The following is a 112,310-nucleotide window of genomic DNA, read 5'->3' as shown; positions in this document are numbered from 1 at the left end:
TCTCCTTGAGTCGCGCCGCGATATCGTCGGTCGAGCCGTCGCGCATGAACCGCGTCTCCTTGACGAACTCGTCGAACTCCGCGGGGAGGCGCGCGAGGCAGTCCTTCATCCCGCCGAGGACCGCGTCGACGACCTCGCCGACGCGCTCGTACGTCGCCTCGTCGCCGGCTTCGAGCCCCTGGAGGATCGACTGTATCTCCGCTTCCGCGGCCTCGACTGCGTCGGCGTCGGCCTCCTCTAAGAAGGCGTTCCCCTTCCGGTAGTAGCGCACGAGGTCGTACTCCGCGCGGTCGCGCGCCGGGTCGTCGTCGAGGTCGGACTCGTCGAACCGCTCGTACGCCCACGTGAACACCGCCATCTGCCGGCCCGCGTCGTTGACGTAGTAGTGGCGGTCGACGTCGTACCCCGCGTACTCCATGAGGTTCGCGACGGCGTCGCCGACGATCGGGTTGCGCGCGCGGCCGACGTGGACCGGGCCGGTCGGGTTCGCGCTGGTGTGTTCGACGACCACGCTCGTGTCGCGGTCGGGGAGCGCGCCGTAGTCGGCGGCGGCGGCGGCCACGTCGAGGGTGTCCGCGAGGTAGCGCTCGTTCGCGTGGAAGTTGACGTACGGCCCCGCGGTGTCGACGCTCGCGACGTAGTCGGCGCCCTCGACCGACACCGCCTCCGCGACGGTCGCCGCGACGTTCGGCGGCGCGTCGCCGACCTCGCCCGCGAGCCGGAAGGCGACGCTGGAGGCGAGCGTCGCGTCCATGTCGTCGGGCGGGCGTTCGATGCCGAGGTCGTCGGTCGGGAGGTCGAGCGAGCCGAGCGCGTCCGCGAGCGCCGCCTCGACCGCCGACCGGAACTGCCTGAACATACCGTCCGTTCGACGGGCGGGTTAAAAGGCCCTTCCGAAGCGGCTCGGGGGGCGAGGCGTGGGATCGAAGGGACGAAATTGAGACACTCTGGACTGCGGTGGCGCGCGCCTGCGAGGCCGCATCGCGGCCGAGCCGCGAGGGACCGGAGGTCCCTCTGGAAGCCGGCGCGAAGCGCCGGCGACAGCACCGCGCGAGGGACGCGGCGAACGCGAGCGGCGAAGCCGCGAGCCGTGAGCCGCGAGGCTGGGGAGGAGTGAGGTGCGGGGCTGTGCGGGGCGGGACTCAAAAGGGCAGCCGGGAGGCGGGCGCAGCGAGCGTGCGCCCGCCTCCCGGCTGGGGCTTTGGAGGCTTTTTCCGTCGATCCGTCAGCAGCGATTTATACGTAAGCGGCTGGGGCTTTGGCGGTGTTCATCGCAGGTCTACAGACGATTATTTGTCGCTGTTGAAATCCTATTCTCCAGACAGATTTTGCCTGAAACGTCTAGTCGCTGAAGAGTGCGAATGGAGCAAGCCCGAATGGGTGAAATAGGGACGAATACCTGTTCGATAACTCTTAGTTCAGCTATAGGTTCTCGTACACATCGAGGAAATGTGTTTCTGAAAAGTCCTGTGGATCTGACCAAGACGATTCGTCGTCGTCTTCGTTCTCAGTCCAGATTTGTATTTCTGGATCATACTTTTCGAGCATCTCAGAGTCTCCTCCGTCGTCTTCTTGCGCAACCTCACCAAATTGGGCAGCTAATATCGTGGTGAAAGCTGCGTCTTCGATGTCTGATAATAAAGCGTCGGGTTTTACCCTAAGTTCACCAACAACATTCCCATTTACTGCTACTTTTTGAAAAGTTTTGTATTCTGGTGGATCATCAGGATCTTGGCTTGGCATAGGTATTACGAATAACAGATTGACTTAAATCTTTATATAGGTCAACTCTTGTTCTGTCGGCTACAACCGGTAGAAACCAAGAACCTCGTAGTTGAGGCCGAACAATCACGTCCGCTATCCGTACCGTACCATCTGTACTGAGCGATTTGTTAGTCCTCTGTATTGACCGCTGGTGGGGCAGAATATATCACTTGTTGAGGGTTTCACCAGAGCCGGTTATTTATAAGCGAGCGGCCGAGGGTTCAGAAGCCTCCCGCAGAACAGCCGATCCCGGAGTCGGATTCTTACGAGACGATCTCGTCGATAAGCTCGCGGGCGCTGCGCCGGACCGCCGCGTCGCTCTCGATCGACGGCTCCCAGCCGAGGTCGGCCAGCTTCGCGATCGACAGGCGCATCTTCGGCACGTCGCCGGTCCAGCCGCGGTCGCCGCCGGTGTAGGCGTACTCGGGGTCGACGCCCAGCTCATCGCTCACGATGTCGGCGATGTCAGTGACGGAGGTCGTCGTCCGCGTGCCGAGGTTGTACACATTGTACGCGTCGTCGGCGCCCTCGACGACGTGCCGGATCGCGTCGACGCACTCGGTGACGTGCATGTACGACTTCTCCTGGCGGCCGTCGCCGAGGATCTCCAGCTCCGTCGGGTCCTCGTCCAGCTTCTCGATGAAGTCGGGGATCACGTTGCCGCGCTGGCGCGGGCCGACGATGTTCGCGAAGCGAAACACCCACGACTGAATCCCGTAGGAGTGGGCGTGCGTGGAGATGAGCCCCTCGTCGGCGAGTTTCGAGGAGCCGTAGATCGAGATGGGTTCGAGCGGGCCGTAGTCCTCGGCCGTCGGCCGCGGCGCCTCGCCGTACACCGTCGACGAGGAGGTGAACGCGAACCGGTCGACGCCGACCTCGCGCATCCGCTCTAAGACGTTGTACGTCATCTCGGTGTTCTCCTCGAAGAGGACGCGGTCGTCGTCGTAGTTCGTGTCGGTGTACGCCGCGAAGTGGAAGACGACGTCGAGGTCCTCGGTGACCGCGCGGGCGACGTCGTCGGGGTCGGTCACGTCGGCCGCGACGAACTCCGCGCCGTCGGGCACCCGGTCGCGGGTCCCCTTCGAGAGGTCGTCGGCGACGCGGACGGCCGCGCCGCGGTCGAGCAGGTCGGCCGCGAGGTGGCTCCCGACGAGGCCGGCGCCCCCGGTGACGAGGACGCGCGAATCGGCGAGGTTCATACCGGACTGTCGGTGGTTGCGGATAAGTAGGTGTGGAATCGGGGCGGGAGTCGAGCGGGACAGGAACAGGGCGGAACGCGACTACAGGTTCTCGAACGCTTCGTCGACGAGTTCGCCGGTATCGGCGACGATGCTCGCCATCTCGTCGTCGTCCGGCGCCATCCCGACGAGCCGAGCGATACGCATGATGGAAACGTGGTAGACGCGCTGTTTGCCGGGGGCCTCTTCCCAAATAACGACGTTACACGCCATCAGCGCGCCGAGCTTGTTGTCGGTCGCGTCGAGCGCGCGGTCGGCGACCTCGGGGTTACACGCGCCCAAGACGTAGTAGGGGTCGCGGCCCGCGTCCACCTTCTCGTTGAGCATCTCCGACGGCGAGAACTCGACGGGGACGCCGAATCCGGCGTCGGTGAACACCTCGCGGACGTGTTCGATCGCCTCCTCGTGGTCCATCTCGAGGGTGGCTTGCTGTTCACCGATGTCGTCCGGATCGATCTGACTCGGGTCGATTGGAAGCGTCATTCGTGTATTGTCTTGGGCCTACGTAACAAAGGCTCTTCGGATAGCACGCGGAGAGAGCGGTGACGCGACCAGTTGGACATCCACGGCACGACGTCCGGCCGCAACAGTATTGTGCTATTTGAGAACAACTTTAACCCGCTCTGCCGCCCTACTGTTCGATATGACGTCCGGTTCAGTGCGCGAGGACCTCGAACGCGACCTGGAGTGTCTCGACCTCTTGGAGTGCGTTCACGGGCTCAACGATCGGGACCAGACGGTTTTTCAAGAGCTACACCAGACGGACGGAGACCTCACCGTGGACGACGTGGCGGACCGACTGGACTGCGAGCGGTCGACGGCGTACCGGTCGATTTCGCGGCTCGTCGACGCCGGTGTCGTCGTTCAGCGACAGGAGAACTACGACCACGGCGGGTACTACTACGCGTACCGACCGCGAACGTCCGAGGAGGCCGCGCGCGAAATGCGACGGCTGCTCAACAGCTGGTACGCGACCGTCAATCAGCTCGTACAGGAGTTCGAGGACCGGTACGGACGCGAGACGGCAGGGCGTGAGGACCGGCCGATTCGACCCGATCCCTGACGCGCGGGCGACCGCACCACCCGCCGACGTACCCACGCGATCCGCCGCCATGGTATTGTGTGAATTATACAAAATAAATAAATCGGTGGGGACCGAAGGTGAACTCATGTCCGAGGAGACGGGAGCGGCCCCGACGACGACCGGCGAAGACGCTCCCGCCGAGTACGTGCGGGCAAACCGCGAGGCGCTGGTCTCGCTGGCCCTCGACCTGCTCGCAGTCGACACGTCGAATCCCCCCGGCGACACGCGGGAGATCGTCGCCGCGATCGAGCGGTTCCTCGACCCCCTCCCGGTCGAGGTCGAGCGGTTCGCCGTCGACCCGGCGAAGCCGAACCTGCTCGTGCGGGTCCCCGGCGGCGCCGACCGCACGCTGCTGTTCAACGGGCACCTCGACACCGTGCCCTTCGACGCCGACGCATGGACGCGCGACCCGCTCGGCGAGCGCGACGACGACCGCGTCTACGGGCGGGGCGCGACCGACATGAAGGGCGCCGTGGCGTCGTTGCTGTTCGCGATCCGAGCCTTCGCAGCCACCGAAACCGACCCGTCCGTCGACCTCCTGTTCGCCTTCGTGAGCGACGAGGAGGTGGGCGGCGACGCCGGGCTCCCGGCGCTGCTCGACGCGGGGGCGCTCGACGCGGACGCCTGCGTGATCGGCGAGCCGACCTGCGAGGAGGGCCGCCGCTCCGTCACGGTCGCGGACCGGGGGAGCATCTGGCTGACGCTCGAGGCGTCGGGCGAGGCGGCGCACGGCTCCCGGCCGACGCTCGGCGTCAACGCCGTCGACCGACTGTACGACGCCGTCGAGACGATGCGCGATCGATTCGGTACCGAGCGGCTGGCGATCGGCGTCGAGATGGAGCCGATCGTCGAGGAATCGGTCGCGTACTACGCCCTGTCGATGGGCGAGGCGGCCGCGCGGGACCTGTTCCGATATCCGTCGATCAACCTCGGCGTCTTCGAGGGCGGCGACGCGGTGAACGCCGTCCCGGACTCGGCGCGCGCCGAGGTCGACGTACGGCTGACGGCCGGCGTCCACACCCCCGACGTGCTCGCGGGGATCCGCGAGTGCGTCGCCGACTGCGAGGGGGTCGCGATCGCCGACGTCTCGTGGAGCGTCGGCACGGCCGAAGACCCCGACGGTCCGCTCGTCGAGGCCGTCGCGTCGACGGCGGCGGGCGTTACCGGTGACCGCGTGTTCAGGCGGAGCGCCACGGGCGGCGGCGACGCCAAGAGGCTTCGGAACGCCGGGATCTCGACCGTCGAGTTCGCGCTCGGGACCGACACGCTCCACGCGCCCGATGAGTACGTCCCGGTCGACGCGCTCGTCGACAACGCGGTCGTCTACGCTCGGCTACCGGCGGCGTGGCGCGCGGAGACGGACCGATAGTCGACGCCCCGCACCCGCCCGGTACACGTCGGTGGGACGGTCGAGGTACCGCGGTCGCGATCGGCCCGTCCGCCCCCCGTCAGAGTGTTTCTAGAATATTGGAATTTACTCACAATACTAATACTACACGCCCGTAACTACCGCGTGTGAGACCGTCATGACCGACATCGAACCCCAAGAGACCGTCGACGCCAGAGGCGCAGCGTGTCCCGGCCCGCTGATGGACCTCATCGGAGCGATTCGGAGCGCCGAGTCGGGGGACGTCGTCCGACTCCTGAGCGACAACGATCAGTCGCTCACCGACGTCCCCGAGTGGGCCGAGGAGGCCGGCAACGAGCTGCTCGCCGTCGAGGAGCGCGACGACCACAACGCGTTCTACGTGGAGAAAGCATGACCGAGCGCGTCGTCATCGTCGGGGGCGGGACCGGCGGCACCGTCCTCGCCAACGACCTCGCAGATCGGCTCGAACCCGAGCTCGACGCCGGCGACGTCGAGGTCACCCTGATCAACGACGACCCCGACCACGTCTACAAGCCGATCTGGCTGTACGTGCCGTTCGGACAGCGCGAACCGGCGGACGGTCGCCGCGCGCTCGACGAACTGGTCGACGACGCGGTCGACCTCCGGATCGATCGGGTGACCGAGATCGATACCGACTCCCGGCGGCTCCGGTTCGACGGCGGCGGGCCGTCGATGGCGTACGATCACCTCGTCTTGGCGACCGGGTCGACGCTGGAGCCCGACCGGGTTCCCGGCCTCGCGGCGGGCGGCCACGACTACTACAGCGAGTCGGGCGCGACCGCCCTGCGCGAGGAGTTGCTGTCGTTCACCGAGGGCGAGCTCGTGTTGAGCGTCGTCGGCACTCCCCACATGTGTCCGGCGGCGCCGCTGGAGTTCGTCTTCATGGCCGACGACTGGTTCCGCGAGCGCGGCCTGCGCGAGGACGTCGACATCACCTACACGTACCCGATCCAGCGCGTCCACGGCAATCCCCACATCGCAGAGTGGGCCCGCCCCATCATGGAGGAACGGGACATCAACGTGGAGACGTTCTTCAACGCCGAGTCGGTCGACCCCGACGCGGAGACGGTCACGTCGATGGAGGGGACCGAGCTCGACTACGGCCTCCTCGTGACGATCCCGCCCCACGGCGGCGTCGACCTGATCGAGGCGGCCGGGCTCGGCGACGACGGCTGGGTCGACGTCGACAAACACACCTTGGAGGCCGAGGCCGCCGAGAACGTCTACGCGCTCGGCGACACCGCCGACACCGGCGTCCCGAACGCGGGCAGCGTGGCGCACTACCAGGCCGGCGTCGTCGGCCGGCGCCTCGCCAGCGAGGTCCGCGGTCGCCCGGCGACGGCGACGTACGACGGCAAGACGCTGTGCTTCGTCGAGACCGGAACCGACGCGGCCTCGTTCGTCGAGTTCGACTACGAGACCCCGCCGTCGCCCGCGCCCCCCTCGGAGAAGCTCCACTGGTCGAAGCTGGCGTACAACGAGTCCTACTGGCTCACCGCGCGGGGGCTGCTCTGACCATGTCCGAGACGGATCCTTCCGAGTCGGCCGAGCTCGAGGCGGCGATCCGAGAAAATCCCGAGGCCGTCGCCGCGTTCGTGGAGCGGCTCGACGCCGTCAACGAGCTGCTGGACGCCCTCTCCTTGGGCGAGAGCGCGCTCTCCGACGAGATGGTCCGCGAGCTCTCGGCAACGGGGTCGACGCTCGCGGAGTCCGCCGACGGGCTGGCGACCGACGAGACCGTCGAGCTGGCCGAGCGGGTCGGCGAGAACGGCGACGAGCTGCGGGCGGCGCTCGACACGCTGCTCGAACTCCAGCGGAGCGGGGCGCTCGACGAGCTGGCCGAGATCGCCGAGGTCGGGTCACTGGCGACCGCGGCCCTCGACGACGAGATGGTGAGGTCGCTGGCCGGCACCGGCGCCGCGCTCGGCGAAGTGGCGCAGACCGCGGCCGACGACGACGCCCGCGACGGCGTCGAGACGCTGCTGAAGGGCGTCGGCGAGGCGGAGCGCGAACCGCCAGAGCGGGTCGGGGCCGTCGGGCTGCTCCGCGGCGTGCGCGACCCGGAGGTCCAGTACGGGCTGGGCTACCTGCTGGCGGTGGCGGGCGCGATCGGCCGCGAGCGCACCGCCGGGGAGTCGTAGCGGGAGAACGGGAGTTCGGGGATCGGAACAGCGGTTCGTTTTTCGGCGGTCAGACGAGCAGCTGGATGTCCGCCTCGGCCATGTCCTGGAGCGCGGTGGCAGCGCCGACGCCCGCGGTGACGCCGTCGTAGAAGTCGTCCTCGTCGTAGTCCATCAGGTCGATGGTCATCTGACAGGCCTGGAACTCCACGCCCATGTCGAGGCTCGTCTCGAGGAGCTCCTCGACCGTGGCGGTGTCGTTGTCCGCGATCCGCTTTTCCATCATCCGCGTCGTCACGCGGTCCATGCCGGGGAGCGCGGCGACGGCGTTGGGGACGGGCATGTTGGGGTTGCCGACGGAGCTGAGCTTGAGGCTCTTCGAGCGCTCCTCGTGGAGGATGTCGAGCCCCCAGAACGTGTGGAAGACGGTCACCTCGTAGCCGAACGCGGCCGCGGTGCTGGCGAGGATGAGCGGCGGGTACGCCATGTCGAGCGTCCCCTTCGTGGCGATGATGCTCATCTTCTTGCCGCCGTCGTCGGCCTCGGCGAGCGCGTCCTCGAGCTCGTCGACGCGCGCGGCCAGCTCCGCGCGGGAGGGGGCGTCGCCGTCGGTCGCCTCGGAGGCGCCGTCGGAGGCGTCGTCTGCCGACGCGTCGGATGTGTCCGTGCCCATCGTTACTCGGTCTTGCGGACGTAGTGTTTGTACACGTCGTCGCCCTCCGTCTGGTCGACGAGCTCGACGCCCGCGGTGCCGTCGGCCCAGCCGTCGATGTCGCTCATGCTGCCGGGGTCGGTCGCCAGCACTTCGAGGACCTCGCCCGCGGCGAGACCGTCGATGGCGGACTTCGTCTTCACCACTGGCATTGGGCACGATGCGCCTTTCACGTCGAGCGTCTCCGCGATGTCGAATTCGGAACTCATTGTGTATCTGCTCCGGCCGCGTGTATTGGAGCCATCGCACAATACCCTCCACCAAGGTAAAAGATTGTTGTTTCTTGTGAAGATCGCCAACTACCATATAACGCGAAACGTATTTAGGCACTCTATAACCCGTATTAGATACTTTAGAGGAATATCTGATGCCCGCGACCGGCAATAGTATTGTCCAAAAAAGGAAATACTATGAAAATTCTTTTGTGCGTCGACCCGGTAGAACCGACCGCGAAATATGAATGCCGACGACTTTCCGACTCCGGACGTCGACGTCGACTCCGTCGACCCGGACTCGCTCAAACGTCGAATCGACGCCGGCGAGGACGTGACGATCCTCGACGCGCGTATGGGGTCTGACTACGAGGAGTGGCGCATCGACGGCGAGAACGTCGCGTCGATCAACGTCCCGTACTTCGAGTTCCTCGACGACGAGATCGACGACGACGTCCTCGATCGGATCCCCGACGACCGCGAGGTGACCGTGCTGTGCGCGAAGGGCGGCGCCAGCGAGTACGTCGCGGGCGCACTCGCGGAGCGCGGCTACGACGTCGACCACCTCGAAGACGGGATGAACGGCTGGGCGAGCGTCTACGAGGCCGTCGAGGTCGAGCGCTACGACGGCGCCGGCACGCTCCTCCAGTACCAGCGTCCGTCCTCGGGCTGCCTCGGCTACCTCCTCTATCACGACGGCGAGGCCGCGATCATCGACCCGCTCCGGGCGTTCACCGACCGCTACCTCGACGACGCGGACGACCTCGGCGTCGACCTGACGTACGCGCTCGACACGCACGTCCACGCCGACCACGTCTCGGGCGTGCGCGACCTCGACGCCGAGGGCGTGGAGGGCGTCATCCCGGCGGCCGCCGTCGACCGCGGCGTCACGTACGCCGACGAGCTGACCACGGCCGAAGACGGCGACACCTTCGAAGTCGGCGGCGCGACGATCGAGGCCATCTACACCCCCGGCCACACGACCGGGATGACCTCCTACCTCGTCGACGAGAGCCTGCTCGCGACCGGCGACGGGCTGTTCGTCGAGAGCGTCGCCCGCCCCGACCTCGAAGAGGGCGACGAGGGCGCCCCCGACGCGGCGCGCATGCTGTACGAGTCGCTACAGGAGCGCGTCCTCTCGCTGCCGGACGACACGCTCGTCGGCGGCGCGCACTTCAGCGACGCCGCGGTCCCGGCCGACGACGGCACCTACACGGCGCCCATCGGCGAGCTCGTCGCGGAGATGGACGCGCTCACGATGGACGAACGGGCGTTCGTCGACCTGATCCTCTCGGACATGCCGCCGCGGCCGGCCAACTACGAGGACATCATCGCGACGAACCTCGGGCGGAACGCCGTCGACGACGAGGAGGCGTTCACCCTAGAGCTCGGGCCGAACAACTGCGCCGCCAGCCAGGACTCCCTCGCGGGTGACTGACGACGCACATGGTCGCTGACCCAGTACTGCTACAGGCTGTCGCCGAGCTGTTCCCCAACGGGATCAGCCGGTACGCCGTCGGCGGACTGCTCGTCGGGCTCGGGACCGTTCTGATCTACGTCGGGACGGGAATCCCGGCCGGAGCGAGTACGTTCTTGGAGTCGACGCTGTCGTACGTCTCCGACCGGTCGCGGTTCCAGCGGTACGTCGGCTCCCGGGACTGGCGGGTCGTGTTCACGGCCGGCATCGTTCTGGGCGGGCTGGCGTTCGCGGCGACGTTCCAGTCCGGACTGGTCACGAGCCCGCTGTACGAGCCCGGAACGACCGGCCAGCTGTACGAGGTCGCCGGCGTGACGCTGTGGACGACGGAGATCCAGCCGTGGCGGCTGTTCGTCGGCGGTGTCCTCGTCGGAATCGGAACTCGGATCGGCAAGGGCTGTACGTCCGGGCACGGCGTCTGCGGCGTCGGCTCGGCGTCGAAGACATCGCTTGTCGGCGTCGCGACGTTCCTGACCGTGGCGATCGGGACCGCGCAGGTCGTCGCCGCGCTGGGGGTGAGTCCGTGATGCGCGAGACGCGAGCGGACCGAGGCGCGAACGGAGTGAGCGACTCGGGGAGCGAACGGCGAACGGACGTGAGCCGTGAGCGGCGAGCGTCTCGAACTGCGCGAACGGGAGCGACCGGAGGGAGCGACACGTGAGCGCGGACAGGCATCCGCTGTTCAAGCCGCTGATCTTCGTCGGCGGTATCATCTTCGGGTTCGGACTCGGGTTCAGCCACATGGCGCGGCCGGAGGTCGTGGTGAACTTCCTCCTGTTCGACGACCTCGGGCTCCCGTTCGTGATGTTCGGGGCCGCGATCGTCTCCGGGATCGCGTTCGCGCTGCTCCCCCGGTTCCGGGACGCCGCGCCCCTCACGGGCGACCCCTACGAGCGCCGGCTGAAACCGTTCGACCGGAACGTCCTCGTCGGCGGCGCCGTCTTCGGCGTCGGCTGGGGGCTCTCGGGGATCTGCCCGGGCGCCGCGTACGCCAGCCTCGGGGTCGGCAACGTCACCATCCTCTGGGCGCTCGGCGGGATGTTCGTCGGGGCGTACGCGCAGGGCTACTGGCGGAGCCGGAGCGGGGCCCGCGACGCCGCCGCGGCGGGCGCGGACTAGCGCACCCTCCGATGGACCCCGCTCTTATCGCGCTCTTCGTCGGCGCGGCGCTCGCCAGCCTGTTCATGGCGTGGGTGATCGGCGCCGGGTCGAGCGGCGCGACGCCGTTCGCGCCCGCCGTCGGCGCGAACGCTATCGGCACGATGCGCGCGGCCCTGCTGGTCGGCGTCTTCGGCTTCGCCGGCGCAATCGCCCAAGGCGGAAAGGTCTCCGAGGCCGTCGGCAGCGGCCTCGTCGGCGGGATCGGCCTGCCAGTCGCCGGGGTCATCCTCGTGCTCGTCCTCGGCGCGGGGCTGATGGCGGTCGGCATCACCACCGGGATCCCGATCGCGACCGCGTTCACCGTGACCGGCGCCGTCATCGGCGTCGGCCTCGCCCTCGGCGGGACGCCGGTCTGGGCGAAGTACCAACAGATCGGCGCCGTCTGGCTGTTGACGCCGTTCGTCGGCGGCGGCATCGCGTTCGGTATCGCCTCCGTCCTCCCGCGGCCCGGCGTTCCCGAGCGGTACAGCGTCCCGCCCCTCGCCGGGCTCGTCGGCGCCGTCCTCGTGAACGTCCGGTTCAGCTTCCTGGGTGACGGGCCCGAATCGGGCATGCTCCGCGGCGTCGCCCAGCACGCGCTGGGGGTCGACGGGCTCGCGCCGGCGGTCGCGATCACGGGCCTCGCGGCGCTGGCCGTCGCGACCGTCGTCCGGTGGGACGTGAGCCGCGACGAGGAGGGCGGACTGCGGCACGTCCTGCTCGCGCTCGGCTCGCTCGTCGCGTTCTCCGCGGGCGGGAGTCAGGTCGGACTGGCGGTCGGCCCGCTGCTGCCGCTGCTCGACGAGGTGGGGATGATCTCGACGACCGCCGTGCTCGTCGGCGGCGGGTTCGGGATGCTGGTCGGCTCGTGGACCGGCGCGCCGCGGATGATCAAGTCGCTGGCGCAGGACTACTCGTCGCTTGGGCCCCGCCGCTCCATCTCGGCGCTCGTCCCGTCGTTTCTGATCGCGCAGCTGGCGGTCCTCCTCGGCGTTCCCGTCTCGTTCAACGAGATCGTCGTGAGCGCCATCATCGGGAGCGGCGCGGCCGTCGGCGGCCGCGACGCGGTGGACGCCGAGAAGATCCTCACGACGGTGGGCGCGTGGGCGGGCTCGTTCGTCATCTCGTTCGCGCTCGCGTACGCCGCCGCGGCGCTCTTTTTATAAACGGACACGCCGCGGCGGCAGTTCTTTTATAAATATCCGAAGCGGTGGCGCGTGCCTCCGAGCGCCCGCAGGGCGCGAGGAGCACGCGCGAGGTCGTCGGGCTTCGCCCGACTGCCAGAGGCGCGTCGCGCCTCGCTGTCGCCGGCGCTACGCGCCGGCTGCCAGAGGGACCGAAGGTCCCTCGCTGGAGTCGGCCGACCGGAGGGAGGCCGACGAGGCTGGGGAGGCGTGAGGTGCTGTGCGGGGCGGTGCGGGGTGGGACTCAAAGGGGCAGTCACCGGCGGCTCCGCCGCCGGTTGCCCGTGGCGCGTAGCGCCACGCTGCCGGGAGGCGAGCGCAGGCGTTCACGAGAGCGCAGCTCTCGTGAGCCAATCAGAACGCGAAGCGTTCTGATGACGACGCAAGCACCGCAGGAACGAGCGCAGCGAGTGACGAGGAGCGTGGTTCGAAACGGCGGAGCCGTTTCGTCATCACGAGACGCCGGAGGCGTCTCGAACGACAGCGAGCGTGCGCCCGCCTCACGGCTGGGGCTTCGGAGGTGTTCGCCGCCGATCCACGGTCAGTTGTTTATAAGCGAACGACTCGGAAGTTAGAGGCGCTTTCCACCGATCCACAGCCAGTTATTTACAACCGAGCGACAGGAGCATCCAGAGTCCGACGAGGGCAACGCCCACCGACGGTCCGCCTGGCCCTCCGCACACGAAAACCTCTCGATAAGTTATCGGTACTCCGGCCGAGGTTACCCGAATATAGTCTTGTACAGTAACCCCAAAACCGTTATAGGCGCGAGGCAGGTAGGGGAGAGCGAGCAGAAATGTACCAGAAGCGAATTTCCGCCTTCGGAAGTCGGAGGGAGAGTCGATGGCAGGACTAGAGATACCCACGTGGGACCCGGAGACGGCCCTGCTTATCGGCGCGATCCTCCTGGAAGCGTTCGTACTGTACGTGGGCTACGGCGGCCTCGAACGGCTCGTCGGTCCCTCTCTGATGCGGCTCGTCGTCGGAGGTGACGCGAGTGCTCGGTAGCCTTCTCAGCGGGGCCGGCTTCCTGGGGACGAGCCCCGAGATGCTCGCCTTGTTCGTCGGGTTCGGCCTCGTCGTCGGCGTCCTGTTCGGGTTCTTCGGCATGGGTGGATCGTTCCTCGTCACGCCGGCCCTGCTCATGTTAGAGTACCCGGCGCCCGTCGCGGTCGGCAGCGGGATGGCGTTCGTCTTCGGAACCGCCGTCATCGCGACGCTGAAACACCACGACCTCGGGCAGGTGGACTACAAGCTCGGCGCGATCATGATCACCGGGACGACGATCGGGATCGAGGTCGGCCGCGCCAGCGTCTACTACCTCGAATCGATGGGGCTCGCCGGCGGCGTCATCAGCGTCGCCTACGTCGTCCTGCTCGGCGGCGTCGGCGCGATGGTCACCCGCGACGCCCTCAAAAGCGACGGCGAGGGCGGAATCGACCACGAGGCGACCGATAGGGACCTCGACGAGTACGAGATCCCCGAGATCGCCGAGAAAATCCAGCGGACCGTTCGCATTCCGCCGATGGTGACGCTCCGCGGCGACGTCCGCGTCTCCGCGTGGGTCATCACGGCCGTCGCCTTCGCGACCGGCGTCCTGTCCGGCTTCCTCGGCGTGGGCGGCGGCTTCATCCGGATGCCCGCGATGATCTACGCGATCGGCGTTCCGGTGCCCGTCGCGGTCGGGACCGACCTCTTCGAGATCGTCTTCTCCGGCGGGCTCGGGAGCTACCTCTACGGACAGGGTGGCGGCGTGAATCTCGGCATCGTCGCCCCGCTGCTGTTCGGGAGCGCACTCGGTGCGCGCGTCGGCTCCGCCGCGACCGCCGTCGTCGACGCCGACGAGATCAAGGTGTACTTCGGCGGGATGCTGCTGGTCGGCTCCGTCGCCGTGGGCATCGGTGAAGTCGGTTCCTACCTCGGCAACGCGACGCTCGAGCTGCTCGGACTGGTGCTCGTCATCGGCGCGGCGGTCGTCGTCGCGTTCGGGGTGTTGTACGCGGCGATCACGTCGCTCCGCGTGACGCGACGGCGACGGACCTCCACCGCGGACTGACCGGTTCCCGCCCGGGCGGTTCGAGGCGGACGGACTCGCGTGCGTCAATCGAGTCCAGCGGTCGGTGGGGCCAGCAGACACCGACCCGGACGACCGACATCGGCCCCGATTCCGACGAACCGCCTCGAAGTCAAGCCCCGAGGCGCTCGCCTCGGTCATCGGTGGAGACGGTGGAAGCGGAGCACCCCCGTCTCATAGCCCCTCCTCGCCGCCCTCCTGCGTGAGGAGGACGACCATCGAGAGCCCGGAGATGAGGAGCAGGATGAGCGTGGGGACGACCGCGTACTGGTAGAACGCGTTCTGCTGCGCGCGCCAGATCTGCGTGACGATCGTGTCGAACCCGGTCGGGCGGAGCACCAGCGTGACGGGCAGTTCCTTCATCGTCGTGAGGAACACGAGCGCGGCGCCGGCGACGATGCCGGATCGCGTGAGGGGGAACGTCACGCGCCTGAACGCGCCGGTCGACGACTCGCCGAGGGTGCGCGCCGCCTCGACGAGCCGCCGGTCGATCTGGAGGATGGAGGTCCGCGTCGACCCGACCGCCTGCGGCAGGAACCGGACGACGTACGCGAAGATCAAGAGCGGGAGCGTCTGGTAGATCCACGGGGCGTACCCCGACCCGAAGTACACCAGCGCGAGCGCCAGCACGATGCCGGGGACCGCGAAGCCGACGTACGTCGCCCGCTCGAAGATCACCGCGAACGGCGAGTCGTGGTTCGCGGCGAAGTAGGCGATCGGGATCGCGGCGAGCGCGGCGGCGACGGCCGCCGCCGCGGAGACCGACACGGAGTTGAGCACCATGATCGGCTCGAACGCCAGCGAGGGGCGGCGCCCGGACTCGGCCCGGAGCAGCCACAGCCCGAGGATCCACAGGGGGACGAGCAGTGCGGTGCCGGACACCGCGGCCGGCAGCAGGGTCGCGGGCCAGCGCAGGCGGCCGAGCGACACCCGGTCGTCCGTCCGCCCCGCGTCGTCGCCGCTCGCGTTCCGGTCCGAGCGGACCGCCCACTCCAAGGCGAGCACGAGGACGACCACGACGAGCAGCTGGAGGGAGAGCAGCGCGGCGTAGTCGCTGCCGAAGGAGTTGTACTCCACGTAGATCTGCCGGGTGAACACCGGGAGCCGCATGATCGAGGGCGTCCCGAAGTCGGAGACGGCGTACAGCGCCGAGAGCAGCGCCCCGGCGGCGATCGCGGGCCGGATCGTCGGGAGCGTCACCCGGCGGAACGCCGCGAGCCGGCCGTGGTTGAGCGTCCGGGCGGCCTCGAGCATCGTCGTGTCGAACGACAGCAGCGCGGCTCGGGTGGTGAGGTAGACGTAGGGGTAGGTGTACAGCGTGATCACGAAGATCGTGCCGGAGAGGCCGTAGATGTTGGGCACCCGCTCGACGCCCAGCGGGGCGAGAATATTGTGGAACGCCCCCTGCGGGCCGAACGCGGAGACGAACGAGAACGCGCCGACGTAGCTCGGCACGACGAGCGGGAGCGCGGCCGCGACGGACCAGAAGCGGGGGAACGGGAGGTCGGTCCGGGCGGTGAGGTACGCGAGCGGCACGCCGATGAGGATCGAGGCGGCGGTGACGCCCGCCATCAGCACGAGGCTGTTGACGAGCACCTCGGCGGTGCCGGCGCTGAACACGAGGTCCATCGCCCGCTGCCGGTCGACGGCGGCCGCCCTGATCACGAGCCACGTCAGGGGGAACACGAGCGTGGCGGCGATCGCCGCACACAGCAGCGTCAGCCCGAGCGGGAGCCTGTCGTCGCCGTCGGTCAGCCGGTCGCGGATCCGGGTTCGCAGGGTCATTGTGCGGGGGAGGGAGTCGCTCTGTCCGAGCGAGGGGCCGCCCCGCGTTAGGGGTTCCGATCGCCCGGCGAGCGCACTCCGACGGATATATGAATTTAGGGCCACCTAAAAAGTTCCATGGAACTGACGCGACGCGACGCGGCGGCCGCGCTGGCCGCGATCGGCGCGACCGGCGGGGTCGCGCTCGGCGTCCGTCGGGCGACCGACGATCGGGGCGGCGGACCCGGAGACGACGAGGCCGACGCGGCGTGGGACGGCGAAGGCCCTCCCGACGACGAAGCGGTCCGCGAGGCGATGACCGCGGTGGCGCGGGTCCTCTACCCCGAAGAGGTCTCCGGGATCGGCGCGTTCGTCGACCGCTTCCTCGACGGGCGCCTCGACGGGTCGGCGCACGCCGAGGGGGTCCGCGCCGCGGTCGCCGAGGTCGAGTCGGCGGCCCGGTCGTGGTACGACGCGCCCGTCGCCGAGCTCTCGGCGGCCGAGCGCGACGACCTGCTGCGCGGGCTCGGCGCCGACACGGCCGAGGAGGACCCCGGGGGGACGGCCGCGGAGCGCGTCCGCTTCTTCGTCGTGAACGAGCTGCTGCTCGCGCTGTACTCGTCGCCGACGGGCGGCGAGCTCGTCGGGATCGAGAACCCGCAGGGGTACGCCGGCGGCGCGGAGAGCTACCAGGAGGGGCCGCGATGAGCGGTGCGGAGAGCGTCGGCGACGAGCGGTCGGAGGCTGAGGGAGGCGCCGACGAGGAGGTCGACCGCACTCCGGTCCCCGACGCCGACGTCTGCGTCGTGGGCGCGGGTCCCGCGGGCGCGCTCGTCGCCGACCGGCTCGCGGGCGACCGCGAGGTGGTGGTGCTCGACGCGGGGCCGCGGTTCGACCCGGCCGACCGCCTCGCGAGACAGGAGCGGGCGATCCGCCCGTTCTACGGCCGGCCGGACGTGTGGGGCGTCGGCGGCGCGCGCGACGCCCACGAGAACGCCGGCGACTGGTTCTACCCGCTCAACCACGCTCGCGTGAAGGGGATCGGCGGGTCGACGCTCCACTGGCAGGGGATGGTGATGCGGCTCCACGAGGACGACTTCAACTCCGGCACGGAGCGCGGCGTCGGCCCGGACTGGCCCGTCGACTACGCCGACCTCCGCCCCTACTACGCCGAGGCGGAGAAGGAGCTGGGCGTCGCGGGCGCCTCCGACAACCCCTACGCGCCGCCGCGCGAGGAGCCGCACCCGATGCCGGCGTTCGAGCCCTCCTACAGCGACTCGCTGTTCGCCGAGGCCTGCGAGGAGCTTGGGATCGACATGCACTCCGTGCCGAACGCGCGCAACTCCGAGCCGTACGACGACCGGTCGCCCTGCGTCGGCTACGGCACCTGCCAGCCGGTCTGCCCGAGCGGCGCGAAGTACGACGCGACGGTCCACGTCGAGCGCGCGGAGGAGAGGGGCGCGACGGTCGTCGACCGCGCCCCGGTCGAGCGGCTCGAACACGACGGCGACGACCGGGTGACGGCCGCCGTCTACGCGACGCCGGACGGGGAGCGGCACCGGCAGGCGGCGGACGCGTTCGTCGTCGCCGCCGGGGGCGTGGAGACGCCGCGGCTCCTCCTTTTGTCCGACTCCGACCGCTACCCCGACGGGCTCGCGAACGGGAGCGGCCACGTCGGCGAGTTCTTCATGGACCACCTGTTCGCGGGCGCGGGCGGCACGCTCGACGAGGAGACGAGACAGAACCACGTCGGCTTCTACACCAGCGCCTGCGACCAGTTCTACGACGAGGCCGACGCCGAGCAGGCGCCGTTCAAGCTGGAGTTCTTCAACTACGCCGGCCCCTCGCCGGTGGAGATGGCCCTGACCGGCGACGACTGGGGCGACCCGCTTCTGGAGCGGCTCCGCGACGGGTACGGGAACCACGTCGCGATGGGCGGGCTCGTCGAGCAGGCGCCACAGGCCGACAGCCGGATCACCCTCGCCGACGACCGCACGGACGACCGCGGCAACCCCGTGCCGCAGATGGAGTGGACCGTCGGCGAGCGCGCGCTCGACACCATCGAGCGGGCGAACGAGATCCAGGTCGAGATCTTAGAGGAGCTCGGCGCCGACGTCGAGTGGGTCGCCGGCCCGGACGCGACGGGCCCCGCCTACCACCACATGGGGACCACGCGGATGAGCGACGACCCCGATTCGGGCGTCGTCGACGCGGACTGCCGGACCCACGACCTCGACAACTGCTGGATCGCCTCCAGCTCCGTCTTCCCCACGAGCGGCGCGATGAACCCGACGCTCACCATCGCCGCGCTCGCGCTCCGCGTCGCCGACGACGTGGAGGCCCGGCTCTCGGGGATGTGAGTCCCGGCCACGGTTGTTTTAGGTGAACCTAAAACTTCAAGTGCGTGCGAACGGAGAGACGGGTAATGAGCGACTCAGCACACGCGACGAACGGCTCCGCGAGCTCGATCGAGACGGATCCGGCCGACGAGACGGGCTCGCACGACGGGACGGACGCGACCGACGGCGCGGACGCGGCCCCGAGCGAGGAGACGGACGCCGCCGTCGGCGCCGCGGGCGGCGACGGGTTCACGTTCGACGACCTCAGCGTCGTGATGGGGACGTACAACGAGGAGGAGGCGATCGGAACCGTCCTCGACGACATCGACGAGGTCACCGACGGGAAGGCCGAGGTCGTCTGCGTCGACGGTTCCGCGGACCGAACGCCGGAGATCGCCCGCGAACACGGCGCGACCGTCGTCGAGCAGGAGCCGCAGGGGTACGGCGTCGCCGTGCGCGAGGCGATCCTGACGCCCGACCGCCCGGTCGTCGTCACGACCGACTGCGACGACACCTACCCGATGGAGGCGCTGCCGGAGTTCCTCGCGGAGGTCAACGACGGCGCCGACGTGGTGAGCGGCGACCGGCTCTACCACGGCGCGGCGGCGATGCCGGCGTTCAACCGCTTCGGTAACCACGCGTTCGCGGCGCTCGCGAGCCTGCTGATGGGCGAGCGCGTCCACGACACCACCACGGGGATGCGCGCCTACCGCCGCGACGTGGTCGAGGAGATCGGTTGGACCGAGAACACCGGCCTCTCCGCCGAACTGCTGATCCGTCCGCTGATGCGCGGCTACGACGTGCGCGAGCGCCCGATCCGCTACGCCGAGCGCCTCGGCGAGACGAAGCTGGACCCGATCGGCGGCGGCGCGGCCATCGCGAAGTCGATCGTCACCGTCTGTCTCGAAGAACAACTGCGGCGCTTCTGAGGGCGCTTCGCCCTCGACGCCGTCGTCGGACGGCGGTCCGGAGGTACACTGTGGGCACAGTGGACCGCCGCCGGCGACGTTTTCTACGACCCCGAGCGACGGCTCCATCCATCGTCATCGACCGCAACTGTGCGGTGGCGCGTGCCTGCGAGCGGCCGGAGCGAAGCGGAGGCCGCGAGGAGCACGCGCGAGGGAGTCGGTCGCCGAGCGAAGCGAGGGCGACCGACGAGGCTGGGGAGGTGTGAGGTGCGGTCGCTGTGCGGTGCGGGGTGGGACTCAAAGGGGCAGTCGCGAGGCCGCAGTAGGCGTTCACGAGAGCGCAGCTCTCGTGAGCCAATCAGAACGCTCCGCGTTCTGATGACGACGTAAGCACCGCAGGGAGCGAACGAAGTGAGCGACCGAGGAGCGTGGTTCGAGAGAGCGAAGCTCTCTCGTCATCCCGAAAATCTCCGATTTTCGGGCGACAACGAGCGTACCGCGGCCTCGCGACTGGGGCTTTGGAGGCGTGCTCCGCTGTTCGAGAACTAGTTATGTACAGCCGAGCGGCTGGGGCTTTGGAGGTGGCCGCCGCAGAAACGTCGATCACGTATTGCCGAGCGGCTGGGGCGTTGGAGCCGGCCGCCGCTGATCCGTAGTCAGCGTATTAGTCGCTCGCGTCAGCCTCCGTCTCGAAAACGACCCACTCGGGGTGAGTCTGGGGCTCGTCGGGGAGGTACGTCCCCTCGTTGCCGCACTCCATGACGAGCCGACAGGTCGAGCGCTCGGGCGGCCAGACGGCCTCGACGCGCTCGCCGCCCGACACCCGCACCGTCACCTCCTGCCGGTAGGTGTACGTCGCGCCCGCGGGGTCGACGAGCGTCACCGTCACGGCGATCACGTCGCCGTCGGGGTCGAACGGGACCGGCTCGCTCGCGTTCCCGGCGGCCGCGCGCTCCGCGCCGGGCAGCCGGGCTCCCGCCGGCGTCACCGCCCAGTCGACCGCGAGCGACTCGCCGGGGTCCGACACGGTGTAGGAGACGTGGTCCGGACCGCCCGGGGCGCCCCGGCGCGGGTCGACGCGGACCTGCGCGCGGGCGACGCGGTCGGGGACGCCGACGGTCGTCTCGGCGTCGATCCGTCCCCCGGACCGCCGGTCTAGCGGCTCCAGCTTGGGGACGACGTGCGCCTCCGGGTTCGGGGTCCAGACGCCGTGGTAGCCGTAGCGGTACAGCGTCCGGTCGGGGTAGGCGTCCAACACGGCGAAGTTCTCCACCGGGTCGCGTTCGAGCGCGTACACGACGTCGCCGTCGAGCCCGGGCCCGTTCCGGAGATACTGGAACGGGTGGCTCTGCCACTCGCCGTACGGCGTGGGGACGAACACCAGCCCGTCCTCGAAGGTCGTCTCGTCGAACGGCGCGTACGCGATCTCGTGTTTCTCGTCGACCGCGGCGTTGCGCTCGATCGGGCCGGAGGCGGCGTCCACGGCGGCGACGCCCGCGACGGCGACCGCGCTCGCGACGACGACGGCGAGCGCGACGCGCGTGACCGCGGGCGAGACGCCGCGGACCGCGAGCCGCTCTCGGCCCGCGGCGAGCGCGCGCCACCCGACGGCGACCCCCAGCCCGCCGAACACCGCCAGCGGGACGAGCAGGTCGAAGTGGTAGAACGGGCCGAACAGCGACGCGAGCCCGTCGGTCGGGTCCGAGAGGTCCGCGAGCGCGTTGTGGGTCCCCCAGAAGTACAGGTTCCCGACGACGACGGAGCCCGCGACGCCGGCGAGCAGCGCGGCCGCGGTCCGACGGAAGGCGGGGGAGTCGGAGGGGGCGGACGCTCCCGACGCCCCCTCGGTCTCGCCGCCGTCTGCGACCCGTGCGACGCCGGCCGACGCCCCGCCGAGGAGGCCGCAGGGGTCGCCGGCCGCGCGCCACCCCCAGAGCGCGGCCGCGACGCCGGCGAGCGCCAGCGCGGTGCCGAGCGGGCCGGCGACGAACCACCGGGTCGCGATCTCTGCGAGCGCGTAGCCGTTCGACTCCAGCGCCAGTTCGAGCGTGTAGTCGACCGAGTGGCCGAGGATGCGCCGCTCGCCGAAGCCGGGGCCGTCCATCGGTGCGAACTCCTGGTACGGGAACACGAGCGGCGAGCCCGTCATCCGGGCGTTGTACGCGAGCGTGACCCCGACGAACAGGGTGCCGAACAGCGCCGTCAGCCCCTGACGACGGATCGGGCCGGGGAGCTCGCGGGAGCCGCCGACCGAGAGCGCGCGGCGGCCGAGGGCCGCGAACGCGCGCGGCGTCGACCGATCCGTCTCGGCGCCGAGGCGGCGGACCGCCGCCCCTACCCGCCACGCCGCGTGGGCGATGAACGGCGCGGCGAACAGCACCGCGGTGTACGGCCGCGAGAAGAACGCGATCCCGATCGCGACGCCAGCGACGCCGGCGGCCGCGAGCGACCGGTCGCGGACGCCTCGGAGGTACGCGACCGCGAAGATCAGGTTGAAGAACGTCGTGGGCGCGTACGGGAGGAACGCCGACGACGTGGCGATCGCCATCGGTGACGCCGCGAACAGGACGCTCGCGGCGAGCCCCGCCCGCCGCCCGAACGTCTGCGAGCCGAGCAGGTACACCAGGGCGGCGTTGCCCGCGGCGACCGCCGCGAGCGTCACGCGCGGCTCGTCGAACAGCCACATCGAGACCGCGAACGTCGCCGCCGGGACGGGATTGTACTTCGGGTAGAGCCGGCCGCCGTCCTCGATGAAGAACCACGGGTGGACGGCGTCCGCGAGCGGACCGGCGTGGAACTCCAGCTGGCCGCCGAGGAGGAGCGCGGCCTGCGTGAGGTAGACGCCCTCGTCGTGGTTCGCGGAGTGGTGTGAGAAGACGGTGACGGCGATCGCGAACGTCAGGGCGCCGGCCGCGGCGGCGACCAGCGCGGCCGCGACCGTCACGCGGTCGGCGCGGGCGAGCCGCTTCCGGAGCCGGGCCGCGAGTCGGCGGGGACGGACGGCGGGTGGGAGAACTGGCACGAACGGTTATGATGTAGGCGCGGTGTGGTGGCGCGAGCGGTGCGGTGGCGGTGAGACGATGCGATCAGCGCGGCGCGGGCGGCCTCAGATCTGGACGCCGGCGTCGCGCATGAGGTCGATCGTCGGTTCGAGGTTCGACAGCTGCGTCAGGTCGATGTCCGGGACGTCGAGCTCGTCGATCGGCGGGAGGTTGCCGATCGGGTCGACCTCGGGGATCAGCGGGTACTCGAAGGTGGAGCGCGCGAAGTAGTCCTGCGCCTCGGCCGACAGCAGGTGGCGGACGAAGTTCGCCGCGAGGTCGGCGTCGGACGCGGTGTCGACGACCGCGGCGCCCGCGACGTTGAACACGGCGCCCGCGTCGCCCTCGGTGAACGAGGTGGCGATCGGCGCCTCCGGGTTCCCGTCGAGCACGCGCTGGATGTAGTAGTGGTTCGTGAACGCGGCGTCGATCTCGCCGTCGGCGATCGCCTGACAGGTGACGAACTCGTCGGGGTACGTCGAGGCGCCGCGCTCGACCATCGCCTCGAGCCAGTCGCGGGTGGCCTCCTCGCCCTCGAGGATGCGCATCGCGGTGATGAACGCCTGCGCGGAGCCGTACGACGGCGCCCAGCCCAGGTCGCCCTCGAACTCCTCGGGGTACGCCATGATGTCGTCGGGCATCTCGCTCTCGGAGTACTCGTCGGTGTTGTACGGGACCGTCCGGGCGCGTCCGGAGGTGCCGACCCACTGCTCGGTCCGGAACTCCTCGCGCACCTTGTCGGTCACCTCGGACGGGAGCGCCTGGGTGCGCCCCTCGTCCGCGAGCGCGCCGAGCGCGCCGGAGTTGACCGAGTAGAACACGTCCGCGGGGGACCCCTCGCCCTCGTTCACGATCTGGTTCACGAGGTCGGTCGAGCCGCCGTACCGCACGGTGAGGTCGAGGCCGTCGTACAGGTCGTCGATGTAGCCGACGAGCTCGCCGACGAGGAACTCGCCGCGGCCGGAGTAGACGGTGAGCTCGCCCTCAAGCGCCGGCATCTCCGCCATCGGCGTCCCGCCCGGGAGCCCGCGCCCCGCTCGGCCGGAGCCGATCTGACCGATCGACGACTGCGCGCCGTCGTCGGTTCCGCCGCCCGTACAGCCCGCGAGTCCGACCGCGCCGACCGCGCCGGCGCTCGCGAGGAACCGTCTGCGATTCACCTTCGTCCCGGTGTGATCGTGGTTCGTCATGTGTTTTAGGCTTACCTAAATACTTTTAGTCGTGTCGGTTCAGTCGTCCGCGACCGCCGGCGTCCGGCGGATCGCGTCGAGACAGTCGAGCCAGTCGCGCATGTGTTCGCCGACGTGCGCGAAGAACGCGCCGTTCCGGTACTCGTCGAACTCCCCGTCCGCGAGCCGGTCGGCCATCGCGTCGTAGACCGCCGCGTAACCGTCGGCGTCGGCGCCGGCGTCGTCGATCAGCTCCCAGAGGTGTTCGTTGAGTTCGAGCCCGGCCACCTCGTTGTGGAGGTCGTCGAACGTCGAGCGCGGGGCCTTGTTGTGTTCACACAGCGGGCCGCCGTTGTAGATCCGCTTGCCGAGCACGTCGCAGGCGCGCTTCAGGAAGACGCCCGACCAGATGTCGTCGAAGCGGCCGACCTCCCACTCGTTGTCGTCCATCGGCAGCTGGTAGAACGCGGGGATCACCTCGCGGCGGAACGCGAGGTTCATCGAGCAGACGGTGAGGTAGTTGCCGCGCGCGGCGACGAAGTCGTCCGCGAAGTCGTCGGCGGTCGTGCGCGTCTGCGCTTGCCCTTCCAGGTCGCCGTCCATCAGGATCCGGACCGCGTCGAGGTCGGGAACGTTCGTCCACAGCCCCTGCGAGGCGACGACCTCGCCGGACTCGACCGCGACGGCGTCCGTCTCGACCGTCTCGTCCATCGCGGAGTAGGGGTACCCCCGGGGGTAGAGCCCGTGTTCGTCGGCGTTCTGATAGAGGACGTTCACCCAGTTCTCGTCGGAACTGACGGACTCGACCTCCCCGTCGAACGCGAGGTTCTCCATGTGACGCCCGAAGTAATCGGCGTCGTCGTGGGGGAGCGTGTCGTCGTCGATGAACAGGCCGTACTCGAAGGCGTCGTCGGCCCACATGTACAGCAGGCCGAAGCTCGTCTCGGCGTGGCTCGCGGCCGGGACGACGTGGCCGTACTCCGCGACCCCGTTGGCCTCGTACCACTCCTCGCGGCGGCTCCCGTCGAACACCTCGCCGGAGACGCCGAGGTCGTCGAGCATGGCGCGCATCTCGTCGGTCTCGCAGAAGTCCTCGGTGACGAGGACGAAGTGGAGCCGCGAGACGTCGAAGCCGTGTTCGCGGGCGTTCTCGACGTAGGCTCGGACGCACTCGTACTCCCGTATCGTCGGAACGATCACGCAGACGTCCGGACCGTCGCGGTCCGAGGCGGTCGGGCTCATACCCGACTGTTTTTAGGCTCACCTAAAAGTTTAGCGGTCCGCCGTCGGCCGCGTCGCCGTCGTGCCCGGTTCGCGTTCCGACTCGTCGGGTGCGTCCGCGAACGAGAGGTCGAACGCGGCCGCGACGAACCCGCCGCCCGCGAGCGTGACGGCGTTTTTCAGCGCGTGGTCGAGCGCGGCCGCGGCGAGCGCGGTCGCGGCCGGAAGCGGCGTGGTCGCGACGACGACTCCGGTGAACGCCGCCTCGTACAGCCCGATTCCGCCCTGCGAGAGCGGCAACACCTTCGCGAGGTTCCCGGCCGAGACGGCGAGGGTGCCGACGACGAGCAGCGTCGCCGGGTCGACGCCGCCCCCGAATCCGCCCGCGAGCGACGCGAGCACGAGGATCGCGGTCAGGGCGTCTACCCCCCACACGACGCCGCTCGCGAGCGACACCCGGACGAGTGCGCCCGCGTCGGCGGCGACGACGCGGACGGCGGCGCCGAACCGGACCGCGGCGTCGACGACCCGAGAGAGTCGGGGGCCGTCGGCGCGGTCGCGGAGCGCCGGACCGAACCGGCGGTCGCTCCGAGCGACCGCGACGGTGACCGCCGAGCCGAGCGCGGCCGCGAGCGCGATCACCCCGGCGGCCGCGACCGCTCGCCCCGACCCGTCCGGCGCCGCGGCCCGCCCGTCGACGAGCAGGGCCGCGAGCGCGGCGCCGCCGAGGACGCCGAGCGCGACCAGGTCGAAGGCGCGCTCGACCGCCAGCGACGCGACGCCGGTGGGATAGGGGACGCCGCGGCGGTCGTTCAGCAGGTACGCGCGCACCCCGTCGCCGGCCCGCGCGGGGACGATCAGGTTCGCCGTCTGACTCGCGAACACCGTCGCCGTGAGGAACGCCGTGCGAGGGCGGTGACCCATCGGCGCGAGCACGTCGCCGTACCGTCGACCGCGGACCGGCCACGAGGCGAGGTAGACGGCGAGCGCCGCGAGGAGGAGCCACGGGTCAGCCGCGACCGCCGTCGCGACGACGGCCTCGACGTCGAGGGTCCGCGTCAGCACCGCGCCGCCGACCGCGAGGACGAGGACCGTCCCCGCGACCGCGAGCGAGCCTCGGGGCAGACGCTCCCGAAGTCGAACGAGGCGCTCGCGGAGCCGAGCGGCGGCGACGCGCGGGTTCATCCATTCGTTTAGGTCGCCCTAAAGAATAAAACGCTGGCGGTTCGCGGAGAAGCGGCGGGGGCTCGTCGACGCGCCGAGCGGCGGCGGCGCGGCCGGGCTCCGAACCGACGCAACACGTTTGTTCGTGGAAATAGAAATACCACGCATGAACGCGAACGAGGCCGTCCCCGGCTCCGCGACCGACGCCGTGCGGATGTGGCTCGTCGAGCGCACCTACTCCGACGACGAGCAAAATATGGTGATCCTCACGTACGCGACGCCGGACGGCGAGCGCTACTTCCGGAAGGAGCGCGCGCTCACCTCCTTCTCTGACGTGCGCGACACCACGGCCGCCGTCGACGCGGCGTCGTCGAACGTCGGGACCGTCGACGACCCCGACGACCGCGAGCGGTACGCCGCCGAGGCGGCCCGGATGGCGAACGCGCACGACCCCGACGACGTGATCTGAGTCGCGCCGGGCTCCCCCGCGCGACCCGCAACGGTCGGCCCCGCACACCCTTTTCACCGCGCGGTTCCAACCCTCGCCCGATGCGCGCCACCCTCGAAACGCTCGGGATCGTCCTCCTCGTCGGCGCCGCACAGGCCCTCCTGAGCCTCGTCGGCCGCTTCGGACTCCTCGCGCTGTCGACGCCCCTCTCCGTCGCCCCGTGGACCCTCGTCACCAGCGTGTACGCGCACGGCTCCGTCGGTCACCTCGTGGCGAACGCCCTCGCGCTGCTGCTCGTCGGTCCCCTCGTCGAGCGCCGGACGACCCGCCCGCGCTTCCACGCGTTCGTGGTCGCCACCGGCGCGCTCGCGGGCGCCGCGCAGGTGACCGTCGGGAGCCTGCTCGGCCCCCCGGCCGCCGTGTTGGGGATCAGCGGCGCCGTCTTCGCGCTCGGCGGCTACCTGCTCGCCGGCAACGTCGTGAGCGCGACGCTGTTCGACCGGCTCCGGCTCTCGCCGCGGGTCCAACTGCTCCTGTTCGGGCTCGTCGCCGTCGTCCTCACCGCGACGACGGCCGCGCCGGGCGTCGCGCTGATCGCGCACGCGACCGGGGCGTTCTGCGGGCTCGTCGCCGGGCGCGTCGGGCTGCTCGACGCGAGCTGAGCGGGGCGGGACCCCGGGCGAGACGCGATCGGCGGCGCCGCCGCTGGACGGGACGAAAAAACGAGAGGGGGAAAGAGAAACGCCCTAGCGCTCAGTCTTCGAGAACGATCTCGATGCTGACGTCGTTCGGCACTTGGACGCGCATGAGCTGGCGGAGCGCGCGCTCGTCGGCGTCAATGTCGATCAGCCGCTTGTGGACGCGCATCTCCCAGTGCTCCCACGTCGCCGTCCCCTCACCGTCCGGGGACTTGCGCGACGGGATCTCGAGCGTCTTCGTCGGCAGCGGGATCGGGCCCGACAGGGCGACTCCCGTCGAGTCCGCGATCTCGCGGACGTCGTCGCAGATGTCGTCGAGGTCCTCGGGGCTCGTGCCGGCGAGGCGGACGCGTGCCTGCTGCATCGATTATCGCTCGTTGACTTCGAGCACCTTGCCGGCCGCGATGGTCTGACCCATGTCGCGGATGGCGAAGCTGCCGAGTTCCGGAATCTCGCCGGACGGCTCGATGCTGAGCGGTTTCTGGGGACGCACGGTGACGACCGCGGCGTCGCCGGACTTGATGAAGTCCGGGTTCTCCTCGGCGACCTCGCCCGACGAGGGGTCGATCTTCTGGTCGATCGACTCGATCGTACAGGCGACCTGCGCCGTGTGGGCGTGGAAGACCGGCGTGTAGCCGGCCGTGATGACCGACGGGTGCTGCATGACGACGACCTGCGCCTTGAACGTCTCGGCGACGCTCGGCGGGTCGTCGGCGGGGCCGACGACGTCGCCGCGGCGGATGTCGTCTTTCCCGATACCGCGGACGTTGAACCCGACGTTGTCGCCGGGGCCGGCCTCGGGCACCTCCTCGTGGTGCATCTCGATCGTCTTCACCTCGCCGCCCACGTCGGACGGCTGGAAGGAGACGTTGTCGCCGGTGTTTAAGATTCCGGTCTCGACGCGTCCCACGGGGACGGTCCCGATGCCGGAGATGGTGTAGACGTCCTGGATGGGGAGACGCAGCGGCGCGTCCGTCGGCGGCTCGGTCTCCGGGAGGTCGTTGAGCGACTCCAGCAGGGTCGGGCCGTCGTACCACGGCGTGTTCTCGGACGCCTCGGCGACGTTGTCGCCCTCGAACGCCGAGATCGGCACGAACGTGGTGTCGTCGGTCGCGAAGCGGACCTGGTTGAGCAGGTCCTCGACCTCGCCGATGACCTCCTTGTAGGAGGACTCCTGGTAGTCGACCAGATCCATCTTGTTGACGCCGATGATGAGCTCGTTGATCCCGAGCGTGCGGGCCAGGAACACGTGCTCGCGGGTCTGGGGCGCGACGCCGTCGTCGGCCGCGACCACCAGCACCGCGTTGTCGGCCTGCGAGGCGCCCGTGATCATGTTCTTCACGAAGTCACGGTGGCCCGGGCAGTCGACGATGGTGAAGTAGTAGGTGTCCGTGTCGAACTCCTGGTGGGCGATGTCGATCGTGACGCCGCGCTCGCGCTCCTCGGCGAGGTTGTCCATCACGTAGGCGAACTCGAAGCCGCCCTTGCCCTTCTCTTCGGCTTCCTCGCGGTGCTGCTCGATTACGTGCTCGGGGACGCTCCCCGTCTCGAAGAGGAGGCGACCCACGAGCGTGCTCTTGCCGTGGTCGACGTGGCCGATAATGGCCAGGTTCTGGTGCGGTTTGTCACTCATGGGGTAATCACGCGCTAAGGCGCTCTGTGAGTAAGTTTCGGTAGATTCCACTAAAACGGTTTCGATACGGGCCACAGAGTATCGCGCCGCGGTCCGGCGATTCTCGACAACGCGGGGCACGGCAGAACGACGCACGCCCCGGCTCGCGGTGGCGGAATCGGCACCCGGAGCGACCTACTCCAGTCGCCCCACGTCGCCGAGGACCGCGCTCGCGGTCTCCGGGCCGCCCGCGCCGCGGCCGGAGATGTTGAGCCGGCCGGCGTGGGAGGTCTCGATCTGGACGATGTTCTGCGTGCCGGAGACCGCGAGCGTCCCGTTCTCGGGGACGAGCCGCGGCGCGACCCGGACCGCCTCCCCGGTCGCCTCGCCGATCAGCCGCACCGTCCGGCCGTCCTCGGCGGCGAGCCGGAGCGCGGAGCCGGGCACGTCGCGGATCCCGGAGACGTCGGCGTCCTCGAGCGTGAACTCCCGGGCGTCGGTCGGGTCGTCGACCGCGCCGAAGGAGAGCACGTTCGCGAGGATGACGCACTTCAGCGCCGCGTCGGTGCCGTCCACGTCGAAGGAGGGGTCGGCCTCCGCGACGCCGAGGTCCTGTGCCTCCGCGAGCACGTGATCGTAATCGAGTCCCTCCGCCGCCATCCGCGTGAGGATGAAGTTCGCCGTCCCGTTGAGCACGCCCCGGACCGCGGTGACGTGGCCCGGCTCGATGTCCTCGACGGTCGACACCGCGGGGATCGCGCCGCCCACCGTCGCCTCGAAGCGGATCTCGCCGTCGCTGTCGTCGACGGCCGCCCGGAGGTCCCCGAACCGCTCCGCGACCGGTCCCTTGTTCGCGAGGACGGCGTGGCGGTCGCGCTCCAGGGCGGTCGTCACGTGCGAGAAGCCCGGCTCGGCGTCGCCGAGCGTCGTCGGCGTCGCCTCCACGAGGACGTCGTAGTCGGCCGCGAGCGCGTCCGCGGGGTCGTCGTCCCCGACGATTCCCCGTTCCGCCTTCCGGGCCGCGACCGCGTCGGGGTCGACGCCGGCGCGTCCGTCCGAGCCCGGGCCGCCCGTGCCGCCCGTCCCGTCCGCGACGACCGCGCTCGACGAGTCCGCGACCGCGACGACCTCGTGGCCGTACTCGCCGGCCAGTTCGACGACGGAGCGCCCGACCGCCCCCGCACCGATAACCGCGAGTCTCACGCGTCCACCCCCGTGAGCGGCTCGACGACCCGAAGCTCTTTCTCGGTCGCCAGCTCGCGGACCGCCGAGAGCGCCGCCTCCGTCTCGCCCGCGCGAGCCTCGAGCCGGAGCCGCGCGCTCGACGCCTCCTCGGTGCCCTGCGGGGCCGCGAGCGACACGTCGGCGACCGACGCCGACTCGCAGGCCTCGATCCGCGAGAGCGTGTCGGAGAGGTCGGTGTCGATGAGGTGGCCGAACAGGAGCAGCGTCACCTCCTCCGCGTACCGCTCGGTGCCCGCCTGCATCACGTTCACGCCCTCGCTGCGGAGCGCGTCGACGATCTCCTCGAACCGCTCGGGGGTCGCCTCGAAGTCGACCTCGACCGGGATCCGCCCGCGGGGCGTCTTGTTCCCGCGCTCGTGGTAGATCGACAGGAGGTTCCCGCCGTTGTCCGCGATCGGGTGGAGCGCGGCGAGCAGCTGTCCGGGTTCGTCGACGAGCTCCAGCCGGACCGTGTGCGTCGAGGGCGTCGCCGCCGCGTGGCCGCCGTCCGGAGAGGGCGCGTCGCCGCCCTCGCCGTCGACTGGAGCGGCCGCGTCCTCCGCGTCGAGCGCGGCCTCCGGCGCCCCGTCGCGGCGGTCGCTCACGCCGTCACCTCCGGCGCGTCGCCGCGGTCGGCCCGGTCCGGGACGCGCGTTCGCGGACACGTTCCTGTCCCCGGCGTGGAGCGGTCGCTCGGTGGCTCCGTCGCGGTGCGCCGGGGTGGAGTCGTGCCCGTCTGCATACCCGAACGGAGTCGGACGATCGGGTATAAGCCTTCGGCGGGGGCAGGCGTTGCCTCTCTCTCGTCTGCCAACGCGGCGCACGGATTCGAGTGGGTAGGCGGTCGGTTCGGTCGATCCGCCGCTGTGGGAAGTCAGAGCCGAAGAAGGCGAGAGAATAACGGGAAAAGAGCGAGAGAAACGGCCGAAACCGCGGACCGCGCCGTCGACTTAGAAGTAGTCGATCGACTGCGGCAGTTCCAGCTTCATCCCCTTGCGCTCGCGGATCTCCATGATCTTCTCGCGCTGGAGGTTGTCGACGAGGACGCGGAAGCCCGCGTTCTCGGTGTTCCACGAGGCCCGACCCTCGGTGGCCGAACGGATGTCGGAGGAGAAGCCGATCATCTCCTCGACGGGCGCGATGCCCTCGACGACCATCAGGTCGCCCTCCTGGTACATGTCGTCGACGCGACCGCGGCGGCCCTGGATCTCGCCGGACGCGGCGCCCATGTGCTCCGAGGGGACGTCGATGCGGACGTCCTGGATCGGCTCCAGCAGGCGGACCTCGCCGTCGATCAGCGCGCGGTGGACCGCGTCGCGGACCGCCGGGATGACCTGCGCGGGCCCGCGGTGGATGGTGTCCTCGTGGAGCTTCGCGTCGTGGAGGCGGAACAGCGACCCCTGGACCGGCTCGGCGGCCAGCGGACCGTCGTCGAGCGCTTCCTGAAGCCCCTCCAAGACGAGCTCCATCGTCTCGTTGAGGTGCTGGATCCCCTTCGTGTCGTCGATGAGGATGTTGGTCCGGTGGATGTCCTCGACGTTCTGCGAGGTGTCCTTGTCCATGCCGGCCTCCTGCAGCGCCTCGCGGCGCTCCAGTTCGGGCATGTCCATCGAGACCTCGCCGAGCTGGATGGCGTCGACGATGTCCTGGTCCATCGGCTCGACGGTGAGGTAGAACTTGTTGTGGCGGTTCGGGGACTGCCCCTCGACCTCGCGGGAGGCCTCCTGGGGCTGTTCGCGGAACACGACGATCGGTTCGCCGGTGATGACCGGGATGCCCTGATTGTCGCGGATCCGCTGGGTGATCACTTCGAGGTGGAGCTCGCCCTGGCCGCTGATGAGGTGCTCGCCGGTGTCCTCGTTGATCTCGATCTGGATCGTCGGGTCCTCCTTGGCGACCTGCTGGAGCGTCTCGATGAGCTTCGGCAGGTCGTCCATGTTCTGGGCCTCGACGGACTTCGTGATGACCGGCTCGGAGATGTGCTCGATCGACTCGAACGGCGTCATCTCCACGGAGGAGACGGTGGAGCCGGCGATGGCGTCGCGGAGGCCGGTGACCGACGCGATGTTCCCCGCCGGGACGCGGTCCACCTCCTCGCGTTCCGATCCCATGAAGAGCCCGACGCTCTGGATGCGGTTCTTGCCGGCGGTCCCGGAGACGTACAGCTCCTGGCCCTTCTCTAAGGTCCCGGAGAAGACGCGGCCCGTCGCGATCTCGCCCGCGTGCGGGTCCATGGAGATGTCGGTGACCATGAAGACGACCTCGCCGTCCTCGTTGACCATCCGCATCGTGTCGGCCAGCTCGCTCTCCGGGTCACCGCGCCAGATGCGCGGGACGCGACGAGGCTGCGCGTCGACCGGGTTCGGGAAGTGCTCGCAGACCATGTCGAGCACGACGTCCGACAGCGGCGTGCGCTCGTGGAGCTCCTGCCGCTCGTCGTTCTGCTCGAGCTCCATGATGTCCGCGAAGTCCATGCCGGTCCGCTGCATCGAGGGCATCGAGACGCCCCACTTGTACAGCGCGGAGCCGAACCCGACCGTCCCGTCCTCGACGGAGACGGTCCAGTCCTCGGGGATGTCGTCCATGTTCTCGGCCATCCCGCGGATGAGCTCGTTGACGTCGGCGATGACGGAGAGGAGCCGCTCTTGCATCTCCTGTGGCCCCTCCTGAAGCTCCGAGATGAGGCGGTCGACCTTGTTGATGAACAGCGTCGGCTTCACGCCCTCGCGGAGCGCCTGCCGGAGCACCGTCTCCGTCTGGGGCATCGCGCCCTCGACGGCGTCGACGACCACCAGCGCGCCGTCGACCGCGCGCATCGCACGGGTGACGTCGCCCCCGAAGTCCACGTGGCCCGGGGTGTCGATGAGGTTGATGAGGTGGTTGGTGTCCTCGTACTCGTGGGTCATCGAGACGTTCGCCGCGTCGATGGTAATCCCCCGCTCCTGCTCGTCCTCCTTCGTGTCCATCGCGAGCTGCTCGCCCGCGGTGTCCTGGGAGATCATGCCGGCGCCGGCCAGCAGGTTGTCGGAGAGCGTCGTCTTCCCGTGGTCGACGTGGGCGGCGATGGCGATGTTCCGGATGTTCTCCGGGGAGTCCATCAGCCGCTCACATTCCTGAACGATCTTCTTGCGTCGGCCCATTATACCGTGTGTTACCGAAAGGAGGGTCAAAAGGGTAGTGTTTCGTCGTAGCCGTTTCGCCGGGGATCACCCCCCGATCCCCGCCGATTTCGTGTCGACGGGTGTCACGGGATCGTATTGACGGGTGTCACGGAATCGTGTCGACGGGTGTCACGGGATCGTGTCGACGGGTGTCACGGGACGACCGGTCGAACGGTCGGTCCCGCGGTCGACGCCGCCCGCGCTCACCGGGAGCGTTCGCGAGCATCGGCGCGGTTTTAAGTACCGACTCGGGAAACGGGGGGTATGAACGAGACGCTCTCACGGCTCGTCGACAGCGGGGTCGTCGCGGTGCTGCGCGGGGTCGAGGCCGACCAGCTCATCGGGATCACGGAGGCGCTGTACGAGGGCGGGGTCACCGCCGTCGAGATCACCGCCGACACGCCGGACGTCGCGGAGAAGCTCGGCGCGGTCGCGGGCTCCTTCGACGACGAGGTCGTCGTCGGCACGGGGACGGTCCTCGACAGCGAGACGGCGAGGACGACCCTGATGGCGGGCGCGGAGTTCGTCGTCTCCCCGAGCCTCCACGAGGACGTGATCGAGACGTGTAACCGCTACGGCGCCGTCAGCGCGCCCGGCGTGATGACGCCGACCGAGGCGGTCCGCGGCTACGAGGCCGGCGCCGACTTCGTGAAGGTGTTCCCCGCGAAGACCGTCGGTCCGGACCACCTCGGCGCGATGAAGGGCCCGCTCGGGCAGATCCCGATGATGCCGACCGGCGGCGTGAGCCCCGACAACGCGGCCGACTACGTTGAGGCGGGCGCGTTCGCGGTCGGCGCGGGCGGCGCGCTCGTCGACTACGACGCCGCCGAACGCGGCGACTACGAGGCCATCACCGAGACCGCCCGCGAGTTCACGCGCGTGGTCGAGGACGCACGCGACGACGACTGAGGGGGCGAGCGCCGCCGCGACGGGTCTCGAACTTTAACGGTCTGACAGACCATGCCGAACGGATAACCGTGCGAGAGCGTAACAACCGACCGGCTTCCAGCCCGCCGACGAGAGGCACACCCGTCTGGAAGTCACCCTGAGAACGTTGTCGGAACCCAACCACCGGCCACTCCCCGTGACCTCCCGTGACAAGGAGACCCACCCCGTCGCCGCGGTCTCCCTGCCGTAGCCCCCTGCCGCGGCGACACGGGGACCGGCCCGCGGCCGCGGTCGTCACATGAAGTCGGCGATGCCGGACTGCTTGTTCGTGTCGTCTTCGAATATCGACTCCAGCGACCCTTCTAACACCTTCAGCCGCTGTTTCGTGTAGGGCCGGCAGTCGAACCGCTCCGCCACCTCGATGGCGGTGTCGACGTACTTGCTCACCGACCCCTCGTGGACCGTGAGGTTGACCCGGCCGCCGCACTCGCGGCACTCGCCCGTCAGCGGCATCCGGCGGTACTTCTCACCGCAGTCGAGACAGCGCGTCTCCTGGCGCGAGAACGCCCGGAGGTTGCCGATGATGTCCGGCAGGAAGTGGTACTCGATCACGCGCTCGGCCACGTCCGTCTCGTCGACCGCGCGCAGCTTCCGCGCCAGCTCCAGCTGCGCGTCCATCTTCTCCATCATGTCGCCGAGCGTCTTGTACGCCGAGAGATCCGGCCCCATCGCGATGTCCGTCGTGTCGTGCGTGTGGTCGAACCCGTGGTACTCGTCGTCGGTGCCAAGCGTGTCCTCCCCGGTCTGGATCAGCTCCTCGACCGCCTCCGGGTCGGCCAGCTCCCGCGACGCCTCGTACAGCTCCAGCGGGTACTCCCGCACGATGTCGACGTTGTGCGCCTCGTCGTCGATCTCCGAGGGGTCGATCCGAGAGGACATCACTAAGGGTGCATCCATGCGCCCGCCGCGCTGGTCCGGCAGAAATTCTTTCGAGAAGTTGAGAAGTCCGTCCATGAGAAGCATCACACAGTCCTCGTCGCCGTCACACTGATCGACCGACAGATCGTTCGCGACGAGAGAGTGCGTGTCCTCGACGGTGAGGCAGTAGACGTGCTCAACGTCGCTCTCGACGACCTCCACTTCGTCGACGTTCTCGACAAGGTATTCTCCGGATCCGCCGTCCGACACCTTCGGTGCGTACGGCTCGACGGACGAGACGTTCCCCATCAGCCGATCGCGCTTCCGAGAGAGGTGGAAGCCGGCAATTTCAGAGAACCGAACGGCATCGTGTGACGAGACACTAAGGACGTACGTCTGCGCGGTCATCCGCGGATCGCTCTCGTCGTAGAACTCGGGAAACTTATCATGGAGTTGGACCCTCTTCGGTCGGTCGACAGTCGCGTGAATGTCGAGCCGCCGCAGGAGACCGATCAAGTCCTCTCGAAGCTCCTCGCTCACCGTCGTCGCGGTGATTCGGAGCGATCCGTCATCCACGCTGCCGTCGCCGCTGAAGTAGCCACTCAGATACGCTCCGACGATCTCATCGGGTGCACCGAAGATCCGATCAGGGACTCGCTTCGTGTGTGCGTACACACCGGAGTCGAGCACCGAGTCGAAGAACGCACGCAACAGGCGACCGGAGACGGTCACTTTGGCGTGATTCTCTTCGTACGGGTCGACCCCGAACTCCTCTCGCAAAACGTTGAGGAAGAACTCCCTCGCCTCCGTTTCCGTCCCGCAGATCGTCGTCTGGTGGATCGTCCCCTTCGGCGTCTCCTGTTCGCGGGCGAACCCTTCCGCCGCGTAGTAGCCGAGTAGCGTCGCGACGCGCTCGTTGAGATCGACGAACCGATCGATCTCCGTGCGATCGCGTTTCATTCCGAGGGTGACGTCGTCCGGAACGAACGCGAGCATCTCGTCGAGCGAGGAGAAACACTGCTGAAGATACGAGACAGGGAAGCTCTCCCGGTATAGGTAGTTACTCAGCGTCTTTTTGTTCGTCTCGAACACTTCGGTCATGCTCTGGAGGGGATAGAACCGCCCGTCCCAGTCATCCGCGAAAGCGTCCTCGAAGAGATCGTACAGCCGGTCTTTGTCCAGCCCCTTGATCATGAGGCGGTCGGTCGGAACCGCGTCAGACCGGACAAACTCGGCGAGGAGGTCGAACCGCTGCGGGTCCCGACTGATGTCGTCGGACCCGATCGAGTCGGGGATCACCAGCCTGTCGTTCGCGTCGAGTTCTCGCGCCTCTCTGCTGGCGACCTCGTCCCGTTCGTCGTCGTACACGTGAACCCCGTGGTCTGGAGTGACGGTTATCGATCGACCTGACTCGGTACGAACCCGCACGAGGTGGTTCGGTGCGTCGTGCTTGCTGACTGCCTCTACCGAACGAGAGACGCGATCGCCATCCGCGGTCAACGACGGAACGCGCAGGTCACCGTCGACGTCTTCTAATTTGCCGACAGCCGTTCCGAAGTCGTCGAACTCGACGTCGGACCGATCGAGGTACGTCTCGACGAACGCCTCGATTTCGTCGTATCGTAGCTGACCGGTCTCGTCCTCGTACCAGATCTTCGTCTCCGGATGGAAGCAGTTCCGACGTTTCGCGGCGTGAAAGTACGGATGCGCGTATCCGACCGCGGCCGAGGTGAAACCTACCACTCTCCCGACAGTCGCCGCGCTCGTGTGGGGCGCCATCCCGAAGACGAGCTCGCCGACGAGGTCGTCGCGCTCGTTCACCTCGTAGAAGCGGTCGAGCCCGTAGAACTGTTCGAGCAGGTCGTCGACGAAGTCGGCGGTCTTCAGCATGTGCTCGGCCGCGCCGTCCGAGAGAACGATGTCCTGGACCCGGAGCTCGACCACCTGGTCGTCGTGGCGCAGCGGCTCGCCGTCGATATCGGTCTCGTACCCCAGCTCGCGGAAGTGGTCCGCGGTGACGTCGAGCTCCGCGGGCTTGACCGCGGTGACCGGGAGGTCGGTCATGTCGTACCGGACCGTGCCGTCCTTGAACGAGGTGACGCCGTTCTTCGCGCGGAGGACGCCCTTCTCGATCGGCTCGGGCGTCTTGTTCCGCGAGGTGAGCCCCTGGACCCCCTTGAGGATCTCGAAGGCGGACTCGCGCTCGCCGACGTTCTCGAGGGCGGAGCGGTACGCGTCGTTGACGTCGACCTCCCGGCGGGTCGCGGCCGTCACCTCCCACTCGCAGCGCGGGCACTCGACGCGGCCGGCCTCGTCGGGCTCGCAGACGGTGCCGCAGTCGCCGCACTCGTAGTACGGCTCGGTGTGCGTTTCGCAGTCGGGACAGAGGGCGGCGTAGGTGTGCTCGCCGCAGTCGGGGCAGACGCGGTCGGACACCTCGAGCTCGTGTCGCCCCCGGTGGCCGGTGTCGTCCATGACGTTCGCGGCCTCGGCGACATCGCGCTGGGGACCGCCCGCCTCGTTGATCGGGAACAGAGTGTGAACCGCGGGGGACAGATCGCGGCTCTCCGACTTCTCCGGCCGACCCATCCGGTTGCCGACTCTGGTGGGGGCGCGCTCGCGGACCTCGAAGGGGGCGACCTCGTTGACCGCGCGGATCGCGTTCTCGCCGTCGGCGTAGCCGCGGGCCGCCGCCGAGAGGTCCCCCTCGTCCCACTCTTTCCGGAGCCCGTCGTCGACCCCGAGCGACCGCGCGAGCGGCCGCCACGTCGGGATCCGGAGCGCGTCCGGCGTCGCCGCGTGTTCGACCAGCAGCGACTCCAGCGCGTCCTGAACCGGGTCGGTGCGCTCGACCGCGAGGACGCCCTCGACCACGTCGCCCGCGGCGACCGCGTCCGCGAGCGTCGCGAACGCCGCGACCGAGACGTCGTGCCAGAGGTACGTGTACTCGGGGTGGAGGGGACAGTCGTACTCGCGCGCCCACGAGAGCGCCTCCTCGACGGCGGGGCGTTCGAGGTCGACGTGGGGGTCGTCCCCCATGGCCTGTACGTCCGCGCCGGCCGCCTCGAACTCCTGAACCCACCACTCGGGGGCGTACGACGCGGGCGCGAGCGGGTGGTTGTTCTCGACGAACTCCCCGTAGTTGACGAGGTACTCACCCAGGTCGAGCACCTCCTCGATCCCGTTGCGGACCGCCTTCGCCTCTTCGGGGTCGTCGATCCGGCGGACCTCACCGTTCGCGAGGCGGACCGTCGGTCCCTCGATGGAATCGACGGGGACGACGCCGTGGGCCTTGCCCGGCCGCTCCGTCTTGATCTGCGTGCCGGCCGCGAGGAAGTCGTCGACGATGTGCATCGTCGCGGGGTGGACGCCGCCGGTCGCGAACCCGTGGTTTCGCGCGCGACCGTACCGGAGCCGGAACCCGCCCGCCTCGCTCGGGTGCGTGAACACGGGCCGACCCGCGATAAGGTCTCGGAGGAACTTCTGGGAGGGCTCTGCCCGGAGCGGTCCCTCGGGCTCGGCGTCGGTCCCGGACTCGCCCTCCACTCCGTCCGATTCGCCGTCGCCTCCTTCGGCGTCGTCTCCGTCAGCCGCTTCGGCCTCCGCGGCGTCGCCGTCGGCCGCGCCGTCCTTCCCGATCGTCCCGTCGATCAGGTCCTGGAGCCACGGCCAGTCGACCTCCTCGAGGTCGCGGGTGTACCGCTGGATCTTCGGGGCCTTCAGCGCGATCCCCTCGGCGGCGACGAGGCACATTCCGCCGCGCGCGGAGTTGGTGTCGACGCGTTCGAGGTCGCGGAACCCCGAGACCTCCTCGTCGCTCGTCGCCTCCCCGTCGAGCATGACCGGGATGTGCTCCGCGATGAACTTCGACTCCTTGTCCTTCGGCGTGTACTGGAGCCCGGTGTCCTTGTCGTAGAGGGCGATCTCCTCGGCGTAGCGCTCGACCTCGACGTCGCGGGGCTTGTACTCGTCGACGTCGAGCAGGGACCGGGCGTAGTCGGCAACGAGCACGGACAGCGCCTGGGCGGTCCCGCCCGCCGAGCGGATCGGGCCGGCGTAGTAGACGTTGACGAACTCGGTTCCGTCGTCGTTCTCCAGCAGTTCGACGCGGTCGATCCCCTCGATCGGCGCGGCGACGACGCCCTCGGTGAGCAGCGCGACGGCGGTCCGGACCGCCCCCTCGATCTTCCCCTCCCGGGAGTCGTAGTCGCCCACGTTGCCGTCGACGAAGTCGGTGACGAGTTCCAGCGCCGCCTCCTCGCGGGACATCTCCCCCTCCAGGTCGCGGACGCGTTCCGCGACGCCGTCGATGCCGAGGATGTTCTCGACGCGGTCGGCCATGTCGCGGGCGACCGGGATCTCGATCTCGGGCTCCGGGTCCCGGCCCTGCTCTTTGGCCGCCTCCGCGACGTCCCACGCCTCGTCGAGGCGCTCTTCGATCCGCGCGAGGTAGCGCTCGTCGTCCGGTCTCATCGGGCCTCGGTGGGGGCCGCGCGACGCGGTCGGCGGGTCACAGCCACAGGTCCAGGTCCGTGGCCTCGTCGTGGGAGCGCTCCAGCGGCTCGGCGAACGCGCGCAGGTGACACTCGCCGGCCCAGACGGTCGCCGAGTCGAGGTGGCCCGCGAGCGCCTGCCCGCTCGGCCGCGAGAGCACGACGTGGGTGTGCGCGAACACGTCGCCCTCCAAAAGCGAGACGTTGCCCACGCAGGCGGCCACCTCCAGCGGCTCGTCGAACGTCACCGAGCGGTACTCGGTCTCCTCCTGGTCGTAGAACCAGACGTCCGCGTCCTGGACCGCGCCGAGCGCCGTGAACCAGCCGGCCTCGATGTCCTCCTCGCGGGCGAGGCTCTCGATCTCCTCGCGCCAGTCGGCGCCCGTCTCGAACCGCGCGACGTACTCCGCCGTGGGTTCGACCTCGCGATGGTACATAGCAACTCCCCACGGCTGCCGGGGAGAAAAAGGCTTCAGTCGCCTCGACCGAGCCCGGCGATCCGAATTCGGTATAGCGATATACAGTTCAATCAGCGCTAGCGGGGAGTCACAAGAGGAACCACGAAAGAGTCGTTACGATGCGGGTGACCCGCGAACACGGTCGCCTATCGACGAACGGCGATGCGACTCGCGGAACGAGAGAGGAGAAGGTCGCGGTTCGAACCGACTTAGAACGGAGCCTGGGGGCCTTCGTCGTCGCCGCCGTCGTCGTCGGTCGTCTCGCCGGGGAAGGAGGGGGACATCCCGCCGCCGCTGCTGGTGCCGCCGAGGTCCCCGTCGGCGCCGGCGGCCGCGCCGGTGTCGGCGTGGACCGTCTCGATCTCGGGTATCTCCTTGACCATCCGGGACTTGATCGCCTGGATCGTCATCGGGGAGATACCGCAGCCGGAACAGGCGCCGCCGAGCTGGACCGTCACCTCGCCCTTCTCGCGGTCGAGGTGGGCGATGGCGGCGCTCCCGCCGTGCATCTGGATCTGCGGGAAGTTGCGCCGCAGGAAGTTCGTGATCCGCTCGCGGAGTTCGTTTTCCGCGTCAGCCGCGTCGGTGTCCGTGCTCATGCCCGCGAGTTGGCGGGCGGCGGGCTTATGCCTTTGGTTCGGGCGGATACGGGCCGCGACGTCGCCCCGTCACTCCGGGCGATCGACACCGAGGGTGCGGTACAGCTCGGACTCGATCCGCTCGACGTACTCGTCGAGCGTCTCCTCGAACGTCTCGTCGTCGACCGCGACGGCGCCGCGGATGCGCTCGCGGGGGTTCTCCGGAAGTTCGACGCGGAACTCGCCGTCCTCGTAGAACGGTTCCGACTCGTTGAGCACGGTCTGATCGATGCCGTGGATCAGCTCCGAGTCGTACCGGTCGTTCATCTGCTCGAAGGCGTTCTTGTACGCCCGCTGGAGCTCGTTGAAGTAGTGCGCGTACTTGTCCTCGAACTTCTCCGGGTCGAACTCGTCGGCCATGTCGCGAGCGAGGGTCCGGCGGGAAAAAAGCCGGTCGATCGCCGCCGAGACCGCGGATCGGACGGGAAAGACGAACGTTCGGTCAGCCGGGGAGTCCGAGCTGAACTGGCGTGGTAAATCTCATGTCGCGATATAGAATCTGTCGCTCGCGGCGATAGCCGGTACTCCGGCGTCGCGCTACAGGCCGGACGCTAGGCAGCGCTGACGGACCGGGAGACGTCCCTGAGCGACCAGCGACAGACGGGTGACGAACGGACGGCCACGGGAATCGGTCCCGAGCGACGCAAAAAGAAAACCGACCGCGGCGACGACCGTCAGTCGAGGTCGAAGCGGTCGAGCGTCATGACCTCGCTCCAGACCGCAGCGAAGTCCTCGACGAACTTCTCCTCGTCGCTGGCGTACACGTCCGCGATGGTGCGGAGCCGCGCGTTCGACCCGAAGACGAGGTCGGCGCGCGTCGCCTCCCACGCGACCTCGCCGGTGTCGCGGTCGCGGACCTCGTAGAGGTCCTCGGCGTCGGTGACCTCGTCCCACTCGTACTCCATGTCGAGCAGGTTGGCGAAGAAGTCGTTCGTCAGCGTCCCGGGCTCGTCCGTGAACGCCGTGCGGTCGCCGTAGGTCGCGCCGAGCGCGCGCAGGCCGCCCGCCAGCACGGTCATCTCGCTGGCGGTCAGGTTCAGCAGGTCCGCCTTGTCGACCATCAGGTCCTCGACGTCCTCGTCGGTGTCACCGAGGTAGTTGCGGAACCCGTCGGCCTTCGGTTTGAGCGCCTCGAAGGAGTCGACGTCCGTCTGCTCGGCGGTCGCGTCGACGCGGCCGGGCGCGAACGGCACTTCGACGTCGTGGCCCGCGTCGGCCGCGGCCTGCTCGACGGCCGCGGTCCCGCCCAGCACGATGAGGTCGGCGAGCGAGACGCGGACGTCGTCGGCGCGCGACTCGTTGAACTCGGACTGGATCGCTTCGAGCGTCGAGAGGACGTCGGCGAGCTGCTCGGGCTCGTTGGCCTCCCAGCTCCGCTGGGGTTCGAGGCGGATCCGGGCGCCGTTGGCGCCGCCGCGCTTGTCGCTGTCGCGGTAGGTGGACGCCGCCGCCCACGCGGTCTCGACGAGCTCGCCGGTCGACAGCTCGGAGTCGAGGAGCGCCCCTTTGAGATCGGCGGCTTCCGCGTCGCCGATCGTCTCGTAGTCGGCCTCCGGCAGGGGATCCTGCCAGATCATCGTCTCCTCCGGGACCTCGGGGCCGAGGAAGCGCTCCGGCGGGCCCATGTCGCGGTGGATGAGCTTGTACCACGCCTTCGCGAACGTCTCCTGGAACTCGTCGGGGTCGTCGCGGAACTCCTCTAAGACGGCCCGGAAGTCGTCATCGTGCTTCAGGGCGACGTCCGTCGTGAGCATCATGACGTCCTCCTTGTCGGAGGGGTCCGCGACGCCGGGCGCGGCGTCGTCGAGCTCGTCGTTCTTCGTGGTCCACTGCCACGCGCCGCCGGGGCCCTTCTCCGGCTCCCAGTCGTAGGTGAGCAGGTTGTTGACGTAGCTCATGTCCCAGACGGTCGGGGTGGCGTTCCACGGCCCCTCGATACCGCTGGTGATCGCGTCGGGGCCTTTCCCCTCGCCGAACTCGTTGTCCCAGCCGAGGCCCTGGAGGTCGATAGGGGCGTCCTCGGGTTCGGGACCGAGGTTGTCGCCGTCGTCGGCGCCGTGGACCTTCCCGAACGTGTGGCCGCCGGCGATGAGCGCGACGGTCTCCTTGTCGTTCATCGCCATGCGGCTGAACGACTGGCGGATGTTCTTCGCGGAGCCCTCGAGGTCCGGCTCGCCGTTCGGCCCCTCGGGGTTGACGTAGATGAGGCCCATCACGGTGTTGCCGAGCGGCGCCTTGAGGTCGCCGTTCTCGTCGAAGCGGTCGGGGGAGGTCGTCTCGAACTCGCTTTCGGGCCCCCAGTCGACCGAGTCGTCGCCCCGGAAGTCGTCCTCGCGGCCGCCCGCGAAGCCGAACGTCTCGAAGCCCATCGACTCGAGGGCGACGTTGCCGGCGAGCACGATGAGGTCCGCCCACGAGAGCTTGCTCCCGTACTTCGTCTTGACCGGCTCCAGCAGCCGCCGGGCCTTGTCGAGGTTCACGTTGTCCGGCCAGCTGCTGATCGGGGGAAGTCGCTGGTGTCCGCCGGCCGCACCGCCGCGCCCGTCGAGCGAGCGGTACGTGCCGGCGCTGTGCCACGCCATCCGGATGAACAGCGGACCGTAGTGCCCGTAGTCGGCGGGCCACCACTCCTTCGAGTCGGTCATCACGTCCTCGAGGTCGGACTTGACCGCCTCGAGGTCGAGCTCCTCGAACGCCGCCGCGTAGTCGAACTCCTCGTCGTACGGACCGATGTCGGCGGAGTTCTGGTCGAGCAGCTCCAGATCCAACTGATCCGGCCACCACTCTTGGGTGTTACTAGCCATCAAGAAATGGTCGCCCCTCGTCGCAGATAATATTGTCTACTTCGAGAAGAGAATCATCGTTATAACAGAGAGTTTCTATCGAAATAATGAATTTCTATTTGTGGATTCGCGAAGTCGACAACAGGGACCGCAGCGGCGCTCCGAGAGGTTTACCGCGCGGTAAGTGTCCCCTGCCGGCGGCGACGAGTCGTCTTTTCGACAGTTCGACCGTCGTGAGTGAGAGTCACATTCAGGGACTCGGCGGCGCATCGCTTCGCTTCGTCGCGGGACCTCGGCAGGAGGAAGATCGCGGCCGCACGGAACACGGAGGGGTCGAACGCGGTCGGCGGTTCAGCCACGGAAGGGTCGAGCGCGGTCAGCGGTTCAGCGTGTGTATGGCCTGTCCGCGCGCGTTCTCGGCGGCCTCCATCACGGCCTCCGCGAGCGTCGGGTGGGTGTGGACGGTGGCGGCCACGTCCTCGAGCGTCGCGCCCATCTCGATCGCGAGCGCGACCTCGGCGATCAGCTCCGACGCCTCGGGGCCGACGATCTGCGCGCCGAGCACGAATCCGGCCTCCTCGTCGGCGACGATCCGGACGAACCCCTCGGTGTGGCCGGTCGTCATCGCCCGCCCGGAGGCGTTGAACGGCATCTGCCCGACGACGGGGTCGAATCCGGCGTCCTCGGCGTCGGCCTCGGTCATCCCGACCGTGCCGATCTCGGGGTCCGTGAACACCGCGGCCGGAACGGCCTGCCGGTCGAGGGCGGCCGGTTCGCCCGCGATCACCTCGGCGGCGACGATCCCCTCGTTCGAGGCCGCGTGCGCGAGCATCGGATCGCCCGCGACGTCACCGACGGCGTGAATGTGTTCGACCGCCGTGCGGGTGCGGTCGTCCGTCTCGACGAAGCCGCGGTCGTCCGTCTCGATCCCGGCCGCACCCGGGTCGAGCCCGTCGGTAACGGGCTGGCGGCCGACCGCGACGAGGATCCTATCGACGCCGTACGTCGACTCATCTCCCGCCTCCGTCTCCGTGTGGAGCAGGTAGCCGCCGTCCGGCGCCTCCGACCACTCGCTCGCGCCCTCGCCGAAGTGGAACTCGACGCCCAGCTCCTCGGCGCGCTTGCGGACGATCCGCTTCACGTCGTCCTCGTAGGGGTCGAGGATGTCGTCGAGCATCTCGACGACCGTCACGTCGGCGCCGAGCTTCGCGTAGGTGGTCGCCAGCTCCATCCCGATGTAGCCGCCGCCGACGACCCCGAGCCGGTCCGGAACGGTCTCGGCGTCGAGCGCCTCGGCGGAGCTCCAGACGTGGTCCTCGGCGAAGTCGAAGCCGGGGATCTGGACCGGCCGCGAGCCGGTCGCGACGACCGCGTGTTCGAACGAGAGCGTCTCGGAGCCCTGCCCCTCGCCGCCGTGTGCGACGCGGACGGTGTTCTCGCCGGTGAACGAGGCGGTCCCGGCGACCAGGTTCACGCCGTTCGCCTTACAGAGCTTCTCGACGCCGCTCGTCAGCCCGTCGACGACGCCGTCTTTCCACTCGACCATCTTTCCCATGTCGACGGCGGGGTCCGCGTGGACGCCCATGAACTCCGCGTTGCCCGCCTCGTGGGCGAGCCCGCTGCCGGTGATCAGCGCCTTCGAGGGGATACAGCCGCGGTTGAGACAGGCGCCCCCGTAGGCGTCCTTCTCGACCAGCGTCGTGTCGAGCCCCTTCTGTGCGGCGCGGATGGCGGCGACGTAGCCGCCCGGCCCCGCGCCGATGACCAGTACCTCCGTTCCCGTGGTGACGTCTCCGACGACCATTATTCGGTGAGTAGCAACAGCGGGTGTTCAAGCTGTTCCATGACGGTGTTCGCGAACTCGGCCGCGATCGCGCCGTCGACGACCCGGTGGTCGATCGACAGCGAGAGCGGCAGCGTCGGCGCGGGGACGACCTCACTGTCCCCGTCGGCCCCCTCGCGCACGACGGGGCGCTCCTCGATGGCGCCGAGCCCCAAGATCGCGGTCTCGGGGTAGTTGATGATCGGCGTGGCGTACTCGCCGCCGATGGCGCCGAAGTTGGTGATGGTGAACGTGCCGCCCTTCATCTCGTCGGGCTTCAGCTTCCGCTCGCGGGCGCGGGCGGCGAGGTCGTTCACCTCGTCGGCCAGCTCGAAGAGCCCCTTCTCGTCGACGTCGTCGACGACGGGGACCATCAGGCCGGCGTCGGTCGCGACCGCGATCCCGAGGTTGTACTCGCGCCTCAACACGATCTCCTCCTCGTCCTCGCGGAGCTCGCTGTTGAGGTACGGATGCGCCTTCAGCCCGGCGACGATGGCCTTCATCACGAACGGCATGTAGGTGAGCTTCACGCCCCTCGCCTCGGCCTTCGGCTTCAGCTCCTCGCGGGCCTCCACGAGCGCGTCGACCTCGGCGGTGTCGTGGTGGGTGACGTGCGGCGCCGTGAACTTCGACCGCTCCATCTGCTTCCCGATAGTGCGCCTGACGCCGCGGTAAGGGACCGTCTCGTCGCCGTCGCGCTCGGTCGACGCGGTCCCCGAGGCGGCGGCCGCGGCCGTCGCGGCGGGCTCCGGGGTCGCCTCCGCGTCGGCCGGCTCCGCGTCGACCGGTTCCGGCTCCGCCGTCGGCTCTGCCGGCGACTCCAGCGCGTCCGCGTAGGCGTTCACGGCCTCGGCCGTGACGAACGCCTCGCCGTCGCGGGTCTCGTCGGTCGGCACGTCGTCGAGGTCCACGTCGCGCTCGCGCGCGACCTTCCGCGTCGCGGGCGTCGCGAGCGTCGTCTCACGGCCCGCCGGCTCGGGGGCATCGCCGCCAGCGCCGGCCGCGGAGTCGGCGGAGCCCCGCTTGCTGACCGCGGACTTCCGCTCGCCCGATCCGGTGTCGGTCGGCGCGGGCCGCGGCGTCGGCGCGTCGCCGTCGGAGCCCCCGCCGCTCGCGGCGGCCCCGCCCTCGGCGTGCGCCCGCACGTCGGCCTCGGTCACGCGACCGCCGGGACCGCTCCCGTCGACCGCGGCGACGTCGACGCCCAGCTCGCGGGCGAGCCGGCGGGCCGACGGCGGCGCGAAGGTTCGTCCGGAGGGCGTGTCAGGTTCGGACTCTGCGGCGGGTTCCGCGTCCGGGGCGGTGTCGCCCGCGCTCGCGTCCGCCTCGTCTGCGGTCGCGTCCGGCTCGGAATCGGACGCTGCGGCCGAGTCGGCGTCGTCGCTGGCGCCCGCCTCGGCATCGCCCTCCTCGTCCACGCGGAACGAGATGATCACGTCGCCGACGGGGACCATCTCCCCCTCCTCGGCGAACAGCTCCTCGACGGTCCCGTCGTAGCTCGACGGCACCTCGACGAGCGCCTTGTCGGTCTCGACCTCGGCGACGGGCTGGTCCTCCTCGACGCGGTCGCCGGGCGCGACCAGCCACGAGACCAGTTCGCCCTCCGCGACGCCCTCGCCGACGTCGGGGAGCTTGAACTCCTTGATCGTCATCGATCGCCCTCCTCGACGGTCGCGCGTCGACGCTCGGCGGTCACGTTTCGGCTCGCATCGGTCATAGGTGTATCTCCGGCGGTCATCTTAAAACTCGACCGCCTCCAGGATTCCGTCCTCGATGCGCGCCGCCGACGGGAGGTAGTAGTCCTCCAGCGCGTACAGCGGGTACGGCACGTCGAACCCGGTGACGCGGCCGATCGGCGCCTCCTGGTACAGCAGCGCCTCCTCCTGGAGGATCGCCGTGATCTCGCCCGCGAGCCCACCGGTCTTCGGCGCCTCGTGGACGACGACCCCGCGGCCCGTCTTCTCGAACGCCTCGACTATCGCCTCGCGGTCGAGCGGCGATATCGTCCGGAGGTCGACGACCTCGCACTCGATCCCCTCCTCGCCGAGCGTCTCGGCGGCCTCCAGCGTGGGGCGGGTCATCGCACCGTAGGTGAACACGGCGACGTCGTCCCCCTCGCGGCGCGTGGCCGCCTCCCCGATGGGAACCGTGTACGGCTCCTCGGGGACCTCCTCGCGGAACGCCCGGTAGATCAGCTTCGGCTCGAGGAAGATCACCGGGTCGGGGTCGCGGATCGACGCCGCGAGTAATCCTTTCGCCTCGTACGGCGTCGAGGGGATCACCACCTTCAGCCCCGCCTCGTGGGCGTAGAACGCCTCCTTCGACTCGGAGTGGTGCTCCGGCGCGCGGATGCCGCCGCCGTAGGGGGCCCGCAGCGTCATCGGGAGCGTGAACCGCCCGCGGCTGCGGGTTCGGAACCGCGCCATGTGCGAGACGATCTGGTCGAAGCCGGGGTACATGAACCCGGAGAACTGGATCTCCGGGACCGGTCGCATCCCCATCGCGGCCATCCCGACCGCGGTGCCGACGATCCCGGACTCGGCGAGCGGCGTGTCGATCACTCGGTCGCCGCCGAACTCGTCGAACAGCCCCTCGGTCGCGCGGAAGACGCCGCCGTTCTTGCCGACGTCTTGGCCCATCACGACCACGTCGTCGTCCTCGCGCAGTTCGGCGTGCAATCCGTCTCGGACGGCCTGTACCAGCGTGAGGTTCTGTGTGTCGGTCATTCAGTCCTCCAGAAACGCGGCGTCGCCGCGTTCGTCTCGCAGCGCGGCGAACTCCTCGTACTGTCGTTCCAGTTCGGGCGGAAGCTCCGCGTAGACGTGTTCGAACAGCTCCCGCGGGTCGGGACGCGCCATCGACTCCGCGGCGTCTATCGCGTCCGCGACCTGCGCCTCGACCGACGACTCGATCTCGGCGACGCGCTCCTCGTCGAGGACCCCCTCGTCGCGGAGGTACGACTCCAGCCGGTCGATCGGGTCCTTCCGCTTCCAGCGCTCGACCTCCTCGTCGTCGCGGTAGACGGTCGGGTCGTCGGCGGTCGTGTGCGCGCCGAACCGGTACTGGACCGCCTCGATGAGCGTCGGCCGCGGCCGGTCGGCGTCGGGGTCGCGCGCCTTCTCTACCGCGGCCGTCGTGACGCTGTACACCGCCAGCGGGTCCATCCCGTCGACCTGAACGCCGTCGATACCGTACGCCTCCGCCTTCTGCGCCAGCGTCGCGCTCCGCGTCTGCCGCTCGCGGGGGACGGAGATGGCCCACTGGTTGTTGTTACAGAAGAAGACGGTCGGCGTGTCGAACACGCCGGCGAAGTTGACTCCCTCGTGGAAGTCCCCCTCGCTCGTCGCGCCGTCCCCGAAGTAACAGATGAACGCGTCGTCCTCGCCGCGGAGCTTCGAGGCCCACGCGGCGCCCGTCGCGTGGGGCACCTGCGACGCGATGGGGACGGCGACGGGGAACACGTTGACGTCGGGCGGCGCGTTGTTGCCGTCCTCGTGGCCCATCCAGTAGAGCAGCGTCTGTTTCAGCGGGAGCCCGTGTACTAAGGCGGCGCCGTGCTCGCGGTACGACGGAACCATCCAATCGTCCGCGTCGAGCGCGTACGCCGACCCGATCTGGGCGCCCTCCTGCCCGGAGAGCGGGGGGTACGTCCCCATCCGTCCCTGCCGTTGGAGGCTCACCGCGCGGCCGTCGAAGTGACGCGCCAGCCGCATGTGCCTGTACATCTCGACGAGCGACTCGTCGTCGAGGTCGGGAACGTCGCCGACGACGTCCCCGTCCTCGTCGAGGACGCGAACCGTATCGTCGTACGCCCTGTCGAATACGCTCACGGTCGGACCCACCTTCGCATGTGCGATCCGTCCACCGCCCGGGTAATATCGTTTTCGTAAATAATTTAGTATGCGCAGAAATAGCGGCTCCGCGCTGAGAAACCGTCCATCAGACGGGGAGAGAATCGAACGTTTCTGAACAATCTCCGAGCAGTTCGGCAATATTTTCGTCAGGATGGGCGTTTCGAGGGTCAGTAACGAACGAACAGGAAGGTTTTCGCGCGACGGTTCGTCTCCGGGAAGCGGGGAGCATGAACCGCGATCCGCGGCACCGCGGCTCGGCGGGCGGGCGTAGAACGACGAAATCGGGGCGTTCGAGGCGCTATCCGAGTCGGAAGGAGGGCTTGTCCGGCTCGCCGTCGAGGTCCTCGAGCTGGATCACCTCGTCGTCGCCGTCCTCCAGCTGTTCGCGGAGGTAGTTGACGTACCGCTTGTGCTCTTCGAGCTGCTCGCGGAGGTGTTCGGCCTCGAGTTCCAGCCGCTCGTGCTCGCGGACGAAGCTCTTCGGGACCTCGATCTTCGGGGGGAACGACTCGTCGCCGGCGCCGCCCGGTCCGCTCTCCGGAACGACTCGGACCTGACCGTCGTGGGCAACGAGCATATCCACGTAGTCGCGGAACACCGCCGACAGCGAGATGTCCCGCTCCTCGGCGATGTCGCGGAGCGTCTCGAACGCGTCCTCGTTGACGCGGAACGAGATCGTCTTGTTCTTATTGCCCATCACCGGACCGTTCGTTCCGCGGATTACTTAAGTGTTTGTCAGACGGTCGCAAGGCCGAACGCCCCGTTCGACGGGTCGGAGCGTCCCGACCGCGTCAGGGCTCCGGCGCTCCCGACCGCGTCAGGGCTCCGGCGCTCCCGCCGGATCCGTCTCGTCGGAGGTGGCGTCGTCGGACGGGGGGTCGCCGTCCGCCGACCCGTCGCCCGCGAGCTCGTCGTCGCTCTCGTCGAGGTCCTCCAACGCCGACAGCGCGGCGGCCTTGTACGTCTGGGGGTCCAGGTCGTACTCCTCGCGGGCCATGCGCGCGTACTCGTTGCCCTCGTCGTCGAACGCGGCGACGCGCTCGACGGTGCGGCGGGCGGTCTCCGCGACCCAGCGGTCGCGGGTGGCGGCGTCGACCTCGGTGATCGACTCGGGGCGGACGGAGACCCGGACCGTGCCGTCGTCGGTCTCGTAGGTCCGGGGTTTCCCCACGACTGCGACGTACGCCGGGGGCTCCAGGTCCCGGAGCTTGGAAGCGGCTTCCGGCTGGTACTGGCCGGCGTACACGAAGAACGTGCCCGTCGGGTCGACGATGCGGCCGCGCCAGTACTCGCTGTCGTCGCCGACGTCCTCCTTCTCCGTGAGCGTGCCCACGAAGAACACGCGGTTCGAGGACTCGCCCGTCGGCAGCAGCGCGTAGACGGGAGCGCGCTCGTCGTCGGACTCGGTGAACGTGTAGCCGGCGTCGTTGAACTCGGTGGCGAACACGCGCCGGGCGACCTCTCGGGTGGGGGCTGACCCGCTCATATCAGATCGACCTCGCTTCGATCAGCGCGCTTTCAACGTCGACCGTCCCGGGGTCCTCCATCTCGTCGACCAGGACGTACCGGCCGAAGGTGGGGCCGGTGACGCGGTAGTAGCGCCCGAGCACGTCCTCGCCCATCTCCTCGGCGACGACGGTGGTGTCGAGCGCGTCCATCGCCATGTCCTTGGCCTCCTCGAGGGTCATCCCGGTGAGGTCCTCGGTGGCCTCGCGGTCGAAGATGACCTCGGTAACGGTCTCGCCGTCGTCGAGGACGCCCTTGATCCGGAGGTCGAACTCGCCCTCGACCTGGCCGTGTTCCGAGCAGCGCCCGTTCTGGAGGACGCGCGTACAGTCGTCCTCGGGGCAGCGCTTGATCAGCCCGGACCCGGACTGGATGTCCACGAGGGCGCCCTCCACGGTGTCGGCGTCGTCGCCGACCTCGATCGCCTCGTCGATCTCGGTGATACCGGTCGTCCGGTTGAGCTTCACCGAGTAGCTCCCCTCGTACTCGTCGGTGACGACGTTCGAGAGCTCGTACGCCTGCCCCTCCGTCAGCTCGGGGAGGTCTGAGGTCTCGAAGGCGACAAACTTGATCGTGCCCGACTCGTCCCCGAGCAGGCCGACCTGGGAGATGGAGTCGCTGCGCGGCTCCCAGAGGTCGACCAGCTTCACTCGCAGGTCGACCCACTGTTCGTCCTCGTCGATGTCGTTGACGAGGACCTCCTCGCTGCCGCCGCGGCCGAGCTCGTCGCGCTCCATGCCGGCGTCTTCGAGGTAGCTGTTGGTGACGCTCCGGCTCGCCTCGTCGAGCGGCACGCGGTACTCGTCGACGAGCGTCGCAAGCCGCTCCTCGACGTCGTCGGGGTCGACGTCGGTGTGGTCCGAGAACTGTTCCGCTATCGCTTCCGCTTCCTGTCGCAGTTCGCTCATGGGGTGTCTCCGCCTCCGGTCTTGTTTCGGTGGGAGGCGTACGACGGTTGGTTCCTCACCGTATTAAAACGCTCGTGACCGCGGTGAAAGTGGAACGAAACGCCCGCTCGAGGAGCTCTACGTGGTGTTCTTTCGATTCGCGGAGATCGGTCGACGAAACGACTTCGCTCGCGTCAGACGCTCGTCAGCCACACGCGGGCTTCGTTTCGAGTGGAACGATCACATGGATCGTAGCCGCATGAAACGAGGAGCCGACGAGGGGACGAGACGGGGCGGTGGCGCGTGCCGACGAGCGCTTTTTAAAGGCGCGAGGAGCGCGTGCGAGGGAGTCGCGAGCGAACGGCGACCGAAGGGAGCCCGAGCGAGCGACGAGGCTGGGGAGGCGTGAGGTGCGGTCCCGCGAGCGACCGGAGGGAGCGAGCGGGAGTACGGAAGTCGCAGCCCGCGCAGCGAACGCAGTGAGCGAGCAGGACCGTCTTCCGGTGGTGCGGTCGCCGTCGGGCGGGACTCGAAGGGGCAGTCGCGAGGGCGAAGCACGGCGAAGCAAGGACCGCAGGAGCGAGCGAAGCGAGCGACGAGGACTGAAGCGAGCCGCGCGAGCCGTCGCGACTGGGGCTTCGGCAGTGTTCGTGTCGAGTGGGTGTTTATAAGCAGAAACGGTATCGTACAGCCGAGCGACTGGGGCTTCGGCGGACGCAACTGTGGAATCGATGCCCGAGCCGCGACCGTCTCAGTCCGCGTCGGGGAACGGCACCTCGATCAGGTCGCCGTCGTCGGGCAGGAGACACTCGCCGTCGAACGCCTCGCGGGCGTCGCGGCGGATCGGCCGCGCGTCGGCCGCGTAGCGCGAGGAGATGTGGACCAAGGCGAGCCGCTTCGCGTTCGCACGGGCCGCTATCGACCCCGCCTCGCGGCCGGTCGAGTGGGCCGTGTCGCGGGCGCGGTCGGCCATGTCGTCGGCGAAGGTGGCGTCGTGGATGAGCAGGTCGGCGTCCTCCGCGGCCTCGACAGTGGTCTCTCGCGGCCGCGTGTCCGCGGTATACACCAGCTTGCGGCCCGGACGCGGCGGGCCGACGACCTGCTCCGGCTCGACGATCGTCCCGTCCTCGGCCTCGACCGGCTCGCCCTCGTGGAGCCGGCCGAACTTCGGACCGACGGGGACGCCGAGCTCCTCCGCCTTCGGGCGGTCGAACCGTCCGGGTCGGTCGTCCTCCTCCAGGACGTACCCCTGCGATACCGTTCGGTGTTCGGTCTCGAAGGCGCGCACCGCGTACTCGTCGGCGTCGTACGCGACCTCGCCGGGGGAGACCGGTTCGATCCGGACCGGGAACGCCGGGTCGTGCCCGGCCGCGTGGACCAGGTCGCGGAGGTGGTCGCCGGTTCCCGGCGGGCAGTGGACCGTCAGCGGGTCGGTACGGTCGTTGAATCCGAGCGTCTGGACGAGGCCGGGGATCCCGAGGACGTGGTCGCCGTGGAGGTGCGAGACGAACACGCGGTCGACGGCGAACCCCGTGCCGCTGCGCATCATCTCGCGCTGGGTGCCCTCGCCGCAGTCGAAGAGGAAGCGGTCGCCCTCGCGGTTGACGAAGACGGCGCTCGCCGCGCGCTCGACGGTCGGGACGGCGCCGCCCGTCCCGAGGAACGTGACGCGAAGAGACATGGCGAGTCGTCGGGGCGGCGGTTGTAAACCGGTGTCGATGCGAGGGACGGACGGAAGACGCCGTCCGGGACCGGCCCGCGGCCGACACCCACATGTGTCCGCGCCCCCGAGCGCGGCCATGCGAGATCCGATCGCCGCCTTGGTCAGACAGGAGGGGTGGCGCGCGGAGGGCGCGGCCGCCCGCGTCCACTACGAGGGCGGCCGCGACCGGTTCGCGGTGGAGTTCTACGCCGAGACGCCCCGCGTCCTCTACTGGTCCGTCCCGACCGACGACGACGAGGGCGGAACGGCGGTCCCGGTGCCACGCGACGACGTGCCGGATCCGCTCCGCCGACGCATCCGGGAGGACCTCGACGAGGCCGGAATCGACTCCGAGGTCGAGCGACGCGAACTCTGAGTTCGTCGAGCGGTCGCGGGTTCGAGGCCGTCGAGCGGTCGCGTGTTCGAGGCCGCCGCCGACCGCGTCCAAAAGCGTCGCGCGCCGGGCGGAGACCGGAGGGACCGGGGTGGCCGCGCCGTCGGTCGGGGGCATCGAGGACGAAACCACCCGAACGCCGGGTCGTTACCGGCGTTTTCTGCCGATGTATTTCGGTTCGAAGGAAACCTATTTGCCGCCCTGCCCGATACGAACGTGTGATGAGTGGCGTCGAATGGGAGGAAGACGATCCGTTCGAGGAGCAGCGGGACAAGATCGAGAATCCGATGAAGCGGCTGTTCGTCGAATACGGCCGCGACTACGTCCCGCAGGTGACGGTGGGAGTGTTCGCGAGCATCTTCGCGCGGCTGCTCGACCTCCTGCCGCCGCTCATGCTCGGGATCGCCATCGACGCCGTGTTCTACGAGGACGCCCTGTTCAGCGAGCAGATCCCGCTCGTACTGCTGCCGGACGCGTGGCTCCCGACGGAGCAGGCGGCGCAGTTCTGGTTCACCATCGCCGTCATCGGAACGGCGTTCGGTCTCGGGGCGGGGTTCCACTGGATCCGCAACTGGGGGTTCAACGCCTTCGCGCAGAACATCCAGCACGACGTGCGGACGGACACCTACGACAAGATGCAGCGGCTCAACATGGAGTTCTTCTCGGACAAGCAGACCGGGGAGATGATGTCCATCCTCTCGAACGACGTGAACCGGCTCGAACGGTTCCTGAACGACGGGATGAACTCCCTGTTCCGCCTGTCGGTGATGGTGCTCGGCATCGGCGTCCTGCTGTTCTGGATCAACTGGCAGCTCGCCTTAGTCGCGCTGCTGCCGGTCCCGATCATCGGCGGATTCACCTTCCTGTTCATCAGGATCATCCAGCCGAAGTACGCCGAGGTGCGCTCGTCGGTCGGGAAGATGAACTCCCGGCTGGAGAACAACCTCGGCGGCATTCAGGTGATCAAGTCGTCGAACACGGAGCGGTACGAGTCCGACCGCGTCGACGACGTCTCGATGGACTACTTCGACGCCAACTGGGACGCGATCACCACCCGGATCAAGTTCTTCCCGGCGCTCCGCGTGCTCGCCGGCATCGGCTTCGTGCTCACGTTCATCGTCGGCGGCCTCTGGGTGTTCCAGGAGACGCCGCCGGGACCGTTCACGGGCGAGCTCTCGGTCGGGATGTTCGTCGTCTTCATCCTCTACACCCAGCGGTTCATCTGGCCGATGGCGCAGTTCGGGCAGATCATCAACATGTACCAGCGCGCCCGCGCCTCCTCCGCGCGGATCTTCGGACTGATGGACGAGCCCTCGCGGCTCGCCGAGGACCCGGGCGCCGAGGACCTCACGGTCGGCAACGGCGACGTGGTGTACGACGACGTCTCCTTCGGCTACGACGAGGAGACGATCATCGAGAACGTCGACTTCTCGGTCGAGGGCGGAGAGACGCTCGCCCTCGTGGGGCCGACCGGCGCCGGGAAGTCCACGGTACTCAAGCTGCTGCTCCGGATGTACGACGTGGACGAGGGCGCGATCGAGATCGACGGACAGAACGTCAGCGACGTGACGCTCAGATCGCTCCGCCGGTCGATCGGCTACGTCGGGCAGTCGTCGTACCTGTTCTACGGCACCGTCCGCGAGAACATCACGTACGGCACCTTCGACGCGACCGACGAGGAGGTCCGCGAGGCCGCCGAGGCCGCCGAGGCCCACGACTTCATCGAGAACCTCCCGGACGGCTACGACACGATGGTGGGCGAGCGCGGCGTGAAGCTCTCCGGCGGCCAGCGCCAGCGCGTCACCATCGCGCGGGCCGTGCTGAAGGACCCGGACATCCTCATCCTCGACGAGGCGACCTCCGACGTCGACACGGAGACGGAGATGCTGATCCAGCGCTCGCTCGACCGGCTCACCGCGGACCGGACGACGTTCGCGATCGCCCACCGGCTCTCGACTATCAAGGACGCGGACACGATCCTCGTGTTGGAGGGCGGGAGGATCGCCGAGCGCGGTACGCACGACGAGCTGCTCGAGAACGACGGGCTGTACGCGCACCTCTGGGGCGTTCAGGCCGGCGAGATAGACGAGCTCCCGCAGGAGTTCATCGACCGCGCGCAGGAGCGCACCGCTCGGATCGTCGAGGAAGCCGAGAGCGACGACGACTGATCGGGACCGCGCTGCCGAGCGGGACGGCGCCGGGACCCCGCCGCGGCGTCACCGCGGGAGTCGGGTCCACTCCTCTCCGGCCGCCTCCGGGGACGCGTCGTCGTAGCCGAGCGCGTCGAGGATCGCTCCGCGGACTTCCGACGGCTTCCGGAACTGCGTCCGCTCGCACCCTTCGAGGACGTCGTCGAGCCGCTCGGTCGCCGTCGGCGTCTCGAGTTCCGCGGCGCCGTACTGCTCTATCAGTTCCGCCGTCGTCACCGGGTACCGGTGTTCGCGGAGCGCCCGCTTCAGCGGACCGAACGTCACGGGGGGAGCCGGATCGTGCGCCTCCGTCTCGCGGTCCGTGTTGTCGCTGCTCATACGGCCGCGATCCACGGGGACCGTGATAATACCCCGGGCGCGTCCGGGCGACGAACCCCGTCCGCGAGCGGACGACCGGTCGCGGGAGGCGGCGACGACCGCCGCCTATACGACGCCGCGCGCCGAGGTGCGAGTATGCGCCTCAGCGAGGTCACCTGGACCGACGTGCGCGACGCCGACGTCGACGTCGCGTTCCTCCCGGTGGGCAGCACGGAACAGCACGGGCCGCACGCGCCGCTCGGGACCGACACGCTGAACGCCGTCGCGGTCGCCGAGGCCGGTGCCGACGCGTACGAGAACGGGGATGCGAGTTCCGCGAGCGACACGGCCGACGCGAGCGGCGACGGCGGCGGCGACGCGTCGCCGGGGGAAGTCGCGGTCGCCCCGCCGATACCCGTCGGCGTCGCCGAGGAGCACCGCGCGTTCGACGGGACGATGTGGGTCTCTCCGGAGACGTTCCGCGCGTACGTCCGGGAGTCCGCCGAGTCGCTGGTCGCCCACGGGATCGACCGCGTCGTGTTCGTCAACGGACACGGCGGGAACGTCGAGGCGCTCGCGGAGGTCGCCCGCCGGTTCTCCCGCGACGACGCACACGAGGGGTACGGCGTCGGGTTCACGTGGTTCGACGCCACGGGCGACCACGCGAGCGACATGGGGCACGCCGGGCCGCTGGAGACGGCGCTGTTGCGCGCGACGAACCCGGACCTGGTCCGCGAAGAGCGGATCGACGAGGCGAGCGCGGGCGCCGCAGACCGGTGGGGCGAGTGGGTCTCCGGCGTGAACCTCGCCCACGACTCCGACGAGTTCACCGACAACGGCGTCGTCGGGGACCCGCGGGCGGGCGACGCGGGGCGGGGCGAGGTCCTGCTCGACCGCGCGAGCGACGCGCTGGCGGAACTGGCGGCGGCAGTCGTCGACCGGGACGCCGGGTGAGAGGGCGCGGCGGGGGACTACTCGTCCCCGTCGTCGCTCGCCGCGTCCTGGAGCGCGCCGCGGATCGCGGGGACGGTACCGGTGAGCGAGGCCACCTCCTCGGCGGCGCTCTCGATGTCGGCGACGAGCGATTCCAGCTCCTCGATCTCGGTCTTCAGGTCCTCGGCGTCCTCGAAGGCGTCCGCGCGCTCGCCGAGGACGTACGCCTTCTTGGCCGAGCGCACGCTGTCGGTCGCGTCGCCGGCGTCGAGGGCGGACTTCAGCCCGTTGAGCGCGCCGAGGACGTTGTCCGCGTCCGTCTCCCACACCGCGTCCGGGTCGGGGAGCTGCTCGCGCGCCGCCGCGAGGTGTTCTTCGACCTCCGCGCGGGTCTCCTCGGCCGCCTCGCCGAACAGGTCGTCGTCGTCGAACGTGGACTGGGCCATACCGGAACCGTCGTGCCCGCACCGTTTAAAAACCCGCCCGAAAGCGGAAGTGAAACCCGCGGGGAGGACGGATCCGACGACGGATCGGGGGGATCTCGCGTTCAGTTTCGGTCCGGCGGCGGGGGCGACTCAGCTTCGGACAGCGGGTCCGGCTCAGATCCGGACGAGCAGCTCCACCGCGATCAGCGTCACGAGGAGGCCGAGGAAGCCGGCGAGGACGGCGAGCGTCCGGATCTTGTCGTACACCGCGTCAGCGTCGGGCGTGGCCGTGAGGAGGGCCGGGCGGTCGCGGGGGCCGGACTCGCCCTCCGGGTCGAGGTCCGGGTCGGCGGGACCGGCCTCGCCAGCGGGACGAGCGTCGGTCTGGGGGTTCGGTTCCGACACGGTCGATCACTCGCGCCGGAGCCCCGTTAAACCGACTATGAGGGGACAATACCGGTATTGAGCCCTCCGGATATCAGGCCCGGTTCCACGGCGCCTCCTCGAAGTCGACGATCCGCTCGCCGCGGTCGAGCGCGTCGATCCGGGCGATCTGGTCGTCGGTCAGGTCGATCTCGCGGGCGGCCCAGTTGTCCTGAACGTGCCCGAAGTCGGCCGCCTTCGGGATCGGCGCGACGCGCTCCTTCGAGAGCAGCCACGCGAGGCTCACCTGCGCCGGGGTCACGTCGTGGCTCGCGGCGATCTCTCTGAGGGCGTCGACCTCGGCGACGCGGTTGCGCGCGATCGGCGAGTAGGCGACGAGCCAGTGGTCGTGCTCGACCGCGCGCTCGCGGAGCGTCTCCTGTTGGAGCAGGGGGTGACACTCGACCTGGTGGGCGAACACGTCGTGGTCGAGGCGGTCGATCGCCTCGTCGAGCTGGTCGGGCCGGAAGTTCGAGAGCCCGATCCGGTCTATCACGCCGTCGTCGACGAGGTCGTCGAGCGCGGACAGCGTCCCTTCGGGGTCGTAGCTGTTGATCGGCCAGTGGACGTACAGCAGGTCGATCGAGTCGACGCCGAGCCGGTCGCGGCTCACCCGCGCGGTCGCGGTCGCGTCGGCGTACGAGAGGTTGTCCGTCGAGAGCTTCGTCGCGACGAACAGGTCCTCGCGGTCGACGTCGGTGCGGTCGATCCCCGCCGACACGGACGCCTCGTTGTCGTACCCCTGCGCGGTGTCGACGTGGCGGTACCCCGTCTCGATCGCGTGTGCGACCCCCGAGACGCACTCCTCGCCGTCGGCCAGCTTGTACGTCCCGTACCCGAGTCGATCGAAGGCGTCTGCCATGCGAGAGGGTTCCGACGGGCGGGGCAAAAACCCGCCCGTTCGCGCGGGCGAGTCGGGTCGCTCCCGGCGGTCACTCGGCCTCGTCCGCGACCAGGTCCTCGTAGCGCGCGCCGGTCTGTTTCAGCGTCGCCGTCGAGTGGAGCCGCTCGTGGTCGAACGGGAGGTGGTCGGCCGCCAGCTCGTCGATCTTCGCGTCGACCGCCTCGGCCTCGCGGCCGTGGATCATCGTGAACAGGTTGTACTCCCAGTCCTGATCGGGCCGACGCGGCCGGTGGTAACAGAGGGTGACGTACGGGAGGCTCCCGACCGCCTCGCCGCGCTCGTCCAGCTCGTCGTCGGGCACGTCCCAGACCACCATACAGTTGTTCGTGAACCCGGTGACGACGTGGTTGACGATACAGCCGATCCGCTTGATACAGCCGTCCGCGAGCAGGCGCTCGACCGCCGCGAGGACCTCGTCGACGGTCGGGTCGACGCCGGACCCGTTCGCGGTGATCTCGCTCGCCACGTCGGCGTAGGGTGTCGCGGACAGCGGGAAGCCGTCCTGGATCGCGAGGAGGAGGTCGGCTTCGAGGGGCGAGAGGTCGCCGCGCGCGCTCTCGGAGATTCGGGTGGCGGAGACGTCCGTCTCTTCGAGCGACTCCCGCGCGAATCGATCCGCGTTGACCACGGGGAACTCGAGGTCGATGTAGTAGTCCGTGAGCATCGGGAGCGCCAGCACCTCGCAGCCGGTTCGCTCCTCGATCTCCGCGAGGATCGCGTCGCGCGTCTCCCGGGAGCCGGCGGTGACGACGAACCACTGGTTCCACTCGTGGTCGCGGCGGTAGTTGTGGTTCACCTGCCGGTAGCCGTTGATGACCTCCGCGACCTCGTCGAACCGGTCCTCGGGCGCGCGCACCGCCGCCAGCGTCGAGGAACCGATGACCGGCGGGTTGAGCACCGCACCGAACCGTCGGAACACCCCGCGCTCGCGGAGGTCGCGGACGCGGTCGAGGACCTCGTCGGCGTCGACGTCGGTTCCAGTTTCGGCCGCGACGTCGCGGGCGACCCGCTCGAACGGGCGCTCCTCGACGGGGAAGCCGCTCTGGTACTCGTCGATGAGGGCGGCGTCGACCGCGTCGACGTCGGCCCGCCAGTCGGCGTCCGGACTCATTACGCCGGTTAGGGGGCGGGCGTACGTACGGGTTTCGGAGGCTGCCGAGCGTCAGCGGGACTAGTCGTCGACGGGGCCGCGCGCGTCAGTCGTCGGCGGGGGCCTCGCCCGGCGCCGGGGCGAACGCCTGGGCGCTCTCTTCCAGCTGCGTCGTCGAGCAGCCGCCGACGGTCGCGGCCTGTTCGAGCGTCAGGGTGCGGGAACGATACAGCGTGAGCGCGGTGGCGACGGATTTGGACGTCATCGGGTACAATGAGCCAGTAGATGGACATACATATAACTCTAACGCTGTTTAGAGCCTAATACAGGATCAAAAGAGGATAGAACAGGTGGAACATATTTTCTTTTGTCTGAGAAACGAACGATCGTGGAGTTATTGATTGTGAACAAGTGCCACGGATCCGGCGAGATTGACGCTACAACCCGGCCTCGCCGCTCGCGCGCGTCGCCTCGGTCGCGCGTCGCCTCGGTCGCGCGTAGAGCGACCGGCCATCGGCTCGATTCGTTCCCGGCGGGCGGGAGACGAACGGGGGACTTTTCGTCCGAGGACCCGAAGAGAGGGTATGGCTCAGGCGACCCAGGAGTTCGGCGAGTGGCCCCTCAAGCGGCTGATGACCGAGGTCTGCGGCTCCGGCCACAAGTCGGCCGACGACCTGACGCGCGCGCAGGCGACCGAGGCGTTCGAGCGGGTTCTCGCGGACGAGCCGGACCCGACGACGCTCGGGGCGTTCTGGCTCGCGAACCGCTGGAAGCGGAACACGCCGGAGGAGCTCGGAGCGTACGTCGACGTCATGTGCGAGCGCGTCGAGTACGCGGAGCCCGACGCCGACCCCGTCGACTGCGGCGCCAACTACGACGGGAAGGGGCGGACCGCGATCTTGGGCGTCGCGGCGGGCGCCGTCGCGGCCGCCGCGGGCACGCCGATCGTCGTCCACTCCGGCGACCGCGTGCCGACCCAGAAGCAGGACGCGTACAAGCACGTCTTAGACGAGCTCGGCGTCCACACCGAGCTGACGCCCGCGGACTCCGCCGACATGGTCGACGAGACCGGCTTCGGCTTCTACTACCAGCCCGCCTTCAACCCCGCCGTCGACGACCTCTTCGACCGCCGCGACATGATGGGCGTTCGGACGTTCGTCAACACCGTCGAGACGCTGGCGAACCCCGCCGGCGCCTCCGTCCACCTCGGCTCCTTCTACCACCTCGCGTTCGCGAAGAAGGTGGTCGACACGTTCGTCGAGAGCGAGTTCCACGACCTCGACCGCGTCCTGATGTTCCAGGGCATGGAGGGGTACGACGACGTGCGCCCCGGCTACACGAAGGTCGCCGAGTGGGACGCCGCGGACGGGAGCGACGGCGAGGGCGACGCCGAGGATGTCGGCAGTGAGGGCGCCTCCTTCGACGACTTCGAGATCGAGACGGCGGAGTACGGGATGGACCTCGAGGAGGACGACCTCGCGGTCGACGACGTCGCGGCCGACTCCGCAGAGATAACGGAGGCGGTGCTGGCCGGCGAGCGCGACGGCGCCTTCGCGGACGCGGTCGCGGTCAACGCCGCGCTCCGGATCTACGCCGGCGGCGACGCGGACTCCATCGAGGCCGGCCTCGACGCCGCCCGCGAGGTCATCGACGACGGAACCGCACACGGCGTGCTCGAAGCCATGCGGGAGTTCTGACCGCCGGGCCTCGGCGGGCGTTTCGAGCCGGGCCGTCGGTCCGGCGCGCTCGGTTCTCGGTCGCTCACGGACCCCTTTTTTCGATCCCGTGGTGTCGTCAGTTTCCGACTCCCGTCCCCCAATTTGGGTCCGATTTGGAACGGAGTTTGAAAAGCGCTCTTGAGGGCGGAGCACCGAGTGAACGTGTGTCGAAGATGACCCACGATACCGTACGCCACTATGTCGACGTGTGAACACTGCGAGGCGCACGTCTCCGAGCGGTTCGTCCAGGTGTTCGGGGACGACCGGGGGCGGGTACACGCGTGTCCGAACTGCTCGGCGAACGCCGGGATCGCGGAGGTCGCGAAGGAACGGGCGCAGGACGCCTGATCCCCCGCTGACCGCTCGGTTCCGCCCTCCCCCTCGCTCGGTTCCCCCTTTCCCTACCGCTCCGGCGCCGGCGGCATCGCCCGCTTGTGGGCGCTGCGCTCGTTGAGGTCGACGACGCGGTCGACGGCCGCCTTGGGCACGTCGAGTTCCCGGACCGTCGCCGTCCGCGAGAGCCCGCCGTCGACGTGGACCGCTAAGATCGCGTCGACGGTGTCGTAGTCGAGGCCCATCTCCTCGGCGTCGGTCTGTCCCTCCCACATGCCCGCGGTCGGCTCCTGCATCACGAGGTCGCGGGGAACGCCGACGTGCGCGGCCAGCTGGCGCACCTGCTGTTTGTAGAGGTTGCCGATCGGGTTGCAGTCCACCGCCTGGTCGCCGTACTTCGTGTAGTAGCCCGTCATCGCCTCCGCGCGGTTGCCGGTGCCGAGGACGACGCGGTCCTCGGCGTTGGCGACGAAGTAGTTCAGCACGGCGCGGGTGCGGACGTAGACGTTGCCCGCGGCGGTGCGGTCGTCCGCCGCCTCCGGGACGGCGTCGAAGAACGCCTCCGCGATCGGCTGGATCTCGACCACGTCGTACTCGATGCCGAGGTCCTCGGCGACGCGCTCGGCGTCGCTCATCACGTCCGCGTCGTTCACCGCCGAGGGCATCGTGAGCCCGTGGAGGCCCTCCTCGCCGAGCGCCTCGACCGCGAGGTGCGCGGTGAGCGTCGAGTCGATGCCGCCCGAGAGGCCGAGGACCGCGCCCTCGGCGCCCGCGTCGTCGACGACGTCGCGGATGAACGAGACGATGCGCTCGCGGGTCGCCTCCAGCTCCTCGTCCGAGAGGCGGAGGTCGAGCGGGGGGTCGTCCGACAGCAACACCGACTGCTCCGAGGTCCGGCTCATAGACGGGTTCAGGGACCGAGAGGACAAATATCTCCCCGTCGGTTCCGGGAACTGGACGCGCGTCGGGTTCTACAGCAGCCCGTCCTCTCTGGCCAACAGCAACCCCTCCAGCGTGGCGTCGTTCGTCGGGGGTTCCCGCGCGACCGCCAGCGCCTCGTCGACCGGGACCGCCCGGGGAGCGAGGAACTCGTTGCTGTCGTGGTCGACGTCGACCGGCTCCAACCCCTCGGCGAACACGTAGCCGCGCTCGTGGCGTAACACGCCGGTCGAACACCACACCTCCTGCAGCAGCGACGTCGACGACGGCTCGAAGCCGGTCTCCTCGGCGAGCTCCCGCGCGCCCGCTTCGGTGTACGACTCGCCCGATTCGACGATCCCCGCGGGGAGCTCCAGCTGCGTGTTCCGCACGGTGGGACGGTACTGCTCGACGAACAGGACTCGGTCGTCCGCGACCGCGACGATCACCGTCGCCGGCGACAGCTCCGCCCAGTAGTACCGCTTCTCCGTCCCGTCGGGCTGCTCGACGCGGTCGTAGCCGCCGACGAACCACCCCTCGTCGTACTCGACGACGACCTCGCGGACCGGCCACTCGGGCTCGCCCGGCAGTGAGTGGTTGCGGCCGTCCGAGAACGCCGGGAGATCGCGGAGGTCGGTGGCCGGCGCGTCGGGGTCACCGGGGCCGTCGCCCGCGTCGTCGCCGCCGGCTTCGCCCGTCACGGACGGACGACCTCCGCGTGGTACGTCTGGCCGTCGCGGCGCACCCGCACGCCGGTCTCCGTCGCGGCCTCGGGCACCTGTCGGGTGAGCGCGTCGACCTCGTCGAACGGCGTGTGCGTGAACGACTCCTTCAGCCCGTACGGGCCCGTCTGGTACCCCTCAGAGCGCCCGTCCGCGCTCTCTATCGCGCCGATCAGGTACGGGTACCGCCGGTCGGAGACGTTGTTCACGTCGGCGGCGGTACCGTTCGTCTCGATCGGCTCGACGGTGAGGTAGTAGGGGTCGCCGCTCCCGAGGTAGCTCGGGAGCGCCCCGAGCGCGAGCAGCGCGACGACGACCAGGGCGATGGCGACGAGGAGGTTCCGGGTGACCCGGCGCATGGTCGCCGTAGGGGCCGGCGGGGAATACCGGTTTCGACCGGGGGAAGGCGCATCGGTATCGGCGGACGGTCGGGAGGGCGACCGCCGACGCGCTTTAGCCCGCGGCGCCCCTGCCGCACACATGGAGTACCGGTTCGAGCTGGCGCTTTGCGCCGCGCTCGAATCCCCCGACCGCGTCGTCGCCCGCCAGCTCGGCGCGGGCGTCGAGACGCCGGGGGCGCGCATCGTCGACGTCTGTCTGCTGTCTCCCGGCCCTGACTTCGACGACCGCGCCGCGATCAGCGCCGAGCGCATCCCCGACCCGGCCATCGAGGCCCCCGTCGGGCCCGGCGAGGCCGTCCCCGTCGCCGACGCGTTCGACCTCCCCGCAGACCGGGCCGCCGCCGTCGTCGACCGCGCGGCCGAGGTCGGCTACCTCGAACGCGAGCGGCGGAACGGGCGGGAGGTCGTGCGCGCGACCGCGCGCTACCCGGACGACTGGGTCGGCGAGGTCACCGCGATCGAGAACAAGCCCGACCTCGGGACGCCGGGCGACCTGGAGGCGCAGCTACGGTACGACGTCGCGCTCGGCCTCTTCGACCGCGTCGTCCTCGCGACCGCCTCCTACGTCACCCGCGCGCACCTCAATCGGATCCCCGACGCGGTCGGAGTCTGGCGGTTCGATCCGGAGACGAGCGAGCGCGAGGTGGTCCGCGAGCCGACGCCGCTCGACCCGGACGCGCCCGGCGTCGAGATACGCGCGGAGCGCCCCTCCCGCACGGACGTCGCGCTCGTCGACCCGGCGGCGAAGGCGCGCAAGCGGCGCCGGATCGCGGAGCGCGCGTACGGGAAGGGGTGGCGCCCCGAGCCGCCGGCGTGCGCGCACGGCGAGGCGACCGCAGACGGGCGTCCGCGATGCGCGCAGTTCGACCGCGTGGTCGACCCCGGCCGAGAGTGCGGGAGCGGCTGTCCCGCCTTCGAGCCCGCCGACCCGCCGGACGCGGACAGGGGGGGCCTCCGAGACGAGCGGACCGCGTGGGTCGCCGCGCCCGACGGGGACGGCCCGCGCCGGCAGTCCGGGCTCTCGCGATACCTGTGAGAACGCTTATACGGCGAGAGCGGGTCTTTCCGGTATGGACGAGATCGAAGACGTCTTCGTGGCGCGGCTGATGTCGACGGACCTCCACACGGTGACGCCGGACACGCTGGTCGAGGACGCGGCCGCCGTGCTGCTGGAGAACGACATCAGCTCGGTGCTGGTCGTCGACGGCGACGGCGACCTCGTCGGAATCTTAACCTCGACGGACTTCGTCGACATCGTCGCGAAGAGCCAGCCGAAGGCGGAGACGACCGTCGAGCGGTACATGACCGCCGACCCGATCACGGCGGGCGCGCAGGACGACGTGTCGGCGGTCGCCGCGACGATGCTCGAACACGGCTTCCACCACGTGCCGGTCGTCGACGGCGACGCGCCGATCGGTATCATCACCACCTCCGACTTCGCCGCGTACGTCTCCTCGCCGGAGTCGGTCTCGGCGTAGGGCGACCCCCGCCGAGCCGAGTGCGGCGGCGGCCGCAGTCCCCGTCGAGCGGGCCGCCCCGTCCGCGACCGCGACAAGTGCCGCCACTTCCTGTGCCCGTATTACCCCGGAGCGCGTACGCGGGACCGTGTCCGATCACCTACACCTCAACCTCTTCACCATGGCCTCGGTCGAGCACGTCTCGCCCGGGTCGTGGCGGTTCCCCGGCGACCGGTCGGCGGACTACGCCGACCGCGGGTACTGGACGGAGGTCGCGCGGACCGCCGAGCGCGGCGGCTTCGACGCCGTGTTCTTCGCGGACGTGCGCGGGGTCTACGACGTGTACGGCGACGACCGGGAGGTCGCCGTCGAGCGGGCGGTCCAGACGCCCGCGAACGATCCGCAGCTCGTCGTGCCCGCGATGGCCGAGGTCACCGACGACCTCGGGTTCGCGGTGACGCGCTCGACGACGTACAACCACCCCTACCAGCTCGCGCGGGAGTTCTCGACGCTCGATCACCTCACCGACGGCCGGATCGCGATCAACGTCGTCACCTCCTACCTGGAGTCGGCCGCGGCGAACCTCGGCCTCGACGAGCGGATGGACAAGGAGACCCGGTACGACCGCGCCGACGAGTTCCTCGACGTCTGTTACGCGCTGTGGGAGGACTCCTGGGAGGACGGCGCGGTCGAGGTCGACCGCGAGGCCGGCCGGTACAGCGATCCGGAGAAGGTACACGCGATCGACCACGAGGGCGACCACTTCTCGGTGCCGGGGCCGCACGGCTGCGAGCCGTCGCCCCAGCGCACGCCCGTCGTTTACCAGGCGGGCTCCTCCGACTACGGGCGGTCGTTCGCCGCGCGCAACGCCGAGGCGGTCTTCGCCAGCCAGCCGACCGAGGAGGGCGTCGTCGAGTACATGGACGACGTGAAGTCCCGCGCGGCCGACGCCGGCCGCGACCCGGAGAGCCTCCGATTCTTCATCGGCGTGGTCCCGGTCGTCGGGGAGACGCAGGCGCTCGCGGAGGCGAAGTACGAGGAGTACAAGCGGCACGTGGACGTCGAGGCGACGCTCGCGCTGCTGTCCGGATTCCTCGACATGGACCTGTCCGAACTCGACCCCGACCGGAAGGTCGAACACATCGAGACGGACGCGATCCAGGGAACGATGAACGCGTTCACGAAGGCCCAGCCCGACCGCGAGTGGACGGTCCGCGAGGTCGCGGAGTTCTGCGGGCTCGGCACCACCTCGCCGAAGATCGTCGGGACTCCCGAACACGTGGCCGACGAACTCCGGCGCTGGCACGAGGAGGTCGGCGTCCACGGCTTCAACGTCAAGGAGGTCGTCCGCCCCGACTCGCTCGTCGACTTCGTCGATCTCGTCGTGCCGGAACTGCGCGAGCGCGGCCTCGTCCCGGAGGCGGACGCCGAACCCCCGGGCGAGACCCTCCGGGAGCGGCTCCTCGGCGAGGGACAGACGGGACTCCGGGCGGACCACCCCGCCCGGCAGTAGCGCGGACGAACCCCTCTGACCGTCCGGAGTAGACGCTGTCGTGCGGTTTCGGTGTTCTAATTAGCGAGCTGTTGTGAACGGATTGCCGGAAACTAATACCACAGATCTGCCGCCCCCGGCACCCTTAAGTGGTTACCACCGCTTGTTTCAGGTGACGCTTCGCTTGGAGGGCCGAAGCGTCAGCGGGGACCTACAGAACGACGCGCTCGTGCCACCTTTTCCCGGCACGGGCGCGCCGTTCGTTCCTTTACTCGCCGAGCGACTCGCTCGCGTCGCCGCGGTTCGACGCGTCACGCCCGCGCGGCCGACAGTGCGAAGTCCTTTCGGACCGAGTCGCGGGTATGCCGCTGTTACAGTTCGCGACGACGCTGTCGCTGTCGCCGGCGGAACGGGAGTCGTTCGTCGCGTTCGTCACCGAGCGGTACACCGAGGAGATGGAGACGACGGCCGGCCACGTCGCGGTGACGATCGCCGAATACGACCCCTCGGCGATGGCGATCGGCCGGGCGGTCGAGGGGCCGCTCCTGTTCCTCGACGCCGAGATCCGCGGGGGACGCCCGTTCGAGTACAAGCGCGCGTTCGCGCTGGCGGTGATGGGGCGGGCCGTCGAGGCGCTCGGCGTCCCCGAGCCGAACTGTAAGGTCGTCTTCACCGAACACGCCGGCGAGGACATGATGGGGATCGACCGCGTCGGCGGCGACTGGGACGGGGCGTAGGCGACCCGCCGCCCCTCGATCGCTCTCCCGAGCGCGGCCGGCCCGCACCGCCGCTCAGAGATTCTCTTCTTGGTACGCGCCGTCGTACGTCCCCTCGTGGTCGGCCTCGGCGAGGACGAGCTGCGCGATCCGCGCGCCCGGTTCGATCTCGATCGGGTGCCCCACGTCGAGCCGTCCCTCCCCGACGCCCTCGTAGCCCGCGTCCCACACCGCGGTGTCGAGGGTACAGGCGTTCCGCAGCAGCGTCGAGCGCGGGAGGACGAACCCGATCCGGCCCGCCGGGATCCGAACCGGTTCGCCGTACCGCACGACGTAGCTCCCGCGTTCGAGCCGGTAGCAGTCGCCTCTGGGCTCCAGCTCCCGGCGCTCGCCCACGCGCTTCCCGTCGCGCCCGAGCCGGCCCGGTTCGGTCTGTGCGAACACCGCGTCGACGGTGAGGTCGACGCCGTTCGGCTGTCGCTGCGCGTCGTCGAGGTCGGCGCCGGCCGCCTCCAGCGCCGCCGTGACCGCGGCTCCCGAGTCGAACATGGGCGTCCGGAACCGCGGGCGACGCTAAACGGTGTCGGACGCGCGCCGCGCCGATCGGACCGGAAGCGGCCGGTCTCGCCGGGACCGTTGAAACGGTCGATTTACGCCGTTTCAGACGTTTAATGACCTAAAATACTCGGAACGGCTACGCATTTCACGGTGCGTGGTGTCACGTCGAGATCGCAGCGAATGTTGCTGGATCACGGGATCTAACACGGTCGATCTTCGTGAAACTCGCGGGTTTTATATTCACGGGAGAGCCATCTCCGCGTGATATGGGACAAACGATTACGGAGAAGATCCTCGATGACCATCTCGTCGAGGGCGAGCTGACGCCCGGCGAGGAGATCGGCATCGATATCGACCAGGTGCTGACGCAGGACACCACGGGGACGATGGTGTGGCTCCAGTTCGAGGCGCTCGATCTGGACGAGGTCCAGACGGAGCTGGCCGCGCAGTACTGCGACCACCAGACGTACCAGTTCGACTTCAAGAACACCGACGACCACCGCTTCCTCCGCTCTGCGGCCGGCACGTACGGCGCCTACTTCTCTCGGCCCGGCAACGGCATCTGCCACCAGGTCCACAAGGAGAACTTCGCGGCACCCGGCAAGACGCTGCTCGGCTCCGACTCGCACACGCCGACCCCCGGCGGTCTCGGCGAGCTCGCGATCGGCGCCGGCGGCCTCGACATCGCCGTCGCCATGGGCGGCGGCCCCTACTACGTCGAGATGCCGGAAGTCGTCAACGTCCACCTCGAGGGCGAGCTCCCCGAGTGGGCGACCGCCAAGGACGTGGCGCTCCACCTGCTCGGCGAGCTGACCGTCAAGGGCGGCGTCGGCAAGATCTTCGAGTACACCGGCCCCGGCGCCGAGAAGCTCTCGATCCCGGAGCGGACCACGATCACGAACCTCGGCACCGAGCTCGGCGCCACCTCCTCGATCTTCGCGACCGACGAGAAAACGAGAGACTGGCTCGCGCGCCAGGACCGCGAGGAGGAGTACGTCGACCTCCAGCCCGACGACGACGCGGAGTACGCGGAGACGATCGAGGTCGACCTCGGCGAGCTCGAACCGCTCGTGGCCGCGCCATCGATGCCCGACAACGTCGCCCCCGTCAGCGAGTACGAGGGCACCGACGTCGAGCAGGTCATCGTCGGCTCCTGTACCAACGGCGCTTACGAGGACATCCTCCCCAGCGCGAAGATGCTGGAGGGCCGCGAGGTCTCCAAGGGGACCGAGATGATCGTCGCGCCCGGGTCCAAGCAGGCGTCCGAGATGCTGGCCCGAGAGGGCTGGACCGCGGAGATGATGGCGGCCGGCGTCAACTTCTCCGAGGCGACCTGCGGCGCGTGCATCGGCATCGGCCACGTGCCCGCGTCCGACTCCGTCTCGCTGCGCACCTTCAACCGCAACTTCGAGGGTCGCTCCGGCATCGAGGACGACTCCGTCTTCCTCTGCTCGCCCGAGGTCGCCACCGCGGCGGCCATCACCGGCGAGATCGTCGACCCGCGCGACCTCGCGGACGAGCTCGGCGACCTCGAGGCGCCCGGCCTCGAGATGGGGACGAAGTACGGTCCCGGCATGGGCCGGTCCGACTCCGACATCATCTCGCCCGACGAGGCGATCGACGACGGCCTCGTCAAGGGCCCGAACATCGGCGACGTGCCGCTCAAAGACGACATCGACGTGGACGGCGGTGAGGCCCTTCTCAAGATGAAGGACAACATCACCACCGACCACATCATCCCGGCGACGGCGGACATCCTGAAGTTCCGCTCGAACATCGAGAAGCTCTCCGAGTTCACGCTCTCGCGCGTCGACGACACGTTCGCCGAGCGCGCGCTCGCTGCCGACGGCGGCGTCCTCGTGGCCGGCGAGAACTACGGCCAGGGCTCCTCGCGCGAACACGCCGCGCTCTGTCCGATGTACCTCGGCATCGAGGCGGTCTTCGCGCAGAGCTTCGCCCGCATCCACAAGGCGAACCTCTTCAACTTCGGGATCGTCCCGCTGGCGATCGACGAGGAGACGTACGAGCGGATCGACCAGGGCGACGACCTCGAGATCCTGGACGACGTGCCCGCGGGCGTCTCCTCCGGCCAGGAGGAGTTCACCGTGAGCGTCAACGGCGAGTGGGAGTTCACCGCCGACCTGGACGCCTCCGAGCGCGAGCGCGACATCCTCTCGGCGGGCGGCAAGCTCTCGTGGGTCAAACAGCAGCACGTCGACGACGGCTCCGGCGCGGCGCCGGCCGACGACTGAACCCGCGGTCGACGCGACCGATCGACCCCGATTTTTCGTTTTTTCCCGCCGCGAGCGACCCGTATCGACGGGACTGGGGTCACCGCTCGCGGTGAGACCCGCGACGGCGACCCGATCGGGACGGACCGGTCGGTGAGCGTCGCGAAAAAGCTCTCGGGGAGAGAGAAAGCGACCGTCGGTCGGGACGGGGTTAGCGGGCCGCGGCGGCGACGCGTTCGCGCTCCTCCTTCTGCGAGATGGAGTAGGAGCCCTCGGCGTCGTAGTCGGCCGCGGCGACGAGCTCGTTCGCGAGCGCCTCGGCGGCCGAGGTCGTCGACTTGTACGTCGCGCTGGCGACGGCGTCCGAAATGAAGAGCAGCGCCTGGTCGACGCGGCGCTGCGGGGCGACGTCGACCGCCTTCGGGACGGAGATGCCGCCGTACTTCAGGCGGACGGTCTCCTCGCGGGGCGCGGCGTTCTCGACGGCCGTCACGAGGATCTGCGCCGGGTTCTCCTCGGTCCGCTCGTGGACGATGTCGAACGCGTCGCGGACGATCCGGGTCGCCTGCTGTTTCTTCCCCGTGTTCTCGTCCGTCTGCATCAGACGGTTGATGAGGCGTTCGACCAGCGAGATCTCCGACTTCTTGAACTGCTTGGACGCGTGGCGGCCCATCGTGTGCGCGATGGGCGTCACGGTCATGTAGCGCTTCGTCGACGGGTCCTCGTAGGCGATCTCGGTGACGTCCCAGACGCCGAACAGCTTGGCGTTCTCGTTGGCGGCCTCGCTGGAGGCGGGCGCGTCAGGGTCCGGCTCGTCGGCGGCGACGTCCTCCTCGGACGGCGCCTCGGTCTCCTCGCCGCTCATCTGACCGGTTTCTCCGCGTTGCCGCGAACCAGTTCGATCATCGACACGCCGTTGACCTTCTCGACCTTGTAGTTGACGCCGGAGAGGTCGCCCATCGCGCGACCCTTCGCGCCGCCGATCCCGGCGATCGTGACCTCGTCGTGCTCGTCGATGAAGGAGATCGCGCCGTCACCGGGACAGAACGCGGTGACCTGTTTCCCGTTTTTGATGAGCTGAACCCGGACGCACTTTCGGATCGCCGAGTTCGGCTGCTTTGCCTCGATGCCGACCTTCTCGAGGACGATGCCGCGCGCCTGCGGGGCACCCTCCAGGGGGTCGGACTTCTTTTTGAGCCCGCGCTCGCGCCGAGCGTACTCGGAGTCGGACCAGCGGCGCTTCTGCCGGTCCTTTTTGAGCTTACGGGCCGCGTACTTGCCGTTCGCCATCGTACGCCTACTTCCGAACGGAGCTACTTAAGCGTCGTCTTTCTCCGTCGCGAAACGGCCTCAGATCCCCCGAGCGGCACCTCTCGACGGATCTGAGAGTGTTTCACGCGGAGGCGCGATCGAAAACGACGGACGCTCGCTCCCGCTGAGCCGGTAAGCCGACGAGAGCGCCGGTCGTTCGATCCCCGTCGGACGCCTCGAGCGTCAGCCGCTCGTCTCCTCGCGCGCCGTCTCGACCCACGCCGGCTCCGACACCGTCGCGCCGAGGTCCAGGTAGTCGATGTCGACGTCGACGGTGGCCGACTGCCCGTCGTGGTCGCCCGCCCACGACTGGACGAGCCGCGGCACGACGCCGGACTCGTACACGTGAACGGTCGCCGACGCCGTCTCGACGGTCTCGGGGATGTTCCGGTCCCCCTCGAAGGCGTCGGCGGTGAACCGGGCGGTCGGCTCGCCGCGCACCTCGCCCTCGCCGTCGCTCGCCGGGTTCCACAGATTCAGCCCCTCGTACTCCGTCTTGCCGCCCTCGGTCTCCTCCTCGACGCGGATCCCGGTCGCCACCTCCGAGCGCATCGCCGACTCGAGCGCCGCCGCCGACCGGTCCGTCGACCGGCGGGCGTACCGCGTCCCGTCGGCGGTGCGCCGGCGGATGAACGCCGTCCAGTCGGCGACGTACAGCTCCGAGACGTCCGGCTCGTCGGTCTCGGTCACCTCCTGTCGCACGTACTGGCGCCCGTTTTCGAGGTCGTAGGCGGCCTCGTACTCCTGTGAGGGGAGCCACGGGCTCGGCTCCGCGTCGCCGTCGTGGCTCGTCGCCGCCGTCGAGGAGAGCGTGGCGCCCCCGGCGTCGACGAGCGCGTCGGCGTGTCGCTCCGCGAGCGTCGCCGCGTCGAGGCCGTCCGCCGCCCGCCAGTCGGCGTCGGGGAACGGTCGGTCCGACCCGTCGCCGCCGAGGCAGCCTGCGGCGCCGACCGCGGCTCCGACTCCCACTCCGGCGAGGAAGCGTCTTCGGTCCATGCGAGAGCGAGCTGGCGCGTCGGGAAAAGGGCGCGGGTTCCCGGCTCAGGTTAGCTGGACGTCGTCGACGTCGTAGTGCCGCTCCGCGAGTCGGCGGGCGGTCTCGATGTTGTCGCCGTCCGCGCCGATGGCGACGCCGCGGTCCGCCTCCGGGACCTCGACGTACGCGACGCGGTCGTTCTGCTCCGAGATGGTGACGGCGTTGACCGCCGCCGGCGCGAGCGCGCTCGCGACGAACGCCTCCGCGGTGTCGGCGTCCTCGACCAGTTCGATCGACTTGTCGAGCTTGCGCTCGGCCTCCGCGACGGTCTCGCCGGCCTGCCCGATCGCGGCGGCCATCTCGCCGGCGGGCACCACGAACACGAGCCGGTCGCCCTCCACGAGGCAGTCGGTCGGCGCGACGCCGGTCAGCTCGTCGAACCGACCGATGTATCGCCGCGCCTCGTCGGAGAGCTCGACGTACATCAGTCGTCGCTCACGACGCGCGACCCCATCCGGAGGTCGACGTCGCCGGTCCCCATCGAGATGGGCTTGCCGGCGATGACGTTCTCGATGACGCCGTCGAGCTCGTCGTACTCGCCGTGGATCGCGGCGTCGAGCAGGTGGTTGACCGTCACCTCGAACGCCGCGCGAGCGAGCACCGAGTCCTTGTTGCCGGAGATTCCGTGCCGGCCGATCGACTCGATCTCGCCGTTGTTCGTCATGATGTCGGCCACGAGCATGAGGTGACGGACGTTCACGTCGTCGAGCCCCTGCTCTTCGAGCGTGTTCTTCGTCTCGTCGATGATCGTCTCGCGGGCCGCCTCGACGCCGAGGTTGCGGTAGATCTCGTGGATGTTGTTACACGTCGTCCGCGAGGCGTCGACCCCCTCGATGTCGAGGGTGTCGCCGAACGCCGACCCCTCGGTGTAGAGGACGAACTCCTCGTCGCCGTCGATCTCCTCTTTACGGATGACGACGCGCTCGATCTCTTCGATCCCCTTGAACACGATCTCCCGGAGCCGCTCGACGAGCTGGAGCAGTTCGCGGTAGCTCGGCTCGTTGGGGCCGAACTCGATCACGGTGCCGGCCTGCCGGACGTCGACGCCCAACGCGTCCTCGATCGTCTCGGCGATGATCCCGGCGATCTCCGTCGGGTCGGAGTGGGTTGGCCACCGCTCCAGGAGGGTGTCGTCGTTCAGGTCGATCCGGACCAGCATGTCCGCGACGTTCGTCGACACGTCACCGAGCGCGAGGATGCGCGTGGCCTCGATCGACCAGACGACCTCGTGGGCCTTCTCGCGGTCGGTGGCGTACTCGCCGTCGAGGTGGACCGTCATCATCGGCGTGTCCGGCGTCTTCCGAGCGTCCACCAGCTCGATGAGCCGGGGGAGCCCCTGCGTGACGTCGATCTCTGCGACGCCAGCGTAGTGGAACGTGTTCATCGTGTTGTGTGTCACGACGCCCTCCGCCGTGGTGAACGTCTCCAGTCCCTCGACCGAGAAGTCGTACACGTGGTCGTGTTCGGTCGATACGCCTTCGATCGACTCGATGCGGTCCCACACCACGTCGCCGGCGACCGCCTGGCGGAGTTCGTCGAACGCCTCCGAGTCGACGCCGGCCTCCTCCGCCTCGTCAACGAGCCGTCGGAGCCGGGAGCGGCCGATCCGCTGGCGGTTCGACGCCGCGTTCACCTGTCGGCTCGGAATGCCGGCGTCGGACGCGACCTCGCGGAGCGCGTCGCCGAAATTCGGAACCTGATCGGTGGCGTCCGGTCCCGTCTCGTCGAGCTCGGCGGCCGCAGCGTCGAGTTCGTCTCCCCGCTCGCCGACCATTCCGATCCGGTCGGCGAAGCGCTGGACGTGTTTCTTCGGCACGCGGAGCGTCCGCGACGCGTCCTGTTCGCCGAGCGTCGCGTACACGTCGAACCGAGCGAGCAGCAGCGCGATTCCCGCGGTGAGCCGGTCGCTCGTCGAACTGGAACGGACCGCGCTTTCCGCGACGTTGCCGTCGCCGCTGAAGTACCCACTAAGCAGCCCCCGGGCGAACTCGTCGTCCGCGCCGTACGCGAATCCGGGAACGATCTTCTGCTCGTCTTCCGTACACGCGGCGCGCAGGAAGTCGGCGAGGATCGTCCCGTTCACGCGAACGTCGTAGCCGCGAGCGAACCCGCTGTCGTTCTCGTACTCGTTCACCGAGAGGTCGAACCGATCGGCGAACGCTCGGACGCGGTCCTGGAACGTCTCGTCGACGTTCGAGACGGACACGTAGTGGTCCGTCAGCGACCCCTCCGCGAGCCACGCGCCGACGAAGAACCCCGTCTCCGCGTCGAGCGGGAATCGTTCCGGGAGACCGACCGTCCCGCCGGTCGGATAGACGGTCTCCCCGTCGAGGTCTCCGGCGTCGAGCGCGTCGCGCTTGTTGCGGAGCTGATCCGCCCCGACCGGAGCGGTGTCGACGCCGCCGTCGGCGAGCGTCGACGTGTACCAGTAGTCGGTCGCCGGGAGGAACTCCCGGAGGTCGACCTCGTCGTCGCCGTCGCTCTCGTACGAGCCGACGACCGGGAGCCAGTCACCCGCTTCGAGGTCGTCGCCGGCGACCGGGACGACCTCGTTGTCGCGCCGGGTGACGAACGAGTGGGCCTTCGTTGCCCGGATCGTCCGACCGGACTCGAGTTCGAACCGAAGCAGCTCGTCCGGCGCGTCGTGGCGACTGACCTCTTCGACGGGCTTCCAGCGTACGCCCTCGTCGCCGTCGAGGCTGAGCGTCTCCAGCCCGTCGGGCGCGAGCCCGACCTCGTGGTCGTCCACCGACCGGGACTCGCGGGACGTCAGTACCTCGTCGACGAGCGGGCCGATCTCGACGACGTCGGTCGTACCGCTCCGCCGAACCACGACGCGCTCGTCGGACGGGACGCTCATCTGCGTCCCGGGCTCGCCGATCGACTGCGCCGAGACCGTTCCGACCGGGTCGAGGGGGTCGACCCGCGTCTGCTCGTAGCGGTTCTCGACGCCCTCGACGATGTCGGTCGCCTGCTCGATGGTGACCCCGCCGGCCTCCTCGGCCTTCCGGTCTATCGCCTCGTACACCTTCGTCTTGAGTCGGCGCGGAAGCTCGGTCGCCTCCACGACCGCCTCCATGTCGTCGGTGACGCCGTCGAACTCAGTCATCGGACTCCACCCCCGGCCCGCCGGCCTTGTTAAGTCCCGGCCCGGCGTGCTCGGAGAGGTTCGTCGGCGGCTCGCGCTCGCCGAGGAACCGCTCCTTCTCCTCGTCGGAGGCGAACTCGGCGTCGACGACGCGGTCGACGATACCGTCGACGTCGATCCCGTCCTGCTCGCCGGACGATACTTTCACGGGCGAGGTGCCGTCTTCGCCGAACTCGAACTGGACGATGCGGCCCGAGGTGTCCCGGACCGTCCCGTCGTACTGCGCCTCCAGCTCGGAGAGCGCGTTGATGAGCCGCCGCTGGAGGTAGCCGGACTTGGAGGTCCGGACCGCCGTGTCGACGAGCCCCTCGCGGCCGCCCATCGCGTGGAAGAAGAACTCCTGGGGCGTGAGCCCGCCGCGGTAGGAGTTCTCCACGAAGCCGTGCGCCTCCGAGGAGAGGTCGTTCGGCCGGTAGTGGGAGAGCGTCCGGTCCTCGTAGCCGCGGTTGATCCGCTCGCCGCGGACCGCCTGCTGGCCGACGGAGCCGGCCATCTGCGTGAGGTTCAGCATCGACCCGCGTGCGCCGGAGCGGGCCATGACGACGGCCGGGTTGTCGTCGCCGAAGTGCTGGTCGGCGATCTCCCCGGCCGAGTCGCGGGCCTTCCCGAGCGTCTGCATGATCTTCATCTCGAGCGTCTCGTCGACGCCGCGGCCCGGCAGCGACTCGAGCTCGCCGGCCTCGTACGTCTCGATGAGCTCCTGGACGCGGTCGTAGGCGCTCTCGATCGCCTCGTCGACCTGCTCTTCGGCCTCCGGCGGGATCGACTCGTCGTCGATCCCGATCGAGAACCCGAAGTTCATGATCGCGCGCATCGCCAGCGACGCGATCTCGTTGATGAACACGCGGGCGCGGGTCTCGCCGTACTCCTTGGTGAGGGTGTCGACCACCTCGCCGCCGAACGCGCCGACCGCGTCCTCGTCGATGGTCCCCTCTATCAGCTGGCCGTCCTCGATGACGACGCTGTCGCCGGCCGAGGAGGTAAACGAGAGGTCGAGGTCGTCGGGGAGCAGCTCCGAGAACAGCGTCCGGCCGGTCCAGAACTCGCGGCCGTCGTCGTCGACGCCGTCGGCCTCGGGCAGCTCGTCCACGCGCGTGGCGCGGAGCAGGTCCAGCGCCTGCGTCTCCGAGAACTCGGGATTCGAGTGGGTGAGCAGGTACGTCCCGGAGATGTGGTCCTGAATCGCACCGATGATGTTCCCGCCGAAGCGGGGCGAGAGGATCTGCTCTTGGACGCGCATGAGGACGCGCGCCTCGGCGCGGGCCTCCTCGTTTTGTAGCGCGTGCATGTTCATCTCGTCACCGTCGAAGTCGGCGTTGTACGGCGGACAGACGACGGTGTTGAGCCGGAACGTCTTGTACGGCATCACCACGACCTCGTGGGCCATGATGGACATCCGGTGGAGCGAGGGCTGGCGGTTGAAGATCACGATGTCGCCGTCCACGAGGTGGCGGTTCACCTCCCAGTCGGGTTCGACCTTCTCGGCGAGCTCCTCGCAGTTCTTCTCGGTCACCTTCAGCCGGCGCCCGTCGGGGCGACGCACGTAGTTCGCGCCGGGGTGGGCCTCGGGGCCGTTCCGGACGTACTGACGCGCCTCGTCGACGTTGCGCTCGGTGACGTTGAGCGTCTGCGTCATCTCCATGGCGACCCGGTCCGGGACGCCGACCTCGTTCAGCGACAGGGTCGGGTCCGGCGAGATAACGGTCCGGGCGGAGAAGTTGACGCGCTTCCCCGAAAGCGAGCCGCGGAAGCGCCCCTCCTTCCCCTTCAGCCGCTGGCTGAGGGTCTTGAGGGGGCGACCGGAGCGGTGGCGCGCCGGGGGCGTCCCGCTGATTTCGTTGTCCACGAACGTGGTGACGTGGTACTGGAGGAGCTCCCAGAGGTCCTCGATGATCAGCTGCGGGGCGCCCGCCTCGCGGTTCTCCATGAACCGCTGGTTGATCCGGATGATGTCGACCAGCTTGTGCGTGAGGTCGTCCTCGGAGCGCTGGCCGTTATCGAGCGTGATGGAGGGACGCGTGGTGACCGGCGGGACGGGGAGCACGGTCATGATCATCCACTCCGGGCGGGAGTGCTCGGAGTCGATGCCGAGGACCTCGAGGTCCTCGTCCGGGATGTCCTCGAACCAGTCGCGGATGTCCGAGGGCATCAGCTTGTTCATGTCCTCTTCGGTGAGGTCGACATCTAACGCCTTCTCGATGGCGCGGCGGTCCTCCTTGCGCGGGCGGAACTCGCCGGCCATTATCTCGTTGATCCGGTCTAAGGCGATGTCGGTCTCCTCGGCGAGCTCCTGTGGCGACGTGCCCGGGTCGTCCGCCTCCTCGTCGGGCTGCATCGCGGCCGCGATTCGCTCGGAGTAGTCGCCCGAGAGCACGTCCTGGACCTCGTAGTAGGTGGTCGGCTTCTCGTGTTTGATGTCCGCCTGCGGCTCGCCGCAGAACGGGCAGGTCGACGCCTTCCGGGCCTGCCGGACGGCGGCCTTCAGCACGTCGTGCTCGTCGTCGCCGAGCTCCTTCGCGCGCTCGTAGCGGTCTCGAAACTCGTCGCGCTGCGCCTCATCCAAGGCGAGCCGGCCGCACTCGCGGCACGTCGAACGGAGCAGCCGCCGGATGAGCTTCGTGAAGCCCACGTGGATGACGGGCGCGGCCAGTTCGATGTGGCCGAAGTGGCCGTTACAGGAGCCGGAGTGGGAGCCGCAGGTCCGACACTCCAGACCGGGGTCGATGACGCCCAGTCGCGGGTCCATCAGCCCCATGTCGATCGGGTAGCCGTCGTCGTCGTACGTGTCGGCCGTGATCACCTTCGTCGCGGACATGTCCCGGTACGTCTCCGGGTCCATGAGGCCGAAGTCGATCCCGCCCAGCACTTTCGGTGTTTGCATTGACATCTAAATCGCGTCCTCCAGTTCGAGTTTCGGTCGGATGCCGAGGGCGATCATCTCGTCGAGCAGCAGCTTGAACGCGTAGCTGACCTCCAGCTCGTGGATGTCGTCCTCGTCGCCCGTGACCGGGTCGTACACGCGGCGCTGCTCGCGGTCCTCGACGGCGACGAGCCCGGTCTCCGCGGAGACGTGAACCGTCTCGGCGTCGGACGACTCGAGCAGCCGCTCGTTGAGCACCATCGACGCGCCGTGGCCGATGATCGTGTCGCGCTCCATCTCCCCGACGCGCAGCCCGCCCTCGCGGGCCCGCCCCTCGGTCGGCTGGCGCGTGAGCACCTGGACCGGCCCGCGCGAGCGGGCGTGGAGCTTGTTCGACACCATGTGGTACAGCTTGTGGTAGAAGATCGTCCCGACGAAGATCTCGGCGTCGATCTTCTCGCCGGTGACGCCGGAGTACATGACCTCCTTGCCGGAGGACTTGAAGCCGTGGTCCTCCAGTCCGTCGCGGAGCTCCTCCTCGTCTTCGCCCTGGAACGGCGTGCCGTCGACCCGGGAGCCGCGGAGCGAGCCGACCTTGCCCCCGAGCATCTCCAGCACGTGACCGACCGTCATCCGCGACGGCAGCGCGTGCGGGTTCATCACGAGGTCGGGGACGACGCCCTCCTCGGTGAAGGGCATGTCCTCCTGGGGCGCGAGGTGGCCCACGACGCCCTTCTGTCCGTGTCGGGACGCGAACTTGTCGCCCAGCTCGGGGACGCGCTGGTCGCGCACCTTCACCTTCGAGAGCTTGGAGCCGTCCTCGCCCTCCATCAGCGTCACGGTGTCGACGACGCCCGACTCGCCCGAGCGCATCGTCACCGAGGTCTCACGGCGCTTCTGCGGGGAGAGCCCGCCCATGTCGTCGGGCTCCTCGAGGAAGCGCGGCGGGCTCGTCTTTCCTAAAAGCACCGAGGACTCGTCCACCTTCGTCTCGGGGTTGACGAGGCCGTCCTCGTCGAGATGGGTGTACGCGTCCTCGCCGCGGGCGCCGCGCACGTCCTGTTCCGGAATCTCGAAGCGGTCCTCCTGACCGCCGGGGTACCGGCGCTCCTCGCCCTCGTAGGTCCGGAAGAAGTGCGAGCGGGTGAGCGCGCGGTCGACGGAGCCCTGGTTCATCACCAGCGCGTCCTCGATGTTGAACCCCTCGTAGGACATCACGGCGACGACGAAGTTCTGCGCCGCCGGCCGCTTGTCGAAGCTGATCTGGTCGGACGTCTGCGTCTTCACCATCGCCAGCTGCGGGTAGTGCAGCAGGTGCTGACGCGTGTCGGGCCGGATCCGGTAGTTGGCGGAGGGGAGCCCGAGCGACTGCTTCATCATCCCCGCGCCCATCGTGATCCGGGGGCTCGCGTTGTGCTCGGGGTACGGGATCATCCCCGCGCCGATACCGAAGACGAGCTGCGGGTCGATCTCGAGGTGCGTGTGGTCCTCGGTCACGTCCTCCTCGTCGACGGCGACGAGGATGTCCTCCTCCTCCTCGGCGTCGATGAACTCGACGTAGCCGCGCTCGACGAGGTCCTCGAACTCGACCTCGCCGCGCTCGACGGCCGCTATCTCCTCGTCGCCCAGCAGCGGCTCGCCGTTCTCGACGACGATGAGCGGGCGCCGCGCCCGCCCCGCGTCCGCGTTGACGATGACCTCTCGGGTCCGGTCTTTCACCGAGACGTTCACCATTTCCGAGACGTCGCCGCGGCGGCGCGCCTCGCGGATCTGTTCGGCGAGCTCGTCGGGGTTCTCGTGGGTGCCCACGAGGCTCCCGTTGACGTACACCTTCGCTTCGCGTTCTGCTTGTGCCATGATCAGTCGTCCGCCGTCTGTCGTTCGACGCCCTCGATGCCGGGGATACCCTCGACACCCATCGACGCCAGTTCTCGTTTCAGCCCCTGTTCGTCCTCGACGGTCTGTGAGAGCTCCATCGCCTGCGCGAAGTTCTTCACGAGCCCGCAGTTCGGCCCCTCCGGCGTCTCGGATGGACAGATGCGACCCCACTGGGTCGCGTGGAGGTCCCGCGCCTCGAAGTGCGGCTGCGACCGCGACAGCGGCGAGCGCAGGCGCCGGAGGTGCGAGAGCACGCCCATGTAGTCCGTCCGGTCGACGAGCTGGGAGACGCCCGAGCGCCCGCCCACCCAGTTCCCCGTCGCGATCGGGTGTTCGAGCCGCTCGGTCAGCACGTCGGAGCGGACGACCGTGTTGACGGTGAGCTGCCGGTTCCGCATGTTCGCGCGCTCGAGCTGGTACTTCACGTCGCGCGCCAGCTTGTTCAGCGCGGTGCGGAACAGGTCGCGCATCAGGTCGCCGGAGACCTTCAGGCGCTTGTTCGCGTAGTGGTCCTTGTCGTCGGCCTCCCGGCGGTCCAAGGCGAGCTCGAAGCACGCCTCGGCCATCCGGCAGAGGTAGTACGCCTTGTTGATGCGGACGTCCTCCTCGTCGACGCCCTCCTCGTGGAGGTGCGGGAGGAGGTAGCGGTCGATGACGTAGTTCGCCCGCTTGAGCTGGTAGTTCTTCCCCTGGCCGGAGGCGACGCGCTCGCCGAGGGTCTCGATGGCCTCCTCGGTCGTCTGGACGTCGGCCTCCTCCAGATTCTCCAGCATGAACTTCACGATCTCGGGGTCGTCCGAGACGCGGTGGACGATCTCCTCGTCGGATTCGAGTCCGAGCGCCCGGACGAGCGTCACGAAGTCGATGGAGCCGGAGACGGAGGGGAACGACACTTCGAGCAGCCCCTCGCGGTTGCGCTCGCACAGCACCAGCGCGCGGTACCCGCGGCGCTGGGAGAACGTCTTGGCGACCTGGATCTCGTCGCCGTACTTCGAGTCGTACTCCGCGAGGATCTTGTTCGGCGCCAGGTCCTCCGAGGTCATCAGCACGCGCTCGGAGCCGTTGACGATGAAGTAGCCGCCGGGGTCGACGGGGTCCTCGCCGATGTCGATGAGCTCCTCGTCGGAGAAGCCCGCCATGTTACACTTGTTCGAGCCGACCATGATCGGCATCCGGCCGACCTTCGTCTCGGTCGTGTCGACGACCTGTTCCGGCTCGTCCTCGCCGCCGCGCACGATGGACATCTCCATGAACACGGGCGCCGAGTAGGTGATGTTGCGGAGCCGCGCCTCCTGGGGGTAGAGCAGCTCCTCGGAGCCGTCGGCCTCGCGGACGCGCGGGGTGACCATCCGCACGTCCCCGAGCTCGACGTAGACGGGCTCCTGACCCTCCTTGTCGCCGATGTCCGTCTCGATCGTCTCCTTCTCGTCGACGACCTCCTGCATACCGCGGTCCAGGAAGTTGTTGAACGAGCGGAAGTGGTGTTCGGCGAGCCGTTCGTCCGAGAAGTACTCGCGTGAGACAACGCGTCGGTCTTGCCTGTTCATGAGACGACCAGTCGATAGACGACCGCCTCGTCGGTCGTGCGGGAGTTTCGAACGATTTTCACCACGTCACCGACCTCGGCCTCGTCGGAGAGCGCGGGATCCGTGCGTTTGATCTTCGGTAAGTTCGTTTTCTTCACGTCGTACTCCGCCAGGACTTCCTCGATCTCGTCGGCGTCGAGGAGCACGTGGTCCGGGACGAGTTCGTGTTGGCTTACGTCTACCATGGGTGGTGGTTATTGAAAGAAGCTATCACGAGATACTACAGGAACATATATACGCCAGCGGGATAAGAGTTACCAAGTTTCGCCGCGCACGGCTCCCGACGGGGGCGTTCGACACTCACACGCACGCAGGGTCAACACAAAAGGATACCGGAGCGGACGAACGACGCGCTCGCGCGTCGACCCCGCCGGTCCCCGGGAGCCGGCATCCGAGAGCCGAAATCCCCTGTTACCGACCCTCACTCCGGACGGCGATGACAAGCCTTATCTGCCAGACAGGGGTACGAACTGGTGCGACAAGCCCGGATGGTGTAGTGGCCCATCATACGACCCTGTCACGGTCGTGACGCGGGTTCAAATCCCGCTCCGGGCGTCCCCGGTTTCGGGGCGCTGTCGCCTGTTTGCCCGGATGGTGTAGTGGCCCATCATACGACCCTGTCACGGTCGTGACGCGGGTTCAAATCCCGCTCCGGGCGTTTCTGCTGTCGCAACACCGAACGAGGAGCGCAGCGACGAGCGAGTCCGACATCGACGGACCCAGACGGAGGGATTTGAATCTGAGGACGAGCGAACGCAGTGAGCGAAGTCCTCCGGGTTCAAATCCCGCTCCGGGCGTCTCTCGCTGCCGCAACACCGAGCGAGGAGCGCCAGCGACCGGTCAGGAGCTCGGACTACAGGCCCAGCTCCGACCGGAGGTCGTCGACGAGCGTTTCCGTCTTCTCGTCCGGCTCCTCGTCGGTGTCGACGGGGGTCCGGCCGTCGTACGTCTCGTGGACCATCGAGACCCCTTCGGCGAGCGTGTCGAGGCCGTAGCCACCCTCGAGGACGTACGCGTCGGCGGCGCCGACATCGTCCGCGAGCGTCCGGATCCGATCGGTCAGCAGCGCGTACCCCTCCGAGGAGACGCGCATCCGCGAGATGGGGTCGTGGCGGTGCGCGTCGAAGCCCGCCGAGACGATCAGCAGGTCGGGGTCGAACCGGTCGACCGCGGGTGCGATCCCCTCGTCGACGGCGTACAGGTAGTCGGCGTCGCCGGCGCCGGCCGCCAGCGGGAGGTTCGCGGTCGCCTCCTCGCCGTCTCCCTCGCCGGTCTCGTCGAGGGCGCCCGTGTCCGGGTAGAGCCCGTCCTCGTGGATCGAGGCGTAGAAGACGTCGCCGCGGTCGTAGAAGATGTCCTGCGTACCGTTGCCGTGGTGAACGTCCCAGTCGAAGATCGCGACGCGGTCAGCGAGCCCCTCGTCGAGGGCGGTCTGGGCCGCGACCGCGGCGTTGTTGAAAAAGCAGAACCCCATCGCGTCGTCGGTGACGGCGTGGTGGCCCGGCGGACGACCGATAGCGAACGGCGTCTGCCGGCCGGTCGACCCGTCGAGCGCCTCGCGGGCCGCCCACTGGGCGAGGCCGGCCGAGGTGAGCGCCGCGTCCCAGGTCCCCTCGCTCGCGACGGTGTCGGGGTCCCAACTGCCGCCGCCGTCCGCCACGAACGATTCGAGTTCGTCGACGTAGTCGGGGTCGTGGACCGCCGTGACCGCCGCCTTCTCGGCGGGGTCCGCCTCGGCGTACTCGACGCCGTGCCGCTTCGCGAGGCCGCGGCGGATCGCGCGGAGTCGGTCCGGGTTCTCCGGGTGTCGTTCGCCGGTGTCGTGGTCGAGGCACCGCTCGCTGTAGCCGAACCGCATCTACTCGAAGAGGGCGAAGTACGTCTCGATGTCCTCGGCCTGTACCGTTCGCCGGTCCGCGTGTCGGGCCAGCGTCGCGGCCGCGCTCGCGACGTTGTCGGCGTAGTCTTCCAAGATGTCGGCCAGCGCGACGCGCGCGTCGACGCCGACGCGATACCGGTCGTCGATCCGGAGTCGGGCGATCCGGTCGATCGGCGCGACCGGTAGCGTGAGGTCCTCCCGGCTGACGACCTGCTCGACGCCGAAGTCCGCGGCCATCAGCGTCTTCCGGCCGTCCGCGGTCGCCTGCTCGGCCGCGTCGATGGCTAGCTCCGCGCCGTGCGATTGGATCCGTCGCGCGAGCTCCTCGGCGGCGTCCGCGCTGACGCGGAGTTCCCCCGCGTTCCGCCGGATGATCCCGTCGACCGGCGCGAACGGCAACTCGACACTCATACACACAGTCGCGTCCGTGTATCGTATAACGCTTTCCGTTAGCCGCATCGCGGCCGGGTCCGTGGGCGGATCGGGACGGGAGAGACCCGCGTCAGAAGACGTCGTCGGCGTCGATGGTGCCGTCGCGCTCCGGGCCGCGAACGGTTACCTCCTCGCCGAGCCGGAGGCTCGCGTCGGTCTCGACGGTCCGCGTCTGCTGGCCGTCGTCGAGCACGACCGGATCGCCCGTCTGGACGACCGTGCCGGTGAACTCGACGTCCTCGGTCGACGGCTCCGTCGTCGCGGCCGCGGCACCGCCGGTCGCACCGCCCCCGTCGTCTCCGGTCGTCTCGCCGGCGACGGCCTCGGCGGCCGCCTTCTGCCCGTCCTCCGCGAAGGCTCCGAGGCCGGTCTCGCTCGCGTCGCGGTCGGCGGCGTCACCGCTCCCCTCCGTACGGGACCCCGACGCCCCGCTCGCTGCGCCGGCCGCCGCGTCGCTCTCGCCGTCGAGGACGGAGACGGTCGAACGCCAGTTCGCAGACGCCTCAAGGTCGTCCTGCCAGCCGTCCTGGATCTCGACGTCGGTGAAGACGACGCGGTCGGCCAGGTCGATCTCGCGGTCGGCCTTGTCGCCCCACAGCGCGACGCGTATCTCGCCCGTCTCGTCTCTGATCCGGACGTTTCTGACCTGTCCCTCGCTGCCGTCGTCTCGGTCGAAGGTGCGCACCGGGTCCGTCTCGATGACGCCGCCGCCGATGTCGACGGTCTCGCCGATCTCCAGGTCGGCGATGTCGGTCGTCTCCGGAACGTACTCGACGTCCTCGTCGACGCGCTCGACCGTGCCGCGGTCTCCGACGTGGAGCTCTAAGTCGCCGTCGCGCTCGCGGACGTAGCCGTCACCGACCTCGACCACCTCGCCGGGCTCGAACTCGTCGGCGAGGTCGGCCTTGTCGTCCCAGAGCGTGACGCGCACGCGGCCCGTCTCGTCGCCGACGGTGAGGTTCGCCACGCGCCCCTCGCTGCCGTCGTCGCGGTCGAACGTCCGGATCGAGTCCGTGTCGAGCACCTGTCCGACGAGGTCCACGTCGGACGCGCCGAGCGTCAGGTCCTCGACGCGGTAGGTGTCGAGCACCTGCACGTCGACTTCGGCGTCCTCGTCCGGCTCGACCTTGTCCGCGCTCACTTCGAGGCCGCTGTACCCCTCCTTCGGTCGACCCATGACCCGGAGCACCTGTCCGACCTCGAGTTCGCCCTCCGCGGCCGCGGCCATGTCGTCCCAGAGTGCGACCCGGACCGAGCCGGAGGCGTCGGCGACGTCGACGTTACACACCCGGCCCTCGTCGGCCTCCTCGTCGTCGCGCTCGAACGTTCGGACCTCGCCGATCGCGGTCACCTTGCCGAGGAACTTCACCTCGTTCATCCCCGGTTCGATGTCGGCGATGGTGTCTGCCTCCTCGTCGCGCAGCTCGTGCGCGATGAGCATCGCTGCGGTCTCCTCGTCCGCGAGCCCGCCCATCTGCTCGACCTTGTCCTCGACGGCGGCCTCGAACTCCTCGAACTCGACATCGGTGTCGAGGTCCTCGTACACCTCCTCTATGGCTCCCATACGCGTACCTCCGTGGTCGGTGAGTTCGCGGATAAGCGTTGCCGTTGTCGGGGGGTCGCGCCGGAGCCCGCCCGGTCGGTGAGGCGACGGACTCGGGTCCCGGTCGCGGCTCGAAGGCGTCTCATAGGCGTTCATGGGGCCCTCCGATACAAAAGGTGTTCATCCGCGTCGGGAGTGCGTGCGGACCGCAGGCACGCGACCGCCGGACCGTAACCGTCTTATGTTCCACCGCGATACGTTGAGATGAGTCCTGGTAGGGTAGTGGACTATCCTCTTGGCTTGCGGAGCCAGGGACCGGAGTTCAAATCTCCGTCAGGACGCTCACTTTGCGGCTGCCTCGCTTCGCTCGGGAGCCGCCGCGTTCGGTCCTGACTTGCCCGACGCTCGCTCCGCTCGCGTCGGACTCCGTCAGGACGTTTTTCGAGGCACCAAACGGCGAGCGGAGCGGGGAGCGACCGACGGGGCCGCGGACGGTGGAGCACCCGGAAACGGCGGCCCTTCGACCGCGGTATTGGTCCACACACACGAGGAACTATTAACTCGGTTCCGTCGTTCGGTGAACGTACGCCCGGTCGGTCCCCCGCCACCGGGTCGAATCCATGACCGTCCGCGACCCCATTCCGACGTTCGCCCCCCGCTGGAGCGTCCGGAGACGGGTCCGCGGGCCGGTCGCCGCTCTCCTCGGCACCGTCGCCGCGTGACCTCGACGCGGGGGCGGCCGACTCGCCGCCGAAGCGAGCGCGCCTCCCCTCTCTCGACGCGACGGCCCCACTCGTACCGTTTTCGACGACCGAATCCGCTCGAAGCGCGAGGCGAACGCCTCGCGCCACGACTCACTACCAGACGATGACAGCAGACCGATCCCCCTCCAGACGCACAGTCCACCCCGATCCGTACGCGAACCCCCACCCGTCCGATCCCCTCCCGTCGCCGGGCGCGCTGGTCGCCTTCGCGGCGCTACCGGTGCTGACGGTCGCCGCCCTCTCGTTCCCGACCGCGGCGGCGGTCGCGCTGGCGACCCTCTGCGGTGCCGTCGCGGGCGCGGCGCTTCACCGCCGGTACCCGAGGGCGGTCGATCGAACCGTCCGGCTACCGGACGACGACGGCGCCGTCGGGAAGGCCTGATCGGCCCGCCGCGGGCGAGCACCGCCTCCGCCCCGCCGCTGACGTTTCGCCCTCCGCCCCGCCGCTGACGTTTCGCTCCGCTTCGCGGAGTCGCGGAACTCGCCATTTATCACTCGTCGCCGCCGACCGCGAGGCGTGACCGACCGCGACTCCGGTTCGGACCGAGACGAGCGCGACGTGCCGTCCGCGTCAGTCGCGATCACCGCCGGCGCCGCGCTGTTCAACGAGGGGCGCTTCCTCGCGGCGAGCGGCGCCTGGGGTTCGGGGGGGCGACCGCCAGACGACGACGGCGACGCCGAGCGCGACGGCGACCGCGACGCCGACGACGTCGAGCGACTGCGCCGGGGGCTGGCCGCGGCCGCGACGGCGACGCACCGCGCGGCCGACGGCGACGACTCGGGCGCCGCCGAGCGCGCGGCGGACGCCGTCGCCGCGCTGACGGGCGTCTCCGACTCCCGGGGAGTCGCGTTGGCCTCCGTCCGAGAGTGGGCCGAGAAACTCGCCGCGGCCTCGACGGACGCGGACGCGGGGAGTGCGCCGCGGATCCGGGTCGACGACGAGACGCCGGCGTTCGGCCGGCTGTCGCTCGCCGCGGCCGGGGTCGCGGCGCCGGCGCTCGCGAGGGCGGGCGAACCGGGCGATCCGCAGGTGCTCGCGACCGCGGCGGAGTTCGCTCGCGAGGAGCGCGGGACGGGACGGACCGAGTTCGCCGAACTGCTGTTCGCGTACCTTCGGACGCCGGACGCGCGACCGCAGGTGGCCGCGCGGCTGGGCGATCACGTCGAACGCGAGGCGCGGAAGCGGCGCGACGTCGACGGGCTGTTCTGAGCGTGGGGCCGATCAGGCGTCGTCCGGGTCGGCGGGGAAGTTGGGTTCGGCGGGCGACTCCGGGGCGGGCCGATCGGCGTCCGACGCGAACGAGTCCTCGCCGTAGCGACCGCCGTTCGTCTCGGTGTCGCGGTCGGACTTGGGTTTGCCCTCGAAGGTGTAGTCGGCGGAGTTGTCGGCGGGGTCGTAGCCGAGCGCCTCGCGGGCGCGCTCGATGGAGTAGTAGCGGCGGTCGTTGTCCGAGATGCCGTACACGACCTCGTAGCCGTAGTCGGCCCGGAGACAGCGGTCGAACAGGTGCGCGCAGTCGCGGTGCGAGAGCCACATCGCCTGGCCGCGCTCGTACTCGCGGGGCGGGTGGTCCCTGGTGAGGTTGCCGATCCGGACGCAGACGACGCTCATCCCGAACTCGTCGTGGTAGAAGCGTCCGAGCGACTCGCCGGCCGCCTTCGAGACGCCGTAGAGGTTGCCGGGGCGGGGGAGTTCGCTGCCGTCGAGCCGGTAGTCGTCGTCGGGGCGGTACAGGTCCGGCGTGCGCTCTTCGGTCTCGTAACCGCCGACGGCGTGGTTCGAGGAGGCGAACGCGAACTTCTCGACGCCGGCCTCGGCGGCGGCGCGCATCACGACCTGCGTGCCGTCGATGTTGTTCCGGAGGACGGAGTCCCACGGCGCCGTCTTCCGGGGGTCGCCGGCGAGGTGGATCACCGCACCGACGTCGGCGACCGCCTCGCGGACGGCGCGCTCGTCGGTGATGTCCGCGACGTATCGGTCCGCGTCGGTGACGCCGGCGGGAACCTTCGCGGCCGGGAGCGGCTCGCGGTCGAGGAGCCGCCACTGGTAGTCGCCGCCGATGCCGCGGAGGATGGCCTGCCCCACCCGTCCGCCGGCGCCCGTCAGCAGGACCGGCTCGTCCATTCGACTCTACGTGGGCGAGAGAACGGCATATATGACACGGTTCGACCGCGTACGCCCGGATTCGGGGCGTAAATCGGGATCACGGAAGGATATACGGAGCGAGACCGCCGGAACGCGGCGGCTACAGTTTCTGTCGCGAGACCTTGACGCCGGTCGGCGTGACGATGATCTGGTCGTCGCCCTTCTGGACGATGTCGCCGTCGACCTCCTCGACCACCTGTCGAAGCTCGTCGTAGACGCGTTCTATCGTCCGGTCCGACGTGGAGTGACGGGTGATGTCAGCGATGACGAAGTCGCCGTCGTAGACGGCGTCTTTGATCGGGATGACGTCGCTCTGGTCGGCGATCTCCGCGAAGTGTACCTGTGTGCCCGTCTCCGCGTGCGCGTCGGCGAAGTCGTCCGTGTCGAGCTCGACGTAGTCGTCGACGGAACGATTCCCGCTCCCGCCGAGGATCTTGCTCATGATGCCCATACACACCACACGACGTGGTCGGACATTAGTTCTTACGTCAGACGCGCCCGTGCGTCCGTCTCGCAGCGCGGTCAGTCCAGCCGCTCCTGCCACTCTTGGACCCGCGAGAGCAGCTCCACCGGCGGAGTCTCCGCGACGTCGACGTCGCTCAGTTCCTCGATCACGGCGCGGGTCTCGGGGTCGAGCCGGTCGGCGGCGGCGGGCGCCGCGGTCTCTGCGGTCTCCGCGCGCTCGCCGGAACCGGCCGCCATCGACCCGCTCTCCGCTCCGTTTCGACTCCCCTCGGAGGCCGAGCCGCCAGTGCCTGCCGCCCCCTCGTCGCCGTCCCCGCCCGCGAACGACCCCGACGAGAGGTCGAACACGACCTGCTGCGTGTCCCCCGCGCCGCCGCCCGGAACCTCGCCGGCGCCCGAGCCGGTGCCGTCGCCGTCTCCCGCGCTTCGCGAGCCGCGGGCCTCGATCGCCTTCTCCTCGCGGAGCCGGTCGAGGACCTCGTCCGCGCGGGAGACGACGGGGTCGGGCACGCCCGCGAGATCGGCGACGTGGACGCCGTACGACCGGTTCGTCGGCCCGTCGCGGACGGTGCGGAGGAACGTCACCTCGCCGTCGCGCTCGTCGACGGCGACGTGGACGTTCGCGACGCGGGGGAGGTGGTCCGCGAGCGTCGTCAGCTCGTGGTAGTGGGTGGCGAAGAGGGTACGCGCCCGGACCTCGTTGTGGAGGTACTCCGTCGCGGCCCACGCGATGGAGATACCGTCGTAGGTGGCGGTCCCGCGGCCGACCTCGTCGAGGATGACCAGCGAGTCCTCGGTGGCGGAGTGAAGGATGTTCGACAGCTCCTGCATCTCGACCATGAACGTCGAGCGCCCCTGCGCCAGTTCGTCGAGCGCGCCGACGCGGGTGTAGATGCCGTCGACGAGCCCCACCTCGGCCGCGCGGGCGGGGACGAACGAGCCGGCCTGCGCGAGCAGCTGGATCAGCGCGGCCTGTCGCATGTACGTCGACTTCCCGCTCATGTTCGGCCCGGTGACGATCAGGAAGCCGCGCTCGGCGTCGAGCCGGAGGTCGTTCGGGACGAAGTCGGTCGTCCCCTCGACGACCGGGTGGCGCCCGGCCTCGACGTCGAGCCGGCGCTCCTCCGTCAGCTCCGGGCGCGACCAGTCTCGGCGGGCCGCGTGGGTCGCGAGCGAGGCGAGCGCGTCGAGTTCCGCGATCGCCCGGCCGGCGTCCTGGAGCAGTTCCGCGCGCTCGGCGACGCGCTCGCGGAGCGCCTCGAACAGCTCGTACTCCAGCTCGCCGCGCGCCTCCTCCAGGCGGAGGACCTCCCGCTCCTTCTCGGCCAGCTCGTCGGTGACGAACCGCTTCGAGTTCTTCAGCGTCTTGATCTCGCGGTACCCCTCGGGCACCCGGTCCGCCACCGACTTCCCGACCTGGATGTAGTAGCCGTCCGTCTTGTTGCGGTCGACGGTGACGTGGCTGAGCCCGTGTCGCCGCTTCTCGCGCTCCGCGAGGCCGTCGAGCCACGATTTTACCGACTCGTGGCGACCGATCAGCTCGTCGAGCTCCTCGTCGTACCCCTCCTTCAGCAGCCCGCCGCCGGTCTTCGCCTTCGGCGGGTCCTCCGCGAGCGCCTCGGCGAGCTCCTCGCGCAGGTCGGCCGCGCGCTCGCGGTCGACGCGGTCGAGGACGGCGGCCGCGGGCGAGTCGTCGAGGGGGGTCCCCGCCACCGCGTCGGCGAGGTCCGGGAGCAGCGCCAGCGTGTCGCGGACCGAGAGGAGTTCTCGCGCGCCCGCGCTCCCGCTCGTCGTGCGCGACGCGAGCCGTTCGAGGTCGTACGCGTCGTCGAGCACCTCGCGGATCCGATCGCGCGCGAGCGCCGCGGACGCCAGCGCCTCGACCGCGTCGAGTCGGGCCGCGAGCGTCTCGCGGTCCCGGCGGGGGCGGGTGAGCCACTCGCGGAGCAGCCGCCCGCCGGCGGCCGTGACGGTGTGGTCGACGGTGTCGAACAGCGAGCCGTCGGCGTCGCCCCGCATCGTCTCGGTGATCTCGAGGTTGCGCTGCGTGGTCGCGTCCACGTCGACCCGGTCGTCGGCGCCGTACGCGGTGAGGCGGGTCATCGAGGCCAGCACCCCCGCGCCGGTCTCCTCGACGTACGAGAGGACCGCGCCCGCGGCGCGGACCGCGAGTTCGGAGTCGAGCCCGACGCTGTCGGTCGTCTCGCGGCCGAACTGCTCGCGAACCGCGTGTCGCGCGCGCCCGGTCGCGAACGCCTCCGCGTCGAACGCGGTCACGCGTCCCGAGAGGTCCTCGCGGACCGCCCCGAGCAGGCCGTCGTCGTTTCGGACCCGGGGGCCCGGGAGGACCTCCGCCGGGTCGAAGCGGTAGAGCTCGGCCCGCAGGTCGCTCCCGTCGTCGACCGTCGTGGCGAGGAAGCGGCCGGTGGTGACGTCGGCGAGCGCGAGCCCGTAAGGGCCGTCGGCGTCGGAATCGGCCGCTTCGTCCCGCACCACGGCCGCGAGGTAGCGCGCGTCGTCGTCGCTCGTTTCGAGGACGGTCCCGGGAGTGACGACTCGGACGATCTCGCGGGCGTGGTCGCCCCCGTCCGTCTCGTACTGGTCCGCGACCGCGACCCGGTAGCCGCGTTCGACCAGGGCGTTCACGTACGGCGTCAGCTCCGAGAGCGGCACGCCGGCCATCGGGTACGACGAGCCGTGAGAGGACTTCTGCGAGATCGAGAGGTCGAGCTCGTCGGCCACCAGCTCGGCGTCGTCCGCGAAGAACTCGTAGAAGTCGCCGCACTGCATCGCGAGGACGTCCGCGTCCGTCTCCGCCTTGAGATCGAGGAACTCCCCGACGATCCCCGTTGCCATATGTCCGTACTCCCGCCGTGCGCGGCTAAAACCCTGCGGGTGTCCGCGCGGTGAGTTCGGGCGGGGAGGGGCGCCGATGCGTCGTCAGCCCAGTCGGTTCCGCTTCGTCGACGACCGGTGGAAGAGCCCGGAGACAGCGAACACGAGCGCGAACAGGACCGCGTACGCGTATCCCGAGACCGCGCCGAACGGGACGGTGCCGACCCACGCCGCCGTCGCCAGCAGCCCGCACACGACCGCGAGCCCGACGTAGTACTCGCTCCAGAGGATCTCGTTGTCCGAGACGATCTCCAGGTACACCTCCAGCTGCCGGCTCTCCTCGGTGAGCGAGACCAACCCCCGGTCGGACTCGTAGTCGATGAAGCCGCTGGCGGCCAGCTTCGGGAGGTGCGACTGGTGAAGCGCCGTGTACACTCGCTTGCGCTGCTTGTACGTCACTTCGGGGATCTCGACGCCGTTCTCCCACGCCGCCAGCTGCTCCGCGATGTCGCGGACGCGCGCCTCGCTGCCGTTGGTGTTCAGGTACTCGATCACGTTCCGCCGCCGCGCGTTGCTCAGCGCCGTGAACACCTCGTCGCGCGACGGACCGTCCTCATCGGCGGGCGAGGGCACCTCCGATCCGATGAGTTGTGATGTCATGGCTCGCCCATGTGGGTTGAGAGCATATTGATTAGACACAACATATAATTTTCTATTAATGAGTCGGCGGTAGATCGCGGCGTGTATCGACGCGCGAAGTACACGGAAACGCTTTGAGAACCGAGCGAATGAGGATTCTTGAGATAGTAGGTCCGTCGAATCGCGATTCTCGTCCGCTGTTGTCGTTTTCCGTAACTATCGATCGCCGAAACAGGTTCGCGGCGGGAGGCGACGCACGCGGCGGTAGGCGGCGCATACATAGGTCGGCACGCGCCGTCCGAACCGGTATGAACGCGTCACGAAACGCGGCCGCCGATCGCCTCCGACGACCCGCACGCGCCGCCGTCGACCGACTCCGACGGCCCGAGTACACCGGCGCGAACCGCTGTCTACCCTGTACCGCGGTCAACGTCGGGATCGCGACGGTCGGGGGGGCAGCGGTGGCCGCGGTCGGCGCGCCGCTCCTCGGCGCGGCCGGGTTCGGCGCCGCGCTCGCGGCGATCTGGCTCCGCGGCTACCTCGTCCCGGGGACGCCCGAACTCACGAAGCGATACCTCCCGGAGCGGGTCCTCGCGCTGTTCGGGAAAACGCCCGGTTCAAGGGAGATAGCCGCCCGTCAGTCGGGTGAGATCGATCCGGAGACGTACCTGCTTGACGCCGACATCCTCGTCGAGACGCCCGCCGGCGACGACTTCGCGTTCGCGCCCGACTTCGCCGCGGCGTGGCGGGCGGCGGCGACGGGCAAGCCGAGGGACGCTGGCGGCGACGGGGACCGAAGCGACCGCGACGACGTGGCGGCGCTCGCGACGCTCACCGGGATCGACACCGATGAGCTGGCGATCGACTGGTACGAGGGCGTCGGGCTCGCGTACGCGGGCGACGAGAAGATCGGCCACTGGGAGTCGCGCGCGGCGTTCCGGGCGGACGTCGCGGCCGACCGCGTGCTGACGGTGACCCGCGACGACTGGACGACGCTGGCGCTCGCGGACCGCAGCGCGGTGCTCGGCGCGCTCAGGCTGTTCGTCGATGAGTGCCCGAGCTGCGCCGGCGAAGTCGGGCTGGAAGAGCGCGTCGTCGAGTCCTGCTGTTCGAGCTACGACGTGGTCGCCGGACGATGCGCCGGCTGCGACGCGCGGCTGTTCGAGCTGCGGCTGCCGGAGTCGGTCGCGGCCGCCGCCGAGTAGGGGAGGCCGACAGTTCGGATAGGAGAGCGGAGTACGACGGAGAAGGAGTCAGTTTTTCGAGCCCAGTCACCGGAGCCGAAGCTGCCGCAGCACCGAGAAGCGGTTGACCCACAGCTGGACCGCGCTGGCGGCGGCGAAGACGCCGAGACCGAGGCTGGTCCAGAGGACCGGGTCGACGGCCGACACGAGCGGGACGTCGAGGAGCGCCGCGAGCACGACGAGCAGCGAGCCCACGGCGAGCGCGCGGTAGAGTTCCGACCACGTCGCGCCGCCGGGCGCGAGGACCTCCGTGTAGAGTCGCACGTCGCGCGCGCGGCGAGAGAGCTCGATGGTCTGCGTCTCGCGGTCGTACGCTATCACGCCCGCGTCCGCCAGCTTCGGCAGGTGCGTCTGGACGAGCGACGTGTACACGCTCTCGCGACAGCGCTTCGGCGGGGGCGTCTCGCCCGTCTCGCGGCCCGCGACGAGCGTCGACAGCTCGTTGACCGAGACCGTCCCGCCGACGGCGCCGAGCTGTTCGATCGCGCGGCGACGGCGTTCGTTCGCGAGGATCGCGTACACCTGTTCGGCCGGTAACACGTCGTTTCGGAGTTTCATGGAGTGGGCTCCGGGCGGCCGCGCTCGGCGGCGCCCGAGTTCTGTCACCCACTGCGTCGGACCGAGTCATATGTATGGGCTCGCTACCCGGGGAAGCGGCCGATCGAGGGAAGAGGGTACGAGCAGCTTGTCGGATCCGACACGTCGAGTACGGTTCTCGTACCGGGTTCGGTGGCGACAGTACGGAACGCCTGCGGGCGAGATCGCTCCCGGTAGGACCACCGAACCGTCCGTCGAACGAGACCGTTGACCGGTTCCGTGAGACGTTCTACCTGCTGGAATCGTCCGTTCGACGGTGACATGGGAACGCGTAACTAGGTGGGTGTCCCTCGGAGGGGAAAGTAACCGATTCGGTCAGCCCATCGCGGACGGGGGGCGAGTCGGGGGAGAAACCATGAGCCAAGACACAAACGACACAATCGGACTCTCGCGGCGCAAGGTGCTCGCGGGCCTCGGCGCGGTCGGCGTCGCGTCCGCGGGCGCGGGACTCGGTACCACGGCGTACTTCAACGATACCGAGTCGTTCGAGGGCAACACGCTCACCGCGGGCGAGCTGGACCTGAAACTGGACTACAAGTCGACGTACCTCGGCGGTCCCGGCCGCTTGGAGCACGTCCAGTCCATGGGCTACCCGGACGCCGAGGAGCTCGGCGACGGGCGGTACCTGCTCGATCAGGCGCCCAGCCCCGCGGACATGCAGGCGTGGGAAGACCTCGTCATGGAGGAGGACGGCTTCGACTTCTGTTCGCCCGAGGCGGATCAGTACCTCGTCAACGGCGACGGGATCCCGGTGTTCACGCTCGACGACGTGAAGCCCGGCGACTCCGGCGAGGTCACGATCAGCATCCACATCTGTGACAACCCCGCGTTCCTCTACCTCGCGGGCGAGCTGTCCCAGGCGGAGAACGGGCAGTCCGAGCCCGAGGCGGACGAGGACGACACGCCCGGGCAAGGCGATCTCGCCGACGCAATCGAGGTCTGCGTCTGGTACGACGAGGACTGCGACAACGTGTACGAGCCCACGGGCACGGGCCAGCAGCAGGAGCTGGAAGTCGCCTTAGTCAGCGACGTCTCCGGCTCGATGGGCGGCGCACCGCTCTCGGCGCTGAAGACGGCCGCGACCAGCTTCGTCGGCAACCTCTCGTCGCCCGACGAGGCCGCTGCGATCTCGTTCAATTCCGGCGCGTCGACCGACCAGGAGCTGACGACCAACTACCAAGCCGTTCAGAACGCGATCAACAACTACACAGCGGGCGGCGGCACCTCGATCGCCGCCGGTATCATCGAGGGCGAGAACGAACTCCTCAACGGCACCATCGCCACGCCGGGCGCGTCGAAGGTGATGATCCTGTTGAGCGACGGGCAGTCTGACGACACCGCCGCGATCAACGCCGCGAACGATGCCAAGAACAACGGGATCCGCATCTTCACCATCGCGCTCGGGAACGCAGACACCGGTCTGTTGGAGAGCGTCGCCAGCTCTCCCGACGACGCTTTCGTCGCGCCCGACCCGTCCGACCTCGACACCGTCTACGCCGAGATCGCCCAGATCGTCCTCGCGGGCGAGCAGAAGATCCTCTCCGGCACGATGAGCGAGGTCTTCGCGGAGCTGGCCGACGGCGAGGCGCTCGACGGCGACCGCCAGGTGGAGGGTCGGCAGCCGTACCCCGGCGCGACCACCCAGTGCATCGGTTTCGAGTGGACGCTCCCGGCGGAGGTCGGCAACGAGATCCAGACCGACTCCGTGAGCTTCGATCTCGCCGTCTACGCCGAGCAGTCGCGGCACAACGACAATCCTCAGGTGGCGTTCAACGGGACCGACGTGAACAGCACCAGCCCCGGTCCCGCACCCAACGGCACCGGCAACGTGAGCGGTCAGAACTAGCTCCTCGGAGCGACGCGGCCCCGGACGACGAGACACGTCCGGTTCCCGGCTCGGCGCCTTCGGGCGGCCGACGCGGCGGTTCGCGACCGCCGCCGGGAGTTCCCTTCGGGGATGATACACAATGAACGACGACAAAATCGGACTATCGCGGCGCAAGATGCTGGTCGGACTCGGTGCGGTCGGCGTGGCCTCCGCGGGCGCGGGCCTCGGCACCACGGCGTACTTCAACGACACGGAGACGTTCGCGAACAACGAGCTGACGGCCGGCTCGCTCGACCTGTTCGTCCACGTCGACTACTCAGAGGACCAGGGCAGCTACGCGCAGTACTCCACGGAGCCCGGCACCTACGTCGACGGGAACGTCGTCGGGATCGAGGGCCAGCAGATCGAGGGCGAGCCCCTCAGCATCCAGGTCTCCGACCTGAAGCCCGGCGACTCCGGCGAGGGCGAGTTCTGCTTCTCGATCGTCGACAACCCCGCGTACATGTGGATGTGCGGTGAGCTGACCGCGAACGACGAGAACGGAATGACGGAGCCCGAGATGGACGACGACGAGACCCCGGACACGGGAGACCTCGCGGACGCGATGGAGGTCACCGTCTCGTACTGTACGCCCGACGGCGACGGCGGCAACGTCATCGGCGACGAGATCGTCTCCGGGTCGCTGGCGGAAGTCATGCTCGCGCTCCAAGCCGGCGTCCCGCTGTCCAGCGACGGTGACGCGAACGCGCCGCTCGCGGATCGCCCCACCTTCGATGGCGTCACCGAGGCGTTCACCGACGGCGAACCGAACGTCGACGAACAGTGCGTCTGCTTCACATGGGAGGTGCCGACGAGCGTCGAGAACGAGATCCAGACGGACTCGGTCATGTTCGACTTCGAGTTCTACGCGGTCCAGGCTCGCCACAACGACGGGGCGCACAACCCCTGCGTCGAGTTCGACACCGTCGTGACCACCGACCCCGGTCCGGGCGTCGACCGCGACGGCGACGGGCAGGGCGACGCGACGGGGAGCTGGATCACCGCGCGGGTGAGCAGCGGCCCGACCACGGTCGTACAGGTGGAGCTGGACGGCGACGTGTACGGCGGCGGGAACTCCGGGCTCGGCGAGTGGCCGAGCAACCCGAACGCCTACGTCGTCGAGGCCAACTTCGACGTCGACACCGACGGGCTCGGCGAGAGCCCGAACGACGACTTCCGGTTCGGCTACGGTAGCGCGAGCTCCGGCGCCCGGTCCGGAGGCATCGCGAACAGCACGAGCGGCGCGAGCGGCGACGGCGGGTACATCCGGCGCAACATCGGCACTGGCGGGAACAACAACCGCACCGACACCGCCGCGGAGGACGTTCCCGGCTTCGTGGCTCTCGAGAGCGCCGACCAGCTGACCTACACGTTCGTCATCGACTGGACGAGCGGCCTGCCGGCGCTGTCGAGCGTCCCGACCCAGTTCGTCCTCAGCGAGGTCTTCGCCAGCGACGGTGGAGAGGGCGTCGCGTCGCCGAACAGCTCGAACGACGGCCGCGCGGCCATCGACAACGTCACCGACGCGTCGGGGGTCATCAACGTCTGATCGGCGCGTAACGCGGCGGGCGCGACGGCGCCCGTCCGACCGACCATTACCCATTCCGGACCCGCGCGGGCGGCCGGGGCGACGGTTCGACCCCGTCGGTGGGACTCCCTTCGGGGAATTACACTCATGACAGACAACGACGACATCGACACGATCGGACTGTCGCGGCGAACGGTGCTGGCCGGCCTCGGCGCGGTGGGCGTGGCCTCCGCGGGCGCGGGCCTCGGCACCACGGCGTACTTCAACGATACCGAGTCGTTCGACGGGAACACCCTCACCGCGGGCCAGCTCGACCTCCTCGTCGACTGGCAGCAGACGTACGACTTCGGCGAGGGGAATCAGTTCGTCAGCGCCCACCCGGACCACGACGGCGACGGCGAGCAGTCGATCGAGATCGACGGCGAGGTGTTCACGTACAGCGACTTCCCGGACGAGGACGACCCGGACAGCAACGGGGCGAACCTCCGGGTGCTGGACTGCGAAACCATCCCGCCGCTGGAGGAGGCGGACTTCGGCACGGACCCGGTCACGGGCGAGGAGATGGAGACGCTGGTCCGCCTCACCGACGTGAAGCCCGGCGACTCCGGCGAGATCACCTTCTCGCTCCACCTCTGTGACAACCCCGGCTACATCTGGATGCAGGCGAGCGACGTCAACGGTGACGGCGGCACCGCCACCGAGCCGGAGCAGATCGTCGACCCGGACAACCTCGGCGACCTCGGCGACGCCATCGAGGCGCGGCTCTGGTACGACGAGGACTGCGACAACGTGTACGACGGCGCGGAGCCGGTCGACATCATGCTGACGCTCGACTTTTCGGGCTCGATGCTGTACGAGCAGTACGGCGGCCTCGTCAGCGAGGACGACGTCACGGTCGGCGGGACCACCTACGCCGAGACGACGAAGATCGACCTCGTCGAGCTCGGCACCCGCCAGTTCGTCAGCTACCTCCAGTCGCAGGGGTCCGACGTTCAGGTCGGCGTCGCGTACTTCGACGGCGAGGGGAGCGACGACTCCGTCCCGCGGACGGGCGTCCTCCAGGGCCTGACGAGCGACCTCTCCGTGGTGGACGCGCAGCTGACGGATCTCCGGCAGAAGCTCGCGGACGTGGTGACCGGTCCCAGCCCCTCGACGCCGGGCGACGGCGACGGCGACCCCGATCCGTTCGCGAACGCGAACGGTATCGCGACGGGCACCTACATCGGCGAGGGCGTCGACGACGCGCAGGCCGAGCTCGACGCGAACGGACGTAGCGGGGTCGAGTACCGGAACATCGTCCTATCCGACGGCGAGTCGTTCAACGGGGACGGCAGCACGTCGTTCTCATCGCCGACCGGCGCGGCGGCCGACGCCCGCGCGGCGTCGCCGAATCCCGCAACGAACGTGTACACGATCAACGTCGACGGCAGCGCGAGCACGCTCCAGGCGATGGCCGGCGCGGCCGGCGGCTCGGGCGGCGACCCGGCGTTCTTTAACGACGTCAGCGATCCGCTCAACATCCCGACGGTGTTCGGCAACCTCGCGGCACAGACCGCACAGGAGAAGGTCATCATGGACGACTCGCTCGGAAACGTCCTCGCGGCGCTCGCCGACGGGAACGGCGTTCCGCTCGACGGGAACCGGTCGACGCCGTACGACGAGCGTAACGACCCGGCGGACGACCCGGACCGCGAGGCGTTCCGCGGCGACGGCGTGATGCACTGCGTCGCGCTCGAGTGGGAGCTGCCCCTCGAAGTGGGCAACGAGATCCAGGGCGACACGCTCGCCTTCGATCTGGGCTTCTACACCGAACAGGCGCGCCATAACGACGGCGCCGGGCCGTCGGTGTCGGCCTGATCGGGGGTTTCGGACCCATCGCGACGTGACGGTCGAAGCCGATCGACGGCGGGGCCGATCCGGCGACTGCGGTGGGGCACGACGCCCGTACCGCCGGGTACGGTCACCGGACCGGTCAGGTATGACGCGTATACATACGACTACGGCGACGGTAGAGAGGGCAGAGACGAGAGATCACATCGACGACACGGCCGTTCGGAGCCGCGACGACACACAATGACACAGAAGGAATCAGGACTTACGCGGCGGGAGGCACTCGCAGGCGTCGGAGCCGTCGGCTTCGCGACCCTCGGGGCCGCCTCCGGACGGCGGACAGGGACGGACAACTGGGACGAGTACACGGACTACACGTACGCCCAGACGGACGCGCGGGTGAATCCGGTGAATCTGCTCGTCGGGTGGCGGCGCACGGAGAACGGGACGGCCGTCGATGCGAGCCCAGTCGGCGCGGTCGACGACATCGGAGCGGCCGGGATCCGGCTCGTCGACGTCGACAACGTACTGCCGCACGACTACGGCACGGCGAGCGTCGGCCTCCGACTGGAAGACCCCGAGAGCACCGCCCGCGTGTGGCTGAAGATCGACCCCGGGCTCGACGACCCCGACGCCGCGAGCGCAGCGCTCGCGGAGCGCATCTCGCTCACGGTCCGACAGGACACCGGGATCTTCGGGATCGGCGGCTGCGGCGGCGCAGATGGCGAGTTCGCGAGCGTCGGGACGCCGATCGCCGACGGGACGCTCGCGGACATCGACGGGTCCGCGCTCGCGGACGGCGTCGAGCTGCGTCCGGGGTTGCTCGGCGACGGCTGCCTCGGACCCGGTGAGCAGCGCTGTCTGACCTTCGAGTGGGAGTTTACCGGCGAGGGCGGCAACGCCGGACAGGGCGGCGCGGTGGACTTCCTCGTACAGTTCGTCGCCGACGAGTGCGGTTCCGAGGGGAACCCCTTCGAGACGAACCCCGCGACGGGAGGCGACACGGCCGGAGGCGGCGCATGACTCCCGGAAGCGACCGGGGACGGCGCCCGAGCGGACTGAGCCGCCGCCGGCTGCTCGCCGGGATCGGCGGCGTCGGCGCGGTCGGGATGGCGAGCGGCCTCGGCACGGGCGCGTACCTCGCGGACCGGGAGACGTTCGCGAACAACGCCTTCGGCGCCGGCGAGGTCGGGGTGACCGTAAACGACGAGCTCACGGACGGGACCGTCACCGTCGGTCCGTTCGCGGTCGACCGGACGACGTTCGACGGCCGTCCCGACCCTGAGCGGTTCGAGATCGGTGCGTCAGCGAACCCCGTGCGGGTGTGGCTCGCGACGCGCTGCCCCGACGACGACGACCCGCTCGGGGACGCGCTCGAAGTCGAGGTCGTCGTCGACGGCGCGTCGCTGACGGGCGGCTACCGGCCCCTCGCCGAGGTCGAGCGCCTGCTCGCGACCGGGGCGCGAATCGACGACGGCTGCCTCGCCGCCGGCCCCGACGGCGATTCGATCGTCGTCGAGGTGGCTCCCTACCTGCCGGCTGATTCGCCAGACGTGGGCGGTGAGACGACCGACCTGACGTTCCGGCTGTACGCCGAGCAGTGTCGCCACGTCTCGGAGGCCGAGGCGAACGCGCCGGGGGCGAACCCGTTCGCAGATGTCGTCTGCGATGAGACGGAGTTGGACTGCCCCGAGTGCGTCGAGTTCGGCAAGACGAACTTCGGCGGGTCGACCGGGCCGGGCGACGTGCTCCGGCTCGAGGACGCGGGATCGTACGAGATCGAGATCACCGAGGTCGAGACGAAGGACGACGGCGAGGTCGTCGGCGTCGCGTTCCGGCTTCGGGACGCCGACGGAAATCCGGGGCCGAACATGTGTTCCGTGGCGGTCAAGGGCGGACCGGACCGGACCCCCGAGTCCGTCGAGATCGACCCGGCGTCTCCGGAGACAGGTGAGATCGTGTTCGCGCCGCTGAACCCCGGAAACGACAAGCGATACGGGGTCAGCAACGTCACGATCAGCGTCTGCGCCGGCGACGGTAACGGCGAAGAGGAAGGCGGCGACGACCGCACCGGTGACGGCGAAGAGGAAGGCGGCGACAGTAGCGGGACCGGTAACGGCGGTGGAAACGGCGACGGCGGCGGAAACGGCCGAAAAGAGAACGGAACGCCCGGGAAGCCCGACGGCAAATCCGCGAACGCCGGCGGCGACGGTCGAAGCGACGGCGGCGGAGACGACGGCACGGAGGCGAACTGATGACACAACTACTCACATCACCACGGACGAAGCGCGCGGCGAACGTACTCGGGATCGTCCTGCTGATCGCGCTCGTCGCGCCGTTCGCGGTGTACGCCGCCCCGGAGGTCGTCGGCGCCGACGAGAGCTTCGTCGTGCTCACGGCGAGCATGACGCCCGCCATCGCGCCGGGCGACGTAGTTATCGTCGCCGAGCGCGACCCGGCCGCGATCGCCGAGGGCGACGTGATCACGTTCGTCCGCGGCACGAGCGACGTGCCGGTGACGCATCGCGTGATCGACGTGGTCGACGAGGCGAGCGCGCTCGCGTTCGAGACGATGGGCGACGCCAACGAGGGACCGGATCCGGGGCTCGTCCCGGCCGGGAACCTCGTCGGCGTCGTGACGCTGACGATTCCGTACATCGGGTACGTGATCCAGTTCGCGGGCACGCGGGTCGGGTTCGTGGCGCTGGTGCTGCTCCCCTTCGGACTGCTCGCGGTCACGGAGGTCTGGTCGATCGTCCGCGGTCGCGACGAGTCGAAGTCGCCAGCCCCCGCGACCGGCGATCCGGACCGAGGGGACGCCGAGACGGCGCAGTTCGAGTTCGCAACCGAGTCCGAGCTCGCCCCCGCGACGGACGCCGCGGGGGCTTCCGGCGGCGTCTCGGTCGACGCGGTCGGCGGCGCGGCGGCGGTACTCGTCGTCTTCGCCCCGTACGCGGTGTACGTCGCGTTCGAACTCCGGAGCGCCGTCGCGATCGCGGCGGCAGTAGCGACCGCGACGCTCCTGTGTGGGGCGCTCGCGATGTGGGTGCCGGCGAGCGGCGTGCTCGACCGGAGCGGGCAGAGCGCCGCGGCGGAGCCGGAGAGAGACGCGTCGGAAACGGCCGTCGCCGGCGAGGTCTCCGAGAGCGAACGGGACGGCGACGAGACGGACTCGGCAGCCGTCGCGACAGACGAAGAGCGCGTGGAACCAGACGAGTCGGCACCGGTACAGACGCCGACCGCACGTCCTGACGCCGCCGGAGAGGGGGACTGATGGCGGCAAATCACGGGTTCGTCGCGCTCCTCGCGCTCGCCGTGTTGGTGTGGGGCGTCGCGTTCACCGGCGGGGCCACGGTCGCGGTCCTCTCGGCGAGCGTCGACGTGCCGACGACGTTCGAGACGCCGGAGGAACTGAAGGAAGTAAGCGGGTCAAACGGAAGCGCGTTCGCCGTGACGACCGTACCCGTCGAGAACGGGACGCCGTCAGCGGTGAACGGCACGGAGACAGTCGGGAACGCCACGGTACCGCCCCCGAAACAGAACGCTACGGTACCGCCCCCGAAACAGAACGCTACGGTACCGCCCCCGAAACAGAACGCTACGGTGCCACCCACGGAACAGAACGCTACGGTACCGCCCCCGAAACAGAACGACTCGGCTCCGACGGACGAAAACGACTCGGCGCCGGCGACGAACGACACCGAGACGGACGAAAACGACTCTGCGCCGACCGATCCGACGCGGGAACAGTCGAGCCCGCCGAGTGAGGAGACGCTGACGAACGAGTCGGCTCCGGCGGGGAACGCGACCGTCGGGGGTTCGACCGCGCCCGACGCGAACGATATCGATGCGGTCGCGGTTCCTCATCCCCCGGATCCGTCGCGGTCCGGCCACGGAGCGTGAACGTGACCTTGCCGAGACGGCCGCGGGAACATTCCGGGAGGGACGGCGCACGGTCCGACGGGCGTTGGCCCGGCCCCGGAGCGAAACTCACCGCGCTGTTGCTGCTCGTCGCGGTGCTGCTCCTCGTGTTCCTCGCCAGCCTCGTTCGGATGCTCGGGTGAACTCGTAAACGGCGGGGTCGGGACGGCGTTCTCAGCCGGTGACCGCGCCCGCCGGAGTTATGAGCGGTACCGGCGTACGATCAGGCGACGAATGGTCGCCCTCGACGCAGTCGGGTTCGTCTTCGTCGCCGGGCTGATCACGGCGCTGGCGACCGGGATCGGGGCGGTACCGTTCTTCTTTTTCGAGACGATCAGCGACCGCGGGAACGTGGCGCTCTGGGGGTTCGCGTCGGGGATCATGCTCTCCGCGTCGCTGTTCGGCCTCGTCCGGGAGGGACTCGCGGAGGGGACGCCGGTCGAGATCGGCGTCGGGATGCTCGCTGGCGTCGTCCTCGTCGTCCTCGCGCACGAGGTGCTGATGGACGCCGAGATCGACCCGCGGGAGTACGAGGAGGCCGACTTCAAGAAGCTGATCTTGATCCTCGGCGTGCTGACGGTCCACAGTTTCCCGGAGGGGATCGCCGTCGGCGTCTCCTTCGCGGACCTCGGCTTGGAGGGCGGCACCGCGCTGTTCGGCTTCGCGGTCCCGCTACTCGCCGTGTTCATGACCGTCGCCATCTCGATCCACAACGTCCCCGAGGGGACGGCCATCTCGATCCCGCTGCGGTCGATGGGCGTCTCGAAGTGGAAGATGGTGTGGTGGGCCGTCTTCTCCAGTCTCCCGCAGCCGGTGGGAGCCGTCGTCGCGTTCGCGTTCGTGCGGTACGCCCGCGCGTTCCTCCCGTACGGCTTCGGCTTCGCGGCGGGCGCGATGATCTATCTCGTCCTCACGGAGTTCGTCCCCGAGGCGCTCGAAACGGGCGCGGACCTCCCGCACGGCGGCAGGCGGGTCCTCGTCGGCGGCGTCGCGCTCGGCGTCGCGCTGATGGTCCCGCTCGCGTACCTGTAACGGACCGACGGCAGCGTCGGTGTACTTCGCTGATCCGCCGTCGGGTATTCGGTGCCGTCGAACGCCTTGGAGACAGGGGGATCGGGTGCTGAACACGGAGGGCTCAGTCGACAGAACGCCTTCGAGGTGGTCTCTCCAATCGACTCTGAACCGGTCGACGGACCGTCCCTACCGATTGACCGGCAACGCGAGACGGCGGTCAGCGGAACGACCGGATCGGCTCAGGCGTCGTGATAATCAACGGTGATCTCGGTCGGTCGGTCGGCACCGTTCAGACGCCAGAGGGTGAACGAGTAGTCGTAATGGTACTCGGGGGTGTCCGGGTCCGGCGGGAAGGCTTGGTACGAGGTGACGTCGTATCGGAGCCGCCTGTTCTGATAGACGGACCGGTCGGTGAAGTCGTCAACGATGTCTTCGACGGGATTCCCGCCCTTCTCGTGGTAGTCCATGAGCCCCGCACCCGTCGGGAGGACGCCGACGATGACCGACATGAACTGCTTACCCGGGTCGAACGTTCGGAACGCCGTTCCGGGGGCGCTGTCGTCGTCTGCCGGGGTGAGCGCTCCCCAGTCGATGAGTTTGCGCGCGGCGTCCGGATGCGCGAGGATCATCCCCCAGACCGCGGGGACACCTCCGTCAGGCGTTGGCTGCTGATCGATGATTGGCGTATAGGCGGTCGTTCCGAGCGACGAAGCGATCTGTGGCCGGGCGCCGGAACTGAGGGCGCTACAACCAGCGAGTCCGGTGAGAACCGCTGCGCCGGAGAGGTGGAGGGTCTTCCGTCGTGACAGTTCGGGGGCCATACGCACCGATGAGCTCGTCGAGACTTATAATCGGCGTCTTGCGTTCAAGACGCTCGACGGACGGCTCGCCCGTGGGACCCCGAGACGCTCGGAAGGGAGCAGAGACAGAGAGCCGCTGGGCTCTGAACGCGGGAGGGAGCGTTCGGTGAGTGAATATCGCTCGTTTCGCGTACTCGGCGACGAAGCGTTCGGGCGGCGTACGATCGCAGTGCCGAGTCCTCCGCGAGATCACGGGTCGAGTGAGTCGATGCCGCGCATGGTCGCAGTAGCGACGAGGTCGTACTGAGTCGGACCCGGCTACGTCCCGCCCGTGGCGGTCCAACTCGCGCTCGCCTCGACGGCGTTCTCGAACGTGAGCTCGGCGACCTCGGGCGGGCTGTCGCCGCTGCCTTCGGGAAGGAACTGAAAGCTGAGTCGTTCCCCGGTTTCACCGAGGAGCGCTTCGAGGGAGACGATGTCGCCCCGTCGGGCGCTGACGAACTCTCGACGGACGACCGTCTCTCCGCCGGCGACGACGGTATCGAGCGAGGCGTCGTACTCGTCCAGTTTCGTACGTATCGAGACCGGCATGGGGCCGTCGCCCGTATTCGTTATCACGAGTGTTCCGCCCGGGTAGTCGGAAGACCGATCACCGTCCGCGAACGCGCCCGTACAGCCGGCGAGGGATACGGCGGCGAGACAGCCTCCGATTCCGCGCAGAAATCGTCGTCTCTCCATGGCAACGTTGTTCGGGTCGTCCGTGAAATGTCTTCGTATCGAAACGTCACGGATCGAACTCCGTCTCGTCCCGGTCGCTCGGGACCTCTCGATTCGGGCGCGAACTACTGACCGAGACGGGCCGTCGGAACTCGGGCGGCGTCCGCCTCGATAGCGGTCGGAGACGGACGGCCGTCCCGACCGGTCTCCGTCACTCCCCGCCAGACGCCGTCGGGTTGACCGCGCCCGGCCCCTCGCCCACGTCGTAGCCGCGCCGGACCGCCTCGGTCATCCCCTCGACCGCGGCGGCGACCGCCTCGCGGAGCGGCTCGCCCCGCGCCAGCCGCGCCGCGATCGCGCTCGATAACGCGCAGCCGGAGCCGTGCGTCGCCTCGGTGTCGATCCGGGGCGTCTCGAAGCGGTCGACGGTCGGGGCGGTCTCGCCCCCTCCCGCACCCCCTGCGCGAACGAGCGTGTCGACGACGACGCCCTCGTCGACCGATCCGCCGTCGAGGTGGCCGCCCTTCACCAGCGCCGCGTCCGCACCGAGCGCGACCAGCTCCCGCCCAGCGGCCTCGGCGTCGGCCGGGGTCTCGACCGGCTCGTCGGTCAGCACCGCCGCCTCGTCGGCGTTCGGCGTGACGAGCGTCGCGGCCGCGATCAGGGCCTCGTAGGCGTCCTCGGCGGCCGGCGAGAGCAGTCGGTCGCCGGTCGCCGCGACCATCACGGGGTCGACGACGAGCGGCGCGTCGGCGCCCGAGACCGACTCCGTCACCGTCTCAACGATGTCCGCGGTCGCCAACATCCCCGTCTTGATCGCCGCGACCTCGAAGTCGCCGTTGACCGCCGCGTACTGGGTCGCGACGTGATCGGCCGGGAGCGGGTGGACGTCCTCGACGCCGCGAGTGTGCTGGGCGGTCGTCGCCGTCACGACCGACGTGCCGAAGACGCCGTGCGCGGCCATCGCGGCCAGGTCCGCCTGGACCCCCGCTCCCCCGCCGCTGTCGCTGCCGGCGATCGTCAGCGCGACCGGCGGATCGACCGGGTCGTACTCGGACATGCGGAATGATATAATCTAGTAGTATTAATTGGTAATGGTTCGCGGTGGGTCGCTGTTCGAGCGAGCGCGACCGTCGCGAGCCCCGCCCGTCGCGACAGCGGTCGACCGCGACTCGCACGGGCGCCGGCCGCCTGCCGCCGCCGAACGACCTTTTCGGCTCCGCGGCGTAGCGGGGGCATGGCAACCGACTCCGACGCCGCGACCGGCGCCGACGAGGCCGAGGCGATCACCGTCTACTCCGACTACGTCTGTCCGTTCTGCTACCTCGGTCGGCGGTCGCTCGCGAACTACCAGGAGACGCGCGAGGAGCCGCTCGCGATCGACTGGCACCCGTTCGACCTCCGCGCCGGACAGCGCGGCCCCGACGGCGAGATCGACCACGATGCCGACACCGGGAAAGACGAGGAGTACTACGAGCAGGCCCGCGAGAACGTCCGCCGGCTCCAGGAGGAGTACGGCGCCGACGAGATGGCGCTCGAGCTGGCGACCGACGTGGACTCGCTGCCCGCGCAGGTCGTGTCGGTCCGCGTGCGCGAGACCGCGCCGGACGCGTGGCTCGCGTTCGACGAGGCCGTCTTCGACGCGCTGTGGCTGGAGGGTCGCGACATCGGCGACCGCGACGTGCTCGCCGACATCGCGGCCGACACCGACGGGCTCGACCCCGAGGTCGTCGACGACGCGCTCGGCGACGACGACCTCCGGGAGCGCGTGACCGACATGTTCGACGCCGCGCGGCGACAGGGCGTCACCGGCGTTCCGACGTTCGCGTACGACGGCCACGCCGCCCGGGGGGCGGTCCCGCCGGAACAGCTCGAACGGCTCGTCGAGGGCGTCTGATCGCGACGGAACGCGGACGCTCGGTCAGGCGTCCGCGGCGGCCTCGGACCCGGGACGCTCCCCGCTCGCGTCGCCGCTCGGTTCGACGGCGTCGTTCCGCGGGTCGACGAACCGGTGCGCGAGCGCGACGCAGCCGAACGCGAGCGCGAAGCCGGCGACGACGTCGGTGAGCCAGTGGATTCCGAGGTACATCGTCGCGACGACGACCGACAGCGAGAGCCACACCGCGACCGGCGTCCACCGCGGGTACTCCTCGCGGGTCAGCACCGCGAACGTCCCGACGGTGACCGAAAGCGAAGTGTGGAGCGACGGGAAGACGTTCGTGTTCACGTTCACCTCGCTCGCGAGCAGCATCACGTCGGGTCGGTTGGTGAAAAGCAGCGGCGTCACCATGTCGGGCATCACGTTCCGCGGCCCGTAGGCGAACACCGCCGTGTACAGCGCCAGTCCGATCGCGTAGTTGAGCGCGTACGCGACGAGGACGCGCCTGAGCGTCGTCGTCCGCGGGAGCGCGAGGTACGCGACCACCGGGAACGCGAGCAGGAACGCGTAGCCGTACACGTACACCCACGAGAAGTACGCGGTCAACACGGGGGTAGCGAACGTCGACTGGACCCACGCGACGAACCCGCCCTCCAGCCCGTAGATGAGCGCCGTCGCCTGGAGACCGAACAGCTCCGAGACCGCCTGTAGCGAGCTCCGACCGATCGCGCTGGCGAGCAGCACCGCACCCAGGGTCCCGGCGGCCCGTCGGGCGTCCCACAGGCGCGCTCGGAGCCCGGTCCACGCGTCTCGGAGCCGAGCCGGACCGATCACCGCGACGCTCGCGACCGCCAGCATCGTCCCGACCCACGCCACGATCGACGCGAGCAGCGACAGGAACGGCGTCATTGTCCCCGCGAGAGCAGCCGGCCTTCGTCGTCGAACCGGTATCCGGCGTCTCGAAACGCCTCCCGGGCGGCCGCGACGTCGAGCGAGCCCTCGTCGTCGAAGAACGGGTAAACGGGGTCGGTCCCGTCGGTCCACGCCAGCGACGCCGGGACCGCGTCCGGCGTCGCCGCGAGCGGAGACGCCGCCGCCCGTGCGTACCCGTCGAAGGCGTCGTCGACGACGGCGGACTTGTCGATCAGCCGCGCGATCACCGCCCGGAATCGGGGGTTCGACAGCGGGCTCCGTCGCACGTTGTAGCCGACGTGATAGAACGCCGCCGACCGACCGCTCACGAGCCGGGTGTCCGGCGAGCGTCCGATCCGAGGGACCGACGCCGGACCGAGGTTCGCTGCGGTCGCGTCCGCGACGCCGTCGGCGACCGACTCGACGGCCGAGATGTCCGAGGGCAACACCTCGATCCGGAGCCGATCGAAGGCGGGCTTGCCGTGGTACTGGGACGGGATCCCCGCCCTGGGGTCCGTCGCCGCTCCGGATCCCGTCTCTCCGGACGCCTCCGGGTCGGTTTCGGGCGCCGGCCGCACGAGGAAGTGGTCGGGGTTCCGCTCGAAGACGACCGATTCCCCGGCGGTCGCCGCGACGAAGCGCAGCGGGCCGCTCCCGACCGGGTCGGGGTTGTTCGAGACCACCGCCTCGGTCGTCTCGAAGTCGAGCTCGAAGCCGGCGATCGTCGCCGCGTCTGTCCTGGCGGACCAGACGTGTTCCGGGAGGATCGGTACCTGGAGCGCGCGGGCGGCGACCGTCTCGTTGACGTCGGCCACGGTGAGCCGCACCGTCGCGTCGTCGAGGACCCGCTCGTCTTCGACGATGGAACTCCGGCCGCGGAAGCGAGGGGTCGGCACCGGGGTCTCGACGTTTCCCAGCGACGTGTCCCGGAGGAACCGGTAGGTGAACGCGACGTCGCTCGCCGTCACGGGCTCGCCGTCGTGCCACCGGGCGTCGCGGAGCGAGACGTCGAGGGTGTCGTGGTCGATCCGCTCCCAGTCGGCCGCCAACCACGGGATGACCGCCTCGCCGTCCGCGCGGACGAGGGGATCGTACAGCAGTCCGGTGAACGTCCCGTGCTTCCGGTACTCCGCGGCGATCGGGTTCCAGTTCTCCGTGATGCGGTCGTCGGTCGTCACGAGCCGGAGGACGTCTTCGCCCTCGGATCCGGTGCCCGCGGCGGCCGTCGTCGCGCTGCCGTCGGCCGAACCGGTGGTCCCGGAGTCGTCGTCGGAGGAGACAGTCCCGGAGTCGCCGTCAGAGGCGACGGTCCCGGAGTCGCCGTCAGAGGAGACGGTCCCGGAGTCGCCGTCAGAGGCGACGGTCCCGGAGTCGTCGTCAGAGGCGACGGCGTCGAGTTCGAGGAGCCCGGCGACGGAGAGCGGCTGGCGGTCCTCCGTCCACCCGTCGAACCGGTCCTCTCGGACGGCGGTGAGCGCGTCGGGGAACGCGACGACGGAGAAGGGCTGGAGCCGGCACAGCGTCTCCTGAAGCGAGCCGACGACGTCCGATCGCTCGGTGCCGGTGACCCGGCGCTGTCGTTCCAAGAGGTCGTCGACCGATATCTCCGTGAATCCGAAGGGGTTCTGCCAGCCGGACTCCGCGATGAACTTCGAGTGCGTCAGGCCGTACAGCGCGTCCGGGTCGAAGGGTTCAGTCTCCACGAACTGCCCGACGTAGATGTCGAAGTCCTGGTTTATCAGCACCTTGCGCCAGAGCTCGGTCTGTCCGACGGCGTTGAGTTGGACGTCGATACCGACCGCGGTCAGGTGTTCTTCGAGCTGTCTCGCGATCCGGATCCCGCTCGGGTCGTCGTCGGCGGGCGTGGTGTTGATCTCGAGGGTCAGCTGCGAGTGGGGGTCGCGGCCGGCGATGTTCTCCGCCCGCCCGAGACAGCCGGCGCTGGCGGCCGCGAGGCCGAGCCCGGCGAGCGCCGTCCGTCGACTGATCGGTCGGGTCATTCGCTCGTTTCTCCCCGTTTTCAGTCGCGCTGTATATCTCTTCTGTGCTACGGTCGTCGAACCGCGGTTCGACGGAGCGAACGCGCGCCGTCCCCGGAGCTCTCAGATCACGTCCGCCAGCGGGAGCGCGAGCCCGACGGCCCACGCCAGCAGTCCGGCGACGGCGACCGGCCGATCCGCGGCCGCGCGCCCGGTGGCGACGACGCCGAGCGCGGCGAGGAGCGCCACGCGGTGGACGATGAGGGCGGGCGAGACAGCCGTCCCGAGCGCCGCGAAGTCGGCGAGGAAGCCGGAGAGGGCGAGGCCGAGACCGGCGACGACGAGGAGGGCGAGCACGACGGCGACCCGTTTCATGCGCCTCACCGGAGCCCCGGAGCACAGACCTGTTCGGGTAGGGCCGGGGCTATCGCGCGCGTCCCTCGCCGCGGGTTCCGGCGGTCACCACGTCTCGACGACGCCGTCGCGGACGTCCTCGGCGCACCCCTCGCAGTCGGGGTGGCCCGACTCGAAGCAGGCGGGGCGCCCCTCGGCGTCGACCGGAATGGTCCGGCGCTCCGCGTGGCGTCGGCAGACGACGCGGGCCGCCCCGGAGTCGTCGGTCGGGAGGTCGAACCGGGCGGCCGCGTCGCCGTCGGGGTCGTCGCGACCCTCGGCGTAGGCGCGTCTGGCCTCCTCGAACTGCTTGCCCGCCTTCCGGAGCTGCCGGCGGATGACGCGCTCGAACCGGTCGTCCATACCGCCCGTTTCGGCGCGGCGGATATAGGTCCGTTGGCGGCGCGGATCGGGGCGATCGCCGCGGGGCTCCGGGCGGCGCTCCGACGAGCGACCGAACCGTACCCCGGGAAACCTTGATGGGACGCCCGAGCGATCGCTCGGGTATGTCCGACGACTGCGTCTTCTGTTCGATCGCCGCCGGCGAGATCCCGGCGCGGACCGTGTACGAGACCGACTCGGTACTGGCGTTCCTGGACGCGAACCCGCTCGCGCGCGGGCACACGCTCATGATCCCGAAGTCGCACGCACGGCACGTCGGCGACCTCGACGCCGACCTCGCGAGCGAGTTGTTCGACGCGGTCGCGTCGCTCACGCCGCGGATTCAGGCGGCGGTCGACGCCGACGGCGCCAACGTCGGCGTCAACGACGGCGCGGCGGCCGGCCAGGAGG

Annotated in this window: 104 protein-coding genes and 3 tRNA genes (2 of these 107 running past the window's edge); 43 read left to right on the top strand and 64 right to left on the bottom strand. The window is 69.4% G+C overall.

Annotated features, from left to right (window positions below; genetic code table 11):
* The 4 genes from argS to BM286_RS05775 form a co-directional block, all read right to left on the bottom strand.
* A protein-coding gene (gene argS, locus BM286_RS05785) for an arginine--tRNA ligase (RefSeq protein ID WP_092920640.1) crosses the window boundary here: on the bottom strand, window positions 1–859 show its 5' end (the start). It extends 950 nt beyond the left edge of the window; 859 of the gene's 1,809 nt are visible here — the first part of the coding sequence; its start codon is at window positions 857–859; its stop codon lies off the left edge, out of view.
* A gap of 563 nt (window positions 860–1,422) precedes the next feature.
* Entirely contained in the window at window positions 1,423–1,743 is a 321-nt protein-coding gene (locus BM286_RS15140; RefSeq protein ID WP_137706574.1) for a hypothetical protein, read from the bottom strand.
* Window positions 1,744–2,027: 284 nt separating this feature from the next.
* Complete coding sequence (locus BM286_RS05780; RefSeq protein ID WP_092920639.1) at window positions 2,028–2,963, bottom strand: NAD-dependent epimerase/dehydratase family protein; 936 nt, start codon at window positions 2,961–2,963, stop codon at window positions 2,028–2,030.
* Between the two features lie 81 nt (window positions 2,964–3,044).
* A complete protein-coding gene (locus BM286_RS05775) occupies window positions 3,045–3,485 on the bottom strand; it encodes a DUF302 domain-containing protein (RefSeq protein WP_092920638.1) in 441 nt (146 codons plus the stop codon).
* Window positions 3,486–3,645: 160 nt separating this feature from the next.
* Between BM286_RS05775 and BM286_RS05770 the strand changes: the two genes are divergently transcribed.
* From BM286_RS05770 to BM286_RS05750, 5 genes are all read left to right on the top strand, one after another.
* On the top strand, window positions 3,646–4,065 hold the full coding sequence (locus BM286_RS05770; RefSeq protein ID WP_167603332.1) for a helix-turn-helix domain-containing protein: 420 nt from the start codon (window positions 3,646–3,648) through the stop codon (window positions 4,063–4,065).
* A gap of 106 nt (window positions 4,066–4,171) precedes the next feature.
* Window positions 4,172–5,455, top strand: coding sequence for a M20 family metallopeptidase (locus BM286_RS05765; protein ID WP_092920637.1), 1,284 nt, complete (start codon window positions 4,172–4,174; stop codon window positions 5,453–5,455).
* A 157-nt stretch (window positions 5,456–5,612) separates the two neighbouring features.
* Complete coding sequence (locus BM286_RS05760; protein WP_092920636.1) at window positions 5,613–5,849, top strand: sulfurtransferase TusA family protein; 237 nt, start codon at window positions 5,613–5,615, stop codon at window positions 5,847–5,849.
* Window positions 5,846–6,991, top strand: coding sequence for an NAD(P)/FAD-dependent oxidoreductase (locus BM286_RS05755; RefSeq protein WP_092920635.1), 1,146 nt, complete (start codon window positions 5,846–5,848; stop codon window positions 6,989–6,991). Before BM286_RS05760 ends, BM286_RS05755 begins: the two co-directional genes overlap by 4 nt.
* Window positions 6,992–6,993: 2 nt before the next feature.
* Entirely contained in the window at window positions 6,994–7,617 is a 624-nt protein-coding gene (locus BM286_RS05750) for a DUF1641 domain-containing protein (protein WP_092920634.1), read from the top strand.
* 49 nt (window positions 7,618–7,666) lie between these two features.
* On the opposite strand, the gene BM286_RS05745 is transcribed toward BM286_RS05750, so the two are convergent.
* Entirely contained in the window at window positions 7,667–8,269 is a 603-nt protein-coding gene (locus tag BM286_RS05745; protein WP_092920633.1) for a DsrE/DsrF/DrsH-like family protein, read from the bottom strand.
* 2 nt (window positions 8,270–8,271) lie between these two features.
* The gene (locus BM286_RS05740; RefSeq protein ID WP_092920632.1) at window positions 8,272–8,517 is read right to left on the bottom strand and encodes a sulfurtransferase TusA family protein; all 246 of its coding nucleotides are present in this window, start codon (window positions 8,515–8,517) and stop codon (window positions 8,272–8,274) included.
* A 247-nt stretch (window positions 8,518–8,764) separates the two neighbouring features.
* On the opposite strand from BM286_RS05740, the gene BM286_RS05735 reads away from it, so the two are divergent.
* From BM286_RS05735 to BM286_RS05715, 6 genes are all read left to right on the top strand, one after another.
* Complete coding sequence (locus tag BM286_RS05735; protein ID WP_092920631.1) at window positions 8,765–9,958, top strand: MBL fold metallo-hydrolase; 1,194 nt, start codon at window positions 8,765–8,767, stop codon at window positions 9,956–9,958.
* 8 nt (window positions 9,959–9,966) lie between these two features.
* The gene (locus BM286_RS05730; RefSeq protein WP_092920630.1) at window positions 9,967–10,524 is read left to right on the top strand and encodes a YeeE/YedE family protein; all 558 of its coding nucleotides are present in this window, start codon (window positions 9,967–9,969) and stop codon (window positions 10,522–10,524) included.
* A gap of 130 nt (window positions 10,525–10,654) precedes the next feature.
* Window positions 10,655–11,116 carry a YeeE/YedE family protein gene (locus BM286_RS05725; RefSeq protein ID WP_092920629.1) on the top strand — a complete coding sequence of 154 codons (462 nt, stop codon included), beginning with the start codon at window positions 10,655–10,657 and terminating at the stop codon, window positions 11,114–11,116.
* An 11-nt stretch (window positions 11,117–11,127) separates the two neighbouring features.
* Window positions 11,128–12,303: an inorganic phosphate transporter gene (locus BM286_RS05720; RefSeq protein ID WP_092920628.1), complete on the top strand. Its 1,176-nt coding sequence runs from the start codon at window positions 11,128–11,130 to the stop codon at window positions 12,301–12,303.
* Window positions 12,304–13,164: 861 nt separating this feature from the next.
* Window positions 13,165–13,329, top strand: a complete 165-nt coding sequence (locus BM286_RS15500; RefSeq protein ID WP_167603330.1) for a DUF7512 family protein — start codon at window positions 13,165–13,167, stop codon at window positions 13,327–13,329.
* Window positions 13,319–14,377, top strand: a complete 1,059-nt coding sequence (locus BM286_RS05715) for a sulfite exporter TauE/SafE family protein (RefSeq protein ID WP_092920627.1) — start codon at window positions 13,319–13,321, stop codon at window positions 14,375–14,377. The genes BM286_RS15500 and BM286_RS05715 overlap by 11 nt, the downstream gene beginning before the upstream one ends.
* A gap of 192 nt (window positions 14,378–14,569) precedes the next feature.
* Here the strand turns inward: BM286_RS05715 and BM286_RS05710 are convergent, their stop codons facing one another.
* Entirely contained in the window at window positions 14,570–16,180 is a 1,611-nt protein-coding gene (locus BM286_RS05710) for an ABC transporter permease (RefSeq protein WP_092920626.1), read from the bottom strand.
* A gap of 117 nt (window positions 16,181–16,297) precedes the next feature.
* Between BM286_RS05710 and BM286_RS05705 the strand changes: the two genes are divergently transcribed.
* The 3 genes from BM286_RS05705 (at window position 16,298) to BM286_RS05695 (ending at window position 19,427) form a co-directional block, all read left to right on the top strand.
* Window positions 16,298–16,867, top strand: a complete 570-nt coding sequence (locus BM286_RS05705; RefSeq protein WP_092920625.1) for a gluconate 2-dehydrogenase subunit 3 family protein — start codon at window positions 16,298–16,300, stop codon at window positions 16,865–16,867.
* Entirely contained in the window at window positions 16,864–18,519 is a 1,656-nt protein-coding gene (locus BM286_RS05700; RefSeq protein WP_092920624.1) for a GMC family oxidoreductase, read from the top strand. Before BM286_RS05705 ends, BM286_RS05700 begins: the two co-directional genes overlap by 4 nt.
* 254 nt (window positions 18,520–18,773) lie before the next feature.
* Entirely contained in the window at window positions 18,774–19,427 is a 654-nt protein-coding gene (locus tag BM286_RS05695; RefSeq protein WP_245779338.1) for a dolichyl-phosphate hexose transferase, read from the top strand.
* 643 nt (window positions 19,428–20,070) lie between these two features.
* Here the strand turns inward: BM286_RS05695 and BM286_RS05690 are convergent.
* The 4 genes from BM286_RS05690 to BM286_RS05675 form a co-directional block, all read right to left on the bottom strand.
* Window positions 20,071–22,428, bottom strand: a complete 2,358-nt coding sequence (locus tag BM286_RS05690) for a DUF7846 domain-containing protein (RefSeq protein WP_092920622.1) — start codon at window positions 22,426–22,428, stop codon at window positions 20,071–20,073.
* A gap of 84 nt (window positions 22,429–22,512) precedes the next feature.
* Window positions 22,513–23,637 carry an iron ABC transporter substrate-binding protein gene (locus tag BM286_RS05685; RefSeq protein ID WP_092920621.1) on the bottom strand — a complete coding sequence of 375 codons (1,125 nt, stop codon included), beginning with the start codon at window positions 23,635–23,637 and terminating at the stop codon, window positions 22,513–22,515.
* Window positions 23,638–23,676: 39 nt separating this feature from the next.
* The gene (locus BM286_RS05680; protein WP_092920620.1) at window positions 23,677–24,858 is read right to left on the bottom strand and encodes an alpha-1 4-glucan-protein synthase; all 1,182 of its coding nucleotides are present in this window, start codon (window positions 24,856–24,858) and stop codon (window positions 23,677–23,679) included.
* Between the two features lie 30 nt (window positions 24,859–24,888).
* On the bottom strand, window positions 24,889–26,022 hold the full coding sequence (locus BM286_RS05675; protein WP_092920619.1) for a lysylphosphatidylglycerol synthase transmembrane domain-containing protein: 1,134 nt from the start codon (window positions 26,020–26,022) through the stop codon (window positions 24,889–24,891).
* Between the two features lie 145 nt (window positions 26,023–26,167).
* On the opposite strand from BM286_RS05675, the gene BM286_RS05670 reads away from it, so the two are divergent.
* Window positions 26,168–26,470, top strand: coding sequence for a hypothetical protein (locus BM286_RS05670; RefSeq protein WP_092920618.1), 303 nt, complete (start codon window positions 26,168–26,170; stop codon window positions 26,468–26,470).
* 80 nt (window positions 26,471–26,550) lie between these two features.
* Window positions 26,551–27,111 carry a rhomboid family intramembrane serine protease gene (locus tag BM286_RS05665; RefSeq protein WP_092920617.1) on the top strand — a complete coding sequence of 187 codons (561 nt, stop codon included), beginning with the start codon at window positions 26,551–26,553 and terminating at the stop codon, window positions 27,109–27,111.
* A gap of 91 nt (window positions 27,112–27,202) precedes the next feature.
* On the opposite strand, the gene rpsJ is transcribed toward BM286_RS05665, so the two are convergent.
* The 6 genes from rpsJ to BM286_RS05640 all read right to left on the bottom strand — a co-directional run bounded on the left by rpsJ (window position 27,203) and on the right by BM286_RS05640 (window position 33,123).
* Window positions 27,203–27,511 (bottom strand): 30S ribosomal protein S10, encoded by a 309-nt coding sequence (rpsJ, locus tag BM286_RS05660; protein WP_004048854.1) that lies wholly within the window; start codon window positions 27,509–27,511, stop codon window positions 27,203–27,205.
* A gap of 3 nt (window positions 27,512–27,514) precedes the next feature.
* Window positions 27,515–28,780 carry a translation elongation factor EF-1 subunit alpha gene (tuf, locus tag BM286_RS05655; protein WP_092920616.1) on the bottom strand — a complete coding sequence of 422 codons (1,266 nt, stop codon included), beginning with the start codon at window positions 28,778–28,780 and terminating at the stop codon, window positions 27,515–27,517.
* A gap of 174 nt (window positions 28,781–28,954) precedes the next feature.
* The gene (locus BM286_RS05650; protein ID WP_092920615.1) at window positions 28,955–29,962 is read right to left on the bottom strand and encodes a homoserine dehydrogenase; all 1,008 of its coding nucleotides are present in this window, start codon (window positions 29,960–29,962) and stop codon (window positions 28,955–28,957) included.
* Complete coding sequence (locus BM286_RS05645) at window positions 29,959–30,588, bottom strand: amino acid-binding protein (RefSeq protein ID WP_092920614.1); 630 nt, start codon at window positions 30,586–30,588, stop codon at window positions 29,959–29,961. The genes BM286_RS05650 and BM286_RS05645 overlap by 4 nt, the downstream gene beginning before the upstream one ends.
* The gene (locus BM286_RS15495; RefSeq protein WP_158293704.1) at window positions 30,585–30,725 is read right to left on the bottom strand and encodes a hypothetical protein; all 141 of its coding nucleotides are present in this window, start codon (window positions 30,723–30,725) and stop codon (window positions 30,585–30,587) included. Before BM286_RS15495 ends, BM286_RS05645 begins: the two co-directional genes overlap by 4 nt.
* 208 nt (window positions 30,726–30,933) lie before the next feature.
* On the bottom strand, window positions 30,934–33,123 hold the full coding sequence (locus BM286_RS05640) for an elongation factor EF-2 (protein ID WP_092920613.1): 2,190 nt from the start codon (window positions 33,121–33,123) through the stop codon (window positions 30,934–30,936).
* Window positions 33,124–33,408: 285 nt separating this feature from the next.
* Between BM286_RS05640 and BM286_RS05635 the strand changes: the two genes are divergently transcribed.
* A complete protein-coding gene (locus BM286_RS05635; RefSeq protein WP_092920612.1) occupies window positions 33,409–34,053 on the top strand; it encodes a bifunctional 4-hydroxy-2-oxoglutarate aldolase/2-dehydro-3-deoxy-phosphogluconate aldolase in 645 nt (214 codons plus the stop codon).
* 273 nt (window positions 34,054–34,326) lie between these two features.
* Here the strand turns inward: BM286_RS05635 and polC are convergent, their stop codons facing one another.
* From polC to rnz, 13 genes are all read right to left on the bottom strand, one after another.
* Window positions 34,327–39,423, bottom strand: coding sequence for a DNA polymerase II large subunit (polC, locus tag BM286_RS05630; protein WP_092920611.1), 5,097 nt, complete (start codon window positions 39,421–39,423; stop codon window positions 34,327–34,329).
* Between the two features lie 37 nt (window positions 39,424–39,460).
* On the bottom strand, window positions 39,461–39,880 hold the full coding sequence (locus BM286_RS05625) for a PPC domain-containing DNA-binding protein (protein WP_092920610.1): 420 nt from the start codon (window positions 39,878–39,880) through the stop codon (window positions 39,461–39,463).
* A 230-nt stretch (window positions 39,881–40,110) separates the two neighbouring features.
* Window positions 40,111–40,500: a NifU family protein gene (locus BM286_RS05620; RefSeq protein WP_007995326.1), complete on the bottom strand. Its 390-nt coding sequence runs from the start codon at window positions 40,498–40,500 to the stop codon at window positions 40,111–40,113.
* Between the two features lie 69 nt (window positions 40,501–40,569).
* Window positions 40,570–40,899 carry a DUF5783 family protein gene (locus BM286_RS05615; protein ID WP_092920609.1) on the bottom strand — a complete coding sequence of 110 codons (330 nt, stop codon included), beginning with the start codon at window positions 40,897–40,899 and terminating at the stop codon, window positions 40,570–40,572.
* A gap of 314 nt (window positions 40,900–41,213) precedes the next feature.
* Window positions 41,214–43,343, bottom strand: coding sequence for a catalase/peroxidase HPI (gene katG / locus BM286_RS05610; protein WP_092920608.1), 2,130 nt, complete (start codon window positions 43,341–43,343; stop codon window positions 41,214–41,216).
* A 355-nt stretch (window positions 43,344–43,698) separates the two neighbouring features.
* The gene (gene lpdA, locus BM286_RS05605) at window positions 43,699–45,126 is read right to left on the bottom strand and encodes a dihydrolipoyl dehydrogenase (RefSeq protein ID WP_092920607.1); all 1,428 of its coding nucleotides are present in this window, start codon (window positions 45,124–45,126) and stop codon (window positions 43,699–43,701) included.
* Window positions 45,126–46,796 (bottom strand): dihydrolipoamide acetyltransferase family protein, encoded by a 1,671-nt coding sequence (locus BM286_RS05600; protein ID WP_092920606.1) that lies wholly within the window; start codon window positions 46,794–46,796, stop codon window positions 45,126–45,128. The genes lpdA and BM286_RS05600 overlap by 1 nt, the downstream gene beginning before the upstream one ends.
* A gap of 87 nt (window positions 46,797–46,883) precedes the next feature.
* Complete coding sequence (locus tag BM286_RS05595) at window positions 46,884–47,870, bottom strand: alpha-ketoacid dehydrogenase subunit beta (protein WP_092920605.1); 987 nt, start codon at window positions 47,868–47,870, stop codon at window positions 46,884–46,886.
* Window positions 47,871–48,974, bottom strand: coding sequence for a pyruvate dehydrogenase (acetyl-transferring) E1 component subunit alpha (gene pdhA / locus BM286_RS05590; RefSeq protein WP_092921307.1), 1,104 nt, complete (start codon window positions 48,972–48,974; stop codon window positions 47,871–47,873).
* A gap of 322 nt (window positions 48,975–49,296) precedes the next feature.
* Window positions 49,297–49,695, bottom strand: coding sequence for a CopG family transcriptional regulator (locus BM286_RS05585; RefSeq protein WP_092920604.1), 399 nt, complete (start codon window positions 49,693–49,695; stop codon window positions 49,297–49,299).
* 120 nt (window positions 49,696–49,815) lie between these two features.
* Window positions 49,816–50,484: an RPA family protein gene (locus tag BM286_RS05580; RefSeq protein WP_092920603.1), complete on the bottom strand. Its 669-nt coding sequence runs from the start codon at window positions 50,482–50,484 to the stop codon at window positions 49,816–49,818.
* A gap of 1 nt (window position 50,485) precedes the next feature.
* Window positions 50,486–51,412: a replication factor A gene (locus BM286_RS05575; protein WP_092920602.1), complete on the bottom strand. Its 927-nt coding sequence runs from the start codon at window positions 51,410–51,412 to the stop codon at window positions 50,486–50,488.
* Between the two features lie 730 nt (window positions 51,413–52,142).
* Window positions 52,143–53,072: a ribonuclease Z gene (rnz, locus tag BM286_RS05570; RefSeq protein WP_092920601.1), complete on the bottom strand. Its 930-nt coding sequence runs from the start codon at window positions 53,070–53,072 to the stop codon at window positions 52,143–52,145.
* 118 nt (window positions 53,073–53,190) lie between these two features.
* Here rnz and BM286_RS05565 point away from each other — a divergent pair, with 118 nt between their 5' ends.
* Window positions 53,191–53,469: a DUF7538 family protein gene (locus BM286_RS05565; protein WP_092920600.1), complete on the top strand. Its 279-nt coding sequence runs from the start codon at window positions 53,191–53,193 to the stop codon at window positions 53,467–53,469.
* Between the two features lie 239 nt (window positions 53,470–53,708).
* On the top strand, window positions 53,709–55,655 hold the full coding sequence (locus BM286_RS05560; protein WP_092920599.1) for an ABC transporter ATP-binding protein: 1,947 nt from the start codon (window positions 53,709–53,711) through the stop codon (window positions 55,653–55,655).
* Between the two features lie 48 nt (window positions 55,656–55,703).
* On the opposite strand, the gene BM286_RS05555 is transcribed toward BM286_RS05560, so the two are convergent.
* Window positions 55,704–56,015, bottom strand: coding sequence for a DUF5789 family protein (locus BM286_RS05555; RefSeq protein ID WP_092920598.1), 312 nt, complete (start codon window positions 56,013–56,015; stop codon window positions 55,704–55,706).
* A 135-nt stretch (window positions 56,016–56,150) separates the two neighbouring features.
* On the opposite strand from BM286_RS05555, the gene BM286_RS05550 reads away from it, so the two are divergent.
* Entirely contained in the window at window positions 56,151–56,948 is a 798-nt protein-coding gene (locus tag BM286_RS05550; protein WP_092920597.1) for a creatininase family protein, read from the top strand.
* Between the two features lie 17 nt (window positions 56,949–56,965).
* Here BM286_RS05550 and BM286_RS05545 read toward each other — a convergent pair whose 3' ends face one another.
* The 5 genes from BM286_RS05545 to BM286_RS15490 all read right to left on the bottom strand — a co-directional run bounded on the left by BM286_RS05545 (window position 56,966) and on the right by BM286_RS15490 (window position 60,034).
* Window positions 56,966–57,373 carry a DUF5790 family protein gene (locus BM286_RS05545; RefSeq protein WP_092920596.1) on the bottom strand — a complete coding sequence of 136 codons (408 nt, stop codon included), beginning with the start codon at window positions 57,371–57,373 and terminating at the stop codon, window positions 56,966–56,968.
* A gap of 153 nt (window positions 57,374–57,526) precedes the next feature.
* Window positions 57,527–57,757, bottom strand: a complete 231-nt coding sequence (locus BM286_RS05540) for a hypothetical protein (protein ID WP_092920595.1) — start codon at window positions 57,755–57,757, stop codon at window positions 57,527–57,529.
* Between the two features lie 73 nt (window positions 57,758–57,830).
* A complete protein-coding gene (locus BM286_RS05535) occupies window positions 57,831–58,637 on the bottom strand; it encodes an aldo/keto reductase (protein ID WP_092920594.1) in 807 nt (268 codons plus the stop codon).
* Window positions 58,638–58,707: 70 nt separating this feature from the next.
* A complete protein-coding gene (ahbB, locus tag BM286_RS05530) occupies window positions 58,708–59,790 on the bottom strand; it encodes a siroheme decarboxylase subunit beta (RefSeq protein WP_092920593.1) in 1,083 nt (360 codons plus the stop codon).
* A gap of 85 nt (window positions 59,791–59,875) precedes the next feature.
* Window positions 59,876–60,034 (bottom strand): DUF7317 family protein, encoded by a 159-nt coding sequence (locus BM286_RS15490; RefSeq protein WP_167603328.1) that lies wholly within the window; start codon window positions 60,032–60,034, stop codon window positions 59,876–59,878.
* A gap of 319 nt (window positions 60,035–60,353) precedes the next feature.
* Here BM286_RS15490 and BM286_RS05525 point away from each other — a divergent pair, with 319 nt between their 5' ends.
* Window positions 60,354–61,466: an anthranilate phosphoribosyltransferase gene (locus BM286_RS05525; RefSeq protein WP_092920592.1), complete on the top strand. Its 1,113-nt coding sequence runs from the start codon at window positions 60,354–60,356 to the stop codon at window positions 61,464–61,466.
* 219 nt (window positions 61,467–61,685) lie between these two features.
* On the top strand, window positions 61,686–61,835 hold the full coding sequence (locus tag BM286_RS15485) for a DUF7563 family protein (RefSeq protein ID WP_167603326.1): 150 nt from the start codon (window positions 61,686–61,688) through the stop codon (window positions 61,833–61,835).
* A gap of 53 nt (window positions 61,836–61,888) precedes the next feature.
* On the opposite strand, the gene BM286_RS05520 is transcribed toward BM286_RS15485, so the two are convergent.
* The 3 genes from BM286_RS05520 to BM286_RS05510 all read right to left on the bottom strand — a co-directional run bounded on the left by BM286_RS05520 (window position 61,889) and on the right by BM286_RS05510 (window position 63,819).
* Complete coding sequence (locus tag BM286_RS05520) at window positions 61,889–62,722, bottom strand: NAD+ synthase (protein WP_092920591.1); 834 nt, start codon at window positions 62,720–62,722, stop codon at window positions 61,889–61,891.
* Window positions 62,723–62,791: 69 nt separating this feature from the next.
* Window positions 62,792–63,439: an NUDIX hydrolase gene (locus BM286_RS05515; RefSeq protein WP_092920590.1), complete on the bottom strand. Its 648-nt coding sequence runs from the start codon at window positions 63,437–63,439 to the stop codon at window positions 62,792–62,794.
* On the bottom strand, window positions 63,436–63,819 hold the full coding sequence (locus tag BM286_RS05510; protein ID WP_092920589.1) for a hypothetical protein: 384 nt from the start codon (window positions 63,817–63,819) through the stop codon (window positions 63,436–63,438). Before BM286_RS05510 ends, BM286_RS05515 begins: the two co-directional genes overlap by 4 nt.
* Before the next feature lie 121 nt (window positions 63,820–63,940).
* Here BM286_RS05510 and BM286_RS05505 point away from each other — a divergent pair, with 121 nt between their 5' ends.
* From BM286_RS05505 to BM286_RS05490, 4 genes are all read left to right on the top strand, one after another.
* Window positions 63,941–64,897 carry a DUF5787 family protein gene (locus tag BM286_RS05505; RefSeq protein ID WP_092920588.1) on the top strand — a complete coding sequence of 319 codons (957 nt, stop codon included), beginning with the start codon at window positions 63,941–63,943 and terminating at the stop codon, window positions 64,895–64,897.
* A 34-nt stretch (window positions 64,898–64,931) separates the two neighbouring features.
* Window positions 64,932–65,339: a CBS domain-containing protein gene (locus tag BM286_RS05500; RefSeq protein WP_092920587.1), complete on the top strand. Its 408-nt coding sequence runs from the start codon at window positions 64,932–64,934 to the stop codon at window positions 65,337–65,339.
* 127 nt (window positions 65,340–65,466) lie between these two features.
* The gene (locus tag BM286_RS05495; RefSeq protein WP_092920586.1) at window positions 65,467–66,831 is read left to right on the top strand and encodes an LLM class flavin-dependent oxidoreductase; all 1,365 of its coding nucleotides are present in this window, start codon (window positions 65,467–65,469) and stop codon (window positions 66,829–66,831) included.
* Window positions 66,832–67,172: 341 nt separating this feature from the next.
* A complete protein-coding gene (locus tag BM286_RS05490; protein ID WP_092920585.1) occupies window positions 67,173–67,547 on the top strand; it encodes a tautomerase family protein in 375 nt (124 codons plus the stop codon).
* Between the two features lie 54 nt (window positions 67,548–67,601).
* Here BM286_RS05490 and BM286_RS05485 read toward each other — a convergent pair whose 3' ends face one another.
* Window positions 67,602–68,075 carry a deoxyuridine 5'-triphosphate nucleotidohydrolase gene (locus tag BM286_RS05485; RefSeq protein ID WP_092920584.1) on the bottom strand — a complete coding sequence of 158 codons (474 nt, stop codon included), beginning with the start codon at window positions 68,073–68,075 and terminating at the stop codon, window positions 67,602–67,604.
* 275 nt (window positions 68,076–68,350) lie between these two features.
* Here BM286_RS05485 and BM286_RS05480 point away from each other — a divergent pair, with 275 nt between their 5' ends.
* Window positions 68,351–70,336 carry an aconitate hydratase gene (locus tag BM286_RS05480; RefSeq protein WP_092920583.1) on the top strand — a complete coding sequence of 662 codons (1,986 nt, stop codon included), beginning with the start codon at window positions 68,351–68,353 and terminating at the stop codon, window positions 70,334–70,336.
* A gap of 190 nt (window positions 70,337–70,526) precedes the next feature.
* On the opposite strand, the gene BM286_RS05475 is transcribed toward BM286_RS05480, so the two are convergent.
* The 9 genes from BM286_RS05475 to BM286_RS05435 form a co-directional block, all read right to left on the bottom strand.
* Window positions 70,527–71,180 carry a 30S ribosomal protein S7 gene (locus BM286_RS05475; protein WP_092920582.1) on the bottom strand — a complete coding sequence of 218 codons (654 nt, stop codon included), beginning with the start codon at window positions 71,178–71,180 and terminating at the stop codon, window positions 70,527–70,529.
* Window positions 71,177–71,605: a 30S ribosomal protein S12 gene (locus BM286_RS05470; protein ID WP_004599087.1), complete on the bottom strand. Its 429-nt coding sequence runs from the start codon at window positions 71,603–71,605 to the stop codon at window positions 71,177–71,179. Before BM286_RS05470 ends, BM286_RS05475 begins: the two co-directional genes overlap by 4 nt.
* 204 nt (window positions 71,606–71,809) lie before the next feature.
* Complete coding sequence (locus BM286_RS05465) at window positions 71,810–72,622, bottom strand: DUF7537 family lipoprotein (RefSeq protein WP_092920581.1); 813 nt, start codon at window positions 72,620–72,622, stop codon at window positions 71,810–71,812.
* A gap of 45 nt (window positions 72,623–72,667) precedes the next feature.
* Window positions 72,668–73,087, bottom strand: coding sequence for a NusA-like transcription termination signal-binding factor (locus tag BM286_RS05460; protein WP_092920580.1), 420 nt, complete (start codon window positions 73,085–73,087; stop codon window positions 72,668–72,670).
* On the bottom strand, window positions 73,087–75,741 hold the full coding sequence (locus tag BM286_RS05455) for a DNA-directed RNA polymerase subunit A'' (RefSeq protein WP_245779337.1): 2,655 nt from the start codon (window positions 75,739–75,741) through the stop codon (window positions 73,087–73,089). The genes BM286_RS05460 and BM286_RS05455 overlap by 1 nt, the downstream gene beginning before the upstream one ends.
* A 22-nt stretch (window positions 75,742–75,763) precedes the next feature.
* Window positions 75,764–78,691, bottom strand: a complete 2,928-nt coding sequence (locus BM286_RS05450; RefSeq protein WP_092920578.1) for a DNA-directed RNA polymerase subunit A' — start codon at window positions 78,689–78,691, stop codon at window positions 75,764–75,766.
* A 6-nt stretch (window positions 78,692–78,697) separates the two neighbouring features.
* On the bottom strand, window positions 78,698–80,527 hold the full coding sequence (gene rpoB / locus BM286_RS05445; protein WP_092920577.1) for a DNA-directed RNA polymerase subunit B: 1,830 nt from the start codon (window positions 80,525–80,527) through the stop codon (window positions 78,698–78,700).
* Window positions 80,528–80,529: 2 nt separating this feature from the next.
* On the bottom strand, window positions 80,530–82,095 hold the full coding sequence (locus tag BM286_RS05440; protein WP_004599096.1) for a DNA-directed RNA polymerase subunit B'': 1,566 nt from the start codon (window positions 82,093–82,095) through the stop codon (window positions 80,530–80,532).
* The gene (locus BM286_RS05435) at window positions 82,092–82,319 is read right to left on the bottom strand and encodes a DNA-directed RNA polymerase subunit H (protein ID WP_092920576.1); all 228 of its coding nucleotides are present in this window, start codon (window positions 82,317–82,319) and stop codon (window positions 82,092–82,094) included. The genes BM286_RS05440 and BM286_RS05435 overlap by 4 nt, the downstream gene beginning before the upstream one ends.
* Before the next feature lie 297 nt (window positions 82,320–82,616).
* Between BM286_RS05435 and BM286_RS05430 the strand changes: the two genes are divergently transcribed.
* Both BM286_RS05430 and BM286_RS05425 read left to right on the top strand, forming a co-directional pair.
* Window positions 82,617–82,689: transfer RNA gene (locus BM286_RS05430), tRNA-Asp, on the top strand.
* A 30-nt stretch (window positions 82,690–82,719) separates the two neighbouring features.
* Window positions 82,720–82,792: transfer RNA gene (locus tag BM286_RS05425), tRNA-Asp, on the top strand.
* Between the two features lie 195 nt (window positions 82,793–82,987).
* Here BM286_RS05425 and BM286_RS05420 read toward each other — a convergent pair.
* The 3 genes from BM286_RS05420 to BM286_RS05410 all read right to left on the bottom strand — a co-directional run bounded on the left by BM286_RS05420 (window position 82,988) and on the right by BM286_RS05410 (window position 86,009).
* Window positions 82,988–83,992 carry a histone deacetylase family protein gene (locus tag BM286_RS05420; protein ID WP_092920575.1) on the bottom strand — a complete coding sequence of 335 codons (1,005 nt, stop codon included), beginning with the start codon at window positions 83,990–83,992 and terminating at the stop codon, window positions 82,988–82,990.
* Window positions 83,993–84,424 carry a histone family protein gene (locus tag BM286_RS05415; RefSeq protein ID WP_092920574.1) on the bottom strand — a complete coding sequence of 144 codons (432 nt, stop codon included), beginning with the start codon at window positions 84,422–84,424 and terminating at the stop codon, window positions 83,993–83,995.
* 91 nt (window positions 84,425–84,515) lie between these two features.
* The gene (locus BM286_RS05410; protein WP_092920573.1) at window positions 84,516–86,009 is read right to left on the bottom strand and encodes a single-stranded DNA binding protein; all 1,494 of its coding nucleotides are present in this window, start codon (window positions 86,007–86,009) and stop codon (window positions 84,516–84,518) included.
* Window positions 86,010–86,256: 247 nt separating this feature from the next.
* Between BM286_RS05410 and BM286_RS05405 the strand changes: the two genes are divergently transcribed.
* From BM286_RS05405 to BM286_RS05395, 3 genes are all read left to right on the top strand, one after another.
* Window positions 86,257–86,329: transfer RNA gene (locus tag BM286_RS05405), tRNA-Arg, on the top strand.
* A gap of 526 nt (window positions 86,330–86,855) precedes the next feature.
* Window positions 86,856–87,134, top strand: coding sequence for a hypothetical protein (locus tag BM286_RS05400; RefSeq protein ID WP_241988372.1), 279 nt, complete (start codon window positions 86,856–86,858; stop codon window positions 87,132–87,134).
* A 135-nt stretch (window positions 87,135–87,269) separates the two neighbouring features.
* Window positions 87,270–87,962 carry a hypothetical protein gene (locus BM286_RS05395; RefSeq protein WP_092920572.1) on the top strand — a complete coding sequence of 231 codons (693 nt, stop codon included), beginning with the start codon at window positions 87,270–87,272 and terminating at the stop codon, window positions 87,960–87,962.
* A gap of 12 nt (window positions 87,963–87,974) precedes the next feature.
* Here the strand turns inward: BM286_RS05395 and azf are convergent, their stop codons facing one another.
* The 4 genes from azf to BM286_RS05375 all read right to left on the bottom strand — a co-directional run bounded on the left by azf (window position 87,975) and on the right by BM286_RS05375 (window position 92,858).
* Window positions 87,975–88,877: an NAD-dependent glucose-6-phosphate dehydrogenase Azf gene (azf, locus tag BM286_RS05390; protein ID WP_092920571.1), complete on the bottom strand. Its 903-nt coding sequence runs from the start codon at window positions 88,875–88,877 to the stop codon at window positions 87,975–87,977.
* A 121-nt stretch (window positions 88,878–88,998) separates the two neighbouring features.
* The gene (locus BM286_RS05385; RefSeq protein WP_092920570.1) at window positions 88,999–89,349 is read right to left on the bottom strand and encodes a cell division protein SepF; all 351 of its coding nucleotides are present in this window, start codon (window positions 89,347–89,349) and stop codon (window positions 88,999–89,001) included.
* A gap of 71 nt (window positions 89,350–89,420) precedes the next feature.
* Window positions 89,421–92,219 (bottom strand): DNA mismatch repair protein MutS, encoded by a 2,799-nt coding sequence (mutS, locus tag BM286_RS05380; RefSeq protein WP_092920569.1) that lies wholly within the window; start codon window positions 92,217–92,219, stop codon window positions 89,421–89,423.
* 84 nt (window positions 92,220–92,303) lie between these two features.
* Window positions 92,304–92,858: a DUF7344 domain-containing protein gene (locus BM286_RS05375; RefSeq protein ID WP_092920568.1), complete on the bottom strand. Its 555-nt coding sequence runs from the start codon at window positions 92,856–92,858 to the stop codon at window positions 92,304–92,306.
* 287 nt (window positions 92,859–93,145) lie between these two features.
* On the opposite strand from BM286_RS05375, the gene BM286_RS05370 reads away from it, so the two are divergent.
* On the top strand, window positions 93,146–94,042 hold the full coding sequence (locus BM286_RS05370; protein ID WP_092920567.1) for a hypothetical protein: 897 nt from the start codon (window positions 93,146–93,148) through the stop codon (window positions 94,040–94,042).
* 66 nt (window positions 94,043–94,108) lie between these two features.
* Here the strand turns inward: BM286_RS05370 and BM286_RS05365 are convergent, their stop codons facing one another.
* Window positions 94,109–94,639: a DUF7344 domain-containing protein gene (locus BM286_RS05365; RefSeq protein ID WP_092920566.1), complete on the bottom strand. Its 531-nt coding sequence runs from the start codon at window positions 94,637–94,639 to the stop codon at window positions 94,109–94,111.
* A gap of 394 nt (window positions 94,640–95,033) precedes the next feature.
* Between BM286_RS05365 and BM286_RS05360 the strand changes: the two genes are divergently transcribed.
* From BM286_RS05360 to BM286_RS05325, 8 genes are all read left to right on the top strand, one after another.
* Window positions 95,034–96,524, top strand: a complete 1,491-nt coding sequence (locus BM286_RS05360; protein WP_092920565.1) for a vWA domain-containing protein — start codon at window positions 95,034–95,036, stop codon at window positions 96,522–96,524.
* A 121-nt stretch (window positions 96,525–96,645) separates the two neighbouring features.
* Window positions 96,646–98,094: a SipW-dependent-type signal peptide-containing protein gene (locus BM286_RS05355; RefSeq protein ID WP_092920564.1), complete on the top strand. Its 1,449-nt coding sequence runs from the start codon at window positions 96,646–96,648 to the stop codon at window positions 98,092–98,094.
* A gap of 126 nt (window positions 98,095–98,220) precedes the next feature.
* Window positions 98,221–99,930 carry a SipW-dependent-type signal peptide-containing protein gene (locus BM286_RS05350; RefSeq protein ID WP_092920563.1) on the top strand — a complete coding sequence of 570 codons (1,710 nt, stop codon included), beginning with the start codon at window positions 98,221–98,223 and terminating at the stop codon, window positions 99,928–99,930.
* A 216-nt stretch (window positions 99,931–100,146) separates the two neighbouring features.
* Window positions 100,147–100,926, top strand: a complete 780-nt coding sequence (locus tag BM286_RS05345; protein ID WP_092920562.1) for a hypothetical protein — start codon at window positions 100,147–100,149, stop codon at window positions 100,924–100,926.
* The gene (locus tag BM286_RS05340; RefSeq protein ID WP_092920561.1) at window positions 100,923–102,158 is read left to right on the top strand and encodes a hypothetical protein; all 1,236 of its coding nucleotides are present in this window, start codon (window positions 100,923–100,925) and stop codon (window positions 102,156–102,158) included. Before BM286_RS05345 ends, BM286_RS05340 begins: the two co-directional genes overlap by 4 nt.
* Entirely contained in the window at window positions 102,158–103,177 is a 1,020-nt protein-coding gene (locus BM286_RS05335) for a signal peptidase I (RefSeq protein ID WP_092920560.1), read from the top strand. The genes BM286_RS05340 and BM286_RS05335 overlap by 1 nt, the downstream gene beginning before the upstream one ends.
* Window positions 103,177–103,806, top strand: coding sequence for a hypothetical protein (locus BM286_RS05330; RefSeq protein ID WP_092920559.1), 630 nt, complete (start codon window positions 103,177–103,179; stop codon window positions 103,804–103,806). The genes BM286_RS05335 and BM286_RS05330 overlap by 1 nt, the downstream gene beginning before the upstream one ends.
* Window positions 103,807–104,058: 252 nt before the next feature.
* The gene (locus BM286_RS05325) at window positions 104,059–104,856 is read left to right on the top strand and encodes a ZIP family metal transporter (RefSeq protein ID WP_092920558.1); all 798 of its coding nucleotides are present in this window, start codon (window positions 104,059–104,061) and stop codon (window positions 104,854–104,856) included.
* 221 nt (window positions 104,857–105,077) lie between these two features.
* Here the strand turns inward: BM286_RS05325 and BM286_RS05320 are convergent, their stop codons facing one another.
* From BM286_RS05320 to thiD, 3 genes are all read right to left on the bottom strand, one after another.
* Window positions 105,078–105,659, bottom strand: a complete 582-nt coding sequence (locus tag BM286_RS05320) for a hypothetical protein (RefSeq protein WP_143103854.1) — start codon at window positions 105,657–105,659, stop codon at window positions 105,078–105,080.
* A gap of 297 nt (window positions 105,660–105,956) precedes the next feature.
* Complete coding sequence (locus BM286_RS05315) at window positions 105,957–106,229, bottom strand: hypothetical protein (protein WP_092920556.1); 273 nt, start codon at window positions 106,227–106,229, stop codon at window positions 105,957–105,959.
* Between the two features lie 337 nt (window positions 106,230–106,566).
* Window positions 106,567–107,415, bottom strand: a complete 849-nt coding sequence (gene thiD / locus BM286_RS05310) for a bifunctional hydroxymethylpyrimidine kinase/phosphomethylpyrimidine kinase (RefSeq protein WP_092920555.1) — start codon at window positions 107,413–107,415, stop codon at window positions 106,567–106,569.
* 177 nt (window positions 107,416–107,592) lie between these two features.
* On the opposite strand from thiD, the gene BM286_RS05305 reads away from it, so the two are divergent.
* Window positions 107,593–108,252, top strand: coding sequence for a DsbA family oxidoreductase (locus BM286_RS05305; RefSeq protein ID WP_092920554.1), 660 nt, complete (start codon window positions 107,593–107,595; stop codon window positions 108,250–108,252).
* Between the two features lie 24 nt (window positions 108,253–108,276).
* On the opposite strand, the gene BM286_RS05300 is transcribed toward BM286_RS05305, so the two are convergent.
* The 4 genes from BM286_RS05300 to BM286_RS05285 all read right to left on the bottom strand — a co-directional run bounded on the left by BM286_RS05300 (window position 108,277) and on the right by BM286_RS05285 (window position 111,881).
* Window positions 108,277–109,143, bottom strand: a complete 867-nt coding sequence (locus BM286_RS05300; RefSeq protein WP_092920553.1) for a phosphatase PAP2 family protein — start codon at window positions 109,141–109,143, stop codon at window positions 108,277–108,279.
* Window positions 109,140–111,146, bottom strand: coding sequence for an ABC transporter substrate-binding protein (locus BM286_RS05295; RefSeq protein ID WP_092920552.1), 2,007 nt, complete (start codon window positions 111,144–111,146; stop codon window positions 109,140–109,142). The genes BM286_RS05300 and BM286_RS05295 overlap by 4 nt, the downstream gene beginning before the upstream one ends.
* Before the next feature lie 102 nt (window positions 111,147–111,248).
* Window positions 111,249–111,500, bottom strand: a complete 252-nt coding sequence (locus BM286_RS05290; protein ID WP_275938234.1) for a hypothetical protein — start codon at window positions 111,498–111,500, stop codon at window positions 111,249–111,251.
* 84 nt (window positions 111,501–111,584) lie between these two features.
* Window positions 111,585–111,881 (bottom strand): DUF7091 family protein, encoded by a 297-nt coding sequence (locus tag BM286_RS05285; protein ID WP_092920551.1) that lies wholly within the window; start codon window positions 111,879–111,881, stop codon window positions 111,585–111,587.
* Window positions 111,882–112,024: 143 nt separating this feature from the next.
* Between BM286_RS05285 and BM286_RS05280 the strand changes: the two genes are divergently transcribed.
* On the top strand, window positions 112,025–112,310 hold the 5' portion of the coding sequence (locus BM286_RS05280) for an HIT family protein (protein ID WP_092920550.1). Its footprint extends 146 nt past the window's final position; the window shows 286 of its 432 coding nt (coding positions 1–286); the start codon lies at window positions 112,025–112,027; its stop codon lies beyond the right edge, outside the window.

This window comes from Halorubrum sodomense (genome assembly GCF_900111935.1).
GTDB lineage: Archaea > Halobacteriota > Halobacteria > Halobacteriales > Haloferacaceae > Halorubrum > Halorubrum sodomense.
This window is presented reverse-complemented; position numbering and strand designations above follow the sequence as displayed.

Coding starts and splice junctions, on each gene's coding strand:
- BM286_RS15490 (WP_167603328.1), bottom strand. CDS start 60,034: ATGACGTCCAAATCCGTCGCCACCGCGCTCACGCTGTATCGTTCCCGC.
- BM286_RS05420 (WP_092920575.1), bottom strand. CDS start 83,992: ATGCGGTTCGGCTACAGCGAGCGGTGCCTCGACCACGACACCGGCGAA.
- tuf (WP_092920616.1), bottom strand. CDS start 28,780: ATGAGTGACAAACCGCACCAGAACCTGGCCATTATCGGCCACGTCGAC.
- BM286_RS05770 (WP_167603332.1), top strand. CDS start 3,646: ATGACGTCCGGTTCAGTGCGCGAGGACCTCGAACGCGACCTGGAGTGT.
- thiD (WP_092920555.1), bottom strand. CDS start 107,415: ATGTCCGAGTACGACCCGGTCGATCCGCCGGTCGCGCTGACGATCGCC.
- BM286_RS05455 (WP_245779337.1), bottom strand. CDS start 75,741: ATGGAGGCGGTCGTGGAGGCGACCGAGCTTCCGCGCCGACTCAAGACG.
- BM286_RS05440 (WP_004599096.1), bottom strand. CDS start 82,095: ATGAACAGGCAAGACCGACGCGTTGTCTCACGCGAGTACTTCTCGGAC.
- BM286_RS05625 (WP_092920610.1), bottom strand. CDS start 39,880: ATGTACCATCGCGAGGTCGAACCCACGGCGGAGTACGTCGCGCGGTTC.
- BM286_RS05320 (WP_143103854.1), bottom strand. CDS start 105,659: ATGGCCCCCGAACTGTCACGACGGAAGACCCTCCACCTCTCCGGCGCA.
- BM286_RS05560 (WP_092920599.1), top strand. CDS start 53,709: ATGAGTGGCGTCGAATGGGAGGAAGACGATCCGTTCGAGGAGCAGCGG.
- BM286_RS05330 (WP_092920559.1), top strand. CDS start 103,177: ATGGCGGCAAATCACGGGTTCGTCGCGCTCCTCGCGCTCGCCGTGTTG.
- BM286_RS05695 (WP_245779338.1), top strand. CDS start 18,774: ATGGGGACGTACAACGAGGAGGAGGCGATCGGAACCGTCCTCGACGAC.
- BM286_RS05685 (WP_092920621.1), bottom strand. CDS start 23,637: ATGACGAACCACGATCACACCGGGACGAAGGTGAATCGCAGACGGTTC.
- BM286_RS05505 (WP_092920588.1), top strand. CDS start 63,941: ATGGAGTACCGGTTCGAGCTGGCGCTTTGCGCCGCGCTCGAATCCCCC.
- polC (WP_092920611.1), bottom strand. CDS start 39,423: ATGAGACCGGACGACGAGCGCTACCTCGCGCGGATCGAAGAGCGCCTC.
- BM286_RS05600 (WP_092920606.1), bottom strand. CDS start 46,796: ATGACGATCAAGGAGTTCAAGCTCCCCGACGTCGGCGAGGGCGTCGCG.
- mutS (WP_092920569.1), bottom strand. CDS start 92,219: ATGGCAACGGGGATCGTCGGGGAGTTCCTCGATCTCAAGGCGGAGACG.
- BM286_RS05735 (WP_092920631.1), top strand. CDS start 8,765: ATGAATGCCGACGACTTTCCGACTCCGGACGTCGACGTCGACTCCGTC.
- BM286_RS05595 (WP_092920605.1), bottom strand. CDS start 47,870: ATGACCGACACACAGAACCTCACGCTGGTACAGGCCGTCCGAGACGGA.
- BM286_RS05525 (WP_092920592.1), top strand. CDS start 60,354: ATGGCTCAGGCGACCCAGGAGTTCGGCGAGTGGCCCCTCAAGCGGCTG.
- BM286_RS05415 (WP_092920574.1), bottom strand. CDS start 84,424: ATGAGTGTCGAGTTGCCGTTCGCGCCGGTCGACGGGATCATCCGGCGG.
- BM286_RS15140 (WP_137706574.1), bottom strand. CDS start 1,743: ATGCCAAGCCAAGATCCTGATGATCCACCAGAATACAAAACTTTTCAA.
- BM286_RS05615 (WP_092920609.1), bottom strand. CDS start 40,899: ATGGCCGACGAGTTCGACCCGGAGAAGTTCGAGGACAAGTACGCGCAC.
- azf (WP_092920571.1), bottom strand. CDS start 88,877: ATGGACGAGCCGGTCCTGCTGACGGGCGCCGGCGGACGGGTGGGGCAG.
- BM286_RS05580 (WP_092920603.1), bottom strand. CDS start 50,484: ATGAGCGGGTCAGCCCCCACCCGAGAGGTCGCCCGGCGCGTGTTCGCC.
- BM286_RS05755 (WP_092920635.1), top strand. CDS start 5,846: ATGACCGAGCGCGTCGTCATCGTCGGGGGCGGGACCGGCGGCACCGTC.
- BM286_RS05700 (WP_092920624.1), top strand. CDS start 16,864: ATGAGCGGTGCGGAGAGCGTCGGCGACGAGCGGTCGGAGGCTGAGGGA.
- BM286_RS05450 (WP_092920578.1), bottom strand. CDS start 78,691: ATGCAAACACCGAAAGTGCTGGGCGGGATCGACTTCGGCCTCATGGAC.
- lpdA (WP_092920607.1), bottom strand. CDS start 45,126: ATGGTCGTCGGAGACGTCACCACGGGAACGGAGGTACTGGTCATCGGC.
- BM286_RS05385 (WP_092920570.1), bottom strand. CDS start 89,349: ATGGGCATCATGAGCAAGATCCTCGGCGGGAGCGGGAATCGTTCCGTC.
- BM286_RS05410 (WP_092920573.1), bottom strand. CDS start 86,009: ATGGGAGCCATAGAGGAGGTGTACGAGGACCTCGACACCGATGTCGAG.
- BM286_RS05340 (WP_092920561.1), top strand. CDS start 100,923: ATGACTCCCGGAAGCGACCGGGGACGGCGCCCGAGCGGACTGAGCCGC.
- BM286_RS05760 (WP_092920636.1), top strand. CDS start 5,613: ATGACCGACATCGAACCCCAAGAGACCGTCGACGCCAGAGGCGCAGCG.
- BM286_RS05300 (WP_092920553.1), bottom strand. CDS start 109,143: ATGACGCCGTTCCTGTCGCTGCTCGCGTCGATCGTGGCGTGGGTCGGG.
- BM286_RS05345 (WP_092920562.1), top strand. CDS start 100,147: ATGACACAGAAGGAATCAGGACTTACGCGGCGGGAGGCACTCGCAGGC.
- BM286_RS05315 (WP_092920556.1), bottom strand. CDS start 106,229: ATGCCGGTCTCGATACGTACGAAACTGGACGAGTACGACGCCTCGCTC.
- rpoB (WP_092920577.1), bottom strand. CDS start 80,527: ATGGCACAAGCAGAACGCGAAGCGAAGGTGTACGTCAACGGGAGCCTC.
- BM286_RS05585 (WP_092920604.1), bottom strand. CDS start 49,695: ATGGGCAATAAGAACAAGACGATCTCGTTCCGCGTCAACGAGGACGCG.
- BM286_RS05350 (WP_092920563.1), top strand. CDS start 98,221: ATGACAGACAACGACGACATCGACACGATCGGACTGTCGCGGCGAACG.
- BM286_RS05710 (WP_092920626.1), bottom strand. CDS start 16,180: ATGACCCTGCGAACCCGGATCCGCGACCGGCTGACCGACGGCGACGAC.
- BM286_RS05480 (WP_092920583.1), top strand. CDS start 68,351: ATGGGACAAACGATTACGGAGAAGATCCTCGATGACCATCTCGTCGAG.
- BM286_RS05535 (WP_092920594.1), bottom strand. CDS start 58,637: ATGGCAGACGCCTTCGATCGACTCGGGTACGGGACGTACAAGCTGGCC.
- BM286_RS05355 (WP_092920564.1), top strand. CDS start 96,646: ATGAACGACGACAAAATCGGACTATCGCGGCGCAAGATGCTGGTCGGA.
- BM286_RS05550 (WP_092920597.1), top strand. CDS start 56,151: ATGCGCCTCAGCGAGGTCACCTGGACCGACGTGCGCGACGCCGACGTC.
- BM286_RS05510 (WP_092920589.1), bottom strand. CDS start 63,819: ATGCGCCGGGTCACCCGGAACCTCCTCGTCGCCATCGCCCTGGTCGTC.
- BM286_RS05325 (WP_092920558.1), top strand. CDS start 104,059: ATGGTCGCCCTCGACGCAGTCGGGTTCGTCTTCGTCGCCGGGCTGATC.
- BM286_RS05575 (WP_092920602.1), bottom strand. CDS start 51,412: ATGAGCGAACTGCGACAGGAAGCGGAAGCGATAGCGGAACAGTTCTCG.
- BM286_RS05365 (WP_092920566.1), bottom strand. CDS start 94,639: ATGAAACTCCGAAACGACGTGTTACCGGCCGAACAGGTGTACGCGATC.
- BM286_RS05740 (WP_092920632.1), bottom strand. CDS start 8,517: ATGAGTTCCGAATTCGACATCGCGGAGACGCTCGACGTGAAAGGCGCA.
- BM286_RS05745 (WP_092920633.1), bottom strand. CDS start 8,269: ATGGGCACGGACACATCCGACGCGTCGGCAGACGACGCCTCCGACGGC.
- BM286_RS05620 (WP_007995326.1), bottom strand. CDS start 40,500: ATGAGCACGGACACCGACGCGGCTGACGCGGAAAACGAACTCCGCGAG.
- BM286_RS05640 (WP_092920613.1), bottom strand. CDS start 33,123: ATGGGCCGACGCAAGAAGATCGTTCAGGAATGTGAGCGGCTGATGGAC.
- BM286_RS05460 (WP_092920580.1), bottom strand. CDS start 73,087: ATGTACGTCGAGCTCTCCGACGAGGCGCGGCGATACATCGGTCGGTTC.
- BM286_RS15495 (WP_158293704.1), bottom strand. CDS start 30,725: ATGCAGACGGGCACGACTCCACCCCGGCGCACCGCGACGGAGCCACCG.
- BM286_RS05670 (WP_092920618.1), top strand. CDS start 26,168: ATGAACGCGAACGAGGCCGTCCCCGGCTCCGCGACCGACGCCGTGCGG.
- BM286_RS05545 (WP_092920596.1), bottom strand. CDS start 57,373: ATGGCCCAGTCCACGTTCGACGACGACGACCTGTTCGGCGAGGCGGCC.
- BM286_RS05705 (WP_092920625.1), top strand. CDS start 16,298: ATGGAACTGACGCGACGCGACGCGGCGGCCGCGCTGGCCGCGATCGGC.
- BM286_RS05285 (WP_092920551.1), bottom strand. CDS start 111,881: ATGGACGACCGGTTCGAGCGCGTCATCCGCCGGCAGCTCCGGAAGGCG.
- BM286_RS15485 (WP_167603326.1), top strand. CDS start 61,686: ATGTCGACGTGTGAACACTGCGAGGCGCACGTCTCCGAGCGGTTCGTC.
- BM286_RS05335 (WP_092920560.1), top strand. CDS start 102,158: ATGACACAACTACTCACATCACCACGGACGAAGCGCGCGGCGAACGTA.
- BM286_RS05475 (WP_092920582.1), bottom strand. CDS start 71,180: ATGAGCGGCGAGGAGACCGAGGCGCCGTCCGAGGAGGACGTCGCCGCC.
- BM286_RS05750 (WP_092920634.1), top strand. CDS start 6,994: ATGTCCGAGACGGATCCTTCCGAGTCGGCCGAGCTCGAGGCGGCGATC.
- BM286_RS05295 (WP_092920552.1), bottom strand. CDS start 111,146: ATGACCCGACCGATCAGTCGACGGACGGCGCTCGCCGGGCTCGGCCTC.
- BM286_RS05400 (WP_241988372.1), top strand. CDS start 86,856: ATGACAGCAGACCGATCCCCCTCCAGACGCACAGTCCACCCCGATCCG.
- BM286_RS05780 (WP_092920639.1), bottom strand. CDS start 2,963: ATGAACCTCGCCGATTCGCGCGTCCTCGTCACCGGGGGCGCCGGCCTC.
- BM286_RS05470 (WP_004599087.1), bottom strand. CDS start 71,605: ATGGCGAACGGCAAGTACGCGGCCCGTAAGCTCAAAAAGGACCGGCAG.
- BM286_RS05305 (WP_092920554.1), top strand. CDS start 107,593: ATGGCAACCGACTCCGACGCCGCGACCGGCGCCGACGAGGCCGAGGCG.
- BM286_RS05465 (WP_092920581.1), bottom strand. CDS start 72,622: ATGGACCGAAGACGCTTCCTCGCCGGAGTGGGAGTCGGAGCCGCGGTC.
- BM286_RS05720 (WP_092920628.1), top strand. CDS start 11,128: ATGGACCCCGCTCTTATCGCGCTCTTCGTCGGCGCGGCGCTCGCCAGC.
- BM286_RS05485 (WP_092920584.1), bottom strand. CDS start 68,075: ATGTTCGACTCGGGAGCCGCGGTCACGGCGGCGCTGGAGGCGGCCGGC.
- BM286_RS05500 (WP_092920587.1), top strand. CDS start 64,932: ATGGACGAGATCGAAGACGTCTTCGTGGCGCGGCTGATGTCGACGGAC.
- BM286_RS05520 (WP_092920591.1), bottom strand. CDS start 62,722: ATGAGCCGGACCTCGGAGCAGTCGGTGTTGCTGTCGGACGACCCCCCG.
- BM286_RS05675 (WP_092920619.1), bottom strand. CDS start 26,022: ATGAACCCGCGCGTCGCCGCCGCTCGGCTCCGCGAGCGCCTCGTTCGA.
- BM286_RS05360 (WP_092920565.1), top strand. CDS start 95,034: ATGAGCCAAGACACAAACGACACAATCGGACTCTCGCGGCGCAAGGTG.
- rpsJ (WP_004048854.1), bottom strand. CDS start 27,511: ATGCAGCAGGCACGCGTCCGCCTCGCCGGCACGAGCCCCGAGGACCTC.
- BM286_RS05435 (WP_092920576.1), bottom strand. CDS start 82,319: ATGGTAGACGTAAGCCAACACGAACTCGTCCCGGACCACGTGCTCCTC.
- BM286_RS05765 (WP_092920637.1), top strand. CDS start 4,172: ATGTCCGAGGAGACGGGAGCGGCCCCGACGACGACCGGCGAAGACGCT.
- rnz (WP_092920601.1), bottom strand. CDS start 53,072: ATGTCTCTTCGCGTCACGTTCCTCGGGACGGGCGGCGCCGTCCCGACC.
- ahbB (WP_092920593.1), bottom strand. CDS start 59,790: ATGAGTCCGGACGCCGACTGGCGGGCCGACGTCGACGCGGTCGACGCC.
- BM286_RS05730 (WP_092920630.1), top strand. CDS start 9,967: ATGGTCGCTGACCCAGTACTGCTACAGGCTGTCGCCGAGCTGTTCCCC.
- BM286_RS05665 (WP_092920617.1), top strand. CDS start 26,551: ATGCGCGCCACCCTCGAAACGCTCGGGATCGTCCTCCTCGTCGGCGCC.
- BM286_RS05370 (WP_092920567.1), top strand. CDS start 93,146: ATGAACGCGTCACGAAACGCGGCCGCCGATCGCCTCCGACGACCCGCA.
- BM286_RS05635 (WP_092920612.1), top strand. CDS start 33,409: ATGAACGAGACGCTCTCACGGCTCGTCGACAGCGGGGTCGTCGCGGTG.
- katG (WP_092920608.1), bottom strand. CDS start 43,343: ATGGCTAGTAACACCCAAGAGTGGTGGCCGGATCAGTTGGATCTGGAG.
- BM286_RS05375 (WP_092920568.1), bottom strand. CDS start 92,858: ATGACATCACAACTCATCGGATCGGAGGTGCCCTCGCCCGCCGATGAG.
- BM286_RS05290 (WP_275938234.1), bottom strand. CDS start 111,500: ATGAAACGGGTCGCCGTCGTGCTCGCCCTCCTCGTCGTCGCCGGTCTC.
- BM286_RS15500 (WP_167603330.1), top strand. CDS start 13,165: ATGGCAGGACTAGAGATACCCACGTGGGACCCGGAGACGGCCCTGCTT.
- BM286_RS05775 (WP_092920638.1), bottom strand. CDS start 3,485: ATGACGCTTCCAATCGACCCGAGTCAGATCGATCCGGACGACATCGGT.
- BM286_RS05490 (WP_092920585.1), top strand. CDS start 67,173: ATGCCGCTGTTACAGTTCGCGACGACGCTGTCGCTGTCGCCGGCGGAA.
- BM286_RS05555 (WP_092920598.1), bottom strand. CDS start 56,015: ATGAGCAGCGACAACACGGACCGCGAGACGGAGGCGCACGATCCGGCT.
- BM286_RS05565 (WP_092920600.1), top strand. CDS start 53,191: ATGCGAGATCCGATCGCCGCCTTGGTCAGACAGGAGGGGTGGCGCGCG.
- BM286_RS05680 (WP_092920620.1), bottom strand. CDS start 24,858: ATGAGCCCGACCGCCTCGGACCGCGACGGTCCGGACGTCTGCGTGATC.